This window comes from Bradyrhizobium sp. S3.12.5 (assembly GCF_040548225.1).
Classification (GTDB): domain Bacteria; phylum Pseudomonadota; class Alphaproteobacteria; order Rhizobiales; family Xanthobacteraceae; genus Bradyrhizobium; species Bradyrhizobium cytisi.
The window spans coordinates 112889-227002 of record NZ_JBEPRF010000014.1 but is presented as its reverse complement, the minus strand read 5'-3'; the positions used below and the strand labels follow the sequence as shown (position 1 = coordinate 227002).

102 protein-coding genes, 1 tRNA gene and 1 pseudogene (2 of these 104 only partly in view) are annotated in these 114114 nt (G+C 63.6%); 51 read left to right on the top strand and 53 right to left on the bottom strand.

Translation table 11 applies throughout. The features are described from left to right. Positions 1-143, bottom strand: partial view of a DUF3307 domain-containing protein gene (locus ABIC09_RS22350; RefSeq protein ID WP_246229711.1) — the 5' portion only. Its footprint begins 205 nt before the window's first position; 143 of the gene's 348 nt are visible here — the first part of the coding sequence; it begins with the start codon at positions 141-143; its stop codon lies off the left edge, out of view. A 403-nt stretch (positions 144-546) separates the two neighbouring features. Here ABIC09_RS22350 and ABIC09_RS22345 point away from each other — a divergent pair, with 403 nt between their 5' ends. The 4 genes from ABIC09_RS22345 to ABIC09_RS22330 all read left to right on the top strand — a co-directional run bounded on the left by ABIC09_RS22345 (position 547) and on the right by ABIC09_RS22330 (position 4421). Further along, the gene (locus ABIC09_RS22345) at positions 547-1995 is read left to right on the top strand and encodes a TAXI family TRAP transporter solute-binding subunit (RefSeq protein WP_354110558.1); all 1449 of its coding nucleotides are present in this window, start codon (positions 547-549) and stop codon (positions 1993-1995) included. A 120-nt stretch (positions 1996-2115) separates the two neighbouring features. Further along, complete coding sequence (locus tag ABIC09_RS22340) at positions 2116-2334, top strand: hypothetical protein (RefSeq protein WP_354110581.1); 219 nt, start codon at positions 2116-2118, stop codon at positions 2332-2334. Positions 2335-2513: 179 nt separating this feature from the next. Beyond that, the gene (locus ABIC09_RS22335) at positions 2514-3623 is read left to right on the top strand and encodes a cyclic nucleotide-gated ion channel (protein WP_354110580.1); all 1110 of its coding nucleotides are present in this window, start codon (positions 2514-2516) and stop codon (positions 3621-3623) included. Between the two features lie 12 nt (positions 3624-3635). Continuing rightward, on the top strand, positions 3636-4421 hold the full coding sequence (locus ABIC09_RS22330) for an enoyl-CoA hydratase/isomerase family protein (RefSeq protein ID WP_354110557.1): 786 nt from the start codon (positions 3636-3638) through the stop codon (positions 4419-4421). Here ABIC09_RS22330 and ABIC09_RS22325 read toward each other — a convergent pair whose 3' ends face one another. Both ABIC09_RS22325 and ABIC09_RS22320 read right to left on the bottom strand, forming a co-directional pair. Then, positions 4422-4856, bottom strand: coding sequence for a DUF6157 family protein (locus ABIC09_RS22325; RefSeq protein ID WP_354084123.1), 435 nt, complete (start codon positions 4854-4856; stop codon positions 4422-4424). Positions 4857-4872: 16 nt separating this feature from the next. Next, on the bottom strand, positions 4873-5517 hold the full coding sequence (locus ABIC09_RS22320; protein ID WP_354110556.1) for a glutathione S-transferase family protein: 645 nt from the start codon (positions 5515-5517) through the stop codon (positions 4873-4875). 97 nt (positions 5518-5614) lie between these two features. Here ABIC09_RS22320 and ABIC09_RS22315 point away from each other — a divergent pair, with 97 nt between their 5' ends. Both ABIC09_RS22315 and ABIC09_RS22310 read left to right on the top strand, forming a co-directional pair. Continuing rightward, entirely contained in the window at positions 5615-6595 is a 981-nt protein-coding gene (locus tag ABIC09_RS22315) for a helix-turn-helix transcriptional regulator (protein ID WP_148749766.1), read from the top strand. A gap of 137 nt (positions 6596-6732) precedes the next feature. Then, positions 6733-6969 (top strand): hypothetical protein, encoded by a 237-nt coding sequence (locus ABIC09_RS22310; protein WP_148749765.1) that lies wholly within the window; start codon positions 6733-6735, stop codon positions 6967-6969. Between the two features lie 56 nt (positions 6970-7025). Here ABIC09_RS22310 and ABIC09_RS22305 read toward each other — a convergent pair whose 3' ends face one another. The 3 genes and pseudogenes from ABIC09_RS22305 to ABIC09_RS22295 form a co-directional block, all read right to left on the bottom strand. Next, complete coding sequence (locus tag ABIC09_RS22305; protein ID WP_354110555.1) at positions 7026-7973, bottom strand: fatty acid desaturase; 948 nt, start codon at positions 7971-7973, stop codon at positions 7026-7028. 47 nt (positions 7974-8020) lie between these two features. Beyond that, positions 8021-8254: pseudogene (locus tag ABIC09_RS22300) on the bottom strand (hypothetical protein); the annotation flags it as partial. A 150-nt stretch (positions 8255-8404) separates the two neighbouring features. Then, positions 8405-9208, bottom strand: a complete 804-nt coding sequence (locus ABIC09_RS22295) for an MBL fold metallo-hydrolase (RefSeq protein ID WP_354110554.1) — start codon at positions 9206-9208, stop codon at positions 8405-8407. A 183-nt stretch (positions 9209-9391) separates the two neighbouring features. Here ABIC09_RS22295 and ABIC09_RS22290 point away from each other — a divergent pair, with 183 nt between their 5' ends. Beyond that, complete coding sequence (locus ABIC09_RS22290; RefSeq protein WP_148749762.1) at positions 9392-10591, top strand: MFS transporter; 1200 nt, start codon at positions 9392-9394, stop codon at positions 10589-10591. Positions 10592-10692: 101 nt separating this feature from the next. On the opposite strand, the gene ABIC09_RS22285 is transcribed toward ABIC09_RS22290, so the two are convergent. Continuing rightward, positions 10693-12306, bottom strand: coding sequence for an acyl-CoA synthetase (locus ABIC09_RS22285; protein ID WP_354110553.1), 1614 nt, complete (start codon positions 12304-12306; stop codon positions 10693-10695). Between the two features lie 341 nt (positions 12307-12647). Here ABIC09_RS22285 and ABIC09_RS22280 point away from each other — a divergent pair, with 341 nt between their 5' ends. The 6 genes from ABIC09_RS22280 (at position 12648) to ABIC09_RS22255 (ending at position 20056) form a co-directional block, all read left to right on the top strand. Continuing rightward, entirely contained in the window at positions 12648-13196 is a 549-nt protein-coding gene (locus tag ABIC09_RS22280) for a hypothetical protein (RefSeq protein ID WP_354110552.1), read from the top strand. 41 nt (positions 13197-13237) lie between these two features. Then, positions 13238-14209 carry an ABC transporter permease gene (locus ABIC09_RS22275; protein WP_354084130.1) on the top strand — a complete coding sequence of 324 codons (972 nt, stop codon included), beginning with the start codon at positions 13238-13240 and terminating at the stop codon, positions 14207-14209. A gap of 40 nt (positions 14210-14249) precedes the next feature. Next, the gene (locus ABIC09_RS22270) at positions 14250-15266 is read left to right on the top strand and encodes a sugar ABC transporter substrate-binding protein (protein ID WP_148749759.1); all 1017 of its coding nucleotides are present in this window, start codon (positions 14250-14252) and stop codon (positions 15264-15266) included. A gap of 79 nt (positions 15267-15345) precedes the next feature. Continuing rightward, on the top strand, positions 15346-17469 hold the full coding sequence (locus ABIC09_RS22265) for an ABC transporter permease (RefSeq protein ID WP_354110551.1): 2124 nt from the start codon (positions 15346-15348) through the stop codon (positions 17467-17469). After that, on the top strand, positions 17466-18563 hold the full coding sequence (locus tag ABIC09_RS22260; RefSeq protein ID WP_354110550.1) for an SMP-30/gluconolactonase/LRE family protein: 1098 nt from the start codon (positions 17466-17468) through the stop codon (positions 18561-18563). The genes ABIC09_RS22265 and ABIC09_RS22260 overlap by 4 nt, the downstream gene beginning before the upstream one ends. After that, positions 18560-20056, top strand: coding sequence for a sugar ABC transporter ATP-binding protein (locus tag ABIC09_RS22255; RefSeq protein WP_354110549.1), 1497 nt, complete (start codon positions 18560-18562; stop codon positions 20054-20056). Before ABIC09_RS22260 ends, ABIC09_RS22255 begins: the two co-directional genes overlap by 4 nt. 12 nt (positions 20057-20068) lie before the next feature. Here ABIC09_RS22255 and ABIC09_RS22250 read toward each other — a convergent pair whose 3' ends face one another. The 3 genes from ABIC09_RS22250 to ABIC09_RS22240 all read right to left on the bottom strand — a co-directional run bounded on the left by ABIC09_RS22250 (position 20069) and on the right by ABIC09_RS22240 (position 25091). Next, the gene (locus ABIC09_RS22250) at positions 20069-20557 is read right to left on the bottom strand and encodes a DUF2059 domain-containing protein (protein WP_354035716.1); all 489 of its coding nucleotides are present in this window, start codon (positions 20555-20557) and stop codon (positions 20069-20071) included. Positions 20558-20569: 12 nt separating this feature from the next. Continuing rightward, positions 20570-21772, bottom strand: a complete 1203-nt coding sequence (locus tag ABIC09_RS22245) for an OpgC domain-containing protein (protein ID WP_354110548.1) — start codon at positions 21770-21772, stop codon at positions 20570-20572. Positions 21773-22043: 271 nt separating this feature from the next. After that, positions 22044-25091, bottom strand: coding sequence for an ATP-binding protein (locus tag ABIC09_RS22240; RefSeq protein WP_354110547.1), 3048 nt, complete (start codon positions 25089-25091; stop codon positions 22044-22046). Positions 25092-25397: 306 nt separating this feature from the next. Here ABIC09_RS22240 and ABIC09_RS22235 point away from each other — a divergent pair, with 306 nt between their 5' ends. From ABIC09_RS22235 to ABIC09_RS22215, 5 genes are all read left to right on the top strand, one after another. Beyond that, positions 25398-25898 (top strand): hypothetical protein, encoded by a 501-nt coding sequence (locus ABIC09_RS22235; protein ID WP_148749752.1) that lies wholly within the window; start codon positions 25398-25400, stop codon positions 25896-25898. 38 nt (positions 25899-25936) lie between these two features. Further along, the gene (locus ABIC09_RS22230; protein WP_430640159.1) at positions 25937-27322 is read left to right on the top strand and encodes an MATE family efflux transporter; all 1386 of its coding nucleotides are present in this window, start codon (positions 25937-25939) and stop codon (positions 27320-27322) included. A 126-nt stretch (positions 27323-27448) separates the two neighbouring features. Further along, positions 27449-27658 (top strand): hypothetical protein, encoded by a 210-nt coding sequence (locus ABIC09_RS22225; RefSeq protein ID WP_148749751.1) that lies wholly within the window; start codon positions 27449-27451, stop codon positions 27656-27658. Between the two features lie 11 nt (positions 27659-27669). After that, positions 27670-28224, top strand: a complete 555-nt coding sequence (locus ABIC09_RS22220) for a hypothetical protein (RefSeq protein WP_246229689.1) — start codon at positions 27670-27672, stop codon at positions 28222-28224. 212 nt (positions 28225-28436) lie between these two features. Further along, positions 28437-29474, top strand: a complete 1038-nt coding sequence (locus ABIC09_RS22215) for a thermonuclease family protein (protein WP_354110546.1) — start codon at positions 28437-28439, stop codon at positions 29472-29474. A gap of 88 nt (positions 29475-29562) precedes the next feature. Here the strand turns inward: ABIC09_RS22215 and ABIC09_RS22210 are convergent, their stop codons facing one another. Further along, positions 29563-30126, bottom strand: coding sequence for a nucleoside 2-deoxyribosyltransferase (locus tag ABIC09_RS22210; protein WP_354110545.1), 564 nt, complete (start codon positions 30124-30126; stop codon positions 29563-29565). A gap of 126 nt (positions 30127-30252) precedes the next feature. On the opposite strand from ABIC09_RS22210, the gene ABIC09_RS22205 reads away from it, so the two are divergent. After that, entirely contained in the window at positions 30253-30921 is a 669-nt protein-coding gene (locus tag ABIC09_RS22205; RefSeq protein ID WP_354035705.1) for a hypothetical protein, read from the top strand. Positions 30922-31071: 150 nt separating this feature from the next. On the opposite strand, the gene ABIC09_RS22200 is transcribed toward ABIC09_RS22205, so the two are convergent. After that, entirely contained in the window at positions 31072-31824 is a 753-nt protein-coding gene (locus tag ABIC09_RS22200) for an SDR family NAD(P)-dependent oxidoreductase (RefSeq protein WP_354035703.1), read from the bottom strand. A gap of 94 nt (positions 31825-31918) precedes the next feature. Between ABIC09_RS22200 and ABIC09_RS22195 the strand changes: the two genes are divergently transcribed. Then, a complete protein-coding gene (locus ABIC09_RS22195; protein ID WP_148749745.1) occupies positions 31919-32230 on the top strand; it encodes an ArsR/SmtB family transcription factor in 312 nt (103 codons plus the stop codon). Positions 32231-32446: 216 nt separating this feature from the next. On the opposite strand, the gene ABIC09_RS22190 is transcribed toward ABIC09_RS22195, so the two are convergent. The 8 genes from ABIC09_RS22190 to coxB all read right to left on the bottom strand — a co-directional run bounded on the left by ABIC09_RS22190 (position 32447) and on the right by coxB (position 39349). After that, on the bottom strand, positions 32447-33718 hold the full coding sequence (locus ABIC09_RS22190; protein ID WP_354110544.1) for a hypothetical protein: 1272 nt from the start codon (positions 33716-33718) through the stop codon (positions 32447-32449). 359 nt (positions 33719-34077) lie between these two features. Beyond that, positions 34078-34299 (bottom strand): hypothetical protein, encoded by a 222-nt coding sequence (locus ABIC09_RS22185; protein WP_354031652.1) that lies wholly within the window; start codon positions 34297-34299, stop codon positions 34078-34080. A gap of 187 nt (positions 34300-34486) precedes the next feature. Further along, entirely contained in the window at positions 34487-34780 is a 294-nt protein-coding gene (locus tag ABIC09_RS22180) for a GYD domain-containing protein (protein ID WP_148755051.1), read from the bottom strand. Positions 34781-34814: 34 nt separating this feature from the next. Next, entirely contained in the window at positions 34815-35216 is a 402-nt protein-coding gene (locus ABIC09_RS22175; protein WP_354110543.1) for a cytochrome C oxidase subunit IV family protein, read from the bottom strand. A 9-nt stretch (positions 35217-35225) separates the two neighbouring features. Continuing rightward, positions 35226-35948, bottom strand: coding sequence for a heme-copper oxidase subunit III family protein (locus ABIC09_RS22170; protein WP_354110542.1), 723 nt, complete (start codon positions 35946-35948; stop codon positions 35226-35228). Between the two features lie 16 nt (positions 35949-35964). Further along, on the bottom strand, positions 35965-36669 hold the full coding sequence (locus tag ABIC09_RS22165; protein ID WP_354110541.1) for a cytochrome c oxidase subunit 3: 705 nt from the start codon (positions 36667-36669) through the stop codon (positions 35965-35967). Continuing rightward, on the bottom strand, positions 36666-38441 hold the full coding sequence (locus tag ABIC09_RS22160) for a cbb3-type cytochrome c oxidase subunit I (RefSeq protein ID WP_354110540.1): 1776 nt from the start codon (positions 38439-38441) through the stop codon (positions 36666-36668). Before ABIC09_RS22160 ends, ABIC09_RS22165 begins: the two co-directional genes overlap by 4 nt. Before the next feature lie 74 nt (positions 38442-38515). Continuing rightward, positions 38516-39349 carry a cytochrome c oxidase subunit II gene (gene coxB, locus ABIC09_RS22155; protein WP_148755047.1) on the bottom strand — a complete coding sequence of 278 codons (834 nt, stop codon included), beginning with the start codon at positions 39347-39349 and terminating at the stop codon, positions 38516-38518. A 552-nt stretch (positions 39350-39901) separates the two neighbouring features. Here coxB and ABIC09_RS22150 point away from each other — a divergent pair. Further along, entirely contained in the window at positions 39902-40798 is an 897-nt protein-coding gene (locus ABIC09_RS22150) for a DUF2189 domain-containing protein (protein WP_148755046.1), read from the top strand. A gap of 124 nt (positions 40799-40922) precedes the next feature. Here the strand turns inward: ABIC09_RS22150 and ABIC09_RS22145 are convergent, their stop codons facing one another. Both ABIC09_RS22145 and ABIC09_RS22140 read right to left on the bottom strand, forming a co-directional pair. Next, the gene (locus ABIC09_RS22145; protein WP_354110539.1) at positions 40923-41699 is read right to left on the bottom strand and encodes a cyclase family protein; all 777 of its coding nucleotides are present in this window, start codon (positions 41697-41699) and stop codon (positions 40923-40925) included. 47 nt (positions 41700-41746) lie between these two features. After that, positions 41747-42736, bottom strand: a complete 990-nt coding sequence (locus tag ABIC09_RS22140) for a fumarylacetoacetate hydrolase family protein (RefSeq protein ID WP_354110538.1) — start codon at positions 42734-42736, stop codon at positions 41747-41749. Between the two features lie 102 nt (positions 42737-42838). Here ABIC09_RS22140 and ABIC09_RS22135 point away from each other — a divergent pair, with 102 nt between their 5' ends. The 5 genes from ABIC09_RS22135 to ABIC09_RS22115 are packed head-to-tail and all read left to right on the top strand — an operon-like array spanning position 42839 to position 46830. Next, the gene (locus ABIC09_RS22135; protein ID WP_502917691.1) at positions 42839-43786 is read left to right on the top strand and encodes an ABC transporter substrate-binding protein; all 948 of its coding nucleotides are present in this window, start codon (positions 42839-42841) and stop codon (positions 43784-43786) included. An 11-nt stretch (positions 43787-43797) separates the two neighbouring features. Further along, complete coding sequence (locus ABIC09_RS22130) at positions 43798-44502, top strand: GntR family transcriptional regulator (protein WP_148755043.1); 705 nt, start codon at positions 43798-43800, stop codon at positions 44500-44502. Next, positions 44499-45305 (top strand): ABC transporter ATP-binding protein, encoded by an 807-nt coding sequence (locus ABIC09_RS22125; protein ID WP_354110537.1) that lies wholly within the window; start codon positions 44499-44501, stop codon positions 45303-45305. Before ABIC09_RS22130 ends, ABIC09_RS22125 begins: the two co-directional genes overlap by 4 nt. Further along, positions 45302-46066, top strand: coding sequence for an ABC transporter permease (locus tag ABIC09_RS22120; RefSeq protein ID WP_354110536.1), 765 nt, complete (start codon positions 45302-45304; stop codon positions 46064-46066). Before ABIC09_RS22125 ends, ABIC09_RS22120 begins: the two co-directional genes overlap by 4 nt. Continuing rightward, entirely contained in the window at positions 46063-46830 is a 768-nt protein-coding gene (locus tag ABIC09_RS22115) for an ABC transporter permease (protein WP_148755040.1), read from the top strand. The genes ABIC09_RS22120 and ABIC09_RS22115 overlap by 4 nt, the downstream gene beginning before the upstream one ends. 78 nt (positions 46831-46908) lie before the next feature. Here the strand turns inward: ABIC09_RS22115 and ABIC09_RS22110 are convergent. Further along, positions 46909-46985: transfer RNA gene (locus ABIC09_RS22110), tRNA-Met, on the bottom strand. A gap of 379 nt (positions 46986-47364) precedes the next feature. Between ABIC09_RS22110 and ABIC09_RS22105 the strand changes: the two genes are divergently transcribed. From ABIC09_RS22105 to ABIC09_RS22090, 4 genes are all read left to right on the top strand, one after another. After that, positions 47365-48741, top strand: coding sequence for a coniferyl aldehyde dehydrogenase (locus tag ABIC09_RS22105; protein ID WP_502917690.1), 1377 nt, complete (start codon positions 47365-47367; stop codon positions 48739-48741). Positions 48742-48860: 119 nt separating this feature from the next. Beyond that, entirely contained in the window at positions 48861-50453 is a 1593-nt protein-coding gene (locus ABIC09_RS22100) for a GMC family oxidoreductase (RefSeq protein ID WP_354110534.1), read from the top strand. 345 nt (positions 50454-50798) lie between these two features. Beyond that, the gene (locus ABIC09_RS22095) at positions 50799-51311 is read left to right on the top strand and encodes a CvpA family protein (protein ID WP_148755038.1); all 513 of its coding nucleotides are present in this window, start codon (positions 50799-50801) and stop codon (positions 51309-51311) included. 176 nt (positions 51312-51487) lie between these two features. Continuing rightward, complete coding sequence (locus ABIC09_RS22090) at positions 51488-52270, top strand: SDR family oxidoreductase (RefSeq protein ID WP_354031641.1); 783 nt, start codon at positions 51488-51490, stop codon at positions 52268-52270. Positions 52271-52365: 95 nt separating this feature from the next. Here the strand turns inward: ABIC09_RS22090 and ABIC09_RS22085 are convergent, their stop codons facing one another. Beyond that, positions 52366-52842, bottom strand: coding sequence for a DUF3775 domain-containing protein (locus ABIC09_RS22085; RefSeq protein WP_148755036.1), 477 nt, complete (start codon positions 52840-52842; stop codon positions 52366-52368). Between the two features lie 249 nt (positions 52843-53091). Here ABIC09_RS22085 and ABIC09_RS22080 point away from each other — a divergent pair, with 249 nt between their 5' ends. From ABIC09_RS22080 to ABIC09_RS22045, 8 genes are all read left to right on the top strand, one after another. Then, positions 53092-53934 (top strand): fumarylacetoacetate hydrolase family protein, encoded by an 843-nt coding sequence (locus tag ABIC09_RS22080; RefSeq protein WP_354084146.1) that lies wholly within the window; start codon positions 53092-53094, stop codon positions 53932-53934. A gap of 139 nt (positions 53935-54073) precedes the next feature. Continuing rightward, complete coding sequence (locus ABIC09_RS22075) at positions 54074-54685, top strand: glutathione S-transferase family protein (protein WP_354110533.1); 612 nt, start codon at positions 54074-54076, stop codon at positions 54683-54685. 23 nt (positions 54686-54708) lie between these two features. Further along, positions 54709-55890 carry a serine hydrolase domain-containing protein gene (locus tag ABIC09_RS22070; RefSeq protein ID WP_148755033.1) on the top strand — a complete coding sequence of 394 codons (1182 nt, stop codon included), beginning with the start codon at positions 54709-54711 and terminating at the stop codon, positions 55888-55890. 43 nt (positions 55891-55933) lie between these two features. After that, entirely contained in the window at positions 55934-56803 is an 870-nt protein-coding gene (locus tag ABIC09_RS22065; RefSeq protein ID WP_354110532.1) for an MBL fold metallo-hydrolase, read from the top strand. 127 nt (positions 56804-56930) lie between these two features. Continuing rightward, positions 56931-58079, top strand: a complete 1149-nt coding sequence (locus ABIC09_RS22060) for an alpha/beta hydrolase (RefSeq protein WP_354110531.1) — start codon at positions 56931-56933, stop codon at positions 58077-58079. Between the two features lie 66 nt (positions 58080-58145). Then, on the top strand, positions 58146-59117 hold the full coding sequence (mbfA, locus tag ABIC09_RS22055; protein ID WP_148755054.1) for an iron exporter MbfA: 972 nt from the start codon (positions 58146-58148) through the stop codon (positions 59115-59117). Between the two features lie 100 nt (positions 59118-59217). Beyond that, a complete protein-coding gene (locus ABIC09_RS22050; protein ID WP_354110530.1) occupies positions 59218-60690 on the top strand; it encodes an amidase in 1473 nt (490 codons plus the stop codon). Positions 60691-60815: 125 nt separating this feature from the next. Continuing rightward, positions 60816-61169: a nuclear transport factor 2 family protein gene (locus ABIC09_RS22045; protein ID WP_354110529.1), complete on the top strand. Its 354-nt coding sequence runs from the start codon at positions 60816-60818 to the stop codon at positions 61167-61169. A gap of 146 nt (positions 61170-61315) precedes the next feature. On the opposite strand, the gene ABIC09_RS22040 is transcribed toward ABIC09_RS22045, so the two are convergent. Both ABIC09_RS22040 and ABIC09_RS22035 read right to left on the bottom strand, forming a co-directional pair. Beyond that, entirely contained in the window at positions 61316-62404 is a 1089-nt protein-coding gene (locus tag ABIC09_RS22040; RefSeq protein WP_148755028.1) for a Zn-dependent alcohol dehydrogenase, read from the bottom strand. Between the two features lie 45 nt (positions 62405-62449). Then, positions 62450-64234 (bottom strand): acyl-CoA dehydrogenase family protein, encoded by a 1785-nt coding sequence (locus ABIC09_RS22035; RefSeq protein WP_354110528.1) that lies wholly within the window; start codon positions 64232-64234, stop codon positions 62450-62452. A 223-nt stretch (positions 64235-64457) separates the two neighbouring features. Here ABIC09_RS22035 and ABIC09_RS22030 point away from each other — a divergent pair, with 223 nt between their 5' ends. Further along, positions 64458-65159, top strand: a complete 702-nt coding sequence (locus tag ABIC09_RS22030) for an SDR family NAD(P)-dependent oxidoreductase (protein WP_354110527.1) — start codon at positions 64458-64460, stop codon at positions 65157-65159. 123 nt (positions 65160-65282) lie between these two features. Next, entirely contained in the window at positions 65283-66113 is an 831-nt protein-coding gene (locus tag ABIC09_RS22025; protein ID WP_354110526.1) for an enoyl-CoA hydratase, read from the top strand. A gap of 85 nt (positions 66114-66198) precedes the next feature. On the opposite strand, the gene ABIC09_RS22020 is transcribed toward ABIC09_RS22025, so the two are convergent. Both ABIC09_RS22020 and ABIC09_RS22015 read right to left on the bottom strand, forming a co-directional pair. Next, entirely contained in the window at positions 66199-66822 is a 624-nt protein-coding gene (locus ABIC09_RS22020; RefSeq protein WP_354031631.1) for a GNAT family N-acetyltransferase, read from the bottom strand. 69 nt (positions 66823-66891) lie between these two features. Further along, complete coding sequence (locus ABIC09_RS22015) at positions 66892-67095, bottom strand: DUF1127 domain-containing protein (protein ID WP_148755021.1); 204 nt, start codon at positions 67093-67095, stop codon at positions 66892-66894. Between the two features lie 110 nt (positions 67096-67205). On the opposite strand from ABIC09_RS22015, the gene ABIC09_RS22010 reads away from it, so the two are divergent. Both ABIC09_RS22010 and ABIC09_RS22005 read left to right on the top strand, forming a co-directional pair. Beyond that, positions 67206-68105 (top strand): transcriptional regulator GcvA, encoded by a 900-nt coding sequence (locus tag ABIC09_RS22010; RefSeq protein ID WP_354110525.1) that lies wholly within the window; start codon positions 67206-67208, stop codon positions 68103-68105. A gap of 145 nt (positions 68106-68250) precedes the next feature. After that, positions 68251-69582: an MFS transporter gene (locus tag ABIC09_RS22005; protein ID WP_354110524.1), complete on the top strand. Its 1332-nt coding sequence runs from the start codon at positions 68251-68253 to the stop codon at positions 69580-69582. Between the two features lie 114 nt (positions 69583-69696). Here ABIC09_RS22005 and ABIC09_RS22000 read toward each other — a convergent pair whose 3' ends face one another. The 3 genes from ABIC09_RS22000 to ABIC09_RS21990 are packed head-to-tail and all read right to left on the bottom strand — an operon-like array spanning position 69697 to position 72303. Further along, positions 69697-70110, bottom strand: a complete 414-nt coding sequence (locus ABIC09_RS22000; RefSeq protein ID WP_148755016.1) for a Rieske (2Fe-2S) protein — start codon at positions 70108-70110, stop codon at positions 69697-69699. Next, complete coding sequence (locus ABIC09_RS21995) at positions 70110-71219, bottom strand: amidohydrolase family protein (protein ID WP_148755014.1); 1110 nt, start codon at positions 71217-71219, stop codon at positions 70110-70112. Before ABIC09_RS21995 ends, ABIC09_RS22000 begins: the two co-directional genes overlap by 1 nt. 25 nt (positions 71220-71244) lie before the next feature. Continuing rightward, complete coding sequence (locus ABIC09_RS21990) at positions 71245-72303, bottom strand: amidohydrolase family protein (RefSeq protein ID WP_148755013.1); 1059 nt, start codon at positions 72301-72303, stop codon at positions 71245-71247. 170 nt (positions 72304-72473) lie between these two features. On the opposite strand from ABIC09_RS21990, the gene ABIC09_RS21985 reads away from it, so the two are divergent. After that, on the top strand, positions 72474-72956 hold the full coding sequence (locus ABIC09_RS21985) for a CinA family protein (RefSeq protein WP_148755011.1): 483 nt from the start codon (positions 72474-72476) through the stop codon (positions 72954-72956). A gap of 165 nt (positions 72957-73121) precedes the next feature. Here the strand turns inward: ABIC09_RS21985 and ABIC09_RS21980 are convergent, their stop codons facing one another. The 13 genes from ABIC09_RS21980 to ABIC09_RS21920 form a co-directional block, all read right to left on the bottom strand. Then, positions 73122-73397 (bottom strand): DUF1488 family protein, encoded by a 276-nt coding sequence (locus tag ABIC09_RS21980; protein WP_354110523.1) that lies wholly within the window; start codon positions 73395-73397, stop codon positions 73122-73124. An 86-nt stretch (positions 73398-73483) separates the two neighbouring features. Further along, positions 73484-74098 carry a tetratricopeptide repeat protein gene (locus ABIC09_RS21975; protein ID WP_354110522.1) on the bottom strand — a complete coding sequence of 205 codons (615 nt, stop codon included), beginning with the start codon at positions 74096-74098 and terminating at the stop codon, positions 73484-73486. Between the two features lie 155 nt (positions 74099-74253). Then, entirely contained in the window at positions 74254-75723 is a 1470-nt protein-coding gene (locus ABIC09_RS21970; protein ID WP_354031628.1) for an AMP nucleosidase, read from the bottom strand. A gap of 157 nt (positions 75724-75880) precedes the next feature. Beyond that, complete coding sequence (locus ABIC09_RS21965; protein WP_354031627.1) at positions 75881-77215, bottom strand: HlyD family type I secretion periplasmic adaptor subunit; 1335 nt, start codon at positions 77213-77215, stop codon at positions 75881-75883. After that, positions 77212-78960, bottom strand: coding sequence for a type I secretion system permease/ATPase (locus ABIC09_RS21960; RefSeq protein ID WP_354031626.1), 1749 nt, complete (start codon positions 78958-78960; stop codon positions 77212-77214). Before ABIC09_RS21960 ends, ABIC09_RS21965 begins: the two co-directional genes overlap by 4 nt. Before the next feature lie 271 nt (positions 78961-79231). Continuing rightward, a complete protein-coding gene (locus ABIC09_RS21955) occupies positions 79232-79501 on the bottom strand; it encodes a GlsB/YeaQ/YmgE family stress response membrane protein (protein WP_354110521.1) in 270 nt (89 codons plus the stop codon). Between the two features lie 130 nt (positions 79502-79631). Further along, on the bottom strand, positions 79632-80606 hold the full coding sequence (locus ABIC09_RS21950; RefSeq protein ID WP_354110520.1) for an ABC transporter ATP-binding protein: 975 nt from the start codon (positions 80604-80606) through the stop codon (positions 79632-79634). After that, complete coding sequence (locus ABIC09_RS21945; protein ID WP_354110519.1) at positions 80603-82018, bottom strand: amidase; 1416 nt, start codon at positions 82016-82018, stop codon at positions 80603-80605. Before ABIC09_RS21945 ends, ABIC09_RS21950 begins: the two co-directional genes overlap by 4 nt. Beyond that, on the bottom strand, positions 82015-82212 hold the full coding sequence (locus ABIC09_RS21940) for a hypothetical protein (RefSeq protein WP_148754995.1): 198 nt from the start codon (positions 82210-82212) through the stop codon (positions 82015-82017). Before ABIC09_RS21940 ends, ABIC09_RS21945 begins: the two co-directional genes overlap by 4 nt. Positions 82213-82223: 11 nt before the next feature. Next, the gene (locus ABIC09_RS21935) at positions 82224-83270 is read right to left on the bottom strand and encodes an ABC transporter ATP-binding protein (protein WP_187435294.1); all 1047 of its coding nucleotides are present in this window, start codon (positions 83268-83270) and stop codon (positions 82224-82226) included. Between the two features lie 195 nt (positions 83271-83465). Further along, a complete protein-coding gene (locus ABIC09_RS21930; protein ID WP_354110518.1) occupies positions 83466-84368 on the bottom strand; it encodes an ABC transporter permease in 903 nt (300 codons plus the stop codon). A gap of 4 nt (positions 84369-84372) precedes the next feature. Further along, positions 84373-85326 (bottom strand): ABC transporter permease, encoded by a 954-nt coding sequence (locus ABIC09_RS21925; protein ID WP_148755905.1) that lies wholly within the window; start codon positions 85324-85326, stop codon positions 84373-84375. Between the two features lie 146 nt (positions 85327-85472). Then, positions 85473-87131, bottom strand: a complete 1659-nt coding sequence (locus ABIC09_RS21920; protein ID WP_354110517.1) for an ABC transporter substrate-binding protein — start codon at positions 87129-87131, stop codon at positions 85473-85475. Between the two features lie 213 nt (positions 87132-87344). Between ABIC09_RS21920 and ABIC09_RS21915 the strand changes: the two genes are divergently transcribed. After that, entirely contained in the window at positions 87345-88940 is a 1596-nt protein-coding gene (locus ABIC09_RS21915; protein WP_354110516.1) for an ABC transporter substrate-binding protein, read from the top strand. 207 nt (positions 88941-89147) lie between these two features. On the opposite strand, the gene ABIC09_RS21910 is transcribed toward ABIC09_RS21915, so the two are convergent. Together ABIC09_RS21910 and ABIC09_RS21905 are read right to left on the bottom strand one after the other, a co-directional pair. Then, entirely contained in the window at positions 89148-91379 is a 2232-nt protein-coding gene (locus tag ABIC09_RS21910) for a CHASE2 domain-containing protein (protein ID WP_354084165.1), read from the bottom strand. 162 nt (positions 91380-91541) lie between these two features. Further along, on the bottom strand, positions 91542-99017 hold the full coding sequence (locus ABIC09_RS21905; protein WP_502917689.1) for a VCBS domain-containing protein: 7476 nt from the start codon (positions 99015-99017) through the stop codon (positions 91542-91544). 619 nt (positions 99018-99636) lie between these two features. Between ABIC09_RS21905 and ABIC09_RS21900 the strand changes: the two genes are divergently transcribed. Then, a complete protein-coding gene (locus tag ABIC09_RS21900; RefSeq protein WP_354110514.1) occupies positions 99637-100389 on the top strand; it encodes a transglutaminase-like cysteine peptidase in 753 nt (250 codons plus the stop codon). An 86-nt stretch (positions 100390-100475) separates the two neighbouring features. Continuing rightward, on the top strand, positions 100476-101618 hold the full coding sequence (locus ABIC09_RS21895) for a lysozyme inhibitor LprI family protein (protein WP_148755926.1): 1143 nt from the start codon (positions 100476-100478) through the stop codon (positions 101616-101618). Positions 101619-101781: 163 nt separating this feature from the next. Here the strand turns inward: ABIC09_RS21895 and ABIC09_RS21890 are convergent, their stop codons facing one another. The 6 genes from ABIC09_RS21890 to ABIC09_RS21865 all read right to left on the bottom strand — a co-directional run bounded on the left by ABIC09_RS21890 (position 101782) and on the right by ABIC09_RS21865 (position 108522). Beyond that, entirely contained in the window at positions 101782-102981 is a 1200-nt protein-coding gene (locus ABIC09_RS21890) for an ABC transporter substrate-binding protein (protein WP_148755911.1), read from the bottom strand. 74 nt (positions 102982-103055) lie between these two features. Further along, entirely contained in the window at positions 103056-104894 is a 1839-nt protein-coding gene (locus tag ABIC09_RS21885) for an AMP-dependent synthetase/ligase (RefSeq protein ID WP_354110513.1), read from the bottom strand. A gap of 49 nt (positions 104895-104943) precedes the next feature. Continuing rightward, on the bottom strand, positions 104944-105732 hold the full coding sequence (locus tag ABIC09_RS21880; protein WP_148755913.1) for an ABC transporter ATP-binding protein: 789 nt from the start codon (positions 105730-105732) through the stop codon (positions 104944-104946). Between the two features lie 3 nt (positions 105733-105735). After that, the gene (locus ABIC09_RS21875) at positions 105736-106494 is read right to left on the bottom strand and encodes an ABC transporter ATP-binding protein (protein ID WP_354110512.1); all 759 of its coding nucleotides are present in this window, start codon (positions 106492-106494) and stop codon (positions 105736-105738) included. Continuing rightward, a complete protein-coding gene (locus ABIC09_RS21870; protein ID WP_354031607.1) occupies positions 106491-107642 on the bottom strand; it encodes a branched-chain amino acid ABC transporter permease in 1152 nt (383 codons plus the stop codon). The genes ABIC09_RS21875 and ABIC09_RS21870 overlap by 4 nt, the downstream gene beginning before the upstream one ends. Positions 107643-107646: 4 nt before the next feature. Continuing rightward, positions 107647-108522: a branched-chain amino acid ABC transporter permease gene (locus ABIC09_RS21865; RefSeq protein WP_354110511.1), complete on the bottom strand. Its 876-nt coding sequence runs from the start codon at positions 108520-108522 to the stop codon at positions 107647-107649. A gap of 274 nt (positions 108523-108796) precedes the next feature. On the opposite strand from ABIC09_RS21865, the gene ABIC09_RS21860 reads away from it, so the two are divergent. The 5 genes from ABIC09_RS21860 to ABIC09_RS21840 all read left to right on the top strand — a co-directional run bounded on the left by ABIC09_RS21860 (position 108797) and on the right by ABIC09_RS21840 (position 113864). Continuing rightward, entirely contained in the window at positions 108797-109546 is a 750-nt protein-coding gene (locus tag ABIC09_RS21860; protein WP_354110578.1) for an ABC transporter ATP-binding protein, read from the top strand. Further along, positions 109543-111069 (top strand): permease, encoded by a 1527-nt coding sequence (locus ABIC09_RS21855; RefSeq protein ID WP_354110510.1) that lies wholly within the window; start codon positions 109543-109545, stop codon positions 111067-111069. The genes ABIC09_RS21860 and ABIC09_RS21855 overlap by 4 nt, the downstream gene beginning before the upstream one ends. Before the next feature lie 92 nt (positions 111070-111161). Next, complete coding sequence (locus ABIC09_RS21850) at positions 111162-111977, top strand: MBL fold metallo-hydrolase (RefSeq protein WP_354110509.1); 816 nt, start codon at positions 111162-111164, stop codon at positions 111975-111977. 66 nt (positions 111978-112043) lie between these two features. Further along, positions 112044-112565 carry a hypothetical protein gene (locus tag ABIC09_RS21845; RefSeq protein WP_354110508.1) on the top strand — a complete coding sequence of 174 codons (522 nt, stop codon included), beginning with the start codon at positions 112044-112046 and terminating at the stop codon, positions 112563-112565. A 246-nt stretch (positions 112566-112811) separates the two neighbouring features. Continuing rightward, a complete protein-coding gene (locus ABIC09_RS21840) occupies positions 112812-113864 on the top strand; it encodes an amidohydrolase family protein (RefSeq protein WP_354110507.1) in 1053 nt (350 codons plus the stop codon). A gap of 74 nt (positions 113865-113938) precedes the next feature. Here ABIC09_RS21840 and ABIC09_RS21835 read toward each other — a convergent pair whose 3' ends face one another. Beyond that, a protein-coding gene (locus tag ABIC09_RS21835) for a cupin domain-containing protein (RefSeq protein ID WP_354031600.1) crosses the window boundary here: on the bottom strand, positions 113939-114114 show its end. The gene runs 280 nt beyond the window's last position; 176 of the gene's 456 nt are visible here — the last part of the coding sequence; the start codon falls outside the window, past its right edge — the gene reads right to left on this strand; its stop codon occupies positions 113939-113941.

Below are 114114 nucleotides of genomic sequence, written 5' to 3'. Positions count from 1 at the left end.
AGCGGCAGCGCAACCGCAAAGTGAATCAGGCAATGCACCAGAAGCGGCAAAGCCCAGCCGTGCTTCTGGTCCTTGCCTTGCGCCATCCAGGCGGTCTGCAGCACGAAATCGGCGATGATGTGCTTGAAGGTAAGCAGCAACATCCAGCCAATGAGCGCTTCGACCGGAACCGCCGATGACAGAGGTGGAAACGACAAAGCTGACGCCCTCGTTGACCTAAAAGGAAAAAATGGAGCGTTCAGCGCAACTTCTTCTTGGACCCGTCAGAACATCGGGACCCCTGATTTATGACATCTCCCGCGACGGAATGCAGCCGGGGGAATTGGAAAATCGCCAACTGTGGCTAAACGGTGATAGCATAACCAAACGACGTGGATCGGTTGAGTAAGGTTACCTTCGGCGCGGAATTTGCATTCTCTCGCTGGAGCGCTATCATCCTCAGGTAGAGGATTATCGTTCTTTTTTCAGGCGCTTACGAATTTTTGAGCGTGCCGCCGGCGATGGCCGTGCCGCCCGCCATTTCGGGAACGAGGCCAGAGTGCTGCCATGAGTGCTGAAGGCCCGACCTCGTCAACCGAGCTCCCGCCGCCACGGCGTCCCAAGGTGATCAAGACCAATCAGCAGCAGGTCCTGCTGTATGTCGTGCTGACCCTGCTGCTGTCGCTTGCCACCGTCTGGGCCGGGCGCGTCTGGTGGCACAATTCGGAGACGCTGACTTTTGCCGTCGGCGCTCCCAACAGCGACGAAGCAATGTTCGCGACCAAGCTCGCCACACTGCTGAAGAACAGCGCCTCGCGCTTCCGGATCAAGATCGTCAACAACGCCGACAACGCCAAGGCGCTCGCGCAGTTCGATCGCAGGCAGGCCGATCTTGCCGTCCTGCGCACCGACGCCAAGGTGCCGCTGCGGGCGCGCACGCTCGCGATCCTTGAGCACGATCTCGTGCTGCTGCTCGGCCCCGGCAACAAGAAGATCAAGTCGCTCGCCGAGCTCAAGAAGAAGAAGGTCGCCGTTCTCGCCGAGAATGATTCGTCCCTCGCCTTCGTCCGCAGCATCCTCGATATTCCCGCCGACAGCCCCGACGCCGCGAAGATCCAGATGGCGCCGCAGGGCGCGACGCTGGACAAGCTGTTCGCGCCGGCCAGCGGCTTTGGTGCGGTGATTGCTGTCGTCCACGCCTCCAAGGCCGTGCGCGACAAGGCTTATGAGCAGGTCGCCAGGCGCGGCGGCTTCACGCTCAATGCCATCGACGAAGCCAAGGCGCTGGCGCGTAAATTCCCCGGCATTTCCGACGAGACGCTGACAGCCGGCACGCTGTCCGCCTCGCCCGAGATTCCCGACGACGATCTCGACACGATCGGCCTCGAATGGCTGCTGGTCGCGCAGTCCAAGATTTCGCCGACCACGGCTGGAGACATCGCGCGCATCGTCTACGAGAACAAGTCCGCGCTCGGGCTCGACAACGGCTTTGCCACCCATATCGAGCCGGCCTCAGTCGAGAAAGATGCCTTCGTGATGGCGCATCAGGGCGCCGCCGATTACATCAACGACGACACCAAGTCGTTCATGGATAAGTACAGCGACGTGATGTACCTGGGCGCCGCCGCGCTCAGCGTCATCGGCTCGATCTTCGCCGCGATCTACGCCAAGATCACCCGCGTCGCGCCAGAGAAGGCGAGCGAGCTCTCTACCGCGATCCTCGATATCGGGGAGCGGATCGAGCACGCCCATTCGCTGGATCAGCTCGAATGTCTCCAGGACGAGCTCGAGGGCATCTTGCGCGGCGCGGTGATCGGCTTGCGCGACGGCACGATCAGTACCGACGGGCTCGATACCTTCAAGCTCGGCTACGAATTCGTCCGCGACGAGATCGGGATGCGCCGCGACTACCTGAAGCGCCATGCCAGCGAGCTCGAGAAGATCGCCGCCCCCGCCGCGCTCCCCCCGCCCGAAGACAGCAACGTTGTGGTGGTGAAGACAGCTCAGAGCGCCTGACCTATCGATTCGCGCCTGGATGGCAGGCGCCCATCTCCTTTTGGCGAATCGCTGCCTGCAGCCCGTGGAACCGTTTCCCCACCGCAACCGTTGGCTTCCAGCACAACCGGAGAACGCACCATACGTCTACTCCTTCTCATCATCTTGCTGGGAATGCTGGTTGCGGTTGGTTATTTCGCCTACTCGGCCATGTCGGTCGGAGGCGGTCCGATCCCGACGGAAGGTTATGTGGCACTGGCGCTAGGAGCGGGGTTCTCCGTGGTCGTCGGCGTCGGCCTGATGATGCTGCTGTTCCTGAGCAGCCGCCGCGGTTACGACGAGCCTCCGCATTTCAAATAGCCAGCAGGCCCGGCACCTTCCCAGCCATTGGACGAGGCATCCGCGCCCTGATCGGGCGGATGGTGCGGCTGCCCGCCCCGTCGTTGACGGCTCCGGTGCGGGCGGGCACTTTGGCGCCCAAGTCCCAGCTCAAGTCCCGGCCCGGGACCGTCAGCACCAAGATCGAGCCGCCATTCCGCATGTCCAAGCCGATGTTTCCTGCTCTGGCCCAGTTCGTGGCCGCGACCGCCGGCCGCAACATGACCAAGGCGGCCTATGTGGCCGTGACGATCGGCGTGGTCAGCATGGTGCTGCTGACGCTCGATCCGGCCTATGAGACGGCGCACCGCTGGGTCGATTTCCTGCTGTGGGCTTGTCTCGCCTATTTCGTGTTCGAATGGCTGGTCCGGCTGCGCCACATGGCGCGGCAGGGGCGGCTGGGCCTCTACATGTCCTCCTCCGCCGGGCTGGTCGACGCCCTGGGGGCGCTGGCCGTGCCGGTCGCGCTGGTCCTCGGCGCCGAGCCCAAGACAGCTTGGCTGCTGAGCGTGCTCTGGGTCCTGAAGGTGGTGCCGGGCATTCCCGGCCTGCGCCAGCTCCGCCGCGTGCTGGTGCTGGAATCGGGCCCGCTGATCAGCGTGCTGGTGATCTTCCTGATGGTGGTCTTCCTGGCCTCGGTCGCCGAATATTTCCTGGAGCGGGACGTGCAGCCGCAGACATTTGGCAGCGTCCCTGCCGCGCTGTGGTGGGCGGTCGTCACGCTGACCACGACAGGTTATGGCGATGTCGTGCCGGTCACGCCGCTCGGCCGCATGGTCGCGGCGCTGGTGATGATCTCCGGCCTCGGCGTGTTCGGCCTCTGGACCGGTATTCTGGCGACCGGGTTCGCGGCGGAAACGCGGCGTGACAACTTCCTCAAGACCTGGGAATCCGTCAGCAAGGTACCGTTCTTCGCGGCGCTGGGGCCCGCGGCCATCGCCGACGTCACCCACATGCTGCGCACCATGGAGCTGCCGGCGCGCACCATGATCATCCGCAAGGGTGCGCAGGGCGACTGCATGTATTTTATCGCCGCCGGCGCGGTCGAGGTCGACCTCCCCGGCAAGAAGGTGCAGCTCGGCGAAGGCGCCTTCTTCGGCGAGATGGCACTGCTGGGCAACAACATGCGCGGCGCCAATGTCTCGACCACGAAAGTGTCGCGGCTGCTGGTGCTCGACCTCGTCGACTTCCGCGTGCTGATGGCGCGGCACCCAGACCTCGCCGAGACTATCGACGCCGAAGCGAAGCGCCGCACGCTCGAAAACACGTAAATGGAGACAAGAATGTCGGACACAGCCGACGCGGCCAGTGGCCCCGTGCTCGAAATCGATGGTGCGCGCGCCACCATCCGCTTGAACCGGCCGAAGCATCTCAACCGGCTCCAGGCGGAAGATCTCGGCGAGCTGACAAAGCTGTTCGACCGGGTCGAGGCCGATCCTGATATCCGCGTGCTGGTCCTGACCGGCACGGGACGCGCCTTCTCGGCCGGCTATGACCTCAATTCGGTCGCGGAGCGGGCAGCGAGCGCCAACGAGCAGCAGAGCGCCGGCTCGGCCTTCGAAGTCGTGGTCAACCGCCTGGAGGATCTCGGCGTGCCGACGATCTGCCGTCTCAATGGCGGCGTCTATGGCGGCTCGACCGACCTCGCGCTGGCCTGCGATTTCCGTATCGGCGTCGACACAGCCGAGATGTTCATGCCGGCGGCGCGGCTCGGACTGCACTACTACGGCAGCGGCATCAAACGCTACGTGACGCGGCTCGGCGTCGACAACGCCAAGAGGCTGTTTCTCACTGCGCAGAAGATCAGTGCTCCGGAGATGCTTCGGATCGGCTATCTCACCGCCATGGTTCCGGTGGAAACACTCGACGAGGAAGTCGACAAGCTCGCCAATATTCTCGCCGGCAATGCCCCAAACGCGATGCGCGGCATGAAACGCGCAATCAACGAATTCGTCCGCGGCGAGCTGGATGAGCAAGCCGCCGACCAGCGCCACCGCGACAGCATGCGCGGCGACGAGATCAAGGAAGGCATCAAGGCATTCGCGGAGAAGAGAGCGCCGAAATTCTGATCACGCCCGCTTCGACCGCATCGCGCGGACCTGCGTGAGCTTGAGATCGCGCGCGAGTGCCTGGTAGCGTTTGCTGTCGATAGCGTAGATCGCGATGCGGCCCTCGCTATCGGCATGAACGCCCCAGCCAAAGCGCTTGCCGAGGCCGGACGCACGCATGCAAGCTTGGCCTTTGGAGAAGAACGCCTTGCGGGCGAGGGTGCGCTCCTGCTTCGTCGCCTTCGCACCCAGTTCCCGACCAGCCGCAGACGTCGCGAAGATCACGTCGTCCGACGTGTATTTGTAGGGCTCCGTCGCGATCATCGCGTACTGCAGGTTCGCCACGGTCGGCTTTCCGGCGCGCGGCGGCGGATCTTCGCCGGTATGCGCCGGGCAGTCTTCGGCGACCCGGATGAAAGTATTGAAGCAGTTCGTCGTGTAAATCGGCTTTGTCATCTGATGACCGGCTTCTCTATCCTCCGACGGCCGCGGCATGCTGCGCCGCCATCTCGGCGTCGGTCGCATTTATCCGCTGGAACGCAGGGCGCGACGTTATGCGCTCGGAATAGCGGACAAACACGTCCTTCTTCGGCACGATACCGAACATCATCGTCCAACTGAACGCAACACCCCAGAGAATATCGGCCGCCGTCATCCGCTCGCCGAGCAGATATGGTCCCTTTGACAACTGCGCCTCGAGCGCACCCAGCATGGCGTCGTAATCCGCGTAGGGTGACTGCGTGACCGGCGCAGGCTCGCGCTGCATGAACTTGTCGATCAGCGCGGGCTCGAAGGAGGAGCCGTAGTAGGCGGTCCAGCGCAAATAGGGACCTCGCAGCGGATCGTTGAGCGCGGGCGCAAGGCCGGCCTGCGGAAACAGGTCGGCGAGATAGATGTAAATGGCCACCTGCTCGGTCACGAGCGCCTCGCCGTGCCGGATCGCCGGCACCTTGCCAAGCGGATTGATGGCGAGATAGGGCGGCCTCCGCTGCTCGCCGGCCTTCATGTTGAGGACGTGGAGATCGTAGGGCGCCCCGAGCTCCTCCAGCAGCACCCGCGTGCCGGTGGCGCGGCTCTGCGGCGAATAATACAGCGTGATGCGGTTCGGATCGGTCATGGCGGATCTCCCTTGGGCTCCCTTGGGCCGGCTTGCGATGGGTGCATCTCTAGCCGACCATACCTGACATCCTGTGTCAGGTATGGTCTAAAGGATCATGCGCGCGAGCCGGATGTTGTCGATCCTCACCACCCTCCAGGCCAGGGGGCAGGTCACTGCGCCCGAACTTGCAGAGGCCTGCGAGGTCTCGGTGCGCACGATCTATCGCGACATCGACGCGCTCGCGGCATCCGGCGTCCCCGTCTATGCCGACCGCGGTGCGGAGGGTGGCTACCGCCTGCTCGACGGCTATCGCGTGCGCCTCAACGGGCTGTCGCAGAGCGAAGCGGGCGCGCTGTTCCTGGCGGGATTGCCGGGCCCGGCGGCGGCGCTGGGGCTGGATGCCGCGATGATCGCCGCACAGAACAAGCTGATGGCGGCACTGCCCGCAAACTTGCGCGAAGACGCCGGCCGGATGCAGGAGCGTTTTCATCTGGACGCGCCAGGCTGGTTCGGCGAGCCGGAAGAGCCGAAGCATCTGCGCGCGATTGCCGGCGCGGCCCTGCGCGGGACACTCATCAAAATCCGCTATCAGAGCTGGCGCGCCGAGAAGCAGCGCCGTGTCGCTCCGCTCGGCCTCGTGCTGAAGGGCGGCAACTGGTATCTCGCCGGCCAGGTCGACGGCAGCGTGCGCACCTATCGCATCGCGCGCGTGCTCGACTGCACGGCGCTCGACGACCGCTTCGATCGTCCCGCCGATTTCGATCTCGCCGCCTACTGGCAGAATGCGACGCTGCGGCTCGAGGCCGAGATGCACCCGAACGTCGCGATCGTACGGCTCTCACCATTCGGCGTAAAGCTGCTCGATGCGCTGAGCCAGCCCTACGTCAAGGCGCGCACCCAGATCGAAGAGACGACTGATGCCGACGGCTGGTGCATCGCAAGGGTGCCGACCGGGAAGACATCATGGCATGCCGCAGCCGAATTGCTGCGGCTCGGGTCCGAGGTCGAGGTGCTGGAGCCCGCCGATCTCCGCGAGAAGATGGCCGAGATGACGCAGGCGATGGCCGCGCGCTATCGCGCGGCGCGGAAAGCCTGACGACGGCGCATCTCTCCGCAACCGACGAAACAATCCCGAAACACGATTCTCGCCTCATCGCGTGAACGCACTCGCGTGTCGCCTCGACCGAGAAGCAGGGACATAACAACGGCCTCGCGCCACACTGGAGAATAAGAATGTTTCGTAAGCTTGCTCTTGGTCTGATCGCCGCCGGTTCGCTCGGCGCTGCCGCCCTCGCGCCCACCGCTGCGTCGGCCCACGGCTTCCACCACTGGGGTCCCGGCTGGGGCTTCGGTTATGGTGGTCTCTACGTCAACACCGGCGTCAGCAACTGCTACCAGGAGCGCGTCGTCCAGACCCGCCGCGGCATGCGCGTTCGCGTCGTGAATGTCTGCGCCTACGGGATCTACTGATATCGTGCCGTCACGACAAAGCTCCGGTCGCGCTGCGGCCGGAGTTTTGCGTTGAGCTAAGCGCGCTTTCGATCCCGGCGAAACCACGCCCAGGTCTCGCGCGTCGTTCTGATATAGCCGCGTCCGCGATGGACGATCTCCCCATCGACGATTCCGTTAAGCTTCGGCAGCGCGTGAAACGGGATCGAGGGATAGGCGTGGTGCTCGACGTGGTAGGGCATGTTCCACGCAATCCATTTGACGATGGCGCCGGTATAGGTGGTGCGGGTGTTCTGGAACGCGCTGCGGGTACGGTCGCAACCGGTGTGCTCGGCATAGAGATAGGGCCGCAGGAAGAATTGCCCGATGATCACTGGCCCGATCCATATCCACAGAAGCAGTGCGGACGAGAACCACAGCGACAATGCGAGCAGCAACGCGTAGAGCGCGACATAGGCACGCGCCTCAGTCACGATGGTGCCACGCTTGTTCTCGGGGATCCAAGGCACGACCACTTTGCCGGTGGCGGCATGGCCGAGCATCAGCCGGAGCCGGCCGGCAACCTGAAGCAATCCGCTATAGGCAATCGCAAGCTGGGTGTCGGATGTCGGCTTGACGCCGACGATCAGTTCCGGGTCCTTGTCCGGATCCTGGGTGTAGCGATGATGGTCCCAGTGGAACAGGCAGTAATATTCATAGGGCAGTCCCATGATGAAGGCCGAGAAATAACCGACCGCGAGGTTGAAGCCACGACTTCTGAACGCGGTCTTGTGCGCAGTCTCATGCACCGCCATGAACAGGAACGCGACGAGATAGCCCTGCACTGCCATCAGCGGCAGCGCCCAGAGCACGCTATGGCGCGACGACACCATCGAGATCAGTACGCCAACCAGCACGATCATGCCATAATGACCGAGGCTTTGCGCCGCACCCCTGAGGTTCGAGCGCGCCGACAATTCGCGCAGCATGGCCGGGCTCAGTGGCTTCAGGCGATGGCCGGGCTCTGAAACAGTCGCGTCAATCATGATCGGATGCCTACATTACTTGCTGAGAAGCGCTGCGACCTCGGCCCTGAGGGGATGACGATGAAATAGCGGGCGGGATCGAGCACGCCGTCGGAGCCGATCAGCCACTCGGTGTCGACCTGCTGGGCGCTGAAGGAGGTCGGATTCAAGATGAGGTTGTCTTTGGCCGCGCTCAGCGTGCCATAGGTCTGGTAGGCAAGCTTCATCGCAAGGAATACGGCGCCGGATTGAAGCGCGACGTTGCCGGCTTCAAAGATCTGGTGGTCGCGCTGCCCGGTCATGCGTCCAACTCCCGCTCACGCGGCCGCAAAACCCGCCCGCCGCAACACCCATGCATCGAACGTGCCGGACCGGCATACGCATCATTGCGTCTCGCTTAATAACTGTACCAATCGTACAGTTAATTGGCGAAAGCAATGGGATTTCGATCGTCAGGCGATCGCCGCGATGTATCGCTCCACCGATGCCGCGAAGGCGGCCCTGGCGCCGGAAGCGATATTGCGGCCCCACCAGGCGCCGTAGATGCGGTCGAAGGCGAGCGGCTCGACCGCCGCCGCGATCCGCCGCACCGCGGCGGCGTTGAGCGGCATGTAGTTCGGATAGGAGTACATGAAGCTGAGGAAGCGGCGATCCATCGTCACCTGCGCGATATCGCCGGTCAGCAGCGCGCCCTTGCCCTCCGCGCCGCGCGCATGATGCAGCATGGTGGCGCCTGCGAAATGACCGCCGGTGCGAAGCAGCAGAATATCGTCGGAGATGCGATGGCTGTCTCCGGTCCAGTGCACGATCGCGGGATACGGCCGCATCACCCACTGACGATCGTCGGCGTGCAGATAGACCGGTACACCGCCGAACGCCTCGCTCCAGTCCGCAAACGCACCATAGAAATGCGGATGCGAGATCGCGATCGCCTTCAATCCGCCGAGCGAGCGGACATGCGCGATCGCGTCTGGCGTTGCCAGCGGCACGCAGTCCCACATCACGCAACCGTCCGCCAGCGGTACCAGCAAGGCGCGCTGGCCGATCGCAAAGCTCGGCTCGGACCCGATGCCGGTCAGGCCGAGATCGTCGCGCCAGACCACGCGATGACGCTCCGCCAGCGCCTCGCGCCTGAGGAAGGTTTGTCCCTTCCAGTTCACGAATTGCCGTTCGTCCTCGCAGATCGGACAGGACGTCGGCGGCTTTTCGCTGTCCGGGAATTGCGCGCCGCAGGTTTCGCAGGTCCAGAGGGGCATGGCCGTGATCCAGAAATGAGACCGTCGCAGACATGAAATGACATCGCGGTCCAGCGATCGCAAGTCCGGAGGAACCAACGCGGCCAGCACAGGTTACTTTCATGTCCGCCCCGGCACACATGGCCATCCATGCCCGCCTGCGCGAGATCACAGTCGATCGGCAGCATCACGTTCAGCGTCTCGATGACATCGCGCCCTTCCTCACCCCGTCTCTGGCCCCTCTACGCCGTCAACTTCTTCATGGCCGACATGCAGTCGGGCATTGGGCCGTTCGTCGGGGTGTTCCTGCAAGAGCGCGGCTGGGCAACCGGATTGATCGGCACGGCGCTGACGATCGGCAATGTCGCGGGCATGCTGGTCACGACGCCGATCGGCGGCTTCATCGATTCCAGCCGCAACAAGCGGCTATGGGTCGTCATCCCCGGCATCTGCGTGGTGCTGGCCTCCGCCATCATCCTGATCTCGCAAAATTTCTGGGCGGTCACGTTCTCGCAAGTTGCGCAATCGCTGGCGAGCGCCGCGATCGTGCCGGCGGTCACCGGGATCACGCTCGGCATCGCCAAGCAAAAGGGTTTCAATGCGCTGAACGGGCGCAATCAGGCCTTCAACCATGCGGGCAACATGGTCGGCGCGGCGCTGTCGGGGTATCTCGGATACAAATTCGGCTACGTCTGGGTGTTCGTGCTGGCTGCCGTCTTCGGCGCCGTCGCCGTCGCTTGCGTCCTGATGATTCCGGCCAAGGCCATCGATGATCGCCAGGCTCGCGGCAGCAAGGAAGACGAGAGCAAGAACCCGCCGGCCGGTCTCTCCGTTCTCTTCAAGCACAAGCCGCTGCTGGTGCTGGCGCTGGCATTGGCCATCTTCCATCTCGGCAACGCCGCCATCGTGCCGCTCTATGGCCTTGCCGCCGTGAGCGCAGGCGAGGCGAATGGTCCAAGCTTCGTCGCAACCATCGTCGTCATTGCCCAGGGCGTGATGATCGTGACGTCCCTGGTCGGCATGCAAGTCGCGGGGAAACGCAACTACTGGCCGGTGATCCTCGTCTCCTTCATGGTGCTACCGATCCGCGGCGTTCTCGCCTTCTTCGTCACGGGATGGTGGGGCGTCGTGCCGATGCAGGTGCTCGACGGCATCGGCACCGGACTGCAGACCGTCGCCGTCCCCGGCATGGTCGCGCGCTCGCTCGACGGCACCGGCCGCATCAATCTCGGCCAGGGCGCTGTCATCACTGTGCAGGGCATTGGCGCAAGCCTGAGCCCCGCACTCGGCGGCTGGATCGCGCAATGGATCGGCTACGGTCCGACCTTCCTGCTGCTCGGCGGCTTCGGCCTCGCCTCAATGGCACTGTGGCTGGCGTTCGGCGTGCACGTGAAGAAGTATTGAGGCGAACGCGCCTCAATAAAACTCCACCACGATCTTGCCGAAGTGCCCGCCCTGCTGCAGTCGCGCGCGACCTGCCAGGCTTTCATGACGACCGCTCCGCCTCAGGTGGCAAAATTCTTCTGGATCGCCTTGTCGAGCGTCTCGCCGCCGACGAAGCGCTGGCGCAACTCGCGCTTGAGCAGCTTGCCGCTGGGATTCTTCGGCAGGCTCTCGACGAAGATCACGCGCTTCGGCACCTTGAAATGCGCCATCTGGCCGGCGCAATGCCGGATGACGGCATCTTCATCCAGCTTCGCGCCGGTCTTGACCACGACGATCGCAGTCACAGCCTCGATCCAGCGCGGATCGGGCAAGCCCACGACGGCGACCTCGGAGACTTCAGGGATGCGATAGACCATCTCCTCGACCTCGCGGCTGGCGACATTCTCGCCACCGGTCTTGATCATGTCCTTGACGCGATCGACCACACTGATGTGGCCTTCGGCGTCAACAGTGGCGAGATCGCCGGAGTGAAACCAGCCGCCGGCAAACGCCGCCGCGGTTTTCACGGGATCGTTGTAATAACCGGAGAGCAGATGCGGCGAGCGGTGCACGATCTCACCGACCTCGCCAACCTTCACGTCTTCCATCGACAGGTTGACCACGCGCGTCTCGACATTGAGCACGGGCTTGCCGGCCGATCCGGCCTTGCGCAGCTGATCCTCCGGCCGCAACACGGTCGCGAGCGGCGCGATCTCGGTCTGGCCGTAGAAGTTCCAGAATTTTACGGCGGGCAGCCGACGCTGAAGCTCGAGCAATACCTCCACCGGCATGATCGAGGCGCCGTAATAGCCCTTCTGCAGCGTCGAAAGATCGGTCTTGTCGAAATTCGGCGAGCGCAGCATGGCGATCCAGATCGTCGGCGGCGCAAAGAACGAGGTGATGTTGTGCGCCTGGATCAACGCCAGAATGTTGTCCGCGGTCGGCTTGCCCGTGATCACGCCGGAGGCGCCGAGATAGATCTGCGGTCCCAGGAACACGTCGAGCTGCGCGCAATGATACAGCGGCAGGGCGTGCAGGAATTTGTCGTCTACGCTCATGCCGCCGTCGATGATGCAGCTGACATACTGCCACATCACCGCTTCATGGCTCAGCATCGCACCCTTGGGGAGCGATTCTGTACCGCTGGTGTAGACGATCTGCGCGAGATCGCGGCTGTCGACGGACGCCTCGAGGAACGAGCCGTCGGCATGAAGCAGATCGTCGAAGGTGGCGATGCCAGCGGGCGCCGTGGCGAAATCCTCGCCCGGCAGCCAGATCATCTTTTCGACAGCGCAATCCTTCGCGCTTGCGGCGCGCGCCGGCTCAACGAAATCGGGGCCAGTCGCGAGCAGTTTTGCGCCAGAGCTTTTCAGGATGAAATTGATCTCATCGGGATTGAGCATGAAGTTGATCGGCACCAGCACGGCGCCGATCCGCGCCACAGCGAAACGCAGCGCGGCGAAGGCATGCGAGTTGCGCGAGAGCACGGCAAGGCGGTCGCCCTTCCTCACGCCGAGACCCAGCAGGCCGCGGCCGAGCCGGTTGCAGATCGTATCCATCTCCGCAAAGGTCCAGCTCATGCTGCCGCAGCTCACCGCAAGCTTGGTCGGCTCGCGGCCCGCCGAGCGGCGCAAAAGGTCGCCGATGGAATGCTCGCGCGCTTTCGAGATGATGGCCGCGATATCGTTCGACATTTCCGTCCCCGGGAATCTGCACAAAGCGTAGTCGGCGCAATCTGCCGCGTCAAATCGATCCGAGCCCTGGCGGGCAGATGTTCGGCAAGCCGATCGACGATGGAATTGCAGCGCGGAAGCGGGCGGTCCAAAACCCATTCGGACACCGGTACATCCGTGAGCCGGAAGCGATAATGCAGACGCCCGTCAGCCTACTCATCGTGCAGCCAAAATGAACGTCGTTTGTGCATCGCACAAGCTCGTCCGGCGCCGAGATTTTGGATGGCCGCCGCCTACACGCAAGACCGGTTTGCGCGGACAAGCAAAAGCTTTGCGCTCCGGAGCAAGCCGGGTCCGGGCGTGTGGCCTATGAAGAACAAGAATCGGTCAATGAGATAGGCAGGAAGCGTTCGCTTGCATCAGGACAGATCAGCTGCTGCACAACCCGCCGTGCCGCCTGGATGGCGGTGGCCGTGAGAGCGCCGTCGTTGACCACGACGCGATTCAGCCAGCCGGTCCAAACCATCGCCGACATCGAGGCGCTGGAAGGGCGGCCCTACAACTCGCCCATCTCTTCCCGCAATCTGCATGATCTCTTCGAAGCTACGGCGCAGCTGCATCCCGACCGGCCGAAGCGCATCGTGCTGCTCGAGACCCTCCCGGTCACCGCAGTTGGCAAGATCTTCAAGCCCGCGCTTCGCGACATCGCTGTGCAGGAGAAAGTCCGAACCGAGATCGATCGGATCTTCGATCCGGACGTCGCGGCAGACATTCTCGTCGACAAAGACGCCAGACTGAATACGCTGGTCCACATCTCGATCGGCTCCAACGACCAGGCCCAGGTGAGGGCACTCACGGAAGGCCCGACACCGCTCCCACAGACCTATCGCACAGAGACCCGATCGTCATAACTGACCCACAGAGGCCGACGTCGAAGAAAGGCAATACGGGGATGAAGCGCTTTCGGTTCAACCAGCAGGAGATTGTCTTCGCCGTCTTCGCGCTGCTATTCCTCGTGTTCTCGATCTTCCTCAACGGCTTCCTGACCGCGGACAATATGCTGACGCTGCTCCAAAACGTGGCAGTGCTCGGCATCCTCGGCCTCGCCATGGCAATCGTCGTGATCGGCCGCGGCATCGACATCTCGCTGATCGCGGCCCTCGCCGTGCCCCCGGGGCTCGTGCTCCAGATGGTACAGAACGACCATTCGCTGCCGTTCTCGCTGCTGACCGCGGTGCTGCTCACGATCGCCTTCGGCCTCGTCAATGGCTGGCTGATCGCCTATGCCGAGGTGCCCTCGCTGTTTGCGACACTGGCAACGGGTCTGTTGCTCGCTGGGCTGGGACAAGCCGCGCTATTCCAGCTCGACGTCGTGCAATGGAGCCCGGGCATGAATGGCTTCGAACGTCTCGGACAGGGCACCGTTCTCGGCATTCCGACGTCGATCTGGATGTTCGCGGTCGCCTGCATCGTGGTCGCATTCCTGCTGCGCCAGACCCGCTGGGGCGCTTACATCTATGCGATCGGGGACAACCCTTACGCCGCGCGCGTGACCGGTATTCCCTCCCGCCCGATCATTGTCCTGCAATATGTCATCACCGCCCTGATCGGCTGCTTTGCCGGCCTCGTGCTGGCGGCCTCCGTCAATTCGATGCCGACCCGCATCTTCAACTCGACGCTGATCTACGACGTGATCCTGGTCGTCGTGCTGGGCGGCATCGGGCTCTCAGGCGGGCGTGGCGGCGTGCTGAACGTCATCATCGGCACGCTGCTGATCGGCACCATGCTGAATGGCATGACCATCATGGACATCTCCTACGCCGGGCAAAATCTCATTAAAGGCGTGGTCCTGCTGCTCGCCGTCATCACGGACTCTTTCCTGAATCCGCGCAACGAAGAAACGGCACAGCAGGGCGACATCTGAACGACCGACAAGAACGACAACCATAACCAAGGAGGAAGCAATGAAACATCTTGGCAATCCGACAAAGGCAGCGCTCGCCGCACTGACTCTCGCGGCAATGACCGCACCGGCTCAGGCCCAGCAGGGCCTGGACGAGCCGTTCCAGAAGCCATTCAAGGAAGCGCTCGCCGGCAAGACCGTGGCCTATGTGCCGGTGGCGATGAACTTCGACCTCACCGAGGGCTGGTATGCCGGACTGAAAAAGGAGCTTGAGCCGTTCGGCGTCAAGTTCGTGATCCGCGACGCCAACTGGAACACCAATGCCGGCGCGCAAGCCGTCACGTCGCTGATCTCCGAAAAGCCGGCGGTGATGGTGGTGCATAATCCGGACGTGCAGACCTACGCCAAGCTGCTGCAGCGCGCCGAGAATGAAGGCATCTACGTCATCCAGATCAATATGGGCTCGGCCTATCGCAGCTCCGCCTTCGTCGGCGCCAATTGGGTCGAGATCGGCGAACGCCAGACCGAAGGCGTGGTCAAGGCCTGCGAGGGAAAGTCGAACAAGATCGCGATCATCCAGGGCGCGCTGTCGGCCGCCGCGAGCGCCTATACGCTCAAGGGCGTCGAGAACGTCCTGGCCAAGCATCCCGAGATCAAGGTGGTGTCGAGCCAGGCCGCCGATTGGGACGCCGCCAAGGCCAAGGCGATCACGCAAACGGTGCTGAAGCAGAATCCCGACCTTTGCGGCATCGTCGGCTTCTGGGACGGCATGGACATCGGCACCGCAGCCGCGGTCAAGGAAGCGGGCCTCACCGGCAAGGTGTTTCTCGCGACCTCAGGCGGCGGCGAGCGCAAGGGCGCTTGCGAGCTGGTCAAGTCCGGCGCGTTCGATCTCAACATGAGCTACGACGTGCCGACCCAGGCGGCGCAGATGGCCGGCACGATCAAATGGCTGCTGTCATCGGGCGCGAAGCCCGGCTCGATCAAGGGCTCGGAATACACCACGCTGATCCCGATCACCAAGGAGAACGCCGACAGCCAGACGGCCTGCTGGAATCTCAGCGATCTCAAGAAATAGTCCGCCCCGACGCTCGAAGTCCCCGAGGCCATGCCTGTCTCGGGGACTTCGCTCCCACCATTGTCCACGCCCCGCTGGAATGCCGATGCGCGACACCCTGACGAGCCTACGTTACCGCTACTGGCCGGATCATCTGCTTGGTGAAATCCTGTCCAAGCGATGGACCGAGACAGCCATCCCGGTCATCCTTCTCCTGATCGTCGGCTTCGCGTTCAGCCGGTCCATCGACAACTTCCTGTCGCCGGCGAGCCTCGCCGACACCGCGCGCCAGGCCGGAGAGATCGGCTTTATCGCACTTGGGCTTGCGCTGGTCGTCATCGTCGGCGGCATCGATCTTTCCGTCGGCTCGATCTTCGCATTGACCGATTTCTGCGCGCTCTATCTGCTCGACGTGCTGGGCTGGCCGGTTCCGGCGGTGGTGGTCGCGACGCTGCTCTGCGGCGCGACGCTCGGCGCCGTCAACGGCATCCTGGTCGGGTATCTGCGGCTACGCGCTTTCATCACCACGCTGATCACGCTGATCATCTATCGCTCGGCCTACGATCTTCTGATCCAGCGCTACTCCAACGCGATCGCCTCGGCCTTCCCCGACATCCCGTCCTGGGACTTCATCGGCGCCGGTTCTGTCTTCGGTATTCCGACCGTCGCACTGGCCTATATCGTCATCGCGATCTTCGGCCACATCTTCATGACGCGGCTGCGGCCGGGCTGGCACATCACCGCGATCGGCGGCTCACGCCGTTCGGCGTATAATTCAGGCATTCCGGTTCGCTGGACGATCGCGCTCTGCTACGTCGCAAGCGGTGTGCTGACCAGCATTGGCGCGCTGTTCTTCGCCTCCCGGCTCGGCACGGTCGGCGGTGACATCGGCGTCGGCCTGGAGGTGATCGTGCTAACCGCGACCGTGCTCGGCGGCATCACGCTCGGCGGCGGCAAGGGCTCGGTCGCAAAATCTGCAGTCGGGGTGCTGATCGTGCTCCTGATCACCAACGGTCTCACGACCATGAACGCGCGCGGCGGCGTCAACCGTATGGCGCTCGCCGGCATCCTGCTCGTCGCCGCGATGGTCGACATCCGCTGGCAGAAGAACCGGACCCGCATCATCAGCAAGGTCTATGTCGCGCCGACCTATCACGAACTGCCACCGCCGCCACCGACCGAAATCGGGCAAGGCGGACCATTCGAGCAGAACGACAAGCTGCGTAACGTCGAGGCGATCGGCCTCGGCCGCATCGAGGCGCCGGAAGACGTCATCCTCGATCGCCACGACAATCTCTATGCCGGCTCACGCCACGGCGACATCATGCGCTTCCTCGCGCCCGACTATCAGACAATGGAGGTGTTCGCCCATATCGGCGGCCAACCGCTCGGCATGGCCTTCGACCGCGAGGACAATCTCTATGTCTGTATCGGCGGCATGGGGCTCTATCGCATCAAGCCTGACGGCTCCGTGGAGAAGGCGACCGACGAGACCAACCGCAGCATGCGCTCGGTCAACGACGATAGCCGCCTGCGGCTCGCCGACGACCTCGACATCACCGACGACGGCTTGATCTTCTTCTCCGAAGCAACGGTACGTTACGAGATGGACGAGTGGCCGATCGACGGCCTGGAAGCGCGCGGCAACGGCCGCATCATCTCCTACGACACCAAGACCGGCACCACGCGCACCGAGCTGCGCGGCCTCAAATTCCCCAACGGCATCTGCGTTGCCAGCGACGGCCAGTCGATCCTGTTCGCCGAGACGTTTGGCTGCTCGATCAAGCGTTATTGGTTCGCGGGCCCCAAGAAGGGCGCGGTCGAGGTGGTGATGGACAATCTGCCGGGTTACCCCGACAACATCAACCTCGCCTCCGACGGCAATTACTGGCTGGCGCTGGTCGGCATGCGCAGCCCCTCGCTCGACCTCGCCTGGAAGATGCCGGGCTTCCGCCGTCGCATGGCCAAGCGCGTGCCGGTCGACGAATGGCTGTTCCCCAACATCAACACCGGCTGCGTGGTCAAGTTCAACGAGCAGGGCAAGATCGTCGAATCGTTCTGGGACCTGCACGGCGAGAACCATCCGATGATCACCTCGATGCGCGAGCATCGCGGCTATCTCTATCTGGGCGGCATCCTCAACAACCGGATCGGTCGCTACAAGCTCGACAATGCCGATCCGAATTTCGTCCAGTATGACAAGCGGTGGGGAAAGCAGTCGTGATCGCTGCGGTCAGAGACTTCGCCAACCGCTTTCTTGGGCGCGGCGACGCCACCATCACAGTGCCGTCCTTCGACGGCGCATTGAAGCCCAACCAGAAGCTGGAATCGGCCGAGACCTTGCTGACATGCGAGGCGCCGGAAGATCTCGCCACCGACGGAAGCAACCTCTTCATCGCCGACGGCCAGCGGCTGATGTGCCTGAACGGCGGCACGGCATCGGAGGTGCGCAGTTTCGAGCAGCCGATATCGGCGCTCTGTGCACTTCCTGGCGGCGGCCTTGCCGTCGCACTCGAGGGACGCGAGGTGCGTGTGTACGCAAGCCCCTCGGCCGAGCAACCGAGCGTGACGTTCACCGATGCCGCGTTCAACGCCGTCAATGCGCTGGCGCTCGCGGACGACGACACGCTCATTGCAACGGACGGCTCGACGACATGCGGCATCGACGATTGGGCACGTGACCTCCTGGAGCTCAATCGGACCGGCCGCGTGTTCAAGCTCGATCCCGGCAGCAAGGCCGTGACACGATTGGCGCAGGGGTTCGGCTATGCCTTCGGCGCCTGCGCTCACGGCAACGCCATGCTGGTCAGCGAGAGCTGGCGCCATCGCCTCGTTCTCATCTCGCCAGGCGCATCGCCAAAGGTCGTGCTCGCTCACCTCCCCGTCTATCCGTCGCGGCTGTCGAAGGCCTCGGGCGGCGGCTATTGGCTCACCGCCTTCACCGCACGGACCCAGCTCGTCGAGTTCGTGTTGCGCGAGCCCAGTTACCGGCGCCGCATGATGGCCGAGATCGATCCAGCCTATTGGGTTGCGCCGCGCCTGCGCTCCGGACGTTCATTCAAGGAGCCGATGCAAGGCGCGCACATCAAAACCATGGGCGTGATCAAGCCATGGGCGCCGCCGCGCTCCTATGGCCTCGTCATCCGTCTCGATGCGGACGGCCAGCCGCTCTACTCGCTGCATAGCAGGGTCGACGGCATCAACCACGGCATCGTCGCGGCCATCGAGATGGGCGACGATCTCGTCCTGATCGCCAAGGGGCCCGGCCGGGTCCTGCGACTGCCCCTTGCTGGCCTTGCCGAGGAGTTTCGCCCATGAGCGACATCGCACTCTCGCTGCGCAAGGCGACAAAACTCTACGCCGGCGTGCCGGCCATCGACGGGGTCGACTTCGAGCTCCGCCGCGGCGAGATCCACGCGCTGGTCGGCGAGAATGGCGCGGGCAAGTCAACCCTGACCAAGGTGATGGCGGGCGTGGTGATGCTGACCTCGGGGACCATGACGATCGACGGCGCCGATGTCGCACCGAAGACGCCGCTGGAGGCGCGCAATCTCGGCATCGCCATGGTGTTCCAGGAGAACAGCCTGGTGCCGACCATGACGGTCGCGCAGAATCTGTTTCTTGGGCAGGAGAAATTTTACAACCGCCTGCGCGGCATCTACATCGCCGCGCAGCAGTTTTTGCAATCGCTCAATTTCGACGTCACGCCGACCGCAACCGTCAGCGGCCTCGGCGCAGCCAAGAAGCAGATGGTCGAGATCGCGCGCGCGGTCCTGCACCGCGCCAAGGTCATCATCTTCGACGAGCCGACCGCATCGCTGACGCCGGAAGAGAAGAAATACTTCTTCGACCTTGTCCGCGATCTCAAGAAGCGCGGCGTCTCGATCGTCTTCATCTCGCACGCCCTGGAAGAAGCGCTGCTGCTCGCCGACCGCATCACGGTGCTGCGCGACGGCAAGCATGTCGTGACCGACGATGTCGCCAAGTTCGATCGCGCCGCGATCGTGCAGGCCATGGTCGGACGCGACCTCTCCAACACGCTCTATGGCGCGCGGAAAAGCAGCGTGCGGCCGGCGGGCGCGCGAGTGCTCACGGTGCAGAATTTGAAGATGGCGCCGATGGTGAAGAACAACTCTCTATCGGTATTTGCGGGCCAGATCACCGGCGTGTTCGGCCTCGTCGGCGCGGGCCGCACTGAGACCTTCAAGATCGTCGCGGGCGTACTCAAGCGCGACTTCTTCCACGGCGGCGAGATCCTGCTGCACGACCAGCCGGTGCGCTACCGGGTGCCGGCACCGGCGGTCAAGGCCGGCATCGCCTATGTCACCGAGGACCGAAAGGTCGAGGGTTTCTTCGAGACGTCCTCGATCGCGCGCAACATCTATCTCGGCCTGCTGTCGAAATTTCCACGGGGCCGCATGATGCTGTCGCGGCGGGAAAACGATGCGGTCGGCAAGACCTGGATCGAGAAGCTCAGGGTTCGTGCCATCGGCGACGACGGCAAGGTGGTCGAGCTGTCCGGCGGCAATCAGCAGAAGGTCGTGATCGCCAAATCGCTGGTGCAGGAGCCCGACCTGATCATCTTCGACGAGCCGACCCGCGGCGTCGACGTCGGCGCCATCGTCGAGATCCACGAGCTGATCAACAGGCTCGCCGACGAGGGCAAGGCGGTCGTGGTGATCTCATCCTATTTGCCCGAGATCATGGCGCTGTCCGACCGGATCCTGGTCTCGCGCCAGGGCAAGGTGGTGGAGGAATTCTCCGCGCTGGAAGCGACGGAGGAGAAGATCATGTACGCGGCCATTCACTAGAGGCGCGGCCGTCTACAGCTTGTGCCCCTTCTGGCGCAGCGCCTCGATCAGGCGCTGCTTCAACTCGTCGGCGGCCTTCTGGCTGACGTCCTGGCCGATCTGCGCACTCGCCTGCGCCAGCGCATCGGATTCCGCCAGCAGCTTTTGTCCGGCCGGCTGGGCGTAGAACGCCTCGATCTGGTGCAGCTCGTCCAGGGTGAAGCTTGCGGCATAGACGGCGGCGATCCGGTCGATCATCGAGGCGAGGAACGGGGCGTAGATCTCCGCGCCCGGCGCCGTCATCGCGTCATAGTCGCGCTCGATCTCCGGCCTGTCCTGCGCCACCACCGGCCGCAGCTTGAGCAGGAGCTGCGGCAGCAGCGCGCGATACTGATCTCCTATCTTCAGGGTGACCACGAGCTTGCGCGCCGCATTCATCGCCTCGGGCGACGGCGTGTCGGCCCATGCGCCGCCGGCGAGGAGCAGGAGAATGCCGGCGATCGTCAACCAACGTCTGGACATGGATCTCTCCACTCAGCGGCTCGCATTGGGGGCCGGTGCGATCTCGACGGCCGTCTCGGGCTCCTCAACGTCGGTCACTTTCACGAACAGGTTCGGCACCCGCTCGGCGCGATCGAGCAGCCAGGCGGCGCCGACCATGATGGCGATGCCGAGGAGCGAGACCGCGAGCTGCTCCCAGACGCCCTTTGTGTATTGCGTCAGGATCCAGTGTGCGGAGAACGACAGGAAGACGCCGAGGCAGAAAATCGGCAGCGAATGCTGGCCGCAGAGAATGACGGGACGCAGCCACGCAGTGTGCAGCGCCTTCCATTTGCGCGAGACGAAATGCGTCACCCAGATCGCCAGCGCCAGGAAATGCGTGAAGCGCAGCATGTCGAGATCGGTCTTGTCGATCGGGTAGATCGCCTTGATCATCCATTTCGGGATCATGGCCTCGAGCGCGTGGACGTGCCACGTCATCACGATCAGGAGGGCGAAGACGAGCCACGCCGCGGCCAGTGCCATCGCGGTCCTCGACCACACCCATTCGCCGATCTTGTCGATCTGGCCGATGCCGCACCAGGCGGCGAACACGAACATCAGCTGCCAGCAGAACGGATTGAAATACCAGGTCGTGCCGGGCGGATAGGAGGCGACGTTCCAGTCGAACCAGCGCGACAACACATAGAGCACCACGGACGCCGCAAGCGTCAGGCTCGGCCGGCGCACCAGGCACCAGACGATGAAGGGCGCGGCGAACACCAGCGTGATGTAGAGCGGCAGCACGTCGAGATTGACCGGCTTGTATTTCAAGAGGATCGCCTGCCCGATCAGCTCGTCCGGATGCGCCAGGAAATTGAAGACGTTGAACTCGTGCTCGTACATCGGATTGTCGAAGCGGCGGGCGGTGCGGGCGATCTGCGCCGTGAACAGCAGGAACAGCATGATGTGGGCGACATACATTTCCGCCGCCCGCCGCCACAGCCGCTTCAGCGCGGCGAGGAACCAGCCGCCGGCGACGATCGGCCCGTAGATCCAGCCGACCAGATAGCCGGAGATGAAGACGAAGAACTCGGCGGCGTCGCTGAAGCCGTAATTGCGCAGCGTCAGCCAGGCCACGACGTCGTGCGGGATGTGATCGAGGAAGATCATCCACAGGCCGATGCCGCGGAAGAGGTCGAGCCGCAAGTCGCGCTCGACCGGCGCCAACAGTGCTGACTGGTCCCGCATGATCATGGCCCCCGCCTCGTCCGGTGGGCGTCGCGCCGTCGCGGCGCCGATGAATTCGGATGCTAAAATAGATCAATCAAATCGTCACCTGACCCGGTGACCAGAACCCCGACGGTAGCCGACCTTGGCGTCCGCGCAAGGGACTTTGTCATCGCGACGCACGGCCGCCGGCCATAAAGCCGAAAACAACCCCATGCACAGTAGCTAAGTCCTTGTATCGCCTGCGAAACTTATCTGACCCGTCGGGCAAAAACCCCACGCGTCGCGCGCCCCGGAATCAGGTCAGCTGATCGCCCTCGGCAACCATGCCGTTCAACATCGCTTCGGCCTTCTGTTGCAGTGGCTTCGCGCCGCTTTCGGAGGCGATGGCGATCGCTGCGCGCAAGGCCGCCAGGATGATGGTCCGGCTCTCTGCGCTCGATGGCGGCGTCACCACGGCCTCGCCGAACAGGGCCTCGGCCTCGAGGCCGGAGAAGCCCTGCTGGCGCGCGGTGTTGCGCGCCTCGCGCAGCATGTTCTGGGCCGCCTGGACATCGCCGAGCTGGTTGGTCGCCAAGGCGAGGTAGATCGACGAGCGCAGCACCGCCGAGGTATAGCCGACGCTGCGCGCCTCTTCGCGCGCCTCGGCCAGCATGCCGCGCGCCCGGTCGAACAGCCCCTGCTCCAGATAGGCGATGCCGAGATGGCAGGCGAGCACCGGCACGAACAGCCGGATGCCGTGTTTTTGCGCCAGCACAAAACCGCCTTCGAGAATGGACGCGGCCGCTGCCGGATCGCCCCGGCCAAGCATCAGCCAGCCGCCGCTATAGGCGGCGGCAACGCGGTCATAGGGGCGGCTGGTTTCCTCCGCGATCGCGTCGGCGTGTCGCTGAAGCCGTTCCGCGGCATCAATCTCGTCCATGACGGTGTGGTTGATGCTGCCCATCATGCAGCAAAGCAGCAACGCGTATTTCGCTGTCGTCCCGAAGGGCGCACTCGCCTCCGGCCCCATCAATTGGGCGCGGGCTCGTGCGAACAAACCGTCCGCCTCGCGATAGCGGCCGGCGAGGAAGTAAACCTGACCGAGACCGTATTGCGCGGCGTTGAGCCAGCCGGAGCTGTCCGAACGCTCTGCGAGGCTCACGACTTCCTCGTTGAGCCTGATCGCTTCGGCCGGCGTGCCATAGAAATTCTGCGCCGCCGCCATGACCGTCATGGCCGCCACCTTCCGCCCGATGTCGTTGATTGCATCGGCGCGACGCTCGGCTTCCTTGCCGAGGTTCAGCCATTCGGAAACATGGCCGGACCCGATGAACGCCGCGCGCGCTTCGATGCGGATGTCCACGGCCTTGGCTTCCCGCGCGGGATTTTCCGGGGTCATGTCCAGCGATCGCATCGCGGTCTCGAAATAGTCCGCGGCGTCGGTAAACGCGGACCGCGCCAGACATTTCTGCGCGGAGGCCAGGCCGTAGTGGAAAGCTTTGTCCCAATCCTTGGCCCGCGTGGCGTGATAGCAGAGCTTGTCGGAATCCTCAGCCCCGCTGCCTTCCAGTGCAGCCAGAATGCGGGCGTGGATGTCCTCGCGCACCTTGTCGACCATCGAATCGTAGGTGACCTGGCGAACCATCTCGTGGCGGAACTCCAGCGAATCCTCCAATTCGCTGTCGATCCGAACCAGCAGCTCGGTGCGATCTAGCGAGACGAGGCAGCCGCGCAGGGCATCTTCGGGCAGGATCGCAATCTTCCGCAGCGTGGCCTCGCTCGACCGCGCCCCCAGCGCCGCCGCGACCTGCAAGACGGACCGTTCCTGCTTCGACACGCGGTCGAGGCGTGCCGCGATCACGCCCTGAATGCTGGTGGGAATACCGAGCTCGTCGATCGGGCGCACCAGAGCGAGGTCGCCCCACTCGCCGCGCAAGGTGCCGCTGTCCTTCAGACCGCGGCAGACCTCCTCGATGAACAGGGGCACGTTGGCCGTATGGGAGATGATCCGGCTCTTCAGATCGGCGTTGGTCTCGGACGATCCGAGCATGTCGGACAGCATCTCCAGCCCCGAATCGTCGTCGAGCGGCCGCATCGCGACGATCTCGGCATGGCAGCGCGCGATCCAGACCGGCATGCCGTTCGGGCGGGAGGTGAGCAGCACCAGGAGATCGGGCACCGCCAGCGAGGCAATGGCGGCGACGACGACGTCGCTGGCCCGGTCGATCCAGTGCAGATCCTCCAAAAGCAGGATCGTCGGCTGGCGACCGGCCAGGCTCTGGATGACGGCGCAGCTCGCATCGGAGATCACGCGTCCGCGGGCGTGAGGCTCGAGCTCGTCCCATTGCGGGTTCGCGATCGCTACATCGAGCACCGCGTCGAGGGCACTCTGCTGGATCGCAGGCAAGTCCTTCAGGGGATCGCCGGGATTGCCGGGGTCCCTTGCGGCTGCGTCGATGGCCGATAGCAGGATTCGCTTGAGCGTGCTGAATGGAGCTCCCTGGAGATTCGGGCTGCACTCGGCGTCGATCAGCCGCCAGCCCTCTCCCCTGAGCTTCTGGGCGAACTCGTGCGCCAGCCGGGATTTGCCGATGCCGGCATCGCCGAGCAGCAGGACTGTCTGCCGGCTGGCCCTGGCCTGCCCGGCCGCGCGGTCCAGCAGGGCCCGCTCCGTGGTACGATCGACAAATCGGGAGACGCTGCGGGCGCGCCGGACCCGCCAGCTCGAGAGATCGCTGGCACTGACGATCCGGTAGACCGGCACGGGCTGGCTGAAGCCGCGCAGCGATTTGCCGCCGAGAGATTCGAACCGGACATGCCCGTCGGCGAGATTCTGGCAGGCTTCCGAAACGTAGATCTGGTTCGCCTCTGCCTCCTGCTCCAGCCGCGCGGCCAGATGCTGAGCGGCGCCGCCGATCTCGTAGACCTTGGAGAATTCGCTGGCGACCATGTAGGCAACGACGTGGCCGGAGTGCAGGCCGACCCGAACCTGAAGGGCGGGATCACCGAGGCTGGCGACGCGCCGGACCAGCTCGATCGCGGCATGGCACGCCAGCGGCGCATGGTTGTCGTCCGCGATCGGGGCACCGAACACCGCGGCAAGCCCGTCGCCCAGCTCCTTGCTGACGATGCCGCCGAACTGCCGGACCGCGCCGCGCATGGCGGCCAGCGCCGGCTCCAGGCGCGAGACCGCCGCCTCCGGATCCAATTCAGCAACAAGACCCGTGGAGTCGATGACGTCAGCACGAAGAATCGTGACGAACCGCCGTTCGCTGTCGGGATCCGACCGCCGGACGGCCGCGCCGCATTTGGGGCACCGGCTCCCGCCTGGGTCGATCGGCGACCGACATGCAGCGCAATGCATTCCCGTGCTCTCAAGTGATTCCAAAGGCACTGTCGATCGGGCCCCCGCGCGCGGATCGCGCCAAGATCGCTTATCGAACCTTGCTTAGCAACGCCTACTAGCAGGGCAGACGATCCATCCCCGGCGGAGTGCTGCCAAAGCGGTTGGTGATCTGGACGATTCACAGTCTCTGGTGGTAGCCTCGCGAATGTCGCGCGGAAAAAAGAGGCTGCGAATCGTGGGCTGCCAGGCTCTCGTCGCAGCCGGCAAGTTTCGCAGAGCGGCATATTCCCGGGGAAGCCAAGGGACTCATTGAGGGGCAAACATATGGGTATGCGAGTTTATACGGGCCGGCCATTTAAGGACCTGATGAATGCGAATTACTTTCCTTTGGAGAACATGAAGAAGAGCGTCAAAAAGCTCAAAGCGTCAGAAAACATTCACCTGCCGACCCTGGAATACGGCCAGTATCATTTGATCCTGGTCCCAAAGAGCAAATGGCCGCAAGGAAGCGCAAAGCACTGGCACAAGGAGAAGGGCCGCGCCCGCGTCGATCTCGCCAACCAGCCGAACACCACGCCGGTGTCCAAGGACGAGCCCAACGTCGTTCCGCTGACCCGCGTCGCGCTGCTCGATGCCTGCGTCCGCAAATGCTTCAATTCGGAGCCGCCGATTCCGATGAAGACCAACATCATCACGCACGAGGCGTCCGACCGCAACGCCGACCGGCACGAGATCAGGCTGGAGTGGGAGTACGAGGACAGCAGCAAGACGCCCACGCTGCTCAACCTGACGATGGTCTGTCCGCACAAGCCGGCGAAGGCCTGACCACCGGTCGGCGCCAACAGGTCGACAAGAAGGAAGGTCTGTTGTCGCCGCCCCCTCGCCCAGCTGCGAATCCCCTGCTCGATGGCCCGATCCTGCGCACGCTGCTCTCGCTCGCCTGGCCGAACGCGTTCGCGTTTTCGGCCGGCACCTTGGTTGCGATCGCGGAAACCTCCTACATTGGGAAACTCGGGATCGAAGCGCTGGCGGCAATGGCGCTGGTGTTTCCCTGCGTGATGCTGACCATGAGCATGTCCGGCGCGGCGATGGGCGGCGGCGTCTCGTCGGCCATTGCCCGCGCGCTCGGCGCCGGTGACCGCGACCGGGCAGAGAGCCTCGCCACGCACGCGCTCCTGATTGCGGTCTTCTTCGGCCTAGTTTTCATGCTTGGCATGCTGATCGGTGGCCGGCAACTGCTGGAGTTGCTCGGCGGCAGGGGTGACGTGCTGGCGCAGGCAGTCGCCTACAGCCAGGTGTACTTCGGCGGAGCCGTGCTCACTTGGCTGGTCAATATTCTGGCCGGCGTCCTACGCGGCACCGGCAACATGAAATTGCCATCGCTGATGATCGTCAATTCCGCGATCTTGCAGATCATCCTTGGCGGAACGCTGGGTCTTGGTCTCGGCCCGGTGCCGCAGTTCGGAATGCCGGGTGTTGCGACGGGATCGTTGATCGCTTATTCGGTCAATATCGCCGTGATGAGCTGGTATCTGTTCTCCGGCCGGGGCCGCATCGTTCCCCGGCTGCATGGGCTTCGCGTGGAGTGGGCGTTGTTTGCCGACATCCTCAAAGTCGGCGTGGTCGCCTGCTTCTCTCCGCTGCAAAATACACTGACGAACCTCATCTTCACGCATATGCTGGCGGTGTTCGGCACCACGGTCCTCGCGGCTTATGGTATCGGCGCACGCCTCGAATACGTGCTGGCGACCATCGCCTTCTCCGTCGCCGTTGGCGCGGTGCCCATGATCGGCCTGGCGATCGGGGCCGGGCGCATCGCGCGCGCCCGTCGTGTCGCCTGGACGACGGGCCTCGTGGCTCTCATCGCGATCGGCGCGCTCGCAAGCGCGATCGCGGCCGTCCCCGGTCCTTGGGTCAGCCTGTTCACGGATGATGCCGGAGCACGCGACGCGAGCCGCCAATATCTGACGATGGTGGCGCCGTTCTACGCCTTCAGCGGACTTGCCTCGGCCATGTATTTTTCCTCGCAGGGCGCCGGCAATGTGGTGGGGCCGGTGCTGGCACAGACGGCACGGCTCATCACCATCGTCGCCGGCGGCTGGTGGCTCGCGGCGCAGTCGGCAGCAGCCACGAGCTTCTTCGCGCTGAACGCAACGTCAATGATCGCGCTCGGCATTCTCTCCGGCGTCGCCGTTGCGCTCACGCGCTGGGGACCACGCAAGAAACCGGTGGTGTCCAGCGCAACCTAGGAAATCTCTTTTGGTTGCGTTCATTGACGACATTCGTTCCGAACGATGCGCTCGATACGTCGGGTCAAGCAGACCGGGAAGCAACGACGGCTGGAATCTACGAAGACCAGCGCGAAAAGGGCCCTGATGCACGGCAACTACGATCCTCTCGAGAACATGAAGAAGAACGGTGCTAGCCTCAAGGTCACGAACCAGATCGACATCGAGACGATTCTGGACAATTCACTCTCAGGTGGTATCGTTCCAACGCCGTGCGAAGCTGAGCTTCAAATCGTTGGCCGCCGGACACTCGTTCCCGTCGGCAAGTTTCGCGGGGCTAAACTAAAGACATATTGAGGGAAAAGGCGATGGGCTCAAGACCTTACACCACGGCTTCATTCAGAAACCTGATGAACAGCAATTACTACCCTCTGGCGAACATGAAAAAGAGTGTGGCCAAGCTCAAGGCATCGGCCCACATCGATCTGCCGACTCTGGAATACGGCCAGTACCACCTGATTCTGACGCCGGCCTCGAAGTGGCCGCAGGGCAGCGCGAAGTACTGGCACAAGGAGAAGGGGCGGGTGCGCGTCGATCTCGCGGCCCAGCCGAACACCACCCCGCTATCCAGGGACGAGCCCGATGTCGTTCCGCTGACCCGATGCGCGTTGCTCGATGCCTGCGTCCGGAAATGCTTCAATTCGGAGCCGCCGATTCCGATGAAGACCAACATCATCACGCACGAGGCGACCGACCCGGGCGCGAACACGCATGAGATCCGGCTGGAATGGGAGTACGAGGGAGACAGCAAGACGCCCACGCTGCTCCACCTGACGATGGTCTGTCCGTACAAGCCGGCGCACGATGCTCGAACTGACGATACTCGGTCTGTAGAAGCCGGCGAAAGGCTGAGCTTGGGCTAGATCGCAACTGCATCATCTGATCTGAACGGCGCGGGCCGGCACTTTGCCGGCTCGCGCTTTTTGTTGCGTAGGTTGGAAGCACAGCAAACCAGCCCTGCGGCGGTGTGTCTCCGTCCCTCCTCCCGTCATGGGCCTGTCGCATGAAGATGGTCCGCTCCGTCTCATTGCGTGCGAGTCGCCATGCGACCGCGGGCTCATGAGGAGGAGCGCCGATGCCGGTTGGATTGCTGGAGGTCGAAGGCACGATCGAAATCAGCCAGTTCTGGCCGGAGGGGCGGTCGGACGCCGACACCACGAAGGTCGTCGTGAACGTCGCCCCCGATGCCATCCGTTTCCGCAAGAACGATTCTTCGCCGTTCCAGCCGACCCACGTCTTCGACAATGCCAAGGTCAAGGGCAGGACCGCGACGGCGCCGATCAAGAACGGCAAGCTCACCATCCGCCTGCAGGGCATCGACGCGCCCGAACTGCACTACCAGCAGTCCCCGCTCTCGCCCGCCGAGAAGAAGGCCCTGACCGACGCCAAGCGGCAGGCCTATCACGAGGTCACGCATTCCTACCGGCAGTTCCTCGGCGCGACATCGACGAAGGCGCTTCATGATTTCCTCAGCAACACCGGCGAGGCGACGCTCGCCTGCCGGGTGTTCACCCATGTCGATGCGCCGAACGAGGTGTTCGACACCTATGGACGGCTGGTCGGCGACATCGAGGTGACGGTCGCGAACAAGACGGTCGACATCAACCACTGGCTGGTCGAGCAGGGCTTTGCCTATCCGACGTTCTACTCTTCGATGAACGACGACGAGATCAAGGCCTTCCTCGCGCTCACCAAGATCGCGCGCACCAAGAAGCTGCCGGTCTGGAAGGCCCTCGCCAAGACCATTCCCGCCTTCGACTTCGACCTGCGCGAGCCGAAAAAGAACGAGACCGACGTGCTCGCGACCGATAAGGGCCCCGTGATCCTGCCAAAGCTCTACCGCCGCCAGACCAACTGGGCGGCGCGCAAGAAGGCGACGGTCACGAGCCAGAACTTCCAGAAATTTCTGGCCGAAGGATCCGGCGGCAAGCCGGACACCTGCTACGCAATCGACGACTTCCTGGCGAACGGGGTGCACTCGGCGACGCCGCGCAATTTTGCCGACTTCGTCGAGGGTGGGACGAAGATCAAGTTTCAGCCGGATGGGTTGGTGTTCGGCGAAGCGCCGTCGACGCTGGTTGGGGCGGACGGGAAGGTGATTGCGGGGTTTTGAGGGGGCTCGACTGCCTCCCAATCCCTCCGCAAATTTTTCTACGTCGCTATTGGCACACTAACGCCGTAGTTGTACTATGATTAGACTTCTATTTGAGAAGGGCTTCAGACGCCAGACGCACGCATCTCTCGAATCCCGAGAGATCGTCGAAGGGATTGGACGCTTTCACCGGATTCCGAACAATGGGAAAGCCGCCATGCTCGACCACGGACCATTCGATCATGAGATTGTCGGAGTTACCGAAATTCTCGACCGTCATGCCATGGGCATCCTGCAATGGACGCGTCTGTAGGCCGGTTGCGGCCGACGTCGACACGCGATGAGCATAGTCCGAGGCATCATTCGTGTAACCGAACACGCGCTTGCCGAGGCCGACCATCAGACCGAGTTCGAAGACAGTTCCAGCATCGGCACTCGGTCCTCGGAAGGGGGTCAGATTGAAGATGCCCAGATCAGCGTTCTGCATCATCGCTTCGTTCGCACGGTAGATGAGACGATCGACGCGCTGCCCACTCTCGCTCGTCGTAATTTCATTATCGAAAGGAAATAGACCCTCTAACCCGTATCTGGAGCATAGCAGCTTCTTTTGCCGGCCAATCTCGATGGCGTCGGGCAAGAAGACATCTGGACCGGCTAGATAGACTTTCGGCATGGAGAATCGATTCATCGAGCTGATTGACTGCAACGACGATACGCTTGGTTGCCTCGTCAAGAAACACAAAATTGAACACAGCACGAATCGGCCACCGCGCATCGCATCACCGAAATGGAGACCGGAATGACTGACGAAGCCGTAGCAGCGCAAGAGCGTAGCCGCCTGGTCGATCACTTCAAACGCGCTTATCAGATTATCGTCGGCGTTTCGATCACGGTCGCCTGCAGCAATCTGTTTCCTGGAAAATTCATCAGCTTTCCGCTGGACACCTCGTTCTGGCTGTTCGGCGCCTTCTTCGTGACGGCTGTCCCGATCTTTCACGGCGGAGATCGCTCGCTCGACATCAAATACCTGCATCGCCGACCGGCGGGATTTTGGGGACACGCCGCCTACGTGTGGGACATCTACATGTTGCTCATTACGGCGATCTTTTTCGTCAAAATAGCTCAGTCGGTGCCCATTCCGCACGACGTTAAGCCGCCGAATCCGACCGCTCAAACATCCCCGGACAATTTCTATCTGTGGATGGGATCAATGCTTGTGTTCGATGTCTGCGTGCTGATTTTCGATGGAATCAAGAGTCACTCTCTGGGACTGGGCGGCGCCAAGCTGAGCGCGTATGTGACGTGGACCGTGATAAACTTGGGGCTAGGCCTCATCTGCCTCGGCGCTGCCCTGTGTCCTCTCGCCACCGGCCTGTCCGAGGGAGCGCTCGCGGCTGCAGTGTTCGCCTTTGCGCTGATACGCACCACGGTGGACTACATTCAGGGCCGGGAATTCCTGTTTCCTTGATCCTGCGGGACAGCAGGACGCGCTGTTGGCACCAGTTAGCAGTCGCACCAGACAAAAATGGCCCGCGCGAAGCGGGCCATTTTCTCATCGGAAGCTGTGACGTCCGAACCTGGCCTTCAGCGACGTCGGACCGCCAAAGCACCTTGCGCGTCAGCGAAGGCCGCCGGTGACGTGAAGGGTCTCGCCCGTGACGTAGGACGCGTCGTCCGAAGCGAAGAAGGCCACCGCGGCGGCGATCTCCTCAACCTTGCCGATGCGGCCAAGCGGCGTGGTGGATTCGATCCAGTTGCGCATGTCGCCCTCGTGCAGGCCGGCGGAGACCACGCCTTCGGTGGCGATCATGCCCGGATTGACGGCGTTGACGCGGATCTTGCGCGGCGCAAGTTCCTTGGCCAGCACGGACGAGATCGCATCCACCGAGGCCTTGGTCGCCGTGTAAACGGCCGTATTCGCCGGCGCGATCGTCGACGCGCCCGAACTGATGTTGATGATACTTCCGCCATTGGCGTTGAAATGCCTGGCCGCTTCAGCCGAGACCAGCAGCAGGCCGAGCACATTGAGGTCGAATTGCTTGTGGAAATGCTCAGGCGTGATGGCCTCGAGCGGGGCGAATTCGTAAATGCCCGCGTTGTTGACGAGGATGTCGATCGCACCGAACGCCTTCACCGTCTCCGCGACCACGCTTTTCACGGCGTTGGCGTCGGCCAAATTGCCCTGGACGGCGACGGCTTTACCACCCTTGGCGGCGATGGCGGCAACCACGCGGTCGGCGCCCTGTTTGCTGGCGCTGTAATTGACAGCGACCGCGGCCCCCTCCGCCGCGAGCCGGGCGGCGATTTCGGCACCGATGCCTTTGGATGCGCCGGTCACGAGCGCAACTTTTCCTTCAAGTCTCTTGGTCATCGCAGTTCTCCTCGATCCGGCCGTCAGCCGACATTCAATAGTTCAATACTAGTGAACTATTGAATGAGTTCAAGGGAGGCGCTATATTTTAGGCATGGCGCAGTTCGTTCACCCATCGCGGGACGAGATTACCTTGGCCGGGGTGCTTGGAGCCCTCGCGGATCCGATGCGGCTGCGCATCGTCAAAAGCCTTGCGGCGCAAAACGATTGCATGTCGTGCACCGAGGCGGCGCCTTGCCCTGACATGGCGAAGTCGACGCTGTCGCACCATTTCCGGATCCTGCGGGAGGCTGGCCTGATCCGGACCTCGAAGCAAGGCGTCCAGCACCGCAACGTTTTGCGCGAAGAGGACATCAATGCGCGGTTTCCCAAACTGCTCAAAATGATCTTGAGCTTTCCGGACTGAGGACATTCGCTCACGTCAGCAGATTTGCGGGAGAGCGTCGCTGACGTTTCCACGCGGCTCGATTGCGGTGGCAGATTACGGCGCACCTAATCCGGCACGAGAGTTAAGTGCACTGTCACCGAAATTTGACGGCGTATTGAGTGCACTGTCACCGTAACCACGGTAACTCCGAGAACGCCAGTTTCCCTAGCGCAGCCTACGATCATCGCAAATAGGCTACTGCGGATTGTCTAGCGGGACCATTTTGGGCGTCAACCACCAGAGCAGGAACAGCAATGCGGCGCCGTGAGAGAGCAGCGCCGTTGATAGTGGCACGTTTATGATTTGCTGAACCACAATGCCGGAAGAGAGAAGAACGAACCGCGCCGGCAGATGCGACGCCATCACGCTCCCGAATGCGAGGATAGCGCCGGATGCTAGTACGGTGAGGGGCGCCCATTCCGTGCCGACCGATGCAATCCCTTCGGTTGATAGGAGAGAGGCATTGAAGTTTCCGAGTTCGTACGCCCTTGCAAGCTCGACGCCGAGCTGCGGATCGTAGGGGCAGCCGATGAGAGACCGGACAAAGCCGATCTGACAAAAATGCGTCGGAGCGTGGCTGTAGAAGAAGGCGTTGTAGACCTCCATTGAGATCGAGGTGACGCCGAACATCCGGAAATTGATCAGCCCGAAGACGCGATAAACTCCGTGGTGCAGGCCCGATTCGACCGCTAGGCTTGCCAGACCGACAACGAGCGGCAGAAGGACTGAAAGTATGACCGCGTTCTCTGGCTTTGAAAATCGCTGAAGTGCTAGCAAAAACAGCAACCAGAACGGCGCGAAGGCTGCAAATTTGGAAAGGGTTGCCGGATAGAACGCCGCCATCAGGACGAGTGCTGCGATTGATGGTAAAGCCCGGCGGCGCTCTACAAAGCAAGCGAATGCGAACGGCAGAAGGGTCGATTGCACAATCCCGTTTGCGTACCTGAGCGGCATTGGGAAATCGATGCTATCGCGGAACTGATAGATATCCGCCAAGCCAACTAGATGAAAGTTATAACGTAGCGCGGCCCCAACCGTGACGGCTCCAATCACAAGGAGCGCATAGGGAAGAAGCTCTGTGAACGACGGGCGAAGCTGAAAGCGAGCCAAGCGCAGGCGGCTCGATGTCACCAACACAACAAGAAGAGCGGCGCCGGACAAGAAGGCGGAAACAAGTGCTGCCTGGTGGTCGTATGGTAGCCTTGAGAATGGGTTAATCCATAGATACCCGACGACGATGCAAAGGAAATAGATCGAACACACGTAGCCGAACGAGAACGGTGCACGTCGCAGGATATAAGTGGCAAAGACTGCGAAAGACGGCGCTGCGATGAAAGCCAGCAAGCTGGCCTTAGGCGAGACCTCAATACCCGGAATAGGTTGGTGGAAATATCCGAATGTGGCGCCTACGCAGTAAAGGGATATGCATGTCGCAACGGCGGTCGCGACGAGGAGCGTCGCCCGCATTAGCTATCATCATTGGGCGGGAGGTATCGATCCAAAAAGACCCTTAACAGCAGAAGAAGGGCGCCCCCCACAATGAGAATTCCAACAATCGTCCAAAGCGCGGTGTGCATAGAGAGATTTTACACCCACGGCCGCAAATAGCGCAATAGACAGCTACGATAGGGTAACAGCCGAGAACTTCTGGTTACGGGGTTACGGGGGGTTACGGTGACAGTGCGTTTAATCCGGAAAAAATATTAAGTGCACTGTCACCGTAATTTCTGTCACCGTAATTGCACGAGGGCCGTGCATGTGCGAGCAATGGACTTCCAGCGTGCACGCACCGTACGGGATTTGTGGCGTTGACAGCGATGGCGCGCTCATCCTCCCGGTTCCGGCGGCCTCTCTCGTCGAAGGACGTCCTCGGCGAAGGCATGTGAGGGATGACGGGTGTCGCCACGCCGGTTTTGCGGGCGTACGTACATGATGACCGCTTCCGGAAACTCTGCCTTCACCTTCAGCGCGGCGGCGAGCGCGTCCTGTGCATCCAGGACGACATGGTCTGCCTTTCCTTCCAGCTTGAGCCCAACAGTAAATTGCATCCACAAACCTCCACGCCTTGAACCTCCACGCCTTACGCCGTTGCGGCGTCCTTCCGAAGCTCTTCCGGCCGGCACGGTCCCGGGCCAGAGCTTTTTCCGTTCCGATAGAATCGTAACGGAAGCTCTAGTTTTTTGTTTTGACGCGTTTTCTTCACGCGAACCGGTATCCACTTCGCTGGAAAACGCTCTAGCCCAGCGAGTTGATGATTTCCCGATAGGCGGCTTCGGGAAACGCCTTCAGCGTGCGCGTCCGGACGTTCCCCTGCATCCCCAGCTGCAGGCTGAAACGCGCCGCGACGGCGTCGTCCGGGGCTTCCAGGATGACGACCATGTCATAGTCACCCATGGTCAGGTAGAAGGATTTGATCTCGCCGCTCATATCCTTGAGAGCTTTCTTCGCAGCGTCCAGACGGCGTGGCGAGTCCTTCGCCTTCAGGATGCCTTGCTCGGTCCAATTTGCAAGCATGACGTAGGTGGTCATGGCCGTCCTCCTTCTGGCACGAAAGCAATGGTAGCTACGCCGTTGGGGCGAAAAACAAGACCCGGAGCAGATGCGTGTAGTCGGCTTCGAACACCATGATCGCCACGAAGACCAGCACCAGCACCGGCGGCAGCAGGATCGCGTAGGCCAAGGCCAGCCGCTCCCAGGCCATGTGCATGAAGACCGCAACGATCAGGCCAGCCTTCAACACCATGAACAGCAGGATCAGCGACCACCGGAGATGGCCATGGAGGCCGAAATAGTCGACGAGATAGGAGCAGGTGCTGAGAACGAACAACCATCCCCAGACCACGAGGTAAAGCTTGATCGGATGCTGCTGGCCCTTTGTCTGCGTGCTTCCTGATGCAAGTGCGTCATGCACGTGAGCTTGCAGCGTGTGTTGCTGCGCTTCCAGATGTACCGCGACGTTTGTCATGCTGCGACCTCACCAGAGATAAAAAAGCGCAAAGATGAACACCCACACCAGATCGACGAAGTGCCAGTACAGGCCGGTGATCTCGACGATCTCGTAGTGCCCTTTCCGGCTCGTGAAAAAGCCGCGCCTCTCGACATCGAAGTCTCCGCGCCAGACCTTTCGCGCAATGGCGATCAGGAAGATCACACCGATCGTCACGTGGGTGCCGTGGAAGCCGGTGATCATGAAAAAGCTCGATCCAAACTGCTCCGCACCCCACGGGTTGCCCCAGGGCCGCACGCCCTCCCTGATCAGCTTGGTCCATTCGAACGCCTGCATCCCGACGAAGGTTGCGCCGAATGCCGCTGTGGCCAGCATCAAGGCTGCCGTTTTCACGCGATCGCGGCGGTAACCGAAATTGACCGCCATCGCCATCGTTCCGCTGCTGCTGATCAGGATGAAGGTCATGATCGCGATCAGGATGAGCGGGATTTTCTTGTCCCCGATCGTGAGGGCGAAGACCTCGCTTGGGTTGGGCCACGGCACGGTCGTGGTCATTCGCGTCGTCATGTACGACAGCAGGAAACAACTGAAGATGAAGGTGTCGCTGAGCAGGAAGATCCACATCATGGCCTTCCCCCAGGAGACGTTCTTGAAGGCGCGCTGATCCGAGGACCAATCGGCGGCGATGCCTCGCCAACCTGCAGGCCGCGCCGGCGGTTCTACATTGTTGATCAGCGCCGTTTCTGCCATCTGGTCTTTGCCTTCCCTAGCTCAGCAACTGGCGACAGATGTCGACGAAATTGTCTGTCCAGCCCGTCAGCAAGCCGAGCAGGACCAGCCAGACCACCAGCAGGAAGTGCCAGTAGATCGTGCAGAGTTCCACGCTCAGGCGAATTTGGCTCGCCTCGGCGCCACGTAATACCTTGGCCGTCGTTCTGCCGAGGGCCACCAGGCCGCCCATCAGATGCAGCCCGTGCACCGCGGTGATCAGGTAGAAGAACGAATTGGCTGGATTGGACGCGAGGAAGTACCCGGCGCCACTCAGCTGGCGCCACGCCAGCAGTTGCCCGACAAGGAATGTAATGGCGAACGCTCCACCGGCACACAGGCCGACGCTTGTGACGTCGATGTCGTCGCGGCGCGCGGCCATATACGCCCATTGCAGCGCCACACTGCTCAAGACCAGGACGCCGGTGTTGAACCACAACAGTACCGGCACCGGCAGCGTACGCCAGTCCACCAGGTTCATCCGCATCGAGTAAGCGCTGATGAAGAGCGCGAACAGCGAGCCGACGACCGCAAGAAACACGCCCAATCCGATCTTCGCCGGCGGCAGGGACGAGGTACTCTGCTCGCGAAGATCGACGATCAGCCCTTCCTCCAGCCAGGGCTTGGCTGTCAGCCGTTGTTGCGAGAGCCACCATCCCGCAATTGCGGCTATTCCGGCCATGAACAGGATGATGGCGCTCATGCATGGGCCCCTTGCGCCGACAATCCGGCCGGCGGTTCATTCTGCGCCACGAAATCCCTGGCGGCGCCGGGGACGCTGTAATCGTAGGCCCAGCGATAGACGATCGGGAGCTCCTTGCCCCAGTTGCCGTGCCCCGGCGGGGTTTCCGGCGTTTGCCATTCCAGCGACGCGGCGCCCCAGGGATTGCCGCCCGCCTCTTTTCCTTTGAGCAGGCTCCAGATCAGGTTGAACAGGAACACGAGCTGGGCGAAGCCGACGATCAGGGCCGCCACGCTCATGAACGCATTGAGGTCATGGGCGGATGCCGGAACGAAGGCCGTTTCGCCGATGTCATGATAGCGGCGGGGCATGCCCAACAGGCCAAGATAGTGCATGGGGAAGAAAATCGCATAGGCGCCGAGGAACGAGACCCAGAAGTGGAATCGCCCGAGCACCTCATCGAGCATTCGTCCGGTGACCTTCGGGTACCAATGATAGATTCCGCCGAACACGGCCATGATCGGCGCAATGCCCATCACCATGTGAAAGTGGGCGACAACGAACATCGTGTCCGACAAGGGAACGTCTACGACCACGTTGCCGAGAAACAGGCCGGTCAGGCCGCCGTTCACGAAGGTGATGATGAAGGCCAGCGCGAACAGCATCGGGATGGTGAGATGAATGTCGCCGCGCCAAAGGGTCAGCACCCAATTGTAAACCTTGATCGCGGTCGGGATCGCGATGATGAGCGTCGTGGTGGCGAAGAAGAACCCGAAATACGGGTGCATCCCGCTCACATACATGTGGTGCGCCCACACGACGAAGCTGAGGGCGCCGATTGCCACGATCGCCCAGACCATCATGCGATAGCCGAAGATGTTCTTCCGGGCGTGGACGCTGATCAGATCGGAAATGATGCCGAAGGCCGGCAACGCCACGATGTAGACTTCAGGATGCCCGAAGAACCAGAACAGATGCTGGAACAGGATCGGGCTGCCGCCGCCATATTTCGTCAGCGTGCCCATCTCGACCAGCGTGGGCATGAAGAAGCTGGTTCCCAGCAGGCGGTCGAGCAGCAACATCACCGAGGCGACGAACAGCGCCGGAAAGGCCAGCAGCGCCATGACGGTGGCCGTGAAGATGCCCCATACCGTCAAGGGCAAACGCATCAACGTCATGCCGCGCGTGCGCGCCTGCAGCACGGTCACCACGTAATTCAGCCCGCCCATGGTGAAGCCGATGATGAACAGGATCAGGGAGGCCAGCATGAGAACGATGCCCCAATCCTGCCCGGGAGTACCGGACAGAATCGCCTGCGGCGGGTACAGCGTCCAGCCGGCGCCGGTGGGCCCGCCGGGCACGAAAAAGGTCGAGACCAGCACCATGACCGCGAGCAGGTAGACCCAGTAGCTCAGCATGTTCACATAGGGGAACACCATGTCCCGCGCGCCGACCATCAGCGGGATGAGATAGTTGCCGAAGCCGCCGAGAAACAGCGCGGTGAGAAGATAGATCACCATGATCATGCCGTGCATGGTGATGAACTGGAGATACTGGTTCGGATCGATGAACGAAAACGTGCCGGGGAATCCGAGTTGCAGCCGCATCAGCCATGACAGCACCAGCGCAACCATTCCAATGGACATCGCCGTGATCGAGTACTGGATGGCGATGATCTTGGCATCCTGCGAAAAGACGTACCTCGTCCACCAGCTTCTCGGATGATAGAGCTCGACCTCGCCCACTTCGGCGGGCGGGACGCCTGCGACTGTGTCAAACGGGACATCGACCATCGGAATTCCCTCCTTGGTCTCTCTCTTCAGCGAAGAGTTCGCCCTCTGCTATGCGGCGCTCCTCGCCGATATTTTCATTCGCTCTCTCTCGTGTAAGCCGCTTTCGCGACATCACGCTGCCCGGAGAGCTCGGCGAACGAGTGCTGCTTCTCCAGCCACGCGTGATAGTCTTTCTCTTCCTCGACGATAACCTTGCTCCGCATCTGCGCGTGCGCGGCACCGCAGAGCTCCGCGCAGAGAACGTCGAATGTTCCGGTGCGCGTTGGCGTGAACCAGTAATATGTGACCGAGCCCGGTATCATGTCCATCTTCGCCCGAAACTCGGGCACATAGAAATCATGCAGGACGTCAATCGAGCGGAGCAACACCTTCACCGGTTTCCCAAGCGGCAGGTGCAAGTCGTCATTTTGAATGACGACATCGTCTTGGCCGGCGGGATCGTCGGGATTCAACCCCATGGGATTTTCGGCACTGACATTGCGGGCATCGGAAGTCCCGAGCCGGCCGTCCTTTCCGGGAAGCCGATAGCTCCATTGCCATTGCTGTCCCATGACCTCGACCTCGGTCGCATTGGCCGGAACCGTGACGAACTGGTGCCAGACGACCAGGCCGGGTGCGAGCATGGCGGCGACGCCGATTGCAGTCCCGACGCTGAGCCACCATTCGAGCCTCTTGTTTTCGGGATTGTAGGCTGCGCGCCGTCCCTCCGTGTGTCGAAAGCGGAAGACGCAATAGGCCATGAATGCGACGACCGCGAAGAAAACCGCGCCGGTGATCCAGAATGTCAGGGTGATGGTGTCGTCGATGTAGCGCCAGTTTGAGGCGAGCGGGGTCCACCACCACGGGCTGAAAATGTGAAACAGCACCGAGGCGATTGCGACCAACAGCAGTATGATTGCTACAGCCATCCCTCATGCATCCTTGCCGCTAAAGGCTGTGGATACGAACCAGAGGGCGGAGCTCACGTCTGTCGCGATGGCGAAATCACATCCGCCTTCGTCGTGCCTCTTGCCTCGCCCATTCAACCGGTCGCGACGTCAACGCTTGACACAGAGGACAGTCACGACCGCAATCTCGTCGGAGCTGAAGGCGTTCAGTGTCTTTAGCATGATACCCGTCGAGCCCGGCGTCAATAGAGGAGTATGCCTCGCATTTGTCTCGCGTGCGCTGGCCCGAACGCAACGCAAGCCGGAGCACCTGCAGGCACCACCCGTCGATGATGCACTGCAGCAGATTGGTTTTTGTGCGGAAGCACAATTCGCTCAACTGCGGACGCTACTTGCTTCTATCGCATATCGCGCTAACTTCAGCGTACCGGTCGCGACAGATGTCGTCCGGCAAAGCTCCTTCACGTTGAACCTGATTTGCCGGGATCGATCGCGATTTTCGCGCACGAGACGGATGCGCGTGTTTTAAGTGCGCACCGTTCCCCTGCGATCAGAAGCAAGGAGATCGGCGCCATGACCACGGTATTCGCAAGACCCAAACTGCAAGTGTTTGGCGTCTCTACCCCCTTCGTCGTTCGCAAGATCAGCCTTTCCGATTTGGGCAATGCGCTACGCCTGGGCTGGGAAGACTTCAACGCCGTCCCAACTCACGCCATCGTCCTGTGCGTGATTTATCCCGTCCTCGGACTTGTCCTGTTCAGACTTGTCATCGGCTATTCGGTGCTGCCGCTACTGTTTCCGCTGGCCGCGGGCTTTACGCTGATCGGTCCGTTTGCCGCGCTCGGCCTCTACGAGCTCAGCCGCCGCCGCGAGCGCGGAGAGCAAGCCGCAGCGTGGGACGCCATGCAGGTGCTGCGCGCGCCATCTTTCGGCGCCATGCTCGAACTCGGCGTCCTCCTGCTGGTTCTGTTCGGGGTCTGGATCGGCGCCGCGAACGCGATCTACGTTGCAACCTTCGGCCACGCTCCGGCTGCAAGCATCCCCGACTTCGCAACGCGTGTTTTGACGACGCCGGAAGGATGGTCGCTCATCATCGTCGGCTGCGGCGTCGGCTTCCTGTTCGCCGTCGTGGCCCTGTGCGTCAGCGTTGTGTCGTTTCCGCTGATGCTCGACCGGCATGCGACTGCGATCGACGCAATCCGGACGTCGCTGCGGGCCGTGAGGGAGAATCCAGTTCCAATGGCGGCTTGGGGTCTGGTTGTTGCGGCATTGCTGGCGATCGGCTCGCTACCGTTCTTCGTCGGTCTCGCCGTCGTTCTGCCCGTGCTCGGTCATGCCACCTGGCATCTTTATCGGAAGGTGGTCGAGCCCGACCCAAACCCGCCGGAAGAACAGCCCCGCCCACCGATAGGACACCGCTATGCGGCGGATTTCCCGGCCTCACTCTTCCCGTGGAGCCGCGAACGCTAGCCGGAGGCAGCAACGAACGGTCGCACCATCACCGTGCTCGAGGAGGCGAGGCGGCGCCAGGCTGAGCGCGTTGCCTCCAGAACAAAAATGGCACGCGTGATGGGAGCTATTTTCGTATCGGAGCCTAGCTCTCCAAAATCGCGACCGCTCGCGTCCATCCTGCCGAGGCTCGCTCGATTTTCACGGGGAAGCATGACACCTTGAAGCCGGTCGACGGCAGCAATTCGAGATTGTGCAGCTTCTCGAGATGGCAATAGCCGATATGGCGGCCGGCCTTGTGGCCTTCCCAGATCAGGCTGGCGTCCCTCGTCTCGGCGTATTTCTTCGCGGTATGAACGAACGGCGCGTCCCAGCTCCAGCCGTCGATGCCGGTCAGGCGCACACCGCGCTCGAGCAGGTACATGGTTGCTTCATAGCCCATCCCGCAGCCCGACGTGACGTAGTCCTGCCGGCCATATTTGACACCGGCGCTGGTGTTGACCACGACGATCTCCAACGGCTTCAGCTCATGGCCGATGCGCTTCAGCTCAGCCTCGACATCTTTGGCGGTTGCGACATAGCCGTCGGGCAGGTGCCGGAAGTCGAGCTTCACGCCGGGCTGGAAGCACCACTCCAGCGGCACCTCGTCGATGGTCCAGGAACGCTCGCCGCGATTCATGGTCGGGTGAAAATGCCAGGGGGCGTCGAGATGCGTGCCGTTGTGGGTCGAGAGGCTGACCTGTTCCACCGCCCAGCCCTGCCCGTCCGGCAGATCCTCGGCCTTCAGTCCGTCGAAGAACTGCAACATGCGCGGCAGCCCCTGCTGGTGGTTGATATACTGGATCGTCGGATGATTGCCGGGCGGGTCGGCCGGCACGTCGTTCTGGAGGGGGACGGAAATGTCGATCAGCTTGCTCGTCATGGCGCTTCCTCGTTGATTGTTTCTCGTTGGGGCCGTGAGACGTCCCTTCAGACTTCCTGCCGCTCGACGCGGTTCTTCAAAATGCCGATCTTCTCGACCTCGAGCTCGATCGTATCGCCATGCTCGAGAAACCATCCGAGCTCGAGGCCGCAGCCATTGCCGACCGTGCCGGAGCCGATGAATTCGCCAGGCATCAGCGTCTCGTCCTGGGTGACGTGGGCGATGATCTCTTCGAAGGAAAACAGCATGCCCTTGGTCACGCCTTTCGAGCGGGTCTCGCCGTTGACGCGCGCTTCCATCTTCAGCTTGTAGGGATCGCCGATCTCGTCCGGCGTCACGATCCAGGGACCCATCACGTTGCCGCCGTCGAAGCTCTTGCCCTTGGCTGGGCCGAGCCGTCCCTCCATCTCGATGCGCTGCGCGTCGCGCGCGGAGAAATCGTTGAAGATGGTGTAGCCGAAGATGTGATCCTTCGCCTTCGCGGCGGAGATGTTCGCGCCCTTGTTTTTGGTGATGATCCCGAATTCGAGCTCGTAGTCCATGACCTTGCTGTAGCGCGGCCATTTCACCGTGGTGTTGGTGCCGCGGACGCTGAAGCGGTTGGTGATGTAGAAGATCGGCTGCTTGCGATAGACCTCGGGCAACTCGCCGAGCGGCTCGGCGTCGATGCGCGCCAATTCCGCCATGTCCCCCTTGGCGCGCGCCGCGAGCTTCCGCTGCCCGCGTGGCGCCTGGAGGATATGCAGCGCAAACGACATGCCGTCGCGCATCTGTCGCGGCTCCGGCACCGGAGCGAGAATGTCGACGGCAGCGACCGCCGCTGACAGCGTCGCGTCCTGGCCGTGCTTGTCGAGCAGGGCCCGGGCCCGATCGAGCGCGCGCGGCCCGGCGTCGATCAATGCCAGCATCGAGCCGAAGGCCGGATCGGCTTGGCCGTCCCGCGCGGCGGCGGCGGCGAGGTCGAACAGCTGGCTATCATTGGCGTGGACGGCTCCGATTTTCTCCTGACCGGCAGATCTGAACGTTGCGAGCTTCACCTTGGGTACCCCTTGCTATCGTCAAGAATATATGATCAGATAAAATATCGATAAACAAGACTGAAAAATACAAATCGGGAGAGGGCGGTGAGGCGAAAGAAAATAAGGGAGACGTTGACCGGTCTCGCGCTCGGCCTCGGAGTGGGCCTTGGACTGTTTGTTGCCTTGACGGGACCAGCGCTTGCGCAGGCCAAGATCCAGATCGGCTGCACCGCAACCTCCGACTGCGCCTCGGCCATGGTCGCGGTCGACGAAGGCATCTTCAAGAAGCATGGGCTGGACGTCGAGATGACGCCGATCGCGATCAACTCCAACATCCCGGCCGCGATCCTGTCGAACTCGATTCAGGTCGGCGGCCCCACCTCCACCGTCTTCCTCCAGGCCGTCGACGGCGGCCTCGACCTCGTCGCGATCGCCGGCGCCTCGGTCATGAACCCGACCTCGAACACCGCGATCGCCGCCTTCGTCCGCAACGGCGTCACCATCAAGGAGCCGAAGGATTTCGTCGGCAAGAAGGTCGGCGCGCCCGGCCTGAATGCCTTTCTCCATGTGCTGTTCGTGAAATGGCTGGTGGAGAAAGGCGTCGCCCCCAAGAGCGTCAATTTCGTCGAAGTCACCTTCTCGACCATGGCCGACATCATCAAGTCCGGCGGCGTCGATGCGGTGCTCACCGCCGAGCCGTTCGTCACGCGCATGACCAATGCGGGGATCGGTTCGGTCGGCGCGCGGTACGGCGCCGAGCTCGGCCGCACCGACCCGATCATCTTCTATGCCGCGGCGCGCGACTGGGCGGAGAAGAATGTGGCGACGGTAAAGAAGTTCCGCGAAGCCATCGCGGAGGCTGCTGCAATCGTCAACAGCGATCGCGACAAGGCCTCCAACTCGATCGCCAAGTTCACGAAGCAGCCACTCGAACTCGTCAAGGCGACACCGCCGAACCAGTCCGAGCCGAATCTCAAGCCGGAAAACCTCGCCTGGTGGATCGACGTGATGTCGTCGCAGAAGATGCTGCAATCGAAACTCGACACCGCGAAACTGGTGCTGAACTGAGGACATTGGCGATGCCTGCCCCCGAGCGCACTCTCGAACGTCCTCCGGCGGAGGCCGGCACCTTGAGCGAGCGCGCCGCGAACCTCATCGAGCAGGACATCCTTGCCGGAGATCTCGCACCGGGATCGCGGCTCGGCATCGTCGATCTCGTGCAGCGCTACGAGATCGGCGCCACCCCCCTGCGCGAAGGCTTGTCTCGGCTGATGTCACGCGGCCTGATCGTCGGCATCGGCCAGCGCGGCTTTCGTGTCGCCGAAGTCAGCCACGACGATCTCGCCGACATCACCTGCATGCGGACGGCGGTCGAAATCGAGGCCGTCAGGCTCGCCATCCTCCACGGCGACGTCGCCTGGGAGGCCGGCATCGTCAGCGCGCTGCATCAGATGCGGCGGCATATCGAGCGCACCGGCAATGAATTCCGCGAGGGCGCGGCCGATTTCGATCGGCTGCACAAGGGCTTTCATACCGCCCTGCTCGCGGCCTGCGGCTCACGGCGCATGCTGGCCGCCCATTCCGACCTCTACGACCAGGCCTATCGCTACCGCCGCATCATGATGCGTGCCATCGACAGCGGCGAGGAGTTCATACGGAGCCACCAGATGCTCGCCGACCGCGTGCTCGCCCGCGACCTTGCCGCCGCGCAAGGGATGCTGGCGGCGCATCTGCACTCGACCATCAATTTCGTCTATCCGCCGACAAGCGGGGAGCAATCATGAGTGTCGTTGCCAGGCTCGACGAGGCGCGCGCGGCGCGACGGCAAAAAGCGCTGATCGCGTTCAACGCCACGACGCTGCGGCTCGGCGGCAAGACCATCATCGAGAACCTCGATCTGGAGGTGCGGCCGGGCGAATTCCTCTGCATCGTCGGTGCCTCCGGCTGCGGCAAGACCACAGCGCTGCGGCTCGCCGCGGGCCTCTATGGCCCGACGAGCGGCGCAGTGACCTTCGACGGCGAGCCGATCACCGGGCCGCGCCGCGAGGTCGCGATTGTTTTCCAGGATTACGGCAAGGCGCTGCTGCCGTGGCGGACCGCGGCCGGCAACATCTCGCTGGCGCTGGAAGCCTCTCGTGTGCCGGCACGCGAGCGCAGCTCGCGCATCGAGGCGCTGCTGCGCAAAGTCGGTTTGCCCGGCCACGCTGACAAATATCCGACCGAAATGTCGGGCGGCATGCAGCAGCGCCTGCAGATCGCACGCTGCCTTGCACAGGAGCCGACGACGCTGCTGATGGATGAACCGTTCGGCGCGCTGGATGCGATGACGCGCCAGGGGCTGCAGGACGAGGTCCTGTCGCTGACGCAAACGAGCCAAACGACCGTGATCTTCGTGACCCACGATCTCGACGAGGCGATCTACCTCGGCGACCGCATCGTCGGCCTGCTGCCACATCCGGGCCGGATCGGCATCGAGCTCGCCGTCGACCTGCCGCGCCCTCGCGACCAGTTGGCCACCCGTGAGCATCCGGAATTCCTGCGGCTGCGCCGGCAATTGTTCGACTTCATCAAGGCGACCGAACGTTGAGCCTCGACCGTGCCAGGCCCTTGCTGTTGCCGCTGGCGCTGATGCTGGCGTTCGAGCTCTGGGCGCGCCTCACCCAGCTGCAGAGCGACAGCCTGGCCCCGCCCAGCGCGATCCTCGCGGCGCTGGCCGCGGCGCTTGCCGACCTCTCGATTCCGATCGCGACCCGCGACACGCTGTTCGCCGCCTTTTCCGGACTGGCGATCGGCAGTGCCATCGGGCTTTCGCTCGGTATTACCTTCGGCATCTCGCGCCCCCTCGACCGCCTGATGGAGGTGACGGTCGAGGCAATCCGCCCAATTCCCTCGATCGCGCTGCTGCCGATCACGCTGATCGCGCTGGGCTTCGGCTACCGGATGGAGATCGTGATCGTGGCGTTCGCCTGCATCTGGCCGATGCTGATCATGACGCGCAGCGCAGTGCGCAGCATCGAGCCGCGATTGATCGAAGTGTCGCGGGCCCTGCGGCTGAGCGCGACGCAACGGATCGCGAAGATCGTGATCCCGGCCGCACTGCCGCGGATCTTTGTCGCCTTTCGCCTGTCGGCTGGTATCGCCCTGATCGTCGCCGTCACCGTCGAGATCGCCATCAATCCGATCGGCCTCGGCGCCGGCATCATGCTGGCGCAGCAGGCGCTACGCGCCGACCTGATGCTCGCCTATCTGCTTTGGATCGGCGTGATCGGCTACGCGCTGAACATGCTGTTGATTGCGGCCCAGCGCCGCCTGTTCGGCCGCGCCGCGCTCGCCGGAGACAATCCATGAACCGCGCCGCGATCCTCTGGCGTGTCGCAAGCATCCTCGTCGCGGCCGGCTTCATCGCGGCGTGGCAGCTCATCGCCAATCTGCGGCTGGTCTCACCGGTGTTCCTGCCTGGTCCGGACCGGGCCTGGGCTGCCCTGGTGCGCGGCTTTTCGAGCGGCGATCTCGCAAGCAAGCTCATCGGCACGCTCGAACACATGGCCTATGGCTGGCTCGCCGCCTCGATCGCCGGCATTGCGCTCGGCGCGCTAATCGGATCGTCAAGGATGATGCGCGCCTATGTCGCGCCGTCGCTGGAATTTTTGCGGCCCCTGCCGGTCTCCGCGATCATCCCGGTCGCGATCGCGATGCTCGGGCTGACGCAAGGCATGGCGCTGTTCGTCATCGCCTTCGGCGCGATCTGGCCGATCATGCTCGCAACCATCCACGGCTTTGCCGCGGTCGAGCCGCGGCTCTATGAGGTCGCCCGCTCACTGCAGATGTCGCGCGCCGCCGTCATCGGCAGGATCGCCCTGCCCTCGGCATTGCCCGACATCCTCGCGGGCATGCGGCTCAGTCTGACGGTCGCACTGATCCTCTCGGTGGTCTGCGAGATCCTGGCCGGACTCGACGGCCTTGGTCAGTGGGTCCTGCTCTCGGCACGTGCGTTCCGATCCGCCGACCTCTTCGCCGGCGTCATTCTGCTCGGTGCGACCGGATATTTGACGTCGATTGCGGTGTCGCTCGTCGAGCAGCGACTGCTCGCCTGGCAGACTGCGGCCCGATAGCGTGGCGATCACTTCGCCAAACAAAAATGGCCCGCGTGATGCGGGCCATTTTCATATCGAAACCGGTCATTCCGAATTTGGTTGCGGGGATAGGATTTGAACCTATGACCTTCAGGTTATGAGCCTGACGAGCTACCGGGCTGCTCCACCCCGCGTTAAACCGTTGCTTTGCCTTCGTGAAAATGCCGGGGACGGCGGATCAGGGCCGACGCTGCTCGCGTGGCTTGCTTCTCCCGTCCCGAAGGCTTCCTTGGAAGGCAACCCCGGGCAAAGCCCGTCGGGTGCAGGGGGTATGTACCAACCCGAACCGCCTTTGGAAAGGGCCGAGGGGACGTTTTTTTCGACTTTATGACAGGTCGCGGGCGCGGATTCCGGCCGGTTTGCCACGCACTTGCCAGAAGTTCCACAAACGGCCAGCTTGCGGCAACAAAACAGGGGCGAAACGCCGATTTGGGGAGGACCGCCTTGAACAATACGTTGGATCGCCCCCTGGTGAGCACCCCGCTGGCGGCGCTCACGGACAGCTTCCAGGCCATGATCGCGCGGTCACGGGCCGAGCCGGCGCCTGACCTCGCCGCACGGCTCGACCGGCTGGCGCGGCTGCGCGCCGTCATCGCTGACAACGAGGAGCGCTTCCGGCAGGCGATCTCGGCCGATTTCGGCCACCGCTCGGCGGTCGAGACTGATATCGCCGAGACGATGATGTTGCTCTCCGAGATCCGGCACGCGACAAAACATTTGAAAGGCTGGATGACGCCGCAGCGCGTCGCGACAGCGCTGCAATTCCTGCCCGCGCGCAACCGGCTGATGCCGCAGCCGCTCGGCGTCGTCGGCATCATCGCGCCCTGGAATTATCCGCTGCAGCTGACGCTCGCACCCGCGATCGGCGCCATCGCCGCCGGCAACCGCGTCATCATCAAGCCGAGCGAGCTCGTGCCGCGTTTCTCCGCGCTGTTGAAGGACGCGGTCGCCGAGAGGTTCGATTCGACCGAGTTGCTGGTCACCGGGATCGAGGAAGAGATCGCAAAGGCCTTTGCGAGCCTGCCGTTCGATCATCTCGTGTTCACCGGCTCGACCCGGGTCGGGCGGCTGGTCGCGGAGGCGGCAGGGCGCAATCTCACGCCCGTCACGCTCGAGCTCGGCGGCAAGTCGCCGGCGATCGTCGATGTCTCCGCCGATCTCGACGAGGCGGCCGAACGCATCGCCTACGGCAAGCTGCTCAATGCCGGGCAGACCTGCATCGCGCCCGATTACGTGCTGGTGCCGGAGGGCGCGTTGCAGGCCTTCGCCGAGAAGGTGCGCACGCAGATGCGGCGCATGTTCGGCACCGATCCTGTCAACAGGGACTACACCTCGATCGTTTCCGACCGGCACTATGCACGGCTCGAAGCGCTGGTCGCGGATGCCGCGCAGCGTGGCGCAAAGATTCTGCAGCCGGCCAGGGCCGACGACCCCAAGTGGAAGGCGCACCGCAAATTCCCGCCGACGTTGGTCGTTGGCGCGACCGAGGAGATGGCGGCGATGCAGGAGGAGATCTTTGGCCCGGTGCTGCCGGTGCTCGGCATTCGCGATCCGGCCGACGCGATCGCCTTCGTCAATCGCCGCGACCGGCCGCTCGCGCTCTACTGGTTCGGCAGGGATCGCGACGCGCGCGACGAGGTGCTGGCGCGCACCGTCTCCGGCGGCGTCACCATCAACGACTGCCTGTTTCACTTCGCGCAAATCAACCAGCCGATGGGCGGCGTCGGCGCATCCGGCACCGGCGCCTATCACGGCGAATGGGGCTTTCGCAGCTTCAGCAAGCTGAAGCCGGTGTTTTATCGCTCAAAATTCAACCGTCTCGCCGATCTCCATCCGCCCTATGGCGGCAAGATCGCGCGGCTGGAGAAGATGATGCGGTTCATGTCGTAGCTTCCCGTCATTGCGAGCAAAGCGAAGCAATCCAGACTGCCGCCGCGGAGGGATTCTGGATTGCTTCGCTGCGCTCGCAATGACGACAACAACAAAAACCATTACTTGGGGAAACATCAGTGACTGACACATTCGATTTCGTCGTCGTGGGCGCGGGCTCCGGTGGTTGCGCCGTGGCGGGGCGGCTGTCGGAGGATGCGGCGACATCCGTGGCGCTGCTCGATGCCGGCGGACGGAACGAAAGTTGGCGGATCACCACGCCCTTCGGGCTCGCTCTGCCATACAAGGCGGCCAATTGGGCCTTCGACACGGTGCCGCAGAAGGGATTGAACGGCCGTATCGGCTATCAGCCGCGCGGCAAGGGCCTCGGCGGCTCCTCGGCGATCAACGCCATGGTCTACATCCGCGGCCACAAATGGGACTACGACCACTGGGCCTCGCTCGGCAATGTCGGCTGGTCGTACGCGGACGTGTTGCCCTATTTCAAGCGCTCGGAGAACAACAGCGATTTCGACGGCGAATATCACGGCAAGGGCGGCCCGCTGCATGTCAACAGGTTGCGCTCGGACAATCCGATCCATGAGATTTTCCATCAGGCCGCACGCGAGGCACAATTCCGCATCCGCGAGGACTTCAATGAAGAGGACCACGAAGGGCTCGGCAGCTACCAGGTGACGCAGCACAGGGGCGAGCGCTGGAGCGCGGCGCGCGCCTATCTGCAGCCCCACATCGACAAGCGCGCGAATCTGCGCGTCGAGACGGCGGCGCATGCGACGAAAATCCTGTTCGAAGGCGGACGCGCGGTCGGCATCGAATATGTGCAGGGCAAGCAGACGAAACAGCTGCGCGCGCGCCGCGAGGTGATCCTCGCCTCCGGCGCCTTCCAGTCACCGCAATTGCTGATGCTGTCGGGCATCGGCGACGGCGAGGCGCTTGGCGCGCACGGCATCGGCCTCATGCATCATTTGCCGGGCGTCGGGCGCAATCTGCAGGACCATCCGGATTTCGTGTTCGTCTACGCCTCCGACTATCCGCACTTCGTTCACTCGTCGCTCGGCCGGCTGCCCTCGCTGCTCCGCGCCATCCGGCGGTACCGCAGGGAGCGACGTGGCCTGATGACCACCAATTTCGCCGAGTGCGGCGGCTTCCTGAAGACGCAGGCCGATCTCGACGTGCCGGATATCCAGCTGCACTTCATCATCGCGATGCTCGACGACCACGGCCGCAAGAAGCACAAGGAGGCGGGTTTCTCATGCCACGTCTGTCTGTTGCGGCCGAAGAGCCGCGGCAGCGTCTGGCTGAAAAGCGCCGATCCGCTGGCGGCGCCGATGATCGATCCGAACTTTCTGGGCGAGGCGGAGGATCTCGAGACCATGGTCGCGGGCTTCAAGACCACGCGGCGGCTGATGGAGACGCCTGCGATGCGCGCCTTGCAGAAGCAGGACATGTTCACGTCCGACGTGCGAACGGACGACGACATCCGCGCCATCCTGCGGAATCGCGTCGACACGGTCTACCACCCCGTCGGCACCTGCAAGATGGGCACGGACGCAATGGCCGTGGTCGATCCGAAGCTGAAGGTGCACGGTGTGGACGGCCTGCGTGTCGTCGATGCCTCGATCATGCCGACGCTCATCGGCGGCAACACCAATGCGCCGGCCATCATGATCGGGGAAAAGGCGGCGGATATGATCAGGAGCGAGGTGCGGTAGCTCTCCTCGCTCTCCCCGTCCTTACGGGGCCGCGACGAGCTACGCTCGCGCTGAGGGGGTTGGGGTGAGGGGCCTCTCTCCGCGAGTAGGGTGAGAGTTGGACTCGCGGAGAGTCCCCCTCACCCGGATTGCATCTTCGCTGCAATCCGGCCTCTCCCCGCGAGCGGGGAGAGGCGAAGAAAGGCTGGAGCGCCAGTCACGACGACGATTTCTTCACTCACCTTGAATAAGCCTGAAATGGACGCCCCCTTAGCTGCTGGAGCGAAAAGATACAGACGATTTTAGCGATCTGAAACCGGAACGACCGGTTCGGCGTTCATTCGTTCCATCGGCAGGGTTGCGCTCATGAATAGCTTCGATTTCGCGGTCTATGCGGCGCTCGCACTCGCGATCGGCTTTGGCTTCAGGACCGGCTTGCTCCGCAGCGCCATGACCATTCTCGCCTATCTCCTGGCGGCCCCCATCGCGGTTTCGCTGATGCCGATGATCGCGCCGCAGATCACGGGCAATCCGAATGCGCCGCAATTCCAGAACTGGATCTGGTTGTTCGGCATCTTTCTGGTGGTCGGCATGTTGCTCGGATATATCGGCCGTTTCGTGCTTGAGGACACGGTCGGCGACGCCGGCATCGGCGACCGCCTCGGCGGCGCCGCGCTCGGCGCCGTCCGGGTCGGCCTTGTCGCCACCACGCTGGTGCTGGTGTTCGACCAGATCGTGCCGGCCAACCGCCAGCCGCCCTTCCTGGCCGGCTCGCATCTGCGGCCGCTGTTCTCGGCGGTCGGGCAGATGGGCTTCAAGTCGCTGCCGCCGGAGGCCGCCGCCGCGATCGACCGCCTCAAGCAGGAGCGGCGCATCTGACTGTTTGGGCATGATCTTTTCGGAAAACCGCTACACACTTTTCCGGATCATGCCCGTTTGCATCGCCGCAGCCCGCGCCATGCATTTTGATGCGGGCACGTCCCTTATCAGCGGCATCACTCTTGGCTAGAGTGCCGCCCGTCCAAAAACCTGCCTGACATTACGGGAGTGAAACAGTGGATCTTGGGATCAAAGGTCGCCGCGCCATCGTCTGCGCATCCAGCAAGGGCCTGGGGCGCGCTTGCGCCATCTCGCTGGCCGAAGCCGGCGTCGACGTCACGTTGACCGCCCGCGGCGCCGAAGCGCTGAAGAAGACGGCCGACGACATCCGCAAGGCCTATCCCGCCGTGAAGGTCACCGAGATCGTCGGCGACATCACGACGCCTGCGGGGCGCGAAGCCGTGCTGAAGGCCTGCCCCGAGCCGGACATTCTCATCAACAATGCCGGCGGCCCGCCGCCCGGCGATTTCCGCAACTGGACCCGCGACGACTGGATCAAGGCGATCGACGCCAACATGCTCACGCCGATCGAGCTGATCAAGTCGACCGTCGACGGCATGATGGCGCGCAAGTTCGGCCGCATCGTCAACATCACCTCGGCCGCGGTGAAGGCGCCGATCGACATCCTCGGCCTCTCCAACGGCGCGCGCGCCGGCCTCACCGGCTTCATCGCCGGCCTGTCGCGCAAGACCGTGATCAACAACGTCACCATCAACGGCCTGCTGCCGGGCCCGTTCGAGACGGATCGCCTGACCGGCACCGCGAAGGCCGAGGCCGACAAGCGCGGCACGACGCCCGAGCAGGTCCTGGCCGAGCGCGCCAAGCTCAACCCGGCAGGCCGCTTCGGCCAGCCCGACGAGTTCGGCTATGCCTGCGCCTTCCTTTGCGGCGCCAAGGCCGGCTTCATCACCGGCCAGAACATTCTGCTCGATGGTGGTGCGTTCCCGGGAACGCTGTGAGAGCGGTCATCTCGCCTGCGATAGTGGGGAGAGTCCAGCCATGACGATGCGGGAGCTTCAGCGCCCAAGCGCGAGTCATGTGTTATCGAGGATCATCACCGCCGTTTGGTGATCTCGTCCTCGTCCCGCTCGCTGGGATCAGAGGAATCTGCGGTGAGCTGCTCGTCGGTCCAGTCGATGCCGAATGCGTCGAGCCCGTCGGCGAGCAGATCGCCCAGCATCGGCTCGCCGAGCAGGTATTGCACCGTTTCACGGCGCGGGCTGCGATACTCGGACCGTGCCTCCACAGCACGGGCGCGCAAATCGTCCCAATCATCGATCGCGCCGTCGCCGCGACCGAGCCAGGTCAGCGCGACGAGATCGAGCTGCTCGTCCTCGTTCAAGGCGATCATGAAGCCGCCGAGCTCGTTGCGGACCGGATCGGAGCCGTTGTCCTTCAGGACGTCGACTGCGTCGTCATCGGTCGGGTTCGAGCCCGAATCCGGATCGGTATCCGCCTCCTTGACGTCGAATTCGCGGGCCTTTTCTATGATGAAGGCGACCTTCTCGGCGGAAATGGCAAGCTCTGGCATGGGCTCCCCTTTGGCTCGTCCTGGGTTCCGCGATAACGCCGCACCGCTCCAGATGATCCATTGCGCCTGATGGCGGAAACTCGCATCAGCGAAAGCATTGGTGGGTACGGCGCTTCGCGCCTTTGCCCCACCCTACGATCACCTGAATTGAGGGGCTGCAATGCGCCCCGTTTTGAGCGGTTGAATTTCCCGCCGCGCTGTTCCATGAAGCTATTTAACCGATCAGTCCATCCCAAGGGAGAAACGAGAATGAAGCTTGTTCGTTACGGCGAAAAGGGTGCGGAAAAGCCCGGCCTGATCGACAAATCCGGCCAGTTGCGCGACCTGTCGGCGCATGTGAAGGACCTGACCGGCGAGGCCTATTCGCCGGAGTCGCTGACGAAGCTCGCCGCCATCGATCCCGCCTCGCTCCCCGCCGTCTCCGGCAAGCCGCGGTTCGGCGCGCCCGTCACCGGCATCTCGAAGTTCGTCGCGATCGGCCTCAATTACAGCGACCACGCCAAGGAGACCGGCGCCGCCATTCCGAGCGAGCCGATCATCTTCATGAAGGCCAACACCTCGCTGTCCGGTCCGAACGATAAGGTCGAGAAGCCGCGCGGCTCGACCAAGCTCGACTGGGAAGTCGAGATCGCCGCGATCATCGGTACCCGGGCAAAATACGTCTCGGAAGCCGATGCACTGAACCACGTCGCCGGCTATTGCGTCTGCAACGACGTCTCCGAGCGCAACTTCCAGACCGAGCGCCTGGGTCAGTGGACCAAGGGCAAGTCGCACGACACGTTCGGCCCGGTCGGTCCCTGGCTCGCCACCAAGGACGAGATCAAGGACGTGCAGAACCTGTCGATGTGGCTCGACGTCAACGGCCAGCGCCGCCAGACCGGCTCGACCAAGACCATGATCTTCTCGATGGCCAAGTGCATCTCCTATGTCTCGCAGTTCATGACGCTGCTGCCGGGCGACATCATCACGACAGGCACCCCGCCCGGCGTCGGCCTCGGCATGAAGCCGCCGACCTTCCTCAATGTCGGCGACGTCATCACGCTCGGCATCGAAGGCCTCGGCGAGCAGCGCCAGGAGATCGTTGCGGCGTAAGCCGCGCCGTCGCCATACCGTCATTGCGAGGAGCGAAGCGACGAAGCAATCCAGACTATTTCTACGGAGACAGCCTGGATTGCTTCGCTTCGCTCGCAATGACGAAAACCAATTGCCGGTCTCCCGCAGGACATTTCCGATGAAACTCTCCTTCTCCGCCGCCTCGCCGTTCGCCCGCAAGGTGCGCATTGCCGCGATCGAGCTTGGGCTGATCGACAGGATCGAATTCACGCCCGCGACCGTCGCGCCCGGCACGGCCAACGAGGACTATTCGCGCATCACGCCGCTGAAGAAGCTGCCGGTGCTAATCACTGACGACGGCGACGTGATCCTGGATTCCTACGTCATCGTCGAATATCTCAACGAGATGGCCGGCGGCAGCCTGATCCCGGATTACGGTCCGCGGCGCTGGAAGGCCAAGACCAATCACTCGCTGATCAACGGCATGCTCGATTCCATGCTGCTGTGCCGCTACGAGAAGATGGTGCGGCCGCAGGGCCTGCAATGGCAGGCGTGGTCGGACGATCACTGGAACCGGGCCTGGGCCGGCATGGCGCGTTTCGAGAACATGCCTGACGTGCTGAACGGCCCGTTCGACATCTCGCAGATCGGCCTCGTTTGCGTGCTCGGCTACGCCGACTTCCGCTTCGCCGATTGCGGCTGGCGCAAGGCCTATCCGAAGCTCGATGCCTTCCATCAGAAGATGCTGGAGCGGCCGTCGGTGAAGATCTCGGTGCCGCCAGCGGCGTAGCGGGATATGCCTGGAGAATGACGATGCGCGATCAATTCTCCCGGTTCACAATTCTCGGCGCGGGCCTTGTGCTCGCGCTCTCCATCTCAGCCACCAATCTACGGGCCGAGCCTGGACAACAAGGCCAAGCCTGTGGAGCGCCGTCATCGATCGACGATGGCTGGGAGATCGCCTCGCCCGACAGTCTCGGCATGGATGGCGCGCAACTCTGCGGCATCGCTGCACGGCTCAAACAACGCGCGACCTCGGTCCATTCGGTTGTCGTCGTGCGCCACGGCAAGCTCGTCTTCGAGCAGTATTTCCCCGGCTACGACCAACCCTGGGGGCAACCGGAAGGCCAGCACGAATTCACCGCGACGACGAAGCACGACATGCGTTCGGCATCGAAGAGTGTCGTTTCGACGCTCGTCGGCATTGCGATCGATCGCAAGCTGATCGAAGGCGTTGATGAGCCTGTGCTCAAATTCTTCCCCGACCGTCAGGCGATGAAGCAGCCGGGCTGGGAGGCCATTAAGCTGCGCCATCTGCTGACGATGTCCTCGGGGATGAAATGGGACGAAGCGCGGGCCTGGACCGATCCGAACAACGACGAGCCGCATCTCACGTTTGAAGCCGATCCGATCGGCTATGTGCTCGCAAAGCCACTCGCTGCACCGCCGGATGTGCTCTGGACCTATAATGGCGGCGGAACTGAACTGCTCGGCAACATCCTCGAGCGCGTCTCGGGCAAGCCGCTGGAGACGTTTGCGCGCGAGGTGCTGTTCCAGCCGCTCGGAATCACCGATCTCGAGTGGAAAGCCTATAAGAACGGCAAGATTGCAGCGGCCGCGGGCCTGCGCTTGCGGCCGCGCGATGCGGCGAAGATCGGCCAGCTCGTGCTCAATCGCGGCCAGTGGAACGGCCAACAAGTTGTCTCGGCCGACTGGATCGCGCAATCGATCACGCCGCGCTTCCAGGCGATCGGCTATTTCGGCGGCACGCTGTTCTACGGCTATCAATGGTGGATGGGCCGCTCGCTGGCCGGCAGCAAGGAAATCAAATGGGTTGCCGCCTTCGGCTGGGGTGGCCAGCGCCTCTTCATCGTGCCCGAGCTTGATCTCGTCATGATGACCACCGCTGCCCAATACGGCCAGCCCAAGGAAGGGCTCGCCGCGATCGACATCCTCTCCAACATCGTCATTCCATCCGTGCGCGACGCACGCTGAGTGCAAGAGAAGCGAATAAGGGAAGCGAACAAGGGAAGCGAGCATGAGCCTGAAATTCACCGTCGGCGATCTCACCATCCATCGCGTCATCGAGCAGGAAGCGCCCTTCTTCCCGGCGCTGGACTTCATGCCCGGCCTGACGCCGGAGGTGCTGGCCGAGAACCGGGCGTGGATGCGGCAAGCCAAGGCGCTCGACGACCGGGACACGCTGATCCTGTGTTTCCAGTCTTATGTGATCAAGACGCCGCATCACACCATTCTGGTCGACAGCTGCATCGGCAACGACAAGCCGCGGCCACAGCGGCCGGCATGGAACATGAAGACCGACGACAACTATCAACGCGGGCTCGCCGCGGCGGGCGTCTCCGTCGACGACATCGACTTCGTGATGTGCACCCATCTGCACGTCGACCACGTCGGCTGGAACACGCGGCTGGAGAACGGCCGCTGGGTGCCGACGTTCCCCAAAGCGCGCTATGTGTTCGCCAAGCAGGAGTACGACCATTGGTTCGCGGAGAATGCGAAGACGGAGATTCCGCCCTTTGCCGACAGCGTGCTGCCGGTGGTCGAGGCCAAGCGCCACGAGCTGGTCAGCAACGATCACCAGATCGGCGATCACGTCCGCATCGTGCCGACGCCGGGCCACACGCCGGGGCATATCGCCGTCGCGATGGGACGTGGCAAGGACGACGCGGTATTCTCCGGCGATCTCATGCACTCGCCGCTGCAGACGATCTATCCGGAGCTGTCGATCAAGTTCGACGTCGACCCGGCCAAGGCGGCCACGACGCGGCGAAGCTTCCTGGAACGCTATTGCGACAGCGACACGCTGTGCTGCACCGCGCATTTCCCCTCGCCGTCGGTGGGGAAGATCAAGCGCAAGGGCAGCGGGTTCGTGTGTGCGGCGGTGTGATTGAGCTGAGACGCCGTATGGTGGGCAAAGCGTGCCCACCATGCCAAATGCGCCAGGGAATGGTGAGCACGGCGCGCGAAGTGCGCGCCTTTGCCCAGCCTACGATTCCACCCGCGTGGAGAAAGCAATGACAGCACTTCCCGACATTCCCCTCCCCGCCGGCATCCGCTCGCGGTATGTCGACGGCATCAACGGCTTGCGGATGCATGTGCTCGAGGCCGGCTTCGAGACCAGGGGCCGTCCCTGCATCCTGCTGCTGCACGGGTTTCCCGAGCTCGCGTTCTCCTGGCGCAAGGTGATGCCGGCGCTTGGCTCGGCCGGCTATCACGTGCTCGCGCCCGACCAGCGCGGCTATGGCCGCACGACCGGCTGGACCGCGGATTACGACGGCGATCTCACCCCATTCTCTCTTCTCAACCTCGTCCGCGATGCGCTCGCCCTGGTGACGGCGTTCGGCTACAGGCAGGTCGATCTCGCCGGACACGATTTCGGCAGCCCGGTCGCGGCGTGGTGCGCGCTGATCCGGCCCGACGTGTTTCGTTCGGTGACGTTGATGAGCGCGCCGTTCGGCGGAGCGCCGGCGTTGCCCTTCGACACGGTCGATAGTCCCGCGAAGCCACCGGTCGAAGATCCCGTGCATCGCGAACTCGCCGCGCTGCCGCGCCCGCGCATCCGCTATCAATGGTACTATGCGACGCGCGCCGCCAACGCCGACATGCAGCACGCGCCGCAAGGCGTGCATGATTTCCTGCGCGCCTATTATCATCACAAGAGCGCGGACTGGATCGACAACAAGCCATATCCGCTGAAATCATGGTCGGCAGGCGAGCTTGCCAAGCTGCCGACCTATTACGTGATGAACCTCGGTGAGACCATGGCCGAGACGGTCGCGAAGGAGATGCCGTCGCCGACCGCGATCGCCGCCAATCAATGGCTGCCAGACAGCGACCTCGCCTATTACAGCGCCGAATATGCCCGCACCGGATTCCAGGGCGGCCTGCAATGGTATCGCTACGGCACGTCAGGCTCGCTCAACAACGAGATGCAGCTGTTCTCGGGCCGCAGCATCGACGTGCCCGCGTGCTTCATCTCGGGCAAGCAGGATTGGGGCACTTATCAGCGCCCCGGCGTGTTCGAGGCAATGCAGGGGCGCGGCTGCACGAAGATGCTCGGTTGCCATCTCGTCGACGGTGCGGGCCATTGGGTGCAGCAGGAGCAGCCCGCCGAGGTCAGCCGGCTGCTGCTCGACTTCCTCGAAAAGGCCCGCGCCGCATGATTTGACCCGGGAACCGCGTCGCATTATATAGTTTAGAATAGTTCTAAACTAATGGGACAGGCCGTCGTGAAGAATTTTGCCGATCTGACCGAGCGCGAGGTGCTTGCGGTCGCGATCTCCTCAGAGGAGGAGGACAGCCGCATTTACATGTCCTTCGCCGAGGATCTCCGGGAACGCTATCCGGATACGGCCAAGATCTTCGAGGAGATGGCGGAAGAGGAGCGCGGCCATCGCCACATGCTGCTGGAGATGTACGAGCAGCGCTTCGGTCCTCATTTGCCTCCGATCCGCCGCGAGGACGTCAAGGGATTCCTGCGCCGCCGCCCAGTCTGGCTCACCAAGAACCTCTCGCTCGACACCATCCGCAAGGAGGTCGAGACCATGGAGATGCAGGCCGAGCGGTTTTACGTGAAGGCGGCCGAACAGGCGCAGGATACCGGGGTGCGCCGCCTGCTCGGCGATCTCGCCGAAGCCGAGAAAGGTCATGAAGAGACCGCGGCAAAGCTGGCGGACCAGATCCTCAAGCCCGGCGTGCGCGCCGAGGAAGACCGCACGCGGCGGCGGATGTTCGTGCTGCAATATGTGCAGCCGGGCCTCGCCGGCTTGATGGACGGCTCGGTCTCGACGCTGGCGCCGCTGTTCGCGGCGGCCTTCGCCACGCACCAGAACTGGCAGACGTTCCTGGTTGGCCTCGCCGCCTCGATCGGCGCCGGCATCAGCATGGGATTTGCCGAAGCGCTGTCCGACGACGGCTCGCTGACGGGCCGGGGCTCGCCCTGGCTGCGCGGCATCACCTGCGGCGCGATGACGACGCTCGGTGGGCTCGGTCATACCATGCCCTATCTCGTGCCGGACGCATGGCCCAACGCATTCTGGATCGCGACCGCGATCGCCGGCATCGTCGTGTTCTTCGAACTCTGGGCGATCGCCTTCATCCGCGCGCGCTACATGGATACGCCGTTCCTCCAGGCCGTATTCCAGATCGTGCTCGGCGGCGCCATCGTGCTGGCGGTGGGGATCTTGATCGGGGCGGCATAGCAGCCTCGGCATTCCCTCGCATGGCAATCGCGATCAAACGGCGGTTGCGGCGTTCGGCCAAACTGCGCATCATCCCTTCAGTGAAGCGCAGGAGCATGTCGTGGCGAAATCGGAATGGAGTTACAAGAGCGCGGTCGAGCTGTCGGCCGCATTGGCGGCGAAGAAGGTCTCCGCCGTCGAGCTCACGCAGGACGCGATCGACCGCATCGAACGGCACGACGGCAAGGTCAACGCGATCTGCGTCCGCGATTTCGAGCGCGCGCTGAGCGCCGCGCGTGATGCGGATGCGGCCCTGGCTCGCGGCGAGCGCAAGCCGCTGCTCGGCCTGCCGATGACGGTGAAGGAATCCTACAACATCGCCGGCCTGCCGACGACCTGGGGCATTCCCGCGCAGAAGGACTTCATTGCCAAGGAAGACGCGCTGCCGGTGACGCGGGTGAAGGACGCTGGCACTGTCATCGTCGGCAAGACCAACGTGCCGCTCGGCCTCGGCGACTGGCAAAGCTACAACGACATCTACGGCACCACCAACAACCCCTACGATCTCGGCCGCACGCCGGGCGGTTCGTCCGGCGGCTCCTCGGCGGCCCTCGCCGCAGGCTACGGCCCGCTCTCCATCGGCTCCGATATCGGCGGCTCGCTGCGCGTGCCGGCCTTCCATTGCGGCGTCTACGCACACAAGCCGACCTTCAACCTCGTCGCCATGCGTGGCCACACGCCGCCGCCGCTGCCACCGTTGCCATTCGAGCGTGACCTCTCGGTGATCGGCCCGATGGCACGCAGCGCCGCCGATCTGTCGCTGGTGCTCGACGTGATGGCCGGGCCCGATCCGATCGATGCAGGCTTCGCCTATCGGCTCGAATTGCCGGCGGCACGGCACATCGCCTTCAGGGATTTCCGCGTGCTGGTGATCGACACCGATCCGGTGCTGCCGACCGGCACCGCCGTGCGCGGCACCATCAACACGCTCGCCGATAACCTCGCCAAATCAGGCGTCAAGATCGAACGCAGCAGTCCGCTGCTGCCGGATTTTGCGGCCTCGACGCGGCTCTATATGCGCATGCTGATGTCGTTCCTCGCCGCAAGTTTTGCGCCCGACATCTATGCCGGCGCCAAGGCGGCGGCAGCCGCGCTGCCCGAGGGCGACAACAGCCTCGCCGCCGAGCGGCTGCGCGGCATCGCGCTCAGCCATCGCGACTGGCAGATGGCGAACGGCGGACGCACCCGGTTGCGCGCGCAATGGCGCGAGCTGTTCAAGACGTTCGACGCCGTGATCTGTCCGGTGATGCCGACCGCCGCCTATCCCCACGACCATTCGCCTGATCAGGAAACCCGCCGCATCACAATCGACGGCAAGGAGCACGTCTATCCCGACCAGCTCGCCTGGCCCGGCATCGCCACGCTGCCCGGCCTGCCCTCGACCGCGATCCCGACCGGCTTCGCGCCGGATGGGCTGCCGGTCGGCGTCCAGATCGTCGGCCCATGGCTCGAGGACCGCACGCCGCTGAAGCTGGCCGAGCTGATCGAGCGCGAGTTCGGCGGGTTCGTGCCACCCAAGATGCTTGATGATTGATGCCGCCGCGTCATTGCGAGGAGCCCTTGCGACGAAGCAATCCCGTCCGCATCTGCGGAAACATTTCTGGATTGCTTCGCTGCTCTCGCAATGACGGAGTAGATAACTGAGGACGGAGAAATGTCATGAGCCAGGACATCGAACAGCTCACCGCACTCAACCGTGACTATGTCGCGTCTGTGCAGAACTGCGACGTCAAACGCTTCGACGAGATCCTGGCGCCGGAGTTTTACTGCTCCAATCCGGACAAGACGCTGGTCGACCGCACCGGCTTCCTGGAGCAGACCGCGCGGCCGGTCGCGATCCGCGATCTGCATGCGTTTGACGTCATCATCCGCATCATGGGCGACTTCGCGATCATTCACGCGGCAACGAGCTACACCACCGCGGATGGTCAGCAGGCGACCGGGCGCTACACCGATTGCTGGGCGAAGAAGAACGGCAAGTGGCTCGCGGTGTCTGCGCACGTGTCGCGGTGAGCGGCCCGCATCGCCGCCCCACTCTCCGCCGTCATGCCCCGCGAAGGCGGGGCATCCAGTACGCCGCGGCCTCTCGGTTCAGACAACAGCGTCTCTGGAATACTGTCATCGCCCGGTCAAGCCGGGCGATGACAGCGTAATCGGCGCTAGCTATCAAACACAATCACGCTCCGCAGCGTCTTGCCGGCTTTCATGTTGGCAAAACCTTCGTTGATCTCGGACAGCTTCAGCTTGGCCGAGATCCAGTCCTCCAGGTGCAGCCGGCCGCGCAGGTAGAAATCGACCAGACGCGGCATGTCGACGCGGAAATGGTTCGAGCCCATTGACGAGCCCTGGATCCGGCGTTCGCGCAGGAAGTCGAAACCGTGCAGCTCGATCTTCTGGCCGAACGGGATCATGCCGACGATCGTGGCGGTGCCGCCGGAAGCGAGCATGCCGAACGCCTGCTCCGCGGTTTCCTTGCGGCCGAGCACCTCGAAGGAATGATGCACGCCGCCATTGGTGAGGTCGCGGACCTGCTTCACGACGTCGCCGTCGGCGGGGTTGACGATGTCGGTGGCGCCCAGCTTGGTCGCGAGCTGGAGCTTTGCCGGATTGGTGTCGATGGCGATGATGCGGCCGGCACCGGCGATCTGCGCACCGTTGATGGCGGCCATGCCGACACCGCCGCAGCCGATCACGGCGACGGTTTCGCCGGCCGTCACCTTCGCCGTGTTCACCACCGCGCCGTAGCCGGTGATGACACCGCAGCCGATCAGCGCGGCGAGATCGAGCGGCATCTCCTTCCTGATTTTGACGATCGCATTTTCGTGCACCAGCATCTGCTCGGCGAAGGAGGAGAGGTTGAGGAACTGGTGCAGCTTCTCGGGCTTCGACCATTGCATGCGATTGGAGACGCCCGGCAGCAGCTTCACCGTGGTGTCAGTGCAGAGCACCGTGCGCCCCGTGGCGCAATTGTCGCAGGTGCCGCAGAACACGGATAGGCACGTGACGACGTGGTCGCCCGGCTTCACATAGGTGACGTCGGAGCCGACCTGCTCGACAATGCCGGCGGACTCGTGTCCGAGCACCGCGGGCAGCGGATGCGGGTAGAGGCCTTCCATGAAGTGCAGATCGGAGTGGCAGAGCCCGGCGACTGACGTGCGGATCAGAACTTCGCGTGGGCCGGGCTTCGGCAGGCTGACATCCTCGATGACCAGCGGCTTGTTGACTTCATGGAGGACGGCGGCCTTCATCGAGCACTCCCTATCGCGTTTTTTGATTTGATCGTGGCCCGCAGCCTACGCTGCCAGAACCAGTTCGCCAACCTCGCTCATGCCGGCGTCGCGGTCACCGAGCAGAAGTGCTGCGATCTTGGCCTGCGTGGCATTTTCCGTCAGCCGGAACGGATCGCCCGGCACGACGCGATGGTCGATCACCAGCCGCGACAGCAGCAGCCGGCGCGCGTCGCCGCGCATGTCGTGGATGCGGTGCGCCTCCCAGGCGAGCGCAACGGCGCTTGCGACGTGATAGAGCAGGCTCGTTGCGCGCCGCGCGTCGGCCTCGTTCTCTGACTTGCCTGCGACCTCGCGCGCGAAGCCGACGGCGCGCTCGACGAGGCCGCCCAAATTGTCGCGCCAGGCCTGCGGCACCGAGGCGCTATCGTCGAGGCGTGCGTGCAGATCCGCATTCAGCGCGGATTCTGCGCCGTGGCGGCCAACGGCACGCCTCAGCGCATCGATGGCGACGATGTTGCCGGTGCCTTCCCAGACGGAGCCGAGATGCGCATCGCGCAGCAGGCGCGGCGTGGCGAATTCCTCGACATAGCCGATGCCGCCGCGCATCTCGAGCGCATCGCCGCAGACTTTTCGCGCATCGCGCGTAGCGCGGAACTTCAGGGTCGGGGTCAGAATGCGCAGCAGCGCCGCCGCATCCTGGCTGCCGGCTTCCGCACGATCGAGCGCATCGGCGGTGAGAAAGCTCATCGACAGCGCCTGCTCGACCGGCAGCATGATTTTCAGCATCTGCCGTCGGCCGAGCGGCAGGTCGATGATGCGGTTGCCGAACACCACGCGGTTCTTCGCCACGACAAGCGCGTCATGATAGGCGCGGCGCATCAGCGCGGCCGATTTAACGCCGTTTGAAAGCCGCGACGAGTTCACCATCTCGGCCATCTGCGCAAAACCGCGGTCGAGCTTGCCGACCGCGTACGCAATCGCGCCTTCGAGCTTGATCTCGCCGGAGGCCATCGAGCGGGTGCCGAGCTTGTCCTTGAGACGTACGATCCGGTAGTGGTTCTGCGAGCCGTCGTCGAGGAAGCGCGGCATCAGGAACAGGCCGACACCGCGCGTGCCGGGGCCGGCGCCTTCGGGGCGCGCCAGCAGCATCACCACTTTCGCGTCCGCATTGGAGCAGAACCATTTCTCGCCGGTGAGACGCCAATGGTCGCCCTCCTGCACCGCGCGCGTGGTCAGCGTGCCGACGTCGGAGCCGCCTTCCTTCTCGGTCATGAACTGGCCGCCTTGCGTCAGCTTGCTCATGTCGGTCTGGGTCAGGCCGTCCAGATATTTCGCCTTCAGTGCATCGCTGCCGAAATTCGAAAGCAGCTTTGCGCAACCATCGGTGACGTTGATCGGGCAGCCCATGCCGAATTCGGCCTGGTTGAACAGGAAGGTGAAGGCGTGCTTGGCCACCACAGGATATTTGTCCGGCCAGCCCATGATGCCCTTGCGGATCGACAGCGCGTGGATACCGAATTCGCCGAAGGCGGCGTTCTCCAGCTCGCGATAGGCCGGGTGATATTCGATCCACTGCACGTCGCGGCCGAACTTGTCGCGCTGGTGCAGCAGCGGCGTGTGTCGGTCGGCGAGCCGCGCACAATCGTCGAGATGGCCGCCGGCGAGCTCACCGAGGCGATCGAGATGCGGCTCGATGTGGCGGAATAGCGTCTCCGGCAAATGGATGCGCAGGAGGTCCGTCAGCGCCTGATCGGCGCGGTAGAAATTCATGCCAGTGGTATCGGGCGCCAGCAGGCCGGATGGTGCGGCCGCGACATTATTTGGCTGCGCTGTGGCCGGCTTGTGCATGATCGTCCTCTTCGTTTCCGCCCGGCGCCAAATTCTTATCGCTTGCCGCTTGGGATGATGTCGATCATGCTCCCATCGCGAGAGGCGATAAAGCCGCAAATTGTCAGGGAGGCATGATCGCCGTGAAGGAGCAATTCGCTCTGCGGAATTGTCATCGAGCCGGCTGGTTGTCCGCGCGGCGGATGCATAGATCAGCGGCGTCCCGTCCCCGAGAGATCACGCCATGGAACATCCGAAATACAAGATCGCCCTCATCGTCGGCGCCGGCGAAGGCCTGAGCGCCTCGCTGGCACGGCTGCTGTCCGCGCAAGGCATTCGCGTCGCGCTTGCCGCGCGAAAGATCGAGAAGTTAGGCGCGCTCTGCAGCCAGACCGGCGCGAAGGCCTATGCCTGCAACGCCACCGAGCCTGAGGAGGTCGAACGCCTGTTCGGTCTGGTCGAGCGCGAGATCGGCACGCCGGATCTCGTCGTCTACAATGCCTCTGGCCGCGCGCGTGGCACTTTTGTCGATCTCGTCCCGGCGGATGTAGCGAATGCGATCGCGGTCAGCGCCTATGGCGGCTTCCTGGTGGCGCAGCAGGCGGCCAGGCTCATGGTACCAAACAAGCATGGCGCGATCCTGTTCACCGGTGCTTCGGCCAGCGTCAAGGGCTACGCGCAATCCGCTCCGTTCGCGATGGGCAAGTTCGCGCTGCGCGGGCTGGCGCAGAGCATGGCGCGCGAATTGTCGCCGCAAGGCATCCATGTCGCGCATTTCGTCATCGACGGCGGCATCAAGAGCGCCGCGCGCACCGAGCCGGCCGACAAGCCGGATTCGATGCTCGATCCCGATGCGATCGCGGAGAGCTACTGGAACGTGCTGCAGCAGCCGCGCAGCGCCTGGAGCTGGGAGCTGGAGCTGCGGCCCTGGGTGGAGAAGTTTTGAGGCGATAACCTAACAGCAACCGTCATTGCGAGCGAAGCGAAGCAATCCAGAGATGTTTCTCCGGATACAGACTGGATCGCTTCGTCGCTTCGCTCCTCGCAATGACGAAAGTAGGGAGCGACCATGACCACGGAAACCACCGTCGACACCGGCACCAATGAACTGCTCTGCGTCATTCGCGACCGCGTCGCCGTCATTACGCTGAACCGGCCGGAGGCGCGCAACTCGCTGTCGGACACGCTGACGCCGGCGCTGCGCACGATGATCCGGACCTGCGGCGAGAACCCCGATGTCGGCGCGCTGCTCATTACGGGCGCCGGCGAAGCCTTCTGTGCCGGCGGCGACGTCAAGGGCATGGGCGCGCATCGTGATCCCAAAAAGCTGGAAATGTCGCTTGAGGACCGCGTCGCCGATCTCCAGGAGCGGCAGCGGCTGCTCACCGGCGCGCTGATGTCGGTGCGCAAGCCGACCATCGCCGCCCTTCCCGGCCCCGCCGTCGGCGCCGGGCTTGCGCTCGCTATGGCCTGCGATATCCGCATCGCCGCACAATCGGCCTTCGTCGCCACCGGCTATGCCCGCATCGCGCTCTCCGGCGATTACGGCATCGCCTGGCTGTTGACGCGGCTGGTCGGCACCGCGCGGGCGCGCGAGCTGCTGTTCACCGGCGATCGCGTCGACGCGGCGCGCGCCGAGGCCATCGGCCTCGTCAACCGCGTCGTGCCTGACGACAAGCTGCAAGCCGAGGCCTTCGCCCTGGCAAAATCGCTCGCCGAAGGTCCGCGGCTGGCGCTGCGCTACATGAAGGACAATCTCGACGAGGCCCTGCTGTTCGATTTCGAAACCGCCCGCGATCACGAGGCCGAGCGCCTGATCCGCCTCACAACGACCGCCGATCACAAGGAGGCGGTGCAGGCGTTCATCGAGAAGCGCAAGGCGGTGTTCACGGGGAAGTAGGCGCCTCAATCACAGCGGCGCGTTTTGCGTGAGGGGCAAAAAAAAGCCCGGCTCAGATTTGACTTGAGCCGGGCCCGGAGTGGTGTCAGGCCGAGGCTGAGGGGCTATCGGCCTGACGGGAAAGTGCGGCGAGACGCCAGCTGGCGCAGGGAATGTCCTTCGGCGCGACGTGGATCTCCTTGTCGAAACGCACCAACTTCCAGTCGTCAGGATGACTGACGAAGGCGAAACCGGATTTGCGCGCGAGCGAGATCATGGTCTGGTTGGAGCGCAGCGTATCGCCGAAGATGTGCTCGGCGCCAAGCGAGGCGGCGCGGCATTCGAGGTTCTTCAGAAGCGCGGTGGCAATGCCGTGGCCCTGCCAGCGATCGTCGACCGAGAGGCCGAACTCCAGCGTCGAGGTCTCGACATGCAAGGCGTAGCGCGCCTCGGCAACGATGGTCTCGAAGCCGTCGACCATCCTGGTCGCGACCACGGTAAATCGTTCGCGCTCGCCGACCTGAAGGAAGTCATTCAGCAGCCCCTTCGGCAGTTCGCTGAGCGCGCCGAAGAAGCGGTTGTAGCGGGAGCGGGTCGAGAGCGAGCGGAAATAGTGCTGGAGCTCCTCGGTGTCGCGCGGCTCGACGTAGCGCACGTTGATTGCGTCGCCCTGCCGGGTGCGCAGCACGTCCGAATATTGCTTCAGATCTTCAAGCCGGAGGGTGCTCATGACACGTGCCCTAGAGAAGGAGGGACCGCCGGCGCCCCTGTGATCAGGCGGCGCCGGCCTGGCGGCCTATCAGGCCCGCCAGAAGGGTTTCTCAGCCTCAAAGGCGATATCGCTCCAGGACAGGCCGACGTCGTGGAGATCGCGGGCGGTCCAGTTGCTCAGTTCGCGACGGGTCCGGTAACGCTCGTGCCAGACATGGAGTGTTTCGCCGATCTGGTAGAGCAGCCCAGGCGCATGATGATTTGTCATCGAATTGTCAGTGCAGGTAGACATTTTCAGCTCCTCGAGCTAAATTTTGACCGAATATCCTCCTGCGCGCGTGCTTCGACAAACGACAATTTGTACCTCTTCGCATGAAATAAGCTCATGCATCATGCTGCCAAATGACTGCCAGATTGCCCTCCCTGAACGGATTGCGGGCGTTTGAGGCCGCCGCGCGCCATCTCAGCTTCACGCTGGCGGCAAGCGAGCTGAACGTGACACAGACCGCGATCAGCCATCAGATCCGCCGGCTCGAGGACGAGCTCGGCATCCGCCTGTTCATCCGGCAGAACCGCGCGCTGGCGCTGACGCCGGAGGCGCGAGACTACCTGCCCGGCGTCCGCGCCGCCTTCAACGACCTCCGGCTTGCGACCGACCGGCTGCTGCGCAAGGACGACGACAAGGTGCTGACGGTCTCGACACTGGCCTCGCTGGCGGCAAAATGGCTGCTGCCGCGGCTGACCGATTTCCAGGAGGCACATCCCGGCATCGACGTGCACATCACCACCTCGACCAGCCTCGTCGATTTCCAGCGCGACGAAGTCGACGCCGCAATCCGTTATGGCCGCGGCCAATGGCCGGGCCTGCGCGCCGACTGGCTGATGGCGGACGAGCTGTTCCCGGTGTGCAGCCCCTCGCTGCTGCGCGGCGACAAGCCGCTGCGCCAGCCGGAGGATTTGCGGGGTTATCCCCTGCTGCACACATCCAACGCCAACAGCGACGACTGGCGGCTGTGGCTGACGGCGGCGGGCCTGCCGGCCGACATCGCCAGGCAGCCCGGCATCACCTTCGACATGATCTTCATGACCATCCAGGCCGCGATCGACGGCATCGGCGTGGCGATGGGGCGGACCTCCTATGTCAGCGACGACATCGCCAAGGGCCGGCTCGTGGTCCCCTTCAAGATCGCGCTGCCGGCGGACGCGGGCTTCTATCTGGTCTCGCCGGAGGGCCGCCGCGAGGCGCCGAAGCTCGCCGCGTTTCGCCAGTGGATGATCGCTGCAACGCAGAATAAAGCCTGAAAAATCATCAGCTTCCGCAGCAAATTCAGTTGACTCGCAACGCCTCGCGCGAGATGGGGTAAGACAGATTGTCACAGCAACGATCTGTCGCCTTGCCGTGAAAATGAGTTCCGGTCCGGCCACGTCTTCCAGGGGAGTAACGTCAATGGCTGGACCAGCAGCATCAACCAATCCGCCCGAGATCAAATCGCGCATCGGCGCGATCCTGCGCGCAACGAGCGGCAATTTCCTCGAACAGTTCGACTTCTTCCTGTTCGGCTTCTATGCCGCCGCGATCGGCAAGGCGTTCTTCCCCTCCACCAACGAGACCGCGTCACTGCTCAACACCTTTGGCGTGTTCTGGCTCGGCGCGCTGATGCGCCCGGTTGGCGCGATCGTGCTCGGCGCCTACATCGACCGCATCGGCCGCCGTCAGGGCCTGATCGTGACGCTCGCTATCATGGCCATCGGCACGGTCGTGATCGCATTCTGCCCGAGCTACGCCACGATCGGCATCGCAGCGCCTGTGATCGTCCTGGTCGGACGCCTGCTGCAGGGCTTCTCCGCCGGCGTCGAGCTCGGCGGCGTGTCGGTCTACCTCGCGGAAATCTCCACGCCCGGCAACCGCGGCTTCTACACCTCGTTCCAGTCGTCGAGCCAGCAGGTTGCGATCTTCGTGGCGTCGATCCTCGGCTATCTCCTCTCCGAGGTTATGCCGGCTGACACGGTCGCAGCCTGGGGCTGGCGCATTCCCTTTTTCGTCGGTTGCATGATCATTCCGCTGATCTTCTTCCTGCGGCGCACGCTGGAGGAAACGCCCGCCTTCCTCGCCATGAAGAAGCATCCGACGGCGAACGAGGTGTTCGCCTCCGCGCTCGCCAACTGGCGCATCGTCATCCTCGGCATGATGATCGCGGTCCTGACCACGACGACGTTCTACTTCGTCACCGTGTACACGCCGACCTTCGGCAAGACCGTGCTGAAGCTGTCGTCGCAGGATGCGCTGCTGGTCACGCTGCTGGTCGCAGTCACGAATTTCATCTGGAATCCGGTCGGCGGCGCGCTGTCCGACCGGGTCGGCCGCAAGCCGGTGCTGCTCGGCATCGCCACACTGGCGCTGCTCACCGCCTATCCGGCACTGAGCTGGCTGGTGGCGGCGCCGACCTTCGGCAAGCTGCTCGCGGTCGAGATGATGTTCTCGTTCTATTTCGGCATGTACAGCGGCACCATGCTCGGTGCTCTCGTCGAGATCGTGCCGGCACACGTCCGCACCACCTGCTTCTCGCTCGCCTTCGCGCTCGCCGCCGCGCTGTTCGGTACCTTCACGCCCTTCGCCTCGACCTTCCTGATCGACTACACCGGCAACAAGGCATCGCCCGGTCTTTGGCTGATGTTTGCGGCCGCGCTTGGTATCATTGCCGCGTCGATCGTCTATCGCGGCGGCCGCCAGGCGGTGACGACGTATGATACGGCGGCGGAGCCGGTGGCGGGTCATTGATGGTCATTCCGGGGCGCGCGTAGCGCGAGCCCGGAATCCATTTCTCCGAGCATTCCTGACGCACGATGGATTCCGGGCTCGGTCCTACGGACCGCCCCGGAATGACAGTGGGGGCTACAGCTCCACCACCACGTAATCGCTCTCGACCTTCACCGTGATCGTCTCGGCGACATACGGCCCCTTCACCACGCTCGCACCGGGCTCGACATGGGCCGGATAGGCCTTCGCGCGGAAGCGGCGGGGGTCGCAATAGGATTGGCCGGTGCGGATGTCGAACTCCCAGCCGTGCCAGGGGCAGCGGATGATCTCGCCGAGTTTCGTATATTCGATCTCGCCGGGATCCCTGGACTGCGCGAGCCCGATCAGCGGGCCCTCGCACAGCGCCGCGCCCTGATGCGGGCAGCGGTTCATCAGGCCGAAATACTCGCCCTTGACGTTGAAGACCGCGATCGGCCGTCCCTCGATCTCCAGGAATTTTCGCGTGCCCGGCGGAAGCTCATCGACCGCGGCAATCACATGCCTCGCCATCAACTGATTCCGTAGAGCTTCCGGGCATTGCCCAGATAGAACGCCTCGCGGTTGGTGTCGCTGACGCCCGCCGGTAAGACACGCGACGGCTCGTCATAATCCCAATGCGGATAGTCGGTCGCGAACAGCAGCCGGTCCCAACCGAGCCAGTTGATGACGTCGAGCAGATCCTCGCGCCGCTCCGGATCTTCCATCGGCTGCGTGGTCCACCACACCTGCTCGCGGATATATTCCGACGGCGGCCGTTTTACGTGCGGCACCTCGCTGCGCAGCCGCTGCCACGCCTTATCGAGCCGCCAAGCGAGTGACGGTGCCCAGCCAAAGCCGGCTTCGATCATCACCATCTTTAGCTTCGGGAAGCGCTCGAACACGCCTTCCAGCACGAGGCTGGCCAGTGCCGATTGCTGGCACTGCGAGTGGCCCACCATCTCCTCGATGTAATAGGACGGCCAGCCCGATGGCGTGATCGGGTTGCCGCCGAAGCCGAAGGCATGGACGCCGACAGGAAGGCCGGCCTCTTCCGCGGCCTGATAGATCGGCCAGTATCGGCGCTGACCGAGCGGCTCGACATTGCGGCTGAGCAGCAGCACCTGCACAAAGTTCTTGTCACCGGCGCGCTCGCGAATCTCGGCAGCGGCCGACAGGCCATCCTCATTGCCGACGACGATCGACGCCTTCAGCCGCTTGTCCTTGCTGGTCCATTTGTCGATCTGCCAGTCGTTGATGGCCGAGCAGAGCGCAGCCGAGAGGTCGTGATTGCGGATGCCTTGCCCGGTATTGAGCGGATTGAGCACGCCGAGTTGCACGTTGTTGGGATCGAGCAGTTGCTTCTGCATGAAAGACAGCGAGGAGCCCTGCGGGCCGCCCTCCGGCGGATAGGCATCGCGGCGCGAGGCATTGGGCTGCGCCTTCGGATAGGGCGGGCCTTCCATCATGCCCTGATAGGCATGAACGCCGTAGATCTCGAGGTGATGCTGCCAGCGTTTGGCCAGATAGGGATAGAGCTCGGTCCGGGTCGCGCGCGCCGGATGGATGTCGCAGTCGGCTATCGCGGTCTTCGTCGTCGGGGGGGAAGCGGCCTCTAGGCTCTCGCGGAACTGGATATTCATCGCCTTGCCTCCTTTGGCAGCGGGCTCACGTCAGGCGGGGATAGGTTGCATGCGGATTGTCGATCATGATCTTGCGCACGAGATCGGGGGACAGACCTTGAGGCAGCGCGTCCAGGCCATCGAACTGCCAGTGCGGATAGTCGGTGGAGAATAGGACCAATTCGTCGGACTGCATATGCTCAAACAGGCGAATTAATGTCGCTTCGTCCGGCGGCGCATCAAATGGCTGTAACGAGAAGCGGATGTTGCTGCGCACAATTTCCAGCGGCGCACGATCGACCCAGGGCGTCTCCATCCGTACCCCGCGCCAGAACTTGTGCAGGCGCCAGAGAAAGGGCGAGATCCAGGAGACGCCGGACTCCAGCATCACCATCTTCAGCCGCGGATATTTGGCGAAAACGCCCTCGACGATCAGGCTGGTGAGCTGGGTCTGAAACGCCTGGGCCTGACCGACATAATCCTCGATGTGATAGGAACCCCACCCCACCGCGGTCGGCGGATTGTGATAGGCGGAACCGGCGTGGATCCCGACCGGAAGGTCGTGTCGTTCCGCCGCCTCATAGATCGGCCACAGCGCGCGCTTGCCGAGCGGCGTGTCGCCCATCACCAGCATCAGCACCTGCACGAAGCGCTTGTCCTGCGCGCAGCGCTCGATCTCGGCGACTGCCTTCTCGACGCTTTGTGTCGGGATCACGATCGAGCCGCGCAGCCGGGAATCGCGATCGAGCCATTCCTTCGCGAGCCATTCGTTCAGCGCGCGGCAGAACGCGGCCTGCAAATCTTCCGAGAACACCATCTGCACGCCGTAAAGCGGGTTGCAGATGGCATACGTCAGCCGGAACGGATCGAGCACATGCCGCTGCATGTCCTCCAGGCTTTCGCCCGGCTTGCCATTCTCGGGACGCCAATCGGGCCGCGCCACGATCGGCGAGTTTTTCGGGTAGGATTGCGAGACGAGATCGACCATGCCGCGCGTCGTCACCTGATCGCGCCAATAGTCGTTCAGGTACGGCAGCAGGCTGGTCAGATGCGGCACGGCCGGATGCACGTCGCAATCCACCCCGCCGGCGATCAGGGACGCCATGACGCCTCTCTTCTCACGTTTCCTCGTCGTGTCCTGTCGCGGGCGGCGCTTGGCCGCTTCGCCTTGTCCGCCATTCAAGCAGGCCTGCCCTCCGCCCGCAACTCGGCCAAGGCTTCTGTCATATGCTAGGAAGGCTGGGCTCGGTTGCGAAGGAATAAGGGATGATAGGGATGAAAGAGCTCGTCGGCATTGCGGAACAGGTCGCAGGCAAACTGATCGCGCGCAAGCAGACCATTGCGGTCGCGGAATCCTCGACCGGCGGCCTGATCGCAGCGAGCCTGCTCGCGGTGCCCGGCGCCTCTGCCTATTTCCTCGGCGGCGCAGTGGTCTACACTCGCGACGCCAGGCGCGTGCTGATGGATATTTCGGACGAAGGAATGAAGGGCTTTCGTTCCTCCTCGGAGCCCTACGCGAAACTTCTGGCCGAACAGATGCGCGGCCGCTTCAGCTCCGACTGGGGCCTGTCCGAGACCGGCGCAGCCGGCCCCACCGGCAACCGCTATGGCGACGCTGCCGGCCATAGCTGCATGGCGGTCGCGGGGCCGGCAGCTGAGGTGATGACGCTGGAGACGGGCAGCAGCGACCGGTTCGCCAACATGCAGCTGTTCGCGGCGACGGCGCTGAAGTTGTTGCTGAAGAAGCTGGAGGGATAGCTGCCTAGCCGTGCGAGTGAGAATTGAACAGTATCGCCACAAGCACCGCTGTCATGCCCGCGAAGGCGGGGCATCCAGTACTCCGCGGCCCATCGATTCAATCACGACGGTCTCGGAGTACTGGATCGCCCGCCTTCGCGGACGATGACACCGGAGTAAGCGACCTCACCTTCCCAAATGCCGCGTAAAAATCCGCACCACATAGCCCTTGAATCGCGGTGCCTCGTCGTAAAGCTCTGAGGCCAGCCGCTCGATCGTCTCGCGCAGCGACATGAACTGCGTCTGGCGGGCGCTGCTTTCGGTACCCTGCATGCCCGCAAGCTCGTCCATCGCGGCATCGCTGATCTGGCAATGCACGACGTCGCCGTCATTCGTCATGGTGAAGCGGAAAGCCAGACGTTCGAGGTCGTGGCCGATGATCCTGTCGCGCGCCAGCGGCATCCAATTGTCCCGTTCGCACCCCCGAACGGGACAATGCAAAAAATCCGGCGGCTTGTCACCTTGGCCGCAAGAAGAACCGCGGCTCTCTAATAGACGAGCGCAGTCCCGGTCGGCTTCTCCAGCGCCGTGGCCAACGATTTGTACTCCTCGCAGTCCGTCCCGCAGATGGCTGCAATCCGGCTCAGATGATAGAGCGCCTGCTCGCGGTTGCCTCGCTCGAGCTGCCACAGCCCGTAATACTGCCACGTCAGGACGTGGTTCGGATCCGCCTTCAGCGCGCGCTCGTACCAGACCTGCGACTGCTCGTAGTCGCCAAGCTTGCGGTAGGAGTAGCCGATGAGGTTGGCGACGTTCGGATGGTCGTCATGGCCAAGCGATTTCAATTGCGCGATCGCGCTCGCATAGTCATTGCGCTCGTAGATGGTGTCATAAGCCACGCGGTAGCCGGTCGCGAATGCGGGATCGTCGATGCTGGACTGGTTGTTGGGTTTCCTGTTCTTTTGTGTGGCCTTTGTTCCCGGCCGCTTCGGATAGGTCGGTTGGGCTGTGCTCGGAGCTGAATAGGTGCTCGCAAAAGGATCCATGCCTCCGCCCCCGCCTCCGCCACCGCCCCCTCCACCACCTCCTGCGGCATACGCCGGGGAAGCCAGCAGTGCCGCAAACGTTCCCAGAGTAACGAACCTGATCATCGTTCCGATCATTTCTGTCTCCTGTCTCGATCCAAGCGGCCCCGGACCAATTGATAACCCTGCGTTGGCTTCGATATTCCGTGGCGCAGTGCTAACGGAGACGTCGACGCTCGTAAGACAGCTCCCCTGTCCTTCCAGGAGAGCTAAGCGCTTTACTGATAAGCGCTCTACTGAAACGCGACTTCGGCAAAGCTGCGCAGCTTGCGCGAATGCAAGCGCTCCGACTCCTGCTGCTTCAGTCGTTCCAGCGCCTTGAGGCCGATCTCAAGATGCTGGCCGACGCGGCGGCGGTAGAATTCGCTGGCCATGCCGGCGAGCTTGATCTCGCCATGCAGCGGCTTGTCGGAGACGCAGAGCAGCGTGCCATAGGGCACGCGGAAGCGGTAGCCGTTGGCCGCGATCGCGGCCGATTCCATGTCGAGCGCGACTGCGCGCGATTGCGACATGCGGCGAATGACCTCGGGCCCTGATATCTCCCAATTGCGGTTGTCGACGCTGGCGACCGTGCCCGTGCGCATCAGGCGCTTGAGCTCGAAACCTTCCAGGCCGGTGACGTCCTCGACCGCCTGCTCCAGCGCGACTTGCATCTCGGCCAGCGCCGGGATCGGCACCCACAGCGGCAGCTCGCGATCGAGCACGTGGTCCTCGCGCACATAGCCATGCGCCAGCACGTAGTCGCCGAGCCGCTGGGTGTTGCGCAAACCGGCGCAATGCCCGAGCATCAGCCAGGCATGCGGCCGCAGCACCGCGACGTGATCGGTGACGTTGCGCGCGTTTGACGGACCGGTGCCGATATTGATCAGGGTGATGCCGCGATAATCGGGCGCGACCAGATGGAAGGCCGGCATCTGTGGCGTGCGCGTGGGCGCGTCTCCGGTGGTCGCCCCGCCAGCACGCGTGATGACGTTGCCCGGCGCAACAAAGGCTTCGAGCCCGGCCTCGCCGGACTGAAGCCGCTGCTGACACATCTGCGCGAAGGCATCGACATAGAACTGGTAGTTGGTGAAAATGACAAAGTTCTGGAAATGCTCGGGATCGGTGCCGGTGTAGTGATAGAGCCGGCGCAGCGAGTAGTCGACGCGGGCAGCGCGGAACAGCGACAGCGGCTCGGGCGCACCCGGCTGAAGCTCGAACGTGCCGTCGGCGATCGAATCGTCCATGGCGGCGAGATCAGGCACGTCGAACGCATCGCGCAGCGAGCGCGTAACCGGCGAATTCTCGCTGGTGCTGATGGCGGCTTCGATGTTGATGTCGCGGCGATAGGCGAAGTGGATCGGGATCGGCTCATTGGACTCGCCGATCTCGACGGGAACGCCGTGGTTCTGGATCAGGAGGCCGATCTGCTCCGTGAGATAAGCGCGGAACAGATCCGGCCGCGTCACGCTGGTCTCGTGCACGCCGGGTCTGGCGACGAAGCCATAGGAGAGACGCGAGTCCAACCGCGCATACGTCGCGGTGGTGAGGCGGACGAAAGGATAATAGGCGCGCACCCGCATCGTGATCGCCTCGCCTGAGACATAGGCTTCGAACCGGTCGCGCAGGAACTTTGTGTTGCGCTCGTAGATCTCTTCGAGACGGGCGACGGCAGGGCCGGCGTCGGTGAAGGATTTTGTGGTGATGGAGGGCGGGGTCTGCATGGTTCGACGCGGGGTTGTTTGGCGCATGCCGCATTATAGCAAGATTGCAGTCTCGTAGGGTGGGCAAAGCGAAGCGTGCCCACCATCATCATTGCTGCGTGAAAATGAGATCCCGGATGCGCGCCAAGCGCGCTCCGGGATGACGCGCTTTCGCGCGTCACTTCTCGCGGAACGCCCGCATGAACTGATCGTGCAACGGCTTCAAGAGGTACGACAGCATGGTGCGATCGCCGGTCTGGACGAAAGCTTCCACCGGCATGCCGGGGATCAGCTTGGAGTCGCCGAGCTTGGCGACCTCTTCCGCCGACAGCGAGACGCGGATGGTATAATAGCTCTGGCCGGTGCGCTGGTCGGTGGTGACGTCGGGCGAAACGCGGCTGACGACGCCGGTGAGCTCGGGCGTGGTGCGCTGGTTGAAGGCGGAGAGGCGCAGCAGCGTCTTCTGGCCGATCTGGAGCTTGTCGATATCGACCGGATTGACCTTGGCCTCGACCTGGAGGTCGTCGGCCTGCGGCACGATCAGCATGAGCGCATCGCCGGCAGTGACGACGCCGCCGACGGTGTGCACCGTCGATTGCAGCACCATGCCGTCCTGCGGCGCGCGAATGTCGACACGACGGAGCTGGTCTTCGGCCGCGACCTTGCGCTCGATCAGCTCGCCGCTCTTGTCGTTGGTCTCGCGCAGATCCTTGGAGACCTCGCTCACCATGTCCTTGTCGACCTGGATGATCTGAAGCTCGGTCTCGGTGATCTTGCCCTTGGCCTGCGCCCGTGAGGCGATGTACTGCGCGCGCTCGCCGTTGAGGCGGGCCGAGTCGCGCTCGAGCGTGGTCAGGCGCGAGATCTGCACCAGGTGCTTGTCATAGAGATCGCGCACGCCGATCAGCTCCTGCTGCACCAGCGAGATCTCCTTGTCCTTGGCTTTCTCCTGCGCGGAAAGACCCTCAATCTCCTCGTTGAGCTGCTGGATGCGCTCGCGGAGCTGGGCCTTCTGGCCGGCACGGCCGTTGACACGGACGTCGAACAACTTGGTTTCGGCAGAGAGCAGCGCCTTGACGTCGGGATCGTCGCCGCGATCGAGCAGCGATGGCGGGAATTCGATCTTGTCGAGACCGCGCTGCTCGGCCTGCAGCCGTGCCGCACGGGCCAGCGCGGCGTCGAGATTCTTGGTGACGATGGCGAGGTTGGCCTTGGTGACGGTGTCGTCGAGCCGCACCACGACGTCGCCGGCCTTGACCACGTCGCCGTCGCGGGCGCGCACCTCACCGACCACGCCGCCGGTCGGGTGCTGCACCTTCTTGACGTTGGATTCGACCACGATCTGGCCCGGCGCGATCAACGCGCCGGAGATCTGCACCATGGAGGCCCAACCGCCGAGGCCGATGGCCAGGACCAGCACGATCGAGATTCCGAGGATCAGGTGAAACCGGATCGACTCCCGCACCGTCCTGGTCGCGGCGGGCTTTGTCCCGCCGACCGTCATCGTGCTCATGGTTTGGCCACTCCGCCTTCGCTGACGATCTTGATCGGCGCCGGTGGCGCGACGCGGGGCTGGAGCACCTGGGCGAGCACTTTCTCCTTCGGACCGAAGGCCTGCATGCGGCCGTCGCGAAGCACCAGGACCTGGTCGACCGCCTCGACGCCGATGGGCCGGTGCGCCACCACGATGACGATGGCGCCGCGCTCGCGCGCGCTGCGGATCGCGCGGGTCAGCGCCTCGTCGCCTTCGGTGTCGAGATTGGAGTTCGGCTCGTCCAGCACGATCAGGAACGGATTGCCGTAGAGCGCGCGCGCCAGCGCCACGCGCTGCGCCTGGCCTGCGGACAGCGACGTGCCCTGCTCGCCGACTTGCGTATTGTAGCCCTCGCGCATCTTGATGATCATCTCGTGCACGCCGGCTTCCTTGGCCGCGGAGATGATGCCGTCGGACGTCGCCTCCGGATCAAAACGGCCGATGTTCTGCGCGATGGTGCCGCCGAACAGCTCGACGTCCTGCGGCAGATAGCCGATGTGACGGCCGAGCACGTCGGACGACCATTGGTCGAGCGCCGCGCCGTCAAGCCGGACCTTGCCGCGGACCGGATACCAGACGCCGACGAGTGCGCGGATCAGCGAGGATTTGCCGGAGCCGCTCGGCCCGATCACGCCGAGGCCGTTGCCGGCTTCGAGCACAAAATTGACGTCCTGGACGATAAGGCGCTGGTCGCCTGGAGCAACCATCGCCACGCCTTCGACCGAGAGGCGGCTGGTGGGTGCCTGCAACTGGGTCGGCGTCGCCTGCGCCGGCATCTGTTCCAGGAGGCGGCTGAGGCGGTGCCAACTCTGGCGTGCTGCGACGAAGGATTTCCAATGCGCGATCGCGAGATCGACCGGCGCCAGCGCGCGGGCCGAGAGGATCGAGCCCGCAATGATGATGCCGGCGGTCGCCTCCTGATGGATGACGAGATAGGCGCCGACCGCGAGCACCGCCGATTGCAGCATCATGCGCAGCACTTTTGCGACGGCGCCCAGGCCGCCGGCGACGTCGCTCGCACGCTGATTGCCGGCGAGGTATTTTTCGTTGGCCTCGCTCCAGCGCGCGTTCAGCCGGCCGGCCATGCCCATCGACACCAGCACCTCGGCATTGCGGCGGCTCGACTGGGCGAGATCGTTGCGCTGGGCGGCAAGGCCCATCGCATCCTTCGCCGGCTGGCGGGACAGGAACTCGGTGACCAGCGTCAGCCCGACCAGGATGATGGCGCCGACCAAGGCGGTCACGCCGATCATGACGTGGAAGGCGAAGCAGATGGCGAGATAGAGCGGCAGCCAGGGCAGGTCGAAGAACGCGCTCGGGCCCATGCCGCCGAGGAACGAGCGGACATTGTCGAGGTCGCGCAGCGGCTGCAGCCCCTCGTTGCGGCTGCCCACCAGCAGCGGCAGGCGTACGATGGTGTCGAACACGCGTTTGTTCAGGGCCTCGTCGAGCGCGGTTCCGACCCGTCCCAGGATGCGGCTGCGGATCATGTCGAGCACGCCCTGCGCCATATAGAGACCGCCGGCGAGTACGATCAGGCCGACGAGGGTTGGAATGCTGCGGCTCGGCAGCACCCGGTCGTAGACCTCCAGCATGAAGATCGACCCGGTCAGATAGAGCAGGTTGATCATGCAGCTCATGAAACCGACGCCGATGAACGCCGTGCGGCAGGCACGCAGCGCGTCACCGAGCTCTGAACGGCGGAGGCCGGGAACGGCTGCCATCAATCTGATCTCTTTCGGGTAATGGGGCAAACCCCCTGATTTCCAGAGCCCTGATTACAAAAACAAATCGAGGCGTACGCGCCCCGGATTAATATCGGGTTCTCCCCGCATGCAGTGCAATCGAATTAATCCGGGCCTCGCCACATCTACCCAGGACGGCCCAATCCGCAAGTCCGGTATTTCACAGTCTTTGCGGCTTTTTATAGCAAAGACAAGCGCCTCTCCCCAAAGCGCACGGGGAGAAGCGCTTGGTTCCGGTCGATCGAACCGGTTAGAGCCGGCCGCCGCCGCGCACCAGCCGCACCACCAGCAGCAGGATGATGGCGCCGATGGCGGAATAGATGATCTCCGAGACCAGCCCGACGCCGAGATGGATGCCGAGCTTCGGGAACAGGAACGTCGCGACGAACGCACCGGCGATGCCGATCACAATGTCGCCGATGATGCCGAACCCGCTTCCTCGCACGACCTTGCCGGCGAGCCAGCCGGCAACCAGGCCGACAAACAGGATGACGATGAGGCTTTGGCCAGAAATATACATAAGTTGAAGTCCCTCTCCATGAACGGGCCCATGGAACCGGAACCGGGATGAATGGGGTCTGAATAGTGTTCCCGGAGGGACCGCTCAGACAGGAATCGCGAGAACAACCCCATGCACAGTAGAGAACTCGCTATGTCGCGGCCACCGCCTCCGCCAGCACGCACCGTGCCGCTCGGCCCGGCGCAACCTCCACATTCGCAGGCAATTGCGCGATGCAGCGCGGCTGCGCCATGGCGCAGCGGGGGGCGAAGGAGCAGTTGTGGGGCATTTCGGCCAGCGATGGCGGGGTGCCGGGGATGGTCTCGAGGCGCTGCCCCCGCTTGGCGCCGTGGATGGTCGAGGCGAGCAGGCCCTTGGCATAGGGATGGACCGGGGAGCGGACGATGTCGCGCAGGCTGCCCTGCTCCACGATCTGGCCGGCATACATCACCGCGACGCGGTCGCAGATCTCGATGGCAACACCAATGTCGTGGGTGACGAAGATGACAGACATGCCGAACTCGCGTTGCAGCTCGCGCAGCAGCAGCAGGATCTGGATCTGCACGGTGGCATCGAGCGCCGTGGTCGGCTCGTCCGCGAGCAAAATCTTCGGACGGCAGGCGAGCGCCAGCGCGATCATCGCACGCTGGCGCATGCCGCCGGACATTTCGTGCGGATAGGCATCGAGCCGCCGCTTGGCAGACGGGATGCGCACGACCTCGAGCATCTCAAGTGCGCGCGCCGTGCCCTCCGCATACGACTTGCCCTCGTGGCGCACGACGCTCTCGGCGATCTGCGCGCCGATGGTGTAGACCGGGTCGAGCGCCAGTGCCGGCTCCTGAAAGATCATCGAGACGGTCTGGCCGCGGAACGACGACAGCTCCTCGTCGTTCATCGCGAGCACGTCGCGGCCCATGACGTTGACCTTGCCGGAAATCTGCGTGCGCTTCTTCGGCAACAGCCGCATCAACGCGCGCAGCGTCACGCTCTTGCCCGAACCGGATTCGCCGAGCAGGCCCAGCACCTCGCCATCGCCGAGCGAGAGATTGAGATCGTTCACGGCATAGACCGTGCGCTCGCCGGTGAAGCGGATGTTGAGGCCTGAGATCTCGACGAGCTTTGTCATGACGGCAGCTTGGGGACCCGGTCGTGATAGTCGGTGACGCGCTGGAAGGCGGCACCGATGGTGAGCAAGGTCGCTTCATCGAAGGAGCGGCCGATCAGCTGCATGCCGACAGGCAGGCCGCTTTTGGTGAAGCCGGAGGGAACGGTGAGCGACGGCAGGCCCAGAAAATTCACCGGACGGGTGAACAGCGTCAGCCGCTGCAACAGCGCCGGCGCGTTCGGCCCGCCGCCGACGTCGCTCTCCTCGATGGTCGGTGCAGGCACCGGAGATGCCGGTGCGATGATCGCATCCACGCCTGCGGCCGCGGCATTGTGGGCGGCGAGTGCCGGGCCGCGCCAGCGCATCGCCTCGAGATAGGTGATGGCGGGCACGGCGAGACCGTTCTGGAGCCGCATCAGCACCTGCGGACCATAATCCTGCGGACGTTCGATCATCCAGCGCTTGTGGAAGGCGGCAGCTTCCGCCGCGAGCACGAGCTGGCTCGCCGCGGACAATTGCCGCTGGTCGGGCAGCTCGACTGTGAGGAGGTCGGCGCCCTCGCGCTTGAGCACCGCGATGGTCTCGTCCAGCACGCGCGCGACCTCGCTGTCGAGATCGTCGACATAGAACGAGGCGGGCACGCCGATCTTGAGGCCCTTCAGCGAGCCTTTGGTTGCCGCGACATAGTCCGACAGCGGCTCGTGGCTTGCGGTCGAATCCTCGGGGTCGGGACCGGCCATCAGCGCCAGCAGCAGCGCGCAGTCCTCAGTGGTGCGCGCGAGCGGGCCGACGGTGTCGAGCGATTGCGACAGCGGCATCGCGCCGGCGCGGCTGACGCGGCCGACGGTGGTCTTCAGACCGGTGACACCGCAGAAATGCGCGGGCATACGGATCGAGCCGCCGGTGTCGGAGCCCAGCGCCGCATAGGTCAGCCGCGCTGCGACCGACGAGCCGGAGCCTGACGACGAACCACCGGTGATATGCGCGACGTTCCAGGGATTGCGCACCGGGCCGTAATGGGCGTTGTGGCCGGTCGGGCCATAGGCGAACTCGGCCAGATGCAGCGTGCCGAGGCGAATCTGGCCGGCGTCCTTCAATCGCTGCAAGGCGGTGGACGTCACGGTCGGCACGAAATCGCGGCGGATCAGCGAGCCGCAGGTCGAGACGTGGCCTGCATCGTAATACATGTCCTTGTGCGCGAGCGGAACGCCATGCAAGGGACCTCGGACCTCGCCTTTGGCGAGCGCGGCGTCGGCGGCATCGGCCGCCTTCAACGCAGCTTCGGACTCGATCGACATGAAGGCGTTGAGATGCGGCTGCCACTGCGCGATGCGATGCAGCAGCGCGCGCGTCACCTCATGCGAGGACACCTGCTTCATCGCGATCGCGCGCGCGACCTCGGTGAGCGTCATCAAGGCAGGCTCGGTGCTCATTTCGACACCTTCTGCGTCTGCGCGAGCGGATAGAGCGCGGGCTCGAGGTCGAACGGCAACGTGCCGGCGATGGCGGCAAAGCCTTCGAAGGCCGGTCCAATGGAATTGGAGATGCGCGTCGCGATCTCGTCGTTCACGGGAATACCGGCGACTTGTGCCGTCGCCTGGATCTCTTTTGTCGTCGGTCTCGTCATGCGGTTTCCTCTCAGGGCGCGCGGCTATGGCCTGAACCCGGAATCGCCATGTAGCACGCGGCCTCGTGGCCCATATTATCCAGCGCGGTGAGCTTTGGTGCAGCAATTGCGCAGAGCGGCTCCGCAAACGCACAACGGGTGTGGAAGCGGCAGCCCGCGGGCGGATCGATCGGATTGGGTGGATCGCCCGTGATCGGCGGCTGCTCGGTGCGCCTATCAGGATCGGAGGACGGCATCGCGGCCAGCAGCGCGCGCGTATAGGGATGCGCGGGCGCGTCCCAGACCTGGTCGACGGGGCCGAGCTCGACCACCTCGCCGAGATACATCACCAGCACGCGGTCGCTGATGTAGCGGACGACGTTGAGGTCGTGGCTGATGAAGAGATAGGTCAGGCCGAACTCGCGCTTGAGATCGGCCAGCAGGTTAAGCACCTGCGCCTCGACGGATTTGTCGAGCGCGGAGACGGCTTCATCCAGAATCACGAGCCGCGGCGAGAGCGCGAGCGCGCGGGCGATGTTGACGCGCTGGCGCTGGCCGCCGGAGATCTCGTGCGGATAGCGGTTGGCGAAATTTGCGGGCACCAGGCCGACTTTGCCGAGCAGCTCACGCGCCAGCGCACGCGCGGTGCCATCGGCCATGCCATGGACCTTGGGGCCGAACGCGATCGATTCCTCGATGGTCAGGCGCGGATTGAGCGAGGCGTAGGAATCCTGGAACACCATCTGCATGCCGCGGCGCAGCTCGCGCAGCGACAGCGACTGCCCGACGGACATGCCGTCATAGATGATGTCGCCGGCATCGCGCGGCATCAGGTGCATCAAGAGGCGCGCGGTGGTCGACTTGCCGCAGCCGGACTCGCCGACGATGCCGACGGTCTCGCCCTTGGCGATGGAGAAGGAGACATTGTCGACGGCGCGCACGGTACGTTTCGCGGCGAACAGCCCACCACGTACCGGAAAATGCTTGGTCAGGCCATTGACCTGGAGCAACGGCTGCGCGACGCCGCCGACGTCCTCGACCGGCTCCAGCATGGCAACGGAGGTGCTGGTGTCGCTCATGCCCGCGGCCTCCTGCCTCTCCCCGTCGGAGCAAGGCCATCACATATGGCCCGTACTAAAGCCTCCACGCCGTCATGGCCGGGCTTGTCCCGGCCATCCACGCCTTGCCACACGGGACGAAGAACGTGGGTGCCCGGGACAAGCCCGGGCATGACGACCTCCCATGCCGCGCCATTGCTCTTCTGCATCATCATCTCAGTTCCTGATGTCCATGGCGCTGCGCAGGCCGTCCGAAAGCAGGTTGAAGCAGATCGACACCGCGAAGATCATCGCGCCGGGCAATGCCGCAACCCAGGGATTGACGTAGATCGCGGTGCGGAGCGTGTTCAGCATCAGGCCCCATTCCGGCTCCGGCGGTTTTGTACCGAGGCCGAGGAAGGATAAGCCTGCCGCCAAAATCATCGAGACCGAGATCAGGCTGGTGGCATAGACGAAGATCGAGCCCAGCACGTTGCCGAGGATGTGCACGCGCATGATGGTGAAGGGCCCGGCGCCGGAGGCGCGCGCCGCTTCGACGAAATCCATGTTGCGCACGCCGGTGGTGACGCTTTCGGCAACGCGGGTGATCTGCGGCACGAACACGACGGTCAACGACACGATGGAATTGAGAATGCCGGCGCCCAGCGCGCCGGAGATCGCGATCGCCAGCAGCACGGAGGGGAAGGCGTAGAACACGTCGATCGTGCGCATGATCGCGGTGTTGAGCTTGCCGCCGACATAGCCGGCGACAAGCCCGAGCGAAGTCCCGATGCCAAAGGCGAGGATGACAGGCAAAATGCCGATCACCAGCGACAGCCGCCCGCCATAGATCAACCGGGCCAGCATGTCGCGGCCGAGCTCGTCGGTGCCGAGCGGATAGCCTGCCGTGCCGATGTGGCGCAGGCGGCGGATCATCGAGCCCTTGTAGGGATCTTCCAGACCGAGCCAGGGCGCAAGGATCGCGGAGACAAAGATCAGCACCAGCACGGTTGCGCAGGCCATGCTGACCTTGTCGCGCAGGATGCGCCGGCCGACGGTCGCCCAATAGCCGCGCGCCTTGGTCGCGGGCGCGGCCTGCAGCGCGGCGTCTGCGATCGTCGACAGCGGAAGCTCGCTCATCCCGCTAGCCCCGCTTGATGCGCGGATCGATCGCGGCTTGCGCGATGTCGACCAGCAGGTTGAGGAAGACGAAGAACAGGGCCAGCACCAGGATCGTGCCTTGCAACAGCGGCAGGTCGCGCTGGAAGATCGCGGAGTTGAGCAGGAAGCCCGAGCCCGGCCAGGAGAATACGGTCTCGATCAGGATCGAGCCGCCGAGCATGTAACCGAGCTGAAGCCCCATCACGGCGAGCGCGGTCGGCGCGGCGTTCTTGATGACGTGGCGGAACACGCCGGTTTCGTGCAGGCCTTTGGCGCGCAATGCCTCGACGAAATCCTGCGAGAGAATATCGCCGGTGAGCGCGCGCACGGTGCGGGTGACGATGCCCATCGGGATCACCGAGGTCGTGATCGCCGGCAGCACGAGATATTTCAGGTGCGCCCAATCCCAGGCCCAGGAGCTAGAGCCGTTCGGCCCGGCGCCGACCGCAGGCAGCCAGTTCAGCTCCACCGAGAAGATGATGACGAGCACCATGCCGAGCCAGTAATGCGGCACCGAGACGCCGGCGATGGCAAAGGAGGTCGCGAGCTTGTCGATCCAGGTCTCGCGGAAATAGCCGGCGATCAGGCCGAGCAGGATGCCCATGGTGAAGCCGATGATGGCGGCCGCAATCGCAAGCGTGACGGTGTTGCCGACCGCGCGCATGACCTCGGCGAGCACGGGGCGGCCGGTCGCAATGGAATTGCCGAGGTCGCCATGCAACGCGCGCAGCAGCCACAGGCCGAATTGCACCGGCAGCGGCCGGTCAAAACCGTAGGCGGCGCGCAGCTGCGCGGCGAGCTCCTGCGAGGCATCGGCCGGCAGCACCGCGACCAGCGGATCGCCCGGCGTGATATGCACGAGCAAAAAGCACACCAGCGCCACGCTGATGACGATCGGGATGACATAGACGATGCGTCTGGCGATGTAGGCGAGCACGTCGGGTTTACTCAGGTTGGCGCGTAGATGCCGTCATGGCCGGGCTTGTCCCGGCCATCCACGTTCTTCTCTTTAGAAAGACGAAGCAAGAAAGACGTGGATGCCCGGGTCAAGCCCGGGCATGACGGATAGATAGAGTGATCACCTCACGGCGTCATCGAAATCGGCGAGAAGTCGATGAACCAGCTCTTCGGCTGGATCACACCTGTCACTTTCGGGCTCATGGCGCGCGGGCCGACGTCGTGGGCGACGTAGAGGAAGGCTGCGTCGTCGACGGAGGCCGCGTGCAGCTCGGCGAGCGCGGCATCACGCGCGGCTGGATCAAACGTCTGCCGCGCCTTCTTCACCAGCTCGTCGAACTTGGGATTGTTGATAAAACCCCAATTGTTCGAGACCGGCGGCGCCATGCTCGATTGCAGGAAGCGCACCAGCGCGAAGAACGGGTCCATCGCCGCATAGGTGACGTTGGTCGCGTTCGAGCCGTTGGCGCTGGGATCCTTGACACCGCGCCGCCAATTGGAGAACAGCGTGTTCCACTCGATGACGTCGAGCTGCACGTCGAAATAGCATTCGCCAAGTGCCTGCTGGAGATATTCGTTCATCGGCAGCGGCTGCATCTGGCCCGAGCCGGAGGTCGAGGTCTGGATCTTGACCGCCAGCTTCTTGTTCGGACCGAAGCCTGCCTCCTGCATCAGCTTTTGCGCTGCCGGCTTGTCATATTTGATCTCGAAGGTCGGCTTGCCGCGCCAGGGATGACCGGGCTCGAAGGTGCCGGTCGCCGGCACCATGAGACCCGCAAGCAGCCCGTCCTTGAGCCCTTCACGATCGACGCAGAGGTTGGCGGCCTTGCGGACGCGAATGTCGTTCCAGGGCGAGCCCTCGACGCGCGAGAACTGCCACGGCCAGACATGCGGCTGCTCGTTGGCATAGAGCTTGAAGCCGCGCTGCTTGAGCTCCGGCAGCGCATCCGGCGCCGGTGCCTCGACCCAGTCGACCTGCCCGGACAGCAGCGCTGCAGTGCGCGCATTGGCCTCCGGCATCGGCACGAGCACCATCTTGTCGATCTTGGGCACGCGGGCCTTGTCCCAATAGTCCGCATTCTTCACCAGCTCGAGCCGCTCGCGCGGCGTGAAGCTCGCCATTTTCCACGGGCCGGTGCCTGCAGCGTCCTTGGCAAAGGCAGTCCAGGCGGCCTGCGACTTCGCCTTGGCGTCGGCACCTTCGGCCTTGTCATAGAAGTGCTGCCACTTCGCCGGGCTCGCCATGAACAGGTTGGTGAGGTTGATCGGCAGGAAGCTGTCGGGCTCCTTGGTAGTGAGCTCGACCGTCATGTCGTCGATCTTCCTGGCGGATACGAGCGTCGGCATGCGCGTGGCGGTGGCGCCGACCTGGCTCGGGTCGAATTGCGGCGCGTCCTGCTTCAGGACCTTGTCGACGTTCCAGACCACCGCGTCGGCATTGAAGGGCGCGCCGTCATGGAAGGTGACGCCGGGGCGCAGCTTGAAGGTCCATTTGGTCTTGTCGGCATCGTCGACCTTCCACTCGGTGGCGAGGCCGGGGATCACCACGCTGGCCTTGTCGGCGGAGGAGAGATCCCAGCCCGTGAGCGCGTCATACATGGTGACGCCGGTGAAGCGATTGCCTTCAAAACCCTGATCGGGCTGACCGAGCGTGCGCGGAATATCGGCAGCCGTCATGCCGATGCGCAGCACCGTTTCGGCACTCGCCGCGCGCGGCCACGCGGCCGCAGTCGCCAGGGCCAGCGCCGCAATCAGCGCGGCGCGGGTGGTGGTCTTGATAAGCATTGCCTCAGTCCTTTTGCGGCTTTCGATGATTAATTTTGATGCAAACGTATGCAATGGCTATGCCAATGGGGAAACTTATTCTGCAAATTGCCACTGCGACGACAAGTCCTTGTGATCGAGCAGCCATGGAGGCATCGCACTGCCTATTCTGGCATCAAGATTGCACGTTTGACTCCGAATTCTCCCATGAATTTTCCCTTGGAGCTTTGGGCCATGCGTATCCGATTATCGACTTGTCTCGCCGTGCTTGCGCTGGCGGCATTCGCAATCCCGGCGCGCGCTGAAACGGTGGTGCGCTACGGCATCTCCATGGCGGATATTCCGCTGACAACGGGTCAGCCCGATCGCGGCGCCGGCGCCTATCAGTTCACCGCCTATACGATCTACGATCCGCTGGTTGCGTGGGAAATGGATGTTGCCGATCGGCCGGGCAAGCTGGTGCCGGGACTCGCGACGGAATGGAAGGTCGACGACACCGACAAGACCAAATGGCGCTTCAGCTTACGCAAGGGCGTCAAGTTTCACGACGGCAGCGAGTTCAACGCCGATGCGGTGATCTGGAATCTCGACAAGGTGCTCAGCGACAAGGCGCCGCAATTCGACAAGCGGCAGAGCGCGCAGGTGAAGACGCGGCTGCCTTCGGTGGCGAGCTACGCCAAGATCGACGATTCCACCGTGGAGATCACCACCAAGAAGGTTGATTCCTTCTTCCCCTATCAGATGCTGTGGTTCCTGGTCTCGAGCCCCGCGCAATACGAGAAGCTCGGCAAGGATTGGGACAAGTTCGCCAGCCAGCCCTCCGGCACCGGCCCGTTCAAATTGACAAAACTGGTGCCGCGCGAGCTCGCCGAGCTCAGCAAGAATCCGGACTATTGGAACACGAAGCGCATTCCCAAGGTCGACAAGATCGTGCTGGTGCCGATGCCGGAAGCGCTGACCCGCACCAACGCGCTGCTCGCAGGGCAAGTCGACCTGATTGAGACGCCGGCGCCCGATGCTGTGCCGCAGCTGAAAGCGGCCGGCATGAAGATCGTCGACAACGTCACGCCGCATGTGTGGAATTATCATCTGAGCGTGCTGCCGGGCTCGCCCTGGACCGACATCCGCTTGCGCAAGGCGCTCAACCTCGCGATCAACCGCGACGAGGTCGTCGGCCTGATGAATGGGCTTGCCAAACCCGCCAAGGGCCAGGTCGATCCGTCGAGCCCGTGGTTCGGCAAGCCGAGCTTCGACATCAAGTATGATCTCGCGGCCGCCAAGAAGCTGGTCGAGGAGGCCGGCTATTCCAAGGCGAAGCCGCTGAAAGCCACTTTCATCATCGCGCAGGGCGGCACCGGCCAGATGCTGTCGCTGCCGATGAACGAGTTCCTGCAGCAAAGCTTCAAGGAGATCGGCATCGACATCGACTTCAAGGTGGTCGAGCTCGAGACGCTCTATACGCACTGGCGCAAGGGCGCGGCCGACGAGATCAACGCCGGCATCACCGCCAACAACATCGCCTATGTCACCTCGGACCCGCTCTACGCCATCGTCCGCTTCTTCGCCTCCGACCAGATCGCACCGGTCGGCGTCAACTGGGGCGGCTACAAGAACCCTGAAGTCGACGCGCTGATCAACGAGGCCAAGCAGACCTTCGACACCGCCAAGCAGGACGATCTGATCGCGCAGGCGCACGCCCTGATCGTCGACGATGCCGCGCTGGTCTGGGTCGTCCACGACACCAACCCGCACGCGCTGTCGCCGAAGGTGAAGCAGTTCGTCCAGGCGCAGCACTGGTTCCAGGACCTGACGACGATCGGGGTGGAGTGAGACGGCGCGCGCCTCATGAACGCGGTCGTGTCGGCCTTCGCCGGGACGACCGCCGTGAGCTATTGCGCGCAAACGCCTCAACAGTCTCGTCATTGCGAGCGGAGCGAAGCAATCCAGAATTGCATCCGCGGAGACACTCTGGATTGCTTCGCTCCGCTCGCAATGACGGAGTGTATGGGCGACCACGGAGCCCACACACTCGCAGCCCTACTTCGTCAGCAGCGCAAACGCTCCCGTCCAGCCTTCCGGCGGCGGATCGATCTTGAAATCCTTGATGCGCGCCTCGTACAGCTTGAACAGCTTTTCCAGCGTGTCGGCGTCCTCGCTGCGGCGGCCGCGCTCGATGGCCTCGAGTGCGCCGTGCCAGTCGCGGTTGCGGTAGCAGCCGAGCATCTCGATGGTGATGTTGCGCAGGCGCTGGAACGCGGCCGACTGCATCACGTCCTCGCGGCCGGCGATGGCATAGATCACCTCCGGCTCGCTCTTGCCCTTGACCATGATGAAGTCGAGCTCGAGGATCGCAAACTTGTCCTTGGCGGCGAGCGCCGTGCGGGAGCCGACGATGATCGGAAAACCGTATTCCTTGGTCTGGCCTTCCAGGCGTGACGCCAGGTTCACGCTGTCGCCGAGCACCGAATAGTTCTTCTTCAGGTCGGAGCCCATGTTGCCGACCACGCCGATGCCGGTGTTGAGACCGATGCCCACGTTGAGCGGGATATAGACGTGGCCGCCCTCGGCGGCCTCCTGCTCGCGCTCCTTGTTGACGACGTCGATCTTCTCGAGCATCTGGATCGCGGCCTCGCAGGCGTTGACCTGGTGCTCGGCATCGTCGAGCGGCGCATTCCAGAATGCCATGATGGCATCGCCCATGTACTTGTCGACGTAACCCTTCTCCTCGATGATCACGTCGGTGAGCGGCGTCAGGAAGCGGTTCATCAGCGTGATCAGGCCCTGCGGATCGTGCTTGTAGCTTTCCGAGATGGAGGTGAAGCCGCGCACGTCGGAAAACATGATCGTCAGCTCGCGCTCCTCGCCGCCGAGCACGACTTTCTCCGGCGATTGCGCGAGCTGCTCGACCAGCACCGGCGACATGTATTGCGCGAAGATGCCGCGGATCTGCACGCGCTGCCGCTGCTCGCGCACGAAGCTCGAGAAGATGAAGGTCAGGTAGATCGCGGTGGTCGACAGCAGCGGATAGGTGAAATCGATGAGGTAGCGGCGTTGCCAGTAGAAGAACCAGGAGGTGCCGATCAGGACCGCGGCAAACGCCGCGCCCGCGAGCACCAGCCGGACGGGGCCGAGATTCGGCGTGAAGATGATGACGAGGATGCCGATGACCAGTGCGGCGAGCAGCTCGACGCCGAGCGCGTAGCTCGGCTGGGAGATGATGGCACGGCTCAACACGCTTTCGAGCACCTGGGCGTGGATCTCGACACCCGGCATGGTCGAGGATACCGGCGTGGTCTTGATGTCGTTCAGCCCGGCCGCGGAGGTGCCGATCAGCACCAGCTTGCCGGCGATCTTGCTCGGCGGCACGGTGTTGTCGAGCACGTCGGCTGCCGAAACATAGATCGAGGGATCGCGGCGGGCGTAGTGCACCCAGAGCTGGCCATTCTTATCGGTCGGGATCTCGACGCCCTTGAGGCGGATGGCGCGGATGCCGGTCTTGTCGGTGCGAACGAGCAGCGTCGGCGTTCCCGTGACGACCCGCAGGATCTCCAGGCTGAGCGAGGGCATGATGGTGCCCTGGGCGCGCATGATCATCGGCACGCGGCGGATAAAGCCGTCGCGCTCGGTCTTGATGGAGAACAGGCCACGACCGGCGGCAACTTTCTCGATGACGGCCACGTTGCGCAGCAGGCCGGGGAATTCGAACAACCATTTTTCGGCATTCTCTTCGCCCACAGTCGCGACACCGGTGAAGGGAAGCGTCTTGTCGAGCTCGGATCCGACCTCCGGCAGTCCGGTTTCGCCCAGGACGACTTTCGAGTGCTTGATCGCTTCCGAGAGGATCTGGTCGTTGCTCGGCAGCTCACGCAGCTTCATCCGTGTGGCGTCGTCCAGATAGCGCATCTGGTTGGCGACCAGGTCCGGATTGAGCCGGTCGGGCTCGGAAAACACAACGTCGAAGCCGATCGCCACCGCACCGCTGTTGGTGAGGTTGATGATCATGTCCGCGATCCGCGTGCGCGACCACGGCCATTGGCCGAACCTGGCGAGGCTCCTGTCGTCGATGTCGACGATGGTGACCGGCCGCACCGTCTTGTGACGGGGGTCGACCAGCTGGAACAGGTCGAAGGTGCGCAGCCGCAATTCCTGGACCGGCGGCGGATCCCAGACGCGCAAGCCCGCAAAGACGATCAGCAGCGCAAGGCACACCAGCCGCGCAAAGCCGAACTTTCGCGCGAACCACCGTCGCAGGATTTTGAGACGTTTCATGTCAGTCGAGCTTCCTGCCGCGCATCACGTAACTCGGGGCCGATCATGGGGCCTCGGCGCGCGATTGGCTATTCCTCAGGGCGAAGGATTATGGATTTTTTGCCGCGGTCAAGCTGTGCGTTCATCGCCCGCAAGCCGGCCGCACGCCGGAGGCGGCACCCGTCAGGTGATATGGAAGATGAAATCGCTGGCCTTGAGTGTCGCGGTCATGCTCTTCAGCAACAGCTGCTCATGCTCGGTGACCGAACTATCGCCCGCGCCGATCTGCTGCTGCCACGCAACCAACGTTTCGCCGTTCTGCTGGGTGATGCTGAGGTTGCCGATGGAGCTGACGCCCGAGAACTGGCGCAGGTCGATCCTGTCCACGCCTTCGATGAAATCGGTGATGGTGTGCGCGTAGTCGGCCACGGGATGCCCCTCGTCGTCATACCCGGCCGAGCCCGGCGTGAAGACGAACTGGTCCTTGCCGCCGCCACCGGACAGCGTGTCGCCGGTCGTCGTCGCGAAGATGACGTCCTTGCCGCTGGTGCCGTTCAGCGTGACGCCATGGCTGGCGTCGCCCTCGTTGAAGATGAAGTTGACGGTGTCGGAGAGACCGGTGGTCTTGTCCGTCACCGTCAGCGTGATCTGGTCGGCGTCCGGCGGCGTTTCGCCGGCACTGTAGGTGACACCGTTCTCGAAGGCCGTATTGATGTCGTCGAGCGTGCCGCAACTCGGTGACAGATCGACACTGCTGCCCGGCGCATGCACGGTGACTGCCGTGACCTTAAACTCGTCCGTCGACGCGCCGGAATCGGAGTCGGTGACCGAGAGATTGGTGATGGTGTCTGTGCCGAGTTCTCGATCATGCGAGACGTAGAAATGGTCGGTGTCGATGACAGGCCCGCCTGCGGGCGCGCCGTCGACCTTGACGGCGACATCGTTGGTGAACGTCTCGGTGTCGCTTAGCGGCCCTGAGAGACCGGTCGCCCGATCGACCACGGTGCCGCTCACATGCAGGCTGAACTCGCCGGCGTAATCGGTTGGCGTCGTCAGGGTCAGCGCGGACGTGCCGAGCGAGGCGATATCCGGCGCACTGACCAGCCAGTGGCCGGCTTCGTCGCCGATTCCGGCCTGCCCGACCGAGAACGTCGTTCCGTCCGGGAAGCCGGACAGGTCGAGCGACATGTGCTCCGACCCGTCGGTATCGATGACGGCGGTGAGGCTCGGAAGAGCGATCGCCGTGCCGTGTTCGCCCTCGAAAGCATTGGAGATCGTGACATTGCTGACGGTCGCGTCGTGCTGGCCGTCGTTGGCCTCACGGTTGGTGATGGTGACGAGATTGCCGGCGGCATAGTCGGTGAAATCGGATGTGTAGGTGCCGACGGTCTGGCCCGTGCTGTGATCGACGATCACCACGGTCTGATGTGAGCCGTCGTCGGTAATGGTCGCGTCGTAGACGGTGCCCTGGCTGAGGCTCGCCGAGAGGTTGACGTTCGCGCCCGTGGCGTTGTTGGTGATAATCAGGCCATTGCCCCAGCCGAACATGAAGGACAGACCGTTGGCCGGTGAGCCGTACGTGCCGGTCGTCCCGTCGGTGCCATCGGTGACCGCGACATAGGGACCGACCCCGTCGTCGAGGCTGAAGCTCAGGCTGGCATGCAGCGGCGTGGCGGCCGTCGGGGTAAAGCCGGAGGTCGTCTCCAGGTAGCCGTGATCGTGCAGGACCACGCCATTGGCGGTCGGCGTGACCGACGCATCGTCGTCGGTGCCGGGCACCGACGGCAGCACGACGTTCCAATGGGAGTTGTCAATGCTGATGCCGGTCAGGCTGTCGGCAAGGTAATTCACCGCCAGCGCCTCGAACGCCGGCGGATCGGCGACCGGTGCGACTTCGGTGTTGAGCGTGGCCGCCGTGGTGGACACGCTGGAGCCAACCGCGGCGATGTCGATCGAAACCGGGCTAAGGCCGCTGCTGCCACCATTATACGTGTCGTCCAGCGCATGCACATCGAGACCGCCAGGCACGCCGCTGTAGTTTGCGGCCGGCACGAAACGGATCAGCGCGTCGGTGGCGAGCACAAGGGCGCTGGTGTCGCTGACGCCGGAGATGTCGATCCACTGATTGCTGCCGGCAACTTCGTATTGCCAGACGCCCTGCGATTCGTCGGCATGGTCGGCGGTAACTGCGACAGCCTTGAGGTTCGCACCGGCATCAGCGTCGTGGAAACCGGTTGTGAAAAGCGCGCCCACGGTGGATCCGGCCGGGGCCACAGCATCCTCGCTGACCGCATCGAGCGTCGCGTTCGAGATCGTCGGCACGTCGTTGGCACCGGTCACGTTCACGGCGAATGTCGCCGTGCTGGTCGTGCCATGCGCGTCCGTGGTCTGGACCGTAAACGTATCGGCATAGGGTCCAGCCGACAGCGCGTTGATCGCGGCCGCGTCGGGGGCGTAGTCGTACGTGCCGTCGGCGTTCACCGTCAGCGAGCCGTAATGGCCCGCCACGGAGCCATGATTGTCGGCGCCGATCGCCGAATAGACCAGCGTCGCCGTTTCACCGTTATCCACATCGGCCCCGGCCAGCGTGCCGGTGAGATCGGAGAAGGTGTCGGTCGCAGCCGTGTCCGTGAGCGCTCCAGCGGTGACGTCGGCCAATGTCGGCGCGTCGTTTGTACCTGTGATGGTGACGGTGACGTCCTGCGAGACGTGCGCGCCGTGATTGTCGGTGAAGGCGACGGTGTAGACTTGAGTGATAGTCTGGCCCTGGGCGAGCGACTGCAGCGTCGGGTCGCTGTCGTCGAGCGAGAAATGCCAACCCAGCGTCGCGCCATTGCTGGCGTCGCTGTTCGATTCGGTCACCGACGGATCGATCGTGAAGCTGCCGATATGCGAGTTGCTGTCAAAGTCCGGCAGCGCCGAGCTGAGGGACGACGACTTGAACACCGCCGCCGCAGTGTGCGTATCGATCAGGTCGATGTCCTGGATCGCAAGCGCGCCGTCGATCGACAGCGTCGCGCTCGCATCCTCGGTCACCGCGCCCTTTGCTGCCGCCTCGCTGCTCGTGATGGTCGGCGCGTCGTTGGCGCCGTTGATCGTGACGGTGACGTCCTGCGAGACGTGCGCGCCATGATCGTCCGTGAAGGTGACGGTATAGACCTCGGTGATCGACTGGCCCTGGGCCAGCGATTGCAGCACGGCGCTATTGTTGTTGAGACTAAAGTGCCAGCCCAGCGTCGCGCTGTTGTCGGTGTCGGTGCTGAACTCGGTCACCGAAGAGTCGATCGTGAAAGTGCCGAGCGAAGTACCGTCGCTGAAGCCGGGCAGATGCGCGCTCGATGTCGACGACTTGAACACGGCCTCCGCTGTGTGTGTGTCGATCAGGTCGAGGTCCTGGATCGCAAGCGTGCCGTCGATCGACAGCGTCGCGCTATCATCCTCGGTCACCGCGCCCTCTGCCGCTGCCTCGCCGCTCGTGATCGTCGGCGCGTCGTTGGCGCCGTTGATCGTGACGGTGACGTCCCGCGAGACGTGCGCGCCATGATCGTCCGTGATGGTGACGGTGTAGACCTCGGTGATCGACTGGCCCTGGGCCAGCGATTGCAGCACTGCGCTATTGTCGTCGAGGCTGAAGTGCCAGCCCAGTGTCGCACTGTTGTCGGTGTCGGTGCTGAACTCGGTCACCGCCGAGTCGATCGTGAAGGTGCCGAGCGAGGTACCGTCGCTGAAGCCAGGCAGATGCGCATCCGATGTCGCCGACTTGAACGCTGCCGTTGCCGTATGGGTATCGATCAGGTCGAGGTCCTGGATCGCCAGTGTCCCGCCAACCAGCAGCGTCAACCCCGTATCTTCGGTCACCGCGCCCTTTGCCGCCGCTGCGCTATTCGTAACGGTCGGAACGTCATTGGTGCCTGTGATCGTGACCGTGACGTCTTTGCTGACCGTCGCACCCTGATTGTCGGTGAAGGTGACGGTGTAGACCTGGGTGATAGTCTGCCCTTCGGCCAGCGACTGCAGCACCGGGTCGTTGTCGGCGAGGCTGAAGTGCCAGCCCAGCGTCGCGCCATTGTTGGTGTCGCTGCTGGACTCGGTGACCGACGGGTCGATCGTGAAGGTGCCGATGTTCGTGGTGCCTTCGGTGAAGCCCGGCAGATGCGCGCTCGATGCCGACGACTTGAACACCGCCGCCGCCGTGTGGGTGTCGATCAGGTCGAGATCCTGGATCGCCAGCGTGCCGCCGGTCGACAGCGTCGGCGTAGCGGCATCCTCGGTGACGCCGCCCGTTGCGTCGGCGTTGCTGCTCGTGATGGTCGGCGTGTCGTTGGTGCCGATGATGGTGACCGTCACGTCCTGACTGACCGTCGCACCGTGATTGTCGGTGAAGGTGACGGTGTAGACTTGGGTGATGGTCTGGCCCTGGGCCAGCGACTGCAGCACCGGGTCGTTGTCCGCGAGGCTGAAGTGCCAGCCCAGCGTCGCGCCATTGTTGGTGTCGGTGCTGGACTCGGTCACCGACGGGTCGATCGTGAAGGTGCCGATGTTCGTGGTGCCTTCGCTGAAGCCGGGCAGATGCGCGCTCGATGCCGACGACTTGAACGCCGCCTGCGCGGTGTGGGTGTCGATCAGGTCCAGGTCCTGGATCGCCAGCGTGCCGCCGGTCGACAGCGTCGGCGTAGCGGCGTCCTCGGTGACCGCACCGGCTGCCGCTGCAGCGTCGCTGGTGATGGTCGGCGTATCATTGGTGCCGGTAATCGTGACCATAACGTCTTTACTGACCGTCGCACCGTGATTGTCGGTGAAGGTGACGGTGTAGACCTGGGTGATGGTCTGCCCTTCGGCCAGCGACTGCAGCACCGGGTCGTTGTCCGCGAGGCTGAAGTGCCAGCCCAGCGTCGCGCCATTGTTGGTGTCGCTGCTGGACTCGGTCACCGACGGGTCGATCGTGAAGGTGCCGATGTTCGTGGCGCCCTCAGTGAAGCCCGGCAGATGCGCGCTCGATGCCGACGACTTGAACACCGCCGCCGCCGTGTGGGTGTCGATCAGGTCGAGATCCTGGATCGCCAGCGTGCCGCCGCTCGACAGCGTCGGCGTAGCGGCGTCCTCGGTGACGCCGCCCGTTGCGTCGGCGTTGCTGCTCGTGATGGTGGGAACGTCGTTGGTGCCAGTGATGGTGACCGTGACGTCCTGGGTGACCGTTCCTCCGTGATGATCGTCGACGGTGACGGTGTAGATCTGGGTAATGGTCTGGCCTTCGGCCAGCGACTGCAGCACCGGATTGCTGTCATCGAGCGTGAAGCTCCACCCCAGGGAGCCGACCGTGCTGACACCGGGGCTCTCGCTCACCGCGGTGAGGGCGAACGCGCCGATCTGCGAGGTGCCGTCGCTGAAACCGGGCAGATGCGCGCTTGACGTCGTGGACTTCAGAACGAAACTCGCGGTGTGCGTGTCGGTGAGGTCGGGATCGTTGAAGGTAATGGTGCCGCCCGCCAATAGCGTAGCCGCCGCATCTTCCTTCACCGCACCGGTCACAGTCGTTAATGCCCCGACGATCGTCGGCACGTCGTTGGTGCCCTCGACGCTGACGTCAGCGCCATTGATGGAGACGGTGATCGGCGTGCTGACGACGCCACCGTGCCCGTCATCGACCTGGATCACGTAATTGAGGACCAACGTCTCGCCGTCTGCGAGGAAATCGAAAAGGTGGTCAGTGACGCTGTAGGTCCAGGTGGCCGAGCCGTTATTGGCATTTCCCGCGCCCTGCACCACGCTGAGCGGAACCTCGACGGCAGCGATCGCGGCTTTCTGCTCAGGCGTCAACGTCGCCGTGACATCGTTGCCATGCGCGTCGAGATATTTGAACGGATGGGCGGACGAGAGCGCCGCGCTCACGATCGGCCGATCTGTCAAATCGACGTCGGTGAAGGTGACGGCGCCCGTGATAGTGTCCAGAGCCTCGTTGCCGGTCCCGACCTTCTCGATGACGGTTCCACCAGACGTCGCGATGGTGGGCTTGTCGTTGGTGCCCGTGATCGAAATGGTGATCGGGATAAACGTGGTTTCAGGGTTGACCGAGAAATTGTTGTCGATGCGCACCATGTAGGTCAGCGTCAACGTCTCGCCGGCGGCCAGGAAGTCGAAGACGTGGTCGGGCATCGTGTAGGTCCAGACCGCGGAACCGTTGTTGTTGTTGGCCCCGTCGGCGACGACGCCGATCTGGATCTGCGTCGCTGCGATGTCCTGCTTCTGCAGTGCGGTGAGAGAGCCGGTGACATCCTGCTGGCCAGCGTTCTCGTAAACGAAGTTCGGCGCTTGAGCGAGATTCACCGAAACCGTCGGCCGGTCGCCGAGATTGAGATCGACGAAAGTAATCCGGCCGGACACCGTGTCAGCACCCACGGTGTCGCCGGTTGTGTCTGCGTGATCGGCGGTCGCGTTCGCGTGCTCTTTCAGCAAGAACGATGACGTGACATTGCCGTTGGCATCGAGACTGCGCGCCTGTGGCGGCCCGGGAAAACGATCGGCCCCCTTGTCCGTCCCGCCTTGCCCAGAGCCGCTACCATTGTTGACCGTGTTGGTGAAGGTCGCGGTCGCTGTCGCACCGGTGTCCGTCTTGATAAATACGATGTTGCCGTTCTGCGTGATGCTGTCGGTGAAGTTCGTGGTCAGCTTGGTGTTGGTGTTGTTGTCCGTGAACTTCAGCGTGAACACGTCCGTGATCAGCTTCTGCACGTCCGGCGACAGCAGCCCGTTGGTGATTGAGACGTTGCCGCCGCTGATCTGGATCATCTGGCCGGCCTGGTTGACCGTCGCGATCGGCAGCAGCGTCAGCTTGTCGAACAGGATGTAGGAACCGGTGGTGCCGTTCGGCTCGACCAGCACCTGGAAGTTCGCCTGCGGCTGCGGATCGCCGCCGCCTGAGGGGACGACGAAATTGATCTCGGTCAGCACGGCCGTGCCACGGATGCCCATGGTGGCGACCGGCGTGTCGATCTTCATGTCGCCGTGCTTGGCGGTCTCGCCGGCGACGAAGGTGATGGTGCCCGCGACCAGGCTGAGCAGCGAGGAATTGTTCGACCCGTTGGGGTCGTAGACCATGTCGTTCAGCACCATCCGCGCGTTGGAGGACAGGCCGAACACGGTGCCGTCGATGAAGGTGACGCCAAGCGTCGAATCCGAACCGGTCGAGACCACGTCGCCCTTCTCGACGTTGTCGCCGTTGTTCAGGATGACCGAGACGCCGTTGCGGATCGCGGTCGCGCTGCCGGTCAGCTTGGTGACGTGGCCGATGACCTCCGCCGCGGCGGCACCGGGCGCGGCCTGCGCATACTGGACGTGACCCGTAAGCGCGTTGACGATGTCGCCGGTGAGATGGGCGCCGTCGGGCGAGGCGATCGCCGCGCGCTTGTCGCCCCTGAAATAATCGTGAACGACGAACTCATGGCCGTCGTGCGACAGCACGAGATCAACACCCGTACGCTTGAACTCGCCGTTGAAGATCAGGTTGGGGTCGGGAATGACGACCGCGCCTTCGGGCACGTGGCCATGCCCCGTGGCGGTAAAGGATTTGGCGGTAAAGGAATCGACGTGATGGGAGGCGGGCGAACGGGAACCCTGGCTATCCAAGGAGAGCGCGCCGTCAAATTTGCCAGCGTAATTCAATCGGGCACCGTAAAAAGGGTTAAAATCTAAGTAAGTATCGAGCGCCTAAGCTTGCATAGCATTACCAAGTCCTTAGCGAAACCATCTATTGCTTGTGTGATTTCGCATCACTTGGCTGCCGACGACTATGCCTACGGCGACATCGATGGATAAGACGAAGTATTTTTTCGAATATTTTGAAGTCGAATCCGGCTTATTGCGCACATTTCCAGTCGTCCAAAGTAACCGGTCGTACAGATCCGGCGCCAGATACTTGTGTCATCTTTTCTTCGTGGTGCCCCGCAACATCCTGCGGCAAATACGGAGTTAAATCTGTGATCCAACTAACAGAGCCCGTGAAATAGCGGGCCGTTAGCCATAGGTGCAGAATCGGGCCACCCACAACTTCTGCCTGCAGTTTAATCGATTTCGCGGTAGCGAGGCTCCTCTTAGCCGGCAAATCGTAAAATTTTACGCAAGTTCGGCAGGCCCGGTTCAGCCTGCCCCTTGGTTTTGGCGTCCCGCCCAAGCGCGTTAAGCAGAACAAAATGGCCCAGCTCGCACTATCTCCGCGAAAGCAACAAGCCCGGCACGTCAAGGTCGAGGGGGACCTGGCGAAGCCCGGATAAGGGGATGTCAGATGGAGACCGCTGCTCGCTCGCGCGCCTGGCGCGCTATCGTTGTTCTGTGCGGATTGATCCTGCTCGGGTCGGCTGCCGACCTTCGTGCCGGCACGTTGCTGTCGCCCGGCGCAGGCGTGCTTGTGCGCAAATCTGCCGAGCCGTTCGGCGTGTTCGCCTTCGCCATTTCCACCGGTGGCCTGCGGCAGAAATGGTTCGCGTTGAAGGAGAAGCTCGACGACGACATGGTGCAGCTCGCGCTGTGCGATGGCGACCGCGACAATTGCGCCTCGCCCGCGGCGCTGAAGCTGCTCTCCATCATCGATCAGGCCCGCACCCGCGACGGCCGCGCGCTGCTCGGCGAGACCAACCGCGCCATCAACCTCGCCATCCGCGCCGAAAACGACGGTGCCGAAGACATCTGGAGCTCGCCGCTCGAGACCTTCCAGCGCGGCGCCGGCGATTGCGAGGATTACGCCATCGCCAAGCTGGCCGCGCTGCGGCTTGCCGGCGTCGCCGCGGAGGACCTCCGCCTCGTTGTGGTGCGCGACACCCGCAACGGTGAAGGCCATGCGGTTGCCTCGGCAAAGCTCGACGGCCACTGGCTGATGCTGGACAACCGCCGCATGGCGATGGTCGAGGATGACGACGCGCGCAACTACCAGCCGCTCTATGTGCTCTACCAATCCGCCGTGCTGAAATATGCCGGCGAACCCGTGCGGGGCGAGAGTCAGCGGGTGTCGATGGTGTCGGCCGAGGCCGACGCGCGCTGATCTTGCTGTAACTCCCCGCCACAAACCCATTTCGCCGCACGATCCGAGACGCTAGCATGGCCTTGGCCAGGCTGGGGGCAATTGGAATGCGGTTGATCGTGCTGAGTGTGCTTGCACGGCTGGCGTTGCCGGCAATGCTGGCATTGCCGGTCGCGCCAGGCTTTGCGCAATCCGGCCCATCCGACCGCTCCGTTGCCGACAGGCTGCCGCTGTTTGCTGGGAATAACTGCCAGCAGATCCGCGACCCCGGCAATCAATTGTTCTGCGGTGATGCCGAACTGTCTGTCGCCGCCGAGAAGCTCAACGCCGCCATCGAGGCGCGGCTCGCCCGCCTGCCCGATCGCCTGCCTGCAATCGAGGAGAATGCGATCTGGATCCGCCAGCGCAATCTCGGTTGCGGCATCGTCGGCCAGACCGCGATCCACGCCGACGATTTCGACCGGGTGAAGGCCTGCCTTCTCAAGGTGACGGAGGAACGGGCCGCGATCGTGCGAGATCCGGATTTCGACTGCCTTGCCGCCAACACCGCGGCCGGCGCGCTGATCTGCGCGGATCCATCGCTGGCGCTCACCGAGACCGAGCTCAACAGCCAGGTGCTTGGCCTGATCGGCAAGCTGGACCCGACCGCGGCGCGCTTTGCCTTCGCCGAATACGGTCGCTGGACGCGAGAGCGCGATCGCAAGTGCAATCTGGTCGGGAAGGAGAACGTGCCACCTCAGGAGCTTGGCTCCGCGGAAGATTGCCTCGCCGACCATCTGAAGCGCAGGACCGACGAGATCGCGGCCGCCAGGGGCGATCCGAAGAAGGTGTTCGGCCGGCAGGTCGCAGCCAGGGAGCCCGACACCGATGCCGTCGATTTCTGCGCCGCGCGCATCCACGCCGCCAATTCGTGCGGCAATTTCCTCCGCATCAACCGCGTCGACGCCATCGACAGCCAGGTGACCGGTCAGGAGGCGCAGGTCACGGGCGAGATCGAGATGGTCGTGCTGGCGCCGTTCACCACCTGTAGCAAGGTCGCCTCGACCTGCACCGGCACCTGCTGGGACGCCAGCACCGGCCGTCCGCAAGCAGGAGCGACCAACAAGGAGCGCTCCGCAGCAGCCTTCAATGTCACGCGACGCCTGAGGATCCAGCGGACCTTTGCCTTCGTGAAAGCTGCCGACGGCTGGCGTTGCCGCGAGGACGAGCTGGCGCCGGTGAACTCGGGCACTGCGGGCGGGGGATCGTAGTTGCTCTTTCCTCTCCCTCTCCCCGCTCTTGGCGGGGAGAGGGCTGGGGTGAGGGGCTGCCTCCGCGATCACGGTGAGAGCTGGACTCGCGGAGAATCCCCCTCACCCGGAATTTGCTCTCGCAAATTCCGGCCTCTCCCCGCAAGCGGGGAGAGGCGAGAGATCAAAACATCAGATTGTCCTTCACCAGCACCCAGCGGCCACCCTTGACCTGCTGCACCTGGGTGATGGTGTTGGCGAGGTGGTCGGTCTTGGAGAATTTGGTCGGCGGTGAGTTGAAGATGTCGAGGAATTTGTCACCGGACTCGAGCGAGTCCAGCATCTTCTGTCCAGTCAGATCCTTGCCGGCCTTGTCGGCATAGAACGCAAACGTCATCACCGCGTTGTAGCCGATGATCGCCTGCGTGTTGGCGTCGGTGTTGAACATCTTCTTGTAGTTGATCAGCCAGTCGTGGACCTTGCCCTTGGCAGTGTCCTCATAGGGAATCTCGAAGCCCGAGGCCGCATAGAGTCCCTCGACCGCCTCCTTGCCCAGCGTCGGGACCTCCAGCACGTTGGTCGGCGTGGCGCCGAGGAAGGTGACGTCCCAGCCGAGCTTCCTGGCTTCACCCATCGCGCCGATGGTCTCGCGGATCACGGTGCCGAGCACGACGAGATCGCAGCCGTCGGACTTCATCTTGGCCACTTGCGCGCTGAAGTCGGACGCGCCGCGCTTGTAGCTCGTGATCGAGGCGGGCTGCATCTTCATCGCGGCAAGCTGCTGGTTGAAGCCGTCGAGCACATTCTTTCCGTACTCGTCGTCCTGATGCATGATGCAGGGCTTCTGAAAACCTTTCCACTCCACCATGTATTTCAGCGCGGCGCGGGTGCTCTCGACGTAAGGCAGCAGGTTATTGAACTTGAGCCGCTCCTGCGGTTTGGCCGGATCGAACTTGAAGGTGAACTCGGCAGCCGTCAGCGGAAACAGCTGGGGCACGCCGGCGTCGAACAGGATGTCCTGCGCGGCGAGCACCGTCGGCGAGCCCATCGGACCGATCATCGCGAAGATCTTGTCGCGCTCGACCATTTTCTGCGAGGCGAGCACCGCCTTCTTCGGATCGTAGCCATTGTCTTCAAGGATCATCTTGATCTTGCGCCCCTGGATGCCGCCGGCCGCATTGATCTCCTCGACCGCCATCTTCATGCCGTTGGAGACCGGCACGCCCCAGACCTTGATCGGGCCCGACAAATCCTGATGAGTGCCGATGACGATCTCGCCCGCCGAGATGCCCTCATTGGTGACCTTGGTTTGCGCTAGGGACGGCTGACAGGTGAGCGCGAGCGCGCCCACAGCAAGGCCGAACGCCTTCAACGATTTCGACATTGACGTCTCCTCTCCTTGGGCCCGTATGATGCGAAGGGCGGGGCCATCATTCCTTCGCTGATTTTCTTTGCGCACTAAGCCACCGCGCGCGCGAGATACATTGCGTCGATCTCTGCGGCGTAGCGCTCGTTCACGAAATTGCGTTTCAGCTTCATGGTTGGCGTCAGCTCCTCGTCCTCCGGGGTGAGCTGGCGTTCGATCAGGTGGAATTTCTTGATGGTCTCGGCGCGCGCGACGTTCGCGTTGACGCCTTCAATCTCGTGCCAGATCAGGTTCTGGATCTCGCTGGCCCGGCACAGGCTGGCGTAATTGGTGAAAGGGATGTCGTGATCCTGGGCGAATTTCTCGACATTCTCCTGGTCGATCATCACAAGGCAGGTGAGATAGGGCCGCTTGTCGCCGATCACGACGGCGTCGGAGATGTAGGGCGAGAATTTGAGCTGGTTCTCGATCTCCGACGGCGTGATGTTCTTGCCGCCGGAGGTGATGATGATGTCCTTCATCCGGTCGGTGATGCGGACGAAGCCCTCATTGTCGATCGTGCCGACGTCGCCCGTGTGCAGCCAGCCGCGGTGGTCGATGGTCTCGGCCGTCTTCCCGGGCTGGTTCAGATAGCCCATGAACAGGAAGTCGCCTTTGATCAGGATCTCGCCGTCGGGCGACAGCGCGACCTCGCCCCAAGGCACCGCCGTGCCGACCGAGCCGAGCTTGATGCGCGACCCCGGCATCATGGTCGCAACCCCGCAATTCTCGGTCTGGCCGTAGACCTCGTGGATGTCGATGCCGAGCGCGAGATACCAGCGGATCAGATCCGGCGCGATCGGCGCCGCGCCGGTGAAGGCGATACGGCAACGGTCGAGCCCGATCATGCGGCGGATGTTGCGAAAGGCGAGCTGGTAAGCGACGAGGTTGGCGAGATGCAGCACCAGCGACGGCGCCTTGCCCTCGATCCGGCAATCGACCATGCGATAGCCGATCCCGATGGCGCGGCGATAGACCCATTGCTGGAGCGGCGTCGCGTCCTTCAGCGCGATGGTGATGACCGAATAGAATTTCTCCCAGATGCGCGGCACGGCGAGGAACACGGTCGGCTGCACCTCGCGCAGATTGTCCGGCACGGTCTCCGGACTCTCGGCAAAGTTCATCACCGAGCCGAGCGCGACCGAGATGTAATAGCCGCCGATGCGCTCGGCGACGTGGCAGAGCGGCAGGAAGATCAGCCGATCCTCGTCCTCGCGCGCCGGAATGAAGTCGTTGGCATGCCGCATCTGGTGCGTGACGCTGCGGTTGGCATGCATGGCGCCCTTGGGCGGGCCTGTCGTGCCGGACGTATAGACGAGGATGGCCAAATCGCCGGCGCTGCGGCAATTGATCATCTCCTGCCACAGCGCCTCGCGGCCGACCATGTGGTTGCGGCCGAGCGCGCGAAACTCGTCGAGCGACATCACCATGTCGTCGGAGAAGCCGCTGAGGCCCTCCATGTCGAACACGACGATCCGTTGCAGGCTGGGGCAGCGTGCGCGGCAGCCGAGGATCTTGTCGAGCTGCTCCTCGTCCTCGGCGAAGATCACCCGCGTCGCGGAATCGTTGAGGAGATATTCGACCTGGGCCGACGCGTCGGTCGGATAGATGCCGGAGGAGACACCGCCGGCGCACAGGATTCCCATGTCGGCATGGACCCATTCGGGCACGGCGTTGGCGACGATGGAGCCGACGTCGCCGGGCCTGAAGCCGATCGCGTGAAGGCCGTAGGCGATCTCCTTGGAGATCTGCAGCCATTCGCGCCAGCTCGTCGGCTGCCAGATGCCGAATGTCTTCTCACGGATCGCGGGCCTGTCGCCGCGCACCTCTGCTGCGCGCAGGAAACTTCTCGCGATCGTATCAGCGACCGTCAGCACCGCCGGTCGGGCCATGCGCGTCTCCTCGGTTGTCGCCTTAACGCAAACGCTTCATCGCCAAGTATCATCGCCAGGTCTTCTTCTTTTTCCAGCGCCGCTCGCCTCGTGCGCCGGCTTCCTTGGCGCCAAGGTAGAATTCCTGGATGTCCTGGGAATGCATCAAGCGGTCGCAACTGTCGTTCATCACGACGCGCCCGATCTCCAGCACGTAACCATAGTGCGCCGTCTCCAGCGCCACGCGCGCATTCTGCTCGACCAGCAGGATCGACATGCCCTGCTCCTCGTTGACGCGGCGGATGATGGTGAAGATCTCCCTCACCAGGATCGGCGACAGGCCGAGCGACGGCTCGTCGAGCAGCAACAGCGTCGGCCGGTTCATCAGCGCGCGGCCGATCGCGAGCATCTGCTGCTCGCCGCCCGAGAGCTGGCCGGCCGGCTGGTTGATGCGCTCCTTAAGCCGTGGGAAGTATCCGTAGACCCGCTCGAGGTCCTCGGCGACGCCGTCGCTATCCCGGCGCGGATAGGCGCCCATCATCAAATTCTCGCGCACCGAGAGGAACGGGAACACCTCGCGCCCTTCCGGCACATGACTGAGGCCGAGGCGAACGATGCGATCGGCCTCCATGCGCTGGATTGGCTTGCCCATAAACTCGATCGAGCCCTTTTGCGGATCGAGAATGCCCGAGATGGTCTTCAGCACCGTGGTCTTGCCGGCACCGTTGGCGCCCAGCAGCGTGACGATGCGTCCGCGCGGCACTTCGAGCGAGATGCCGCGGATCGCCATGATCGGCCCGTAATAGCTCTCGATGTTGGAGAGCTTCAGGATGATGTCGGGTGCCGGGGTCGCATCCATGTATCAGGCTCCCAGATACGCGGCGACGACATCGGGGTGCTGCTGAACTTCAATGGGCGAGCCCATCGCAAGCACGCGGCCGTAGTTCAGCGCGATGACGCGGTCCGAGACGCGGTTGACCAGCGACATGTCGTGCTCGACCATCAGCACGGTCACGCCGAGCTCGCTTTTCATGTCGCGGATCCAGAACGACATGTCGTCGGTCTCCTCGACGTTGAGGCCGGAGGACGGCTCGTCGAGCAGGATCAGCTTCGGCTCCGAGCAGAGCGCGCGCGCGAGCTCGATCACCTTGCGCACGCCGTAGGGCAGGCCCGAGATCAATTTGTCACGGTACGGCTCGAGATCGAGGAACTCGATGACCTGCTCGACCCGGCGGCGGTGTACCTTCTCGTTGGCACGCACGCTCGGCAGGAACAGCAATTCCTGCCAGAGCTGCGTGGTGGAATGGCGGTGGCGCCCGACCAGAAGGTTGGACAGCACCGTCGCATTCTCGAACAGCTCGATGTTCTGGAAGGTGCGCGCGATGCCGAGTCTTGCGATATCGTAAGGCGGCTCTTCCGTGATGTCGTGGTCCTCGAAGAAGATGCGGCCCGAGGTCGGCCGGTAGATGCGCGAGATCAGATTGAAGATCGAGCTCTTGCCCGCACCGTTTGGTCCGATGATCGAGAGGATCTCGCCCTTCTCGACCGCGAACGAGACCGCATCGACGGCCTTGAGGCCTCCGAAATGCAGCGACAGGTTCTCGGCGCGGAAATGGCTCATCGGTTGCGCTCCGACTTCACGTAAATCTTCTGCCGCTTGAAGGTGGCGCGCTTGTAGAGCGGGAACAGCTGGAAAAAGAGCTTGATCTTGAGCCAGCGGCCGTAGATGCCGAGCGGCTCGAACAGTACGAACAGCATGATGATGATGCCGTAGATTGCGCCCTTCAGCCCGTTCAGCGAGGCAAAGGCCGCGACCTTGGACTGGACATTCGCCACGGTCGCCGTGCCCGCGCCGAACATCGCGGCGATACCGGCGATGATGCCGGGCATGTCGTCCTTGAGGTAGGTCAGGAACGGATCGAGCATCACGATGAAGATCGCGCCCAGCACGGCGCCGTGCAGGCTGAAGGTACCTCCGATCAGGATCACGATGATGAACTCGATCGAGAGCTGCAGCGTGAACATCTCCGGCGAGATGAAGGAGAGCTTGTGCGCGAACAGCACCCCGGCAAAGCCGGTAATCGCCGCCGAGATAGCAAAGGATTTGACTTTGTAGAGCGCGACGTTGACGCCCATGCTGCGCGCCGCGGTCTCTGAGTCCCGGATCGCGACGAAGGCGCGCCCCGTCGGCGAGCGCAGCAGATTGAGCGTGCCGACGATGGTCAGCACCAGCACCGCGAGGCAGAGGAAATAGAAGGTCGGACTGTCGCGCGAGACCGTCGCGCCGAGCAGCGACAGCGCCTTGACCCGCATGCCCTCATTGCCGTTGGTGACGCTCTCCCAGCGCGCCAGAATCTCCTCGACGATGAAAGCGAAGGAGATCGTGGCGATGACGAGATAGATGCCCTGCAGTCGCAGCGCCGGAAAGCCGACCAGCGCGCCGATACAGCCGGTCAGGACGCCTGCGGCGAGGAAGTAGACCGGAAACGGCACATTATATTTCTGCAGGTAAGCGGCCGTGTAGGCGCCGATCGCGAGGAACGCTGCATGCCCGAGCGAGGCCTGCCCGGTAAAGCCGGTCAGGATCATCAGCGCCACGCCGACGGTCGCATAGATGCAGACGAACACGAGCTGGCTCATCAGATAGCTGGAGAGCACGTAAGGCGCGATCAGCAGCACGGCGAGCAAGAGGCCATAGGAGACCACGTAGCCGGAATGCGGGAAGAGCTTGATGTCGTCCTCATAGTCGGTCTTGAACAGGAAGCGCATGCGCTCAGACCTTCTTGCGGGCGTGAAGGCCGAACAGGCCTTCGGGCTTCAGCAGCAGCACGGCCAGCAGCACGATGTAGGGCGCGACGTCCTTCCAGCCCTCCGCCAGATAGAAGCCGGCCATGCTCTCGATCACGCCGATCAGCACGCCGCCGACGACGGCGCCGGGGATCGAGCCGAAGCCGCCGAGCACCGCGGCCGGAAACGCCTTCAGCCCGAGCACGAGGCCGACATTGGAGTGGATGAAGGTGATCGGCGCCAGCAGCACGCCGGCGCAGGTCGCCACCGCCGCGCTGATGGCCCAGACGATCGAGACCACGCGCTTGACCGGAATGCCCATGTAGTAAGCCGCCAGCATATTCTCGGAGCTGGCGCGCATCGCGGTGCCGAGCGTGGTCTTGTTGAAGAACAGCCAGAGCAGCGTGCAGAGAATGACGGTCGCCGCGATCACCGAGAGCTTGTCATGGGCGAGCACCAGCGAGCCGATACGCAGTACGCCCTGGCTGAACGGCGTCTCGATCTTGAAATCGTCGGTGCCCCAGATCATCCCGGCGACCGAGCGCAGGAAGTAGCCAAGGCCGATGGTAGCCATGATGATGGAGAATTGCGGATAGCCGAGGATCGGCCGCACCACGATCCGCTCCGCCAGCATGCCGAACAGCGCCATTGCGGCCACCGCACCGGCGAAGCCGATCCAGTAGTTCAGGCCCATCATGCCGATGAAGGTGAAGGCGAAGAAGCCGCCCAGCATCATCAGATCGCCCTGGGCGAAATTGACGACCTCGGTGGCCTTGTAGACGAGCACGAACCCGAGTGCGATCAGGCCGTAGACACAGCCGAGCGCAACACCGCTGACCAGCTGCTGAACGAAATCCAGCATCGCCGCGTCCTCCCGATGCAACCAGCGGTTCTTGACGACCGCCTTGCCGCATCTTGTGTCCAGCGGCTGCGCAATCGTTTCACTGCGTCAGCCGCCATTTGTCCCGGCGCCAATTCAGCCTGAACCGCCAAGCCCTGTCAACAAACGGTGACTTGCCTTTAGTCCAAGCCTTGGTCCAAGGCGGATGCCGGATTTTGCGGCAGCGCGATTCACCGTGCCGAAACATCTTCGGGTCATGGTCGCGACCGATGCAAAACCGGATGGTGTGGCCGTCATGAAGCCGGACAGCTCGGCACTCGAAGTCCTGGGGTTAACGAAGCGTTTTGACCGTTTGGCGGTCGATAGCCTCGATCTCACCATCCATGCCGGCGAATTCTATGCGCTGGTCGGCCCCAACGGCGCCGGCAAGACCACCACTTTACGCATGGTTGCAGGCCTGCTGCGGCCCGATGACGGCGGCGTTTCGATCTTCGGCATCGATGCGCTTCAAAATCCCGTCGCGGCCAAGCAGGTGATGGCCTGGGTCTCCGACGAGCCCATGATCTATGACAAGCTCACCCCCCTCGAATATCTCGAATTCGTCGCCGGCCTCTGGGGCATCGCGCCGTCCGTTTCGAAACCGGTCGCCGAGGAGCTCCTGAGCTCGCTCGGGCTCGAACCGCACCGGCACGAACGCTGCGAAGGTTTCTCCAAGGGCATGCGCCAGAAGGTGGCGCTTGCCGGTGCGCTGGTGCACGATCCCCGCCTCATCATTCTCGACGAGCCGCTGACCGGGCTGGATGCCGTCTCCGCCCGCCATGTGAAGGGCCTGTTGAGCGAGCGCGTCCGTGCCGGCTGCACCATCATCATGACCACGCATATTCTGGAGGTCGCCGAGCGCATGGCCGACCGTATCGGCGTGATCGCGGCGGGCCGCTTGGTCGCCGAGGGCACGCTCACCGAATTGCGCCAGCAGAACGGCCATGCCGACACCAGCCTCGAAGATCTCTTCATCGCACTGGTGACGCTGCAGGAAGCCGCATGAGCTCGGCGACCGCTCTTTCGTGGTTTGCCCGTCACGAGCTTCGGCTCGCCTGGCGCGAATGGTTCGCCATGATGACGGGTGGCCGGCGCAGGCGCGCCCGTGCCGCCGTGATCGGCCTGCTGTTCTTCGCCGCACTGCTGCACGTGCCAGCCTGGGCCGTGATCGGCCGCTTCGCCAATTTGCAACTGCCGCTCGACAAATCCTCGCTGATCGTGATCTCGGCCACGATCTTTCTGGCCTGGACCTTGATGCTGTCGCAAGCGATCGAATCGGTGACGCGGGTATTTTACGCCCGCGCCGATCTCGATCTCATCATGTCCTCGCCGGCAACACTGGCCAATCTGTTCTCGGTGCGGATCGCCGCAATCGCGCTCACCGTCACCGTGATGGCGCTGTTGTTCTCGACGCCCTTCATCGACGTGCTGGTGATCGGCGGCGGGCCGCGCTGGTTTGCCGCCTTCGGCGTGGTCGTCGCGATGGGCCTGTCGTCGGCGGCGGTCGCGATCGCCGTCACCATCCTCTTGTTTCGCCTGATCGGCCCGGCGCGCACGCGCTTCGTGGCCCAGATCCTGGCCGCGATCATCGGCGCCGGCTTCGTCATCGCGCTGCAGGTCGCGGCGATCATCTCCTACGGCACGCTGTCGCGCTTCACCATCCTGACGTCGGGCACGCTCGCCGCCCACGCGCCCGACATCGACAGCATCTGGTGGTGGCCGGCGCGGGCGACCATGGGCGACGGCGAGGCGCTGCTGCTGCTCCTCGCGCTCGGGCTGGTGCTGCTCGGAAGTGTGATGGCGATGTTCTCGGGCCGCTTCGCCGACACCGCGATCGACGCTGCCGCCTACGGCACATCCAGCCGCAAGGGCGCAAAGGAGCGTCCGTTCCGCGGCGGATCCCGCCAGCAGGCGTTGCGACGGAAGGAGTTCGTGCTGCTCTGGCGCGATCCCTGGCTTATCTCGCAGACCCTGATGCAGCTGCTCTATCTGGTGCCGCCGGCGCTGCTGCTCTGGCGCAGCTTTGCCGACAGCTCTGCGGCGTTGACGCTGATCTCGCCCGTCATGGTCATGGCCGCGGGTCAGCTCGCCGGCGGGCTCGCCTGGCTGACGATCTCCGGCGAGGACGCGCCCGATCTGGTCGCGACCGCGCCGCTGACGCCCACAAGCGTCATCCGCGCCAAGATCGAGGTGGTGCTGATCGCGATCGCCGCCATCTTCAGCCCGCTGGTGGCGGCGCTGATTTTTGCCTCGCCGTTCCAGGCTGCGGTTACGGCCGCCACGATCGTCATCAGCGCGGCCTCCGCCACCGCGATCCAGCTCTGGTTCCGGGTCCAGGCGCGGCGCACCCAGTTCCGCCGGCGCCAGACGTCGTCGCGGCTTGCGACCTTCGCCGAAGCCTTCTCCTCGATCGGCTGGGCCGCCACCGCCGCGCTGCTGCTCACGCTGCCAATCGCCGGCATCATCAGCGGCCTGATCACCGCGGGCCTGGTGGCGATGACCTGGAAGTTCAGCCCAAGGCGGGAGTGAGGGTGCGACACTGACGCGCTGTTGATCGCAGTCCATTGGCCACGCACTGTATTGCGCGCTAGACTTTCCCGAGACGTCATCGGGGACTGGGAATGTGGCAACTCATTTCGGCGGCATTTGCGCTGTTGAGCGCATGTCTCTCACCTGCCCTCGCCCAGCAGCCACCTCAACGCGGCGAATGCCTGGCGATGGCGAATGCCGCGCCTCGCGCCATGCAGGTCGCCTTCCAGCAGGCAGCCGCCGCCGCCGAGGTCGAGATCACCTATGCCGGCCACTCCACCTATTTCATCGACACCCCGGGCGGGGTGCGCATCGCAACCGATTATAGCGGCGCCTATCAGGTCGGCCGGCTGCCCGATGTCGTCACCATGAACCGGGCCCACAGCACCCACTATTCGCTCAATCCCGACAAGCGCATTCCCCACGTGCTGCATGGCTGGGGCGAGGACGGCAAGCCCGCGGTCGTTTCGGAACGCATCGGCGATACTTTCATCCGCAATGTCACCACCGACATCCGCCGCTATTTCGGCGACGATTCCGGAACGGACATGATCCGCGACGGCAACTCGATCTTCATCTTCGAGGTCGCGGGCCTCTGCATCGGCCATCTCGGCCATTTGCACCACAAGCTCGACGACAGCCATTTCGCCCAGATCGGGCGGCTCGACATCGTGATGGTGCCGATCGACGGCACCTACACCATGTCGCTCGACGGGGTCTCGGAGATCACCAGGCGTTTGCGCGCCTCCGTGGTGCTGCCGATGCACCGCTTCGCCACCCCGCTCGACGAGTTCATGCGCCTGATCGGGCAACAGTTCGAGATCGACCGCCGCACCGAGCGTTCGTTGCGGATATCGCGGGATACGCTGCCATCGACGCCGACGGTGATCATCCTCGACGGGGTCTGACGCCGCAATTTTCTCCAAGCCGGCTGTGGTGCGTTAGTGCTGATCTCCTTGCAACAGGAGATCGACATGACCGACTTTGCGAGATTTTTGCACGCGGACGGACCCAACCCCGAGCACGCGGCGGCGCTTCAGCTCTATGGCCGCTTCGTCGGTGATTGGGATGCCGAGATCACCGCCCACGGCGCAGACGGAACGAAACACATCGCACCCGGCGAGATCCATTTTGGCTGGGTGCTGGAGGGCCGCGCCGTCCAGGACGTCTGGATCATTCCCCGCCCCGCGGGCGCGCCGGCCTTCCCGGTCGCCGGCAATTGGTACGGCACGACGCTGCGGGTCTACGATCCCTCCATTTCCGCTTGGCGGATTTCCTGGTTCGATCCGGGCCGGAGCGTGTTCCGCCAACAGATCGGCCGCCCGCACGGCGAGGACATTGTGCAGGAAGGCACGACCGAAGCCGGCGACCTCACGCGCTGGAGTTTTGCCGAGATCACCGTTGATTCCTTCCACTGGCTCGGTGAGGTCAAGCCTGCCACCGCGGCCGATTGGAGGCTGGTGGTCGACGTAAGGGCGACGCGGCGGGAGGACTAAGGCCGGATCGATTTTCGCATCGATGAAGCCTCGAACTCGCCGCACAGCGCCGGGTGAGCGACTAGCTGGGGGACTGGCCCACTCTGGAGAGACCCTCTCCGCAGCCCTCTCCCGCAAGCGAACCGCAAGCGGGAGAGGGAGCGCACCTCCTCCGCCGCTGCCATGGTGCTCTGAGCAACACGCGCTGCTGCGTGACGAGATCAGGTGCTAGGCTCCCGCCATAAAAAACAGAGGGAGCGAACGTCGATGGCTGCAAGCGGTCTGCCTGCCAACACCAGCGGGCTATTCGTCGAGCCGCGTGAGGACTGGCTCGCGTTATATCAGGAGGAGATCATTGATCCCTCGCGGCCGATCGTCGATCCGCATCATCATCTCTGGAATCGCGGCCATCGCTATCTGATCGAGGAGATGGCCGCCGACATCGCCTCCGGCCACAACATCATCGCTACCGTCTATGTCGACTGCCGCTCGATGTATCGCGCGCATGGGCCCGAGGCGTTTCGGCCCGTGGGCGAAGTCGAGTTCGCCAACGGCGTCGCCGCGATGAGCGCGAGCGGTGGTTACGGCAAGGCCGCGATCTGCGCCGGCATCGTCAGCCACGTGAATCTGCTGCTCGGCGATGCGGCCAAGCCCGTGCTGGAGGCGGAGATCGCCGCCGGCAATGGCCGCTTCCGCGGCATCCGGCATTCATCCGCCTGGGACGAGGACCCCGTTGTCGCCGGCATGTATGCGAACCGGCCGAAGGGACTGTTGCAGGACCCGACTTTCCGCAAGGGATTTGCCTGCCTTGCGCGCCTGAACCTCAGCTTCGATGCCTGGCTGTTTCATCCGCAGATCGGCGAGTTGACCGAGCTGGCGCGCGCCTTTCCGAACACCAAAATCGTGCTCGACCATTGCGGCGGGCCGGCCGGGGTCGGCCGCTTTGCGGGACGACGCGAGGAGGTGTTTCCGCGGTGGCGCGCCTCGATCCAGGAGATCGCGAAATGCGAGAACGTGGTGGTGAAGCTCGGCGGGCTCGCGATGTGCCTGCTCGGTTACGACTTCCATCTGCGCGCCAAACCGCCGTCATCCGAGGAACTCGCCGCGGCGTGGAAGCCTTATGTCGAAACCTGCATCGAGGCATTCGGGCCGAAGCGCGCGATGTTCGAAAGCAATTTCCCGCCGGACAAGGGCCAGTGCAGCTATCAGGTGATCTTCAACGCGTTCAAGCGCATCGCGGCACCCCTGAGCGAAGCGGAGAAGACGGCGCTGTTCTCGCAGACCGCGACCGACGTCTACCGGCTCGAACTGCCGTCATGACGCGAAAGAGGGGCCGGGATGTTGGTCCCGCCCCCTCTTCCGTCGTGGCCGCTGGGAAGCGTCCTTGAATGAGATTAGCCGGCGCCCATCAGTGTCGCGGGACGGCGCTCGCCGGGCGAGAGGAACATGCGCTTCAGCTTGTTGACGGCGCGGATCATGAAGCCGATCACGGCCGGATTGGTCTTGCGGCAGAAGGCGATCTTCTTGACGTGGCCTTCGACATGCCATTTGGCATGCGCGCCATCGCGGA

Coding starts and splice junctions, on each gene's coding strand:
- ABIC09_RS22205 (WP_354035705.1), top strand. CDS start 30,253: ATGACTGACGAAGCCGTAGCAGCGCAAGAGCGTAGCCGCCTGGTCGAT.
- ABIC09_RS22180 (WP_148755051.1), bottom strand. CDS start 34,780: ATGACCACCTACGTCATGCTTGCAAATTGGACCGAGCAAGGCATCCTG.
- ABIC09_RS22035 (WP_354110528.1), bottom strand. CDS start 64,234: ATGCACAAGCCGGCCACAGCGCAGCCAAATAATGTCGCGGCCGCACCA.
- ABIC09_RS22130 (WP_148755043.1), top strand. CDS start 43,798: ATGCCTGCCCCCGAGCGCACTCTCGAACGTCCTCCGGCGGAGGCCGGC.
- ABIC09_RS21850 (WP_354110509.1), top strand. CDS start 111,162: ATGTGGCAACTCATTTCGGCGGCATTTGCGCTGTTGAGCGCATGTCTC.
- ABIC09_RS21845 (WP_354110508.1), top strand. CDS start 112,044: ATGACCGACTTTGCGAGATTTTTGCACGCGGACGGACCCAACCCCGAG.
- ABIC09_RS22215 (WP_354110546.1), top strand. CDS start 28,437: ATGCCGGTTGGATTGCTGGAGGTCGAAGGCACGATCGAAATCAGCCAG.
- ABIC09_RS22020 (WP_354031631.1), bottom strand. CDS start 66,822: ATGAGCACCCTCCGGCTTGAAGATCTGAAGCAATATTCGGACGTGCTG.
- ABIC09_RS22175 (WP_354110543.1), bottom strand. CDS start 35,216: ATGACAAACGTCGCGGTACATCTGGAAGCGCAGCAACACACGCTGCAA.
- ABIC09_RS22290 (WP_148749762.1), top strand. CDS start 9,392: ATGACATCGCGCCCTTCCTCACCCCGTCTCTGGCCCCTCTACGCCGTC.
- ABIC09_RS22335 (WP_354110580.1), top strand. CDS start 2,514: ATGTCCAAGCCGATGTTTCCTGCTCTGGCCCAGTTCGTGGCCGCGACC.
- ABIC09_RS21915 (WP_354110516.1), top strand. CDS start 87,345: ATGCGTATCCGATTATCGACTTGTCTCGCCGTGCTTGCGCTGGCGGCA.
- ABIC09_RS22010 (WP_354110525.1), top strand. CDS start 67,206: ATGACTGCCAGATTGCCCTCCCTGAACGGATTGCGGGCGTTTGAGGCC.
- ABIC09_RS22325 (WP_354084123.1), bottom strand. CDS start 4,856: ATGACAAAGCCGATTTACACGACGAACTGCTTCAATACTTTCATCCGG.
- coxB (WP_148755047.1), bottom strand. CDS start 39,349: ATGGCTGTAGCAATCATACTGCTGTTGGTCGCAATCGCCTCGGTGCTG.
- ABIC09_RS22200 (WP_354035703.1), bottom strand. CDS start 31,824: ATGACCAAGAGACTTGAAGGAAAAGTTGCGCTCGTGACCGGCGCATCC.
- ABIC09_RS22320 (WP_354110556.1), bottom strand. CDS start 5,517: ATGACCGATCCGAACCGCATCACGCTGTATTATTCGCCGCAGAGCCGC.
- ABIC09_RS22240 (WP_354110547.1), bottom strand. CDS start 25,091: ATGCATTGCGCTGCATGTCGGTCGCCGATCGACCCAGGCGGGAGCCGG.
- ABIC09_RS22275 (WP_354084130.1), top strand. CDS start 13,238: ATGAAGCGCTTTCGGTTCAACCAGCAGGAGATTGTCTTCGCCGTCTTC.
- ABIC09_RS22170 (WP_354110542.1), bottom strand. CDS start 35,948: ATGGCAGAAACGGCGCTGATCAACAATGTAGAACCGCCGGCGCGGCCT.
- ABIC09_RS22245 (WP_354110548.1), bottom strand. CDS start 21,772: ATGATCATGCGGGACCAGTCAGCACTGTTGGCGCCGGTCGAGCGCGAC.
- ABIC09_RS22105 (WP_502917690.1), top strand. CDS start 47,365: ATGATCGCGCGGTCACGGGCCGAGCCGGCGCCTGACCTCGCCGCACGG.
- ABIC09_RS21920 (WP_354110517.1), bottom strand. CDS start 87,131: ATGCTTATCAAGACCACCACCCGCGCCGCGCTGATTGCGGCGCTGGCC.
- ABIC09_RS21940 (WP_148754995.1), bottom strand. CDS start 82,212: ATGACGAGACCGACGACAAAAGAGATCCAGGCGACGGCACAAGTCGCC.
- ABIC09_RS22305 (WP_354110555.1), bottom strand. CDS start 7,973: ATGATTGACGCGACTGTTTCAGAGCCCGGCCATCGCCTGAAGCCACTG.
- ABIC09_RS22070 (WP_148755033.1), top strand. CDS start 54,709: ATGCGCGATCAATTCTCCCGGTTCACAATTCTCGGCGCGGGCCTTGTG.
- ABIC09_RS22040 (WP_148755028.1), bottom strand. CDS start 62,404: ATGAAGGCCGCCGTCCTCCATGAAGTCAACAAGCCGCTGGTCATCGAG.
- ABIC09_RS22150 (WP_148755046.1), top strand. CDS start 39,902: ATGACCACGGTATTCGCAAGACCCAAACTGCAAGTGTTTGGCGTCTCT.
- ABIC09_RS21990 (WP_148755013.1), bottom strand. CDS start 72,303: ATGGCGTCCCTGATCGCCGGCGGGGTGGATTGCGACGTGCATCCGGCC.
- ABIC09_RS21865 (WP_354110511.1), bottom strand. CDS start 108,522: ATGCTGGATTTCGTTCAGCAGCTGGTCAGCGGTGTTGCGCTCGGCTGT.
- ABIC09_RS22235 (WP_148749752.1), top strand. CDS start 25,398: ATGGGTATGCGAGTTTATACGGGCCGGCCATTTAAGGACCTGATGAAT.
- ABIC09_RS22075 (WP_354110533.1), top strand. CDS start 54,074: ATGAAACTCTCCTTCTCCGCCGCCTCGCCGTTCGCCCGCAAGGTGCGC.
- ABIC09_RS21930 (WP_354110518.1), bottom strand. CDS start 84,368: ATGAGCGAGCTTCCGCTGTCGACGATCGCAGACGCCGCGCTGCAGGCC.
- ABIC09_RS22015 (WP_148755021.1), bottom strand. CDS start 67,095: ATGTCTACCTGCACTGACAATTCGATGACAAATCATCATGCGCCTGGG.
- ABIC09_RS21945 (WP_354110519.1), bottom strand. CDS start 82,018: ATGAGCACCGAGCCTGCCTTGATGACGCTCACCGAGGTCGCGCGCGCG.
- ABIC09_RS22270 (WP_148749759.1), top strand. CDS start 14,250: ATGAAACATCTTGGCAATCCGACAAAGGCAGCGCTCGCCGCACTGACT.
- ABIC09_RS22250 (WP_354035716.1), bottom strand. CDS start 20,557: ATGTCCAGACGTTGGTTGACGATCGCCGGCATTCTCCTGCTCCTCGCC.
- ABIC09_RS21875 (WP_354110512.1), bottom strand. CDS start 106,494: ATGAGCCATTTCCGCGCCGAGAACCTGTCGCTGCATTTCGGAGGCCTC.
- ABIC09_RS22045 (WP_354110529.1), top strand. CDS start 60,816: ATGAGCCAGGACATCGAACAGCTCACCGCACTCAACCGTGACTATGTC.
- ABIC09_RS22195 (WP_148749745.1), top strand. CDS start 31,919: ATGGCGCAGTTCGTTCACCCATCGCGGGACGAGATTACCTTGGCCGGG.
- ABIC09_RS22060 (WP_354110531.1), top strand. CDS start 56,931: ATGACAGCACTTCCCGACATTCCCCTCCCCGCCGGCATCCGCTCGCGG.
- ABIC09_RS21885 (WP_354110513.1), bottom strand. CDS start 104,894: ATGGCCCGACCGGCGGTGCTGACGGTCGCTGATACGATCGCGAGAAGT.
- ABIC09_RS22145 (WP_354110539.1), bottom strand. CDS start 41,699: ATGACGAGCAAGCTGATCGACATTTCCGTCCCCCTCCAGAACGACGTG.
- ABIC09_RS21840 (WP_354110507.1), top strand. CDS start 112,812: ATGGCTGCAAGCGGTCTGCCTGCCAACACCAGCGGGCTATTCGTCGAG.
- ABIC09_RS22265 (WP_354110551.1), top strand. CDS start 15,346: ATGCCGATGCGCGACACCCTGACGAGCCTACGTTACCGCTACTGGCCG.
- ABIC09_RS22085 (WP_148755036.1), bottom strand. CDS start 52,842: ATGCCAGAGCTTGCCATTTCCGCCGAGAAGGTCGCCTTCATCATAGAA.
- ABIC09_RS22330 (WP_354110557.1), top strand. CDS start 3,636: ATGTCGGACACAGCCGACGCGGCCAGTGGCCCCGTGCTCGAAATCGAT.
- ABIC09_RS22160 (WP_354110540.1), bottom strand. CDS start 38,441: ATGGTCGATGTCCCGTTTGACACAGTCGCAGGCGTCCCGCCCGCCGAA.
- ABIC09_RS21975 (WP_354110522.1), bottom strand. CDS start 74,098: ATGATCGGAACGATGATCAGGTTCGTTACTCTGGGAACGTTTGCGGCA.
- ABIC09_RS22115 (WP_148755040.1), top strand. CDS start 46,063: ATGAACCGCGCCGCGATCCTCTGGCGTGTCGCAAGCATCCTCGTCGCG.
- ABIC09_RS22285 (WP_354110553.1), bottom strand. CDS start 12,306: ATGTCGAACGATATCGCGGCCATCATCTCGAAAGCGCGCGAGCATTCC.
- ABIC09_RS22220 (WP_246229689.1), top strand. CDS start 27,670: ATGGGCTCAAGACCTTACACCACGGCTTCATTCAGAAACCTGATGAAC.
- ABIC09_RS22255 (WP_354110549.1), top strand. CDS start 18,560: ATGAGCGACATCGCACTCTCGCTGCGCAAGGCGACAAAACTCTACGCC.
- ABIC09_RS21985 (WP_148755011.1), top strand. CDS start 72,474: ATGAAAGAGCTCGTCGGCATTGCGGAACAGGTCGCAGGCAAACTGATC.
- ABIC09_RS21970 (WP_354031628.1), bottom strand. CDS start 75,723: ATGCAGACCCCGCCCTCCATCACCACAAAATCCTTCACCGACGCCGGC.
- ABIC09_RS22125 (WP_354110537.1), top strand. CDS start 44,499: ATGAGTGTCGTTGCCAGGCTCGACGAGGCGCGCGCGGCGCGACGGCAA.
- ABIC09_RS22000 (WP_148755016.1), bottom strand. CDS start 70,110: ATGGCGAGGCATGTGATTGCCGCGGTCGATGAGCTTCCGCCGGGCACG.
- ABIC09_RS22190 (WP_354110544.1), bottom strand. CDS start 33,718: ATGCGGGCGACGCTCCTCGTCGCGACCGCCGTTGCGACATGCATATCC.
- ABIC09_RS21880 (WP_148755913.1), bottom strand. CDS start 105,732: ATGGATGCGACCCCGGCACCCGACATCATCCTGAAGCTCTCCAACATC.
- ABIC09_RS22185 (WP_354031652.1), bottom strand. CDS start 34,299: ATGCAATTTACTGTTGGGCTCAAGCTGGAAGGAAAGGCAGACCATGTC.
- ABIC09_RS21855 (WP_354110510.1), top strand. CDS start 109,543: ATGAGCTCGGCGACCGCTCTTTCGTGGTTTGCCCGTCACGAGCTTCGG.
- ABIC09_RS21955 (WP_354110521.1), bottom strand. CDS start 79,501: ATGTATATTTCTGGCCAAAGCCTCATCGTCATCCTGTTTGTCGGCCTG.
- ABIC09_RS22310 (WP_148749765.1), top strand. CDS start 6,733: ATGTTTCGTAAGCTTGCTCTTGGTCTGATCGCCGCCGGTTCGCTCGGC.
- ABIC09_RS21960 (WP_354031626.1), bottom strand. CDS start 78,960: ATGGCAGCCGTTCCCGGCCTCCGCCGTTCAGAGCTCGGTGACGCGCTG.
- ABIC09_RS22345 (WP_354110558.1), top strand. CDS start 547: ATGAGTGCTGAAGGCCCGACCTCGTCAACCGAGCTCCCGCCGCCACGG.
- ABIC09_RS22225 (WP_148749751.1), top strand. CDS start 27,449: ATGCACGGCAACTACGATCCTCTCGAGAACATGAAGAAGAACGGTGCT.
- ABIC09_RS21950 (WP_354110520.1), bottom strand. CDS start 80,606: ATGACAAAGCTCGTCGAGATCTCAGGCCTCAACATCCGCTTCACCGGC.
- ABIC09_RS22065 (WP_354110532.1), top strand. CDS start 55,934: ATGAGCCTGAAATTCACCGTCGGCGATCTCACCATCCATCGCGTCATC.
- ABIC09_RS21895 (WP_148755926.1), top strand. CDS start 100,476: ATGCGGTTGATCGTGCTGAGTGTGCTTGCACGGCTGGCGTTGCCGGCA.
- ABIC09_RS22030 (WP_354110527.1), top strand. CDS start 64,458: ATGGAACATCCGAAATACAAGATCGCCCTCATCGTCGGCGCCGGCGAA.
- ABIC09_RS21995 (WP_148755014.1), bottom strand. CDS start 71,219: ATGAATATCCAGTTCCGCGAGAGCCTAGAGGCCGCTTCCCCCCCGACG.
- ABIC09_RS21900 (WP_354110514.1), top strand. CDS start 99,637: ATGGAGACCGCTGCTCGCTCGCGCGCCTGGCGCGCTATCGTTGTTCTG.
- ABIC09_RS22210 (WP_354110545.1), bottom strand. CDS start 30,126: ATGCCGAAAGTCTATCTAGCCGGTCCAGATGTCTTCTTGCCCGACGCC.
- ABIC09_RS22025 (WP_354110526.1), top strand. CDS start 65,283: ATGACCACGGAAACCACCGTCGACACCGGCACCAATGAACTGCTCTGC.
- ABIC09_RS22080 (WP_354084146.1), top strand. CDS start 53,092: ATGAAGCTTGTTCGTTACGGCGAAAAGGGTGCGGAAAAGCCCGGCCTG.
- ABIC09_RS21965 (WP_354031627.1), bottom strand. CDS start 77,215: ATGAGCACGATGACGGTCGGCGGGACAAAGCCCGCCGCGACCAGGACG.
- ABIC09_RS21870 (WP_354031607.1), bottom strand. CDS start 107,642: ATGCGCTTCCTGTTCAAGACCGACTATGAGGACGACATCAAGCTCTTC.
- ABIC09_RS21980 (WP_354110523.1), bottom strand. CDS start 73,397: ATGCCGCTGGCGCGCGACAGGATCATCGGCCACGACCTCGAACGTCTG.
- ABIC09_RS21935 (WP_187435294.1), bottom strand. CDS start 83,270: ATGAGCGACACCAGCACCTCCGTTGCCATGCTGGAGCCGGTCGAGGAC.
- ABIC09_RS21890 (WP_148755911.1), bottom strand. CDS start 102,981: ATGTCGAAATCGTTGAAGGCGTTCGGCCTTGCTGTGGGCGCGCTCGCG.
- ABIC09_RS21860 (WP_354110578.1), top strand. CDS start 108,797: ATGAAGCCGGACAGCTCGGCACTCGAAGTCCTGGGGTTAACGAAGCGT.
- ABIC09_RS21910 (WP_354084165.1), bottom strand. CDS start 91,379: ATGAAACGTCTCAAAATCCTGCGACGGTGGTTCGCGCGAAAGTTCGGC.
- ABIC09_RS22165 (WP_354110541.1), bottom strand. CDS start 36,669: ATGAGCGCCATCATCCTGTTCATGGCCGGAATAGCCGCAATTGCGGGA.
- ABIC09_RS22295 (WP_354110554.1), bottom strand. CDS start 9,208: ATGCCCCTCTGGACCTGCGAAACCTGCGGCGCGCAATTCCCGGACAGC.
- ABIC09_RS22315 (WP_148749766.1), top strand. CDS start 5,615: ATGCGCGCGAGCCGGATGTTGTCGATCCTCACCACCCTCCAGGCCAGG.
- ABIC09_RS22005 (WP_354110524.1), top strand. CDS start 68,251: ATGGCTGGACCAGCAGCATCAACCAATCCGCCCGAGATCAAATCGCGC.
- ABIC09_RS22095 (WP_148755038.1), top strand. CDS start 50,799: ATGAATAGCTTCGATTTCGCGGTCTATGCGGCGCTCGCACTCGCGATC.